Source organism: Micromonospora sp. NPDC049230 (assembly GCF_040647875.1).
Classification (GTDB): Bacteria; Actinomycetota; Actinomycetes; order Mycobacteriales; family Micromonosporaceae; genus Micromonospora.
The window spans coordinates 1-100,500 of record NZ_JBEZCZ010000030.1 but is presented as its reverse complement, the minus strand read 5'-3'; the positions used below and the strand labels follow the sequence as shown (position 1 = coordinate 100,500).

Here is a 100,500-nt window from a genome sequence, read left to right as displayed (position 1 = left end):
CCCGAGGTGTACGGGCTGCCACCGGACCCGGTGGTGACGACCCGGGACCTGCCGGCCATGTGGAAACGCGCCGGCCTCGCCGCCCTCACCATGGCAGCCGCCACGGTGTTCGCGTTCGTCGGTGGTCGGCCATGACCGACACGCCCCCGAACGAGCCGGCCGGCGCACGGTTCCGCGCGTTCCAGGACCGCCTCGACCAGGCCGTCGGGCAGCGCCAGCGCGGCCGGGGGCGCGGCCACGACGGTGAGCAACTGACAGTGCCGGTGGCCGACTTCACCTCCTACTACGGCCGACCGGTCCTCAAGCCGCCGGTGTGGAAGCACGACATCGCCGGTTACCTGTTCACCGGGGGCCTGGCCGCCGGCGGCGCGCTGATCGGCGCGGGCGCCCAACTGACCGGACGGCCCGCCCTGCGTCGGGTGGGGCGGTGGACGGCCCTCGGCGGTGTCACCGCCAGCGCGTACCTGCTGGTGCACGACCTCGGCCGGCCGGAGCGCTTCCACCACATGCTCCGGGTCGCCAAGCTGACCTCGCCGATGTCGGTCGGCACCTGGATCCTCACCGTCTTCGGGCCACTGGCCGGTGTCGCCGCGATCGCCGAACTGGCGCCGCGGCTGCCGCGACACGGCGTGCTCGGCCTCGCCCGCCGGCTGGCACCCCCGGTCGGCAACGTCGCCGGCCTGGCCGCCGCGGCCACCGCCCCGGCGCTTGCCACCTACACCGGGGTGCTGCTCGCCGACACCGCCGTACCGTCCTGGCACGACGCGTACCCCTCGTTGCCCTTCGTCTTCGCCGGCAGTGCGCTGGCCGCCGCGTCCGGGGTCGGACTGATCGCGGCGCCCGCCGCCCAGACCGCCCCGCTGCGGCGACTCGCCCTCGCCGCGGCGACCACCGAGATGGTCGGCGGTCGCCGGCTGGAGCGGATGGGCCTGACCGGTGAGCCCTACACGCACGGTCGCAGCGGCCGACTGATCCGGGCCGGGCGGGTGCTGCTGGGTGTGGGCACCGTCGCCGCGTTGTTCAGCCGGCGGAGCCGGATCCTGTCCGCGCTCTCCGGCGCCGCGCTTGTCGCGTCGTCGATCGCCACCCGGTTCGGCGTCTTCGAGGCGGGCACGGCGTCGGCGCGCGACCCGAAGTACACGGTCGTGCCGCAACGGGAGCGACGCGATCGCAGGGAGGGCCGGTCGCCGGCCGAGAAGGGGACATAGCTCGACCGGCAGGCGCCAGCCAATGAGCCAGCAGACGGGGGACTCAGCTCATGGCACACACCGCAACCGATAGTGGAAGATCCGCGCCGACGCGGGGCCGATGGGGTCTCGTCGTCGCCGCGGTGCTCGTCCAACTCGCGCTCGGCGCGGTGTACGCGTGGAGCGTGTTCAACAAGCCGTTGCAGGACGAATTCGGCTGGGCCAAGTGGGAGGCCGTGCTGCCGTTCGAGGTGGCGATCGGCACCATCTTCATCGGTAGCCTGATCGGCGGGCGCATCCAGGACCGGCGCGGCCCACGACCTGTCGCGCTCGGCGGTGGCGTGCTCTACGCGGTCGGCAACATGCTCGCCTCGCTCACGTCGTCCGAGGACGACCTGTGGTTGCTGGTGCTCACCTACGGTGTGCTGGGGGGCATCGGTCTGGGGGCCGCGTACATCACGCCGATCGCGATGCTCGCCAAGTGGTTCCCGGACCGGCGCGGCCTGATCACCGGCATCGCTGTCGCCGGGTTCGGCTTCGGCGCCGTGATCGTCGCGCCGGTGGCGAAGGGGCTGCTCAACGGCACCGACGATCCCACCCACGTGTTCTTCCCACTGGGCGTCGCGTACCTGATCGCGATACTGCTCGGGGCGTCGTTCTTCCGTAACCCGCCGGCGGGCTACCAGGTGCCCGGGTTCACGCCCAAGACCGCTGGTCGAGCCCTCGCCGGTACCCGGGTCTACACCCTGCGCGAGGCGCTGCGCACCAGGCAGTGGTACCTGCTCACCGGCATCCTCGCGCTCAACGTCACCTGTGGCATCGCGCTGATCTCGCAGGCGTCCGACGCCGCCCAGGTGATCACGGGGGCCAGTGCGGCGGCCGCCGCCACACTTGTCGGCGTGCTCGGTCTGTTCAACGGGGCCGGGCGGGTGGCCTGGGCGTGGTTGTCCGACCGCACCGGGCGGATGTCGGCGTTCCTCGGGATGCTCCTGCTCCAGGCGATCTGCTTCTTCATCCTGCCGCACGCCGCGTCGCTGGCGCTCTTCGCGGTCCTTGCCGCACTTGTCTACCTGGCGTACGGCGGCGGTTTCGGCACGATGCCCGCCACCGCGGCCGACTACTTCGGCACCCCCAACGGCGGTGCCATCTACGGCGCGATGATCGTGGCCTGGAGCATCGGAGGGGTGGTCGGCCCGCTTGTCACGTCGCTGCTCTACGAGGCGAGCGGCAAGAGCTACACACTGCCGTTCACTGTCATCGCGATCGTCGCCCTGATCGCCCTGATCCTGCCACCGGTCACCCGGATGCCCTCGGACCCAGAACCGTCCCGGTCGCGCTGACGCGGCGCCCGCCCGACCTCGTCGATCATGGAGTTGTGGTGGGGGACAAACTCCTCGTTGTCCGCCAAGTCAGGCACCACAACTCCATGATCGACCCCGCTGGGGGCCTGGGGCCGGGGTCAGCTGTTGCGGGCGAAGCCTCCCTTGGGCGCGATGATCTCCAGGTTGGTGCCGTCGGGGTCGTTGAAGTACGCGACCTCGGTGCCGACGGCGGCCGGCGGGTTCACCTCGCCGGCCGCGAAGGTGTACGGCTGCCCGAGAAACTCGAACCCGGCCTCGCTCATCCGGTCGAACACCGCGCGCACGTCGTCGACCTGGAAGCAGAGGTGCATCGAGCCGGGTCGGTTGGCCGCGACCTGGGCGGCGTCACCGACCGGCTCCTGGAACTGGATCAGGTCGATACCGAGGTTGTCGAGGTTGAACGTGGCGTACCGCAGCCTCGTCGTCGGCAGCCCCTCCGACTGCGCGAACCCGACGCCGTGCATGTTCTCGTCGCGGACGACCGGTTCCGTGCCGAGCAGCGCCTGGTAGAACGCGACCGAGCGGTCGAGGTCACGCACCGCGATCCCGACGTGCGCGGCCGACCTGAGGCCGATGGACACCGTCGAGGGGTTCGGGAATGTCATCGTGACTCTCTCCTTACCAGCGTTCTTCGTCGCCGTTGCCGATGCTGATCTTCGCGTCGTACCCGTCACGGGACCGGTTCATGCGGCCGGACCGGCACCGGCAGGACCGACATGCGCGCCCGGAGCAGCGCGGCCTCCTCGGTGCGACGTTGCACGTGCAGCAGATCCACCGCCTCCTGCCACGCCTGCTGTGCCTCGGCCCGCCTGCCCATGCTCGTGTACAGGTCGCCCAGGCTGGTCAGGCAGTCGACCTCGCCCCTCGTGCTGCCCACGTCGGCGTACACCTGGCGGGCCTGCTGGTAGTGGGCCAGCGACTCGGCGTGGCGTTTCGTCTGATGGTCGATGTAACCGAGGCTGTGCAGGGCGTCCGCCGCGGCGTCCGGATGCCGGTGGCGACGGTACAACTCGACGGCCTCCTCGCAGGCGGTACGGGCCTCGTCGTACCGCCCCAGGTGGGCAAGGGCCCAGCCGACACCGTTCAGGCTCCGCGCCTCCTCCACCGGATCACCGAGGGACCGGAACGTGTCGAGCGCGCGCCGGCTGTGGGCCAACGACAGGTGGTGGTCGCCCTCCATCGACCAGGTGACGCCGAGCGCGAAGTCGATGCGGCCCCCCTCGGCGAGGTCGCCCGCCCGCTCGGCGTACGCCATGGCGACCTGGAAACGTGCGACGGTTGCCCCGATGTCGCCCAGCCAGTGGATGGCCTGCCCGAGGAACCGGTGGGCCATGGCCTGGACGGCAGGGTCACCCTCGGCGTCGGCGGCGGCGACCCCGGCCTGCCAGACCGCCAGCTGGTCGCGCAGGCGACCCCGCCGGGCGTGGAAGGTCGCCAACGCGCGGGCCACCTGCCACACCTGCCGGTGCCAGCCGTGGCGCACGCCGACCTCCTGGACGCTGAGCAGGTGCGGGTGTTCCCTGTCGAACCACGCCATCGACTCGGGTACGTCGCGCAGCTGTTCCGGCGTGCAGCCCGGTGCCGGACGGCCGATCGTGACCGGCGGGCGCCGCGGGTCCAACAGGCGGTCGGCGGCGTAGGCGGTGTGCAGGTAGAAGTCGACAAGACGACGCAGCGCCTCGTCGCACGTCTCGGCCTCCAGCGTCTCGGTGGCCTGCTCGGCGGCGTGCAGTCGGACGAGGTCGTGCATCCGGAAGCGGCCCGGCACGTGCTGGTGCACCAGGTAGGTGGCCTCCAACTGTCGCAGCAGCTCCCTGGCCCGGCTCGCCGGCACGCCGACCAGGCTCGCCACGGCGGCGAGGCTGATGTCGTCGGTCGGCACCAGGCCGAGGAGGGCGAAAACCGTCGCGGCCTCGCGTGGCAGGGCGGCGCAGGACGAGGAGAACACCGCCCGCAGATTCACGTTCAGCTCGCCGGCGTCGAGGGCGTCGAGGCGGGCGGAGGCGTCCCGCAGCTCGCGGGCCAGGGTGGCCAGCGGCAGCTGGGGGCGGGCGGCGGCGCGGGCGGCGACGATGCCCAGCGCGAGCGGCAACCCGGCGCACTGGTCGACGAGCGTCGAGATGGCCGCGGCTTCGGCGCTGACCCGCTCGGGGCCGAGGTGCCCGATCAGCAGTTCGCGGCTCTCGTCCGCGGACAGCACGTCGAGGGCGATCGGGCGGGCCCGGTGGGTGGCCGTCAGGGCGGCGAGCTCGCGCCGGCTGGTGACCAGCACCGTGCAGGTCGGGCTGCCGGGAAGCAGCGGTACGACCTGGTTGGCGTCCCGGGCGTTGTCCAGCACGATCAGCATCCGTCGTCCCGCCAGGAGGCTGCGGTACAGGGCGGCCTGCGTGTCCGGATCAACGGGCATCGCGTTCGGTGCGACGCCGAGGGCTTCCAGGAAGCCGCGGATCACGGTGCTCGGCGGGACCGGACCGAACCCCGGACCAAAGCCGCGCAGGTCCGCGTAGAGCTGGCCGTCGGTGAACCGGTCGATGTGCGTGTGCGCCCAGCGCAGCGCCAGCGAGGTCTTGCCGATCCCGCCCGATCCGCCGATCGCCGAGATCACCACGGTCGTCGCGGACCGTTCCCCCTCGGTGGCGGCGGCGGTGAGGTACGCCAACTCCTCGGCTCGGGCGGTGAACAGGCCCGGTGGCGCCGGCAGTTGACGGGGGACCACCGACGGCGCCTGGCGGTGCGGCTGCTCCGGCGTGGCCAGGGTGGGGTCGGCGGCCAGGATCCGCTGGTGCAGGTGCTGTAGAGGGGGACTGGGGTCGGCGCCCAGCTCGTTGGCCAGCCGCAACCGGATCCGCTCGTAGTGCTCCAGCGCCTCGGCCGGCCGGCCGCGTCGATGGAGGCTGAGCATGAACTGACCGGCGATGCGCTCGTCGAGTGGACGCGCGGCGGCCCGCGCCGGCAGGTGGGCCAGCAGTTCGTGGTGCCGGCCCAGCAGCAACATCAGATCCGCGTGGTCCGACTCGGCCTCGAGCCGTTGCCGGTCCAGCCCGTCCCGCACGCCGTTGAACCAGGGGCTGTCCAGTCGGGCGAACGCCTCGCCCCGCCACAGTCCGAGTGCCCGCTCGAACAGCGTCAGCGCCCGATCCCGGTCACCTGTCGACCGGGCCTGGTCGACGAGGCGGTGGAAGCGGTGCAGGTCCACCGACTGCTCGTCCACGGCGAGCACGTATCCGCCCGACCGGCGGGCGATGTCCGCCCCGGGGGCGGCCGTCAGCGCCTGACGTAGCCGGGACAGGTAGCTGTAGAGCGTGTCCCGTACGCCGTCGGGCGGCTCTTCCCCCCAGACCCGCACGACGAGGCTCTCGACGGAGACGAGCTGGTTGGCGTCGGCGAGCAGGGCGGCGAGGACGGCTCGCTGGCGGAGGCTGCCGAGCGGCAGGGCTCGGCCGTCGAGGTGGGCCTGGATCTCACCGAGCAGACCAAACTCGACGGCCACAGCAGACTCTCCTCGACTCGATGCTCTTCGTCTGTCGCTACGTTTGGCTGACGCGGGGGAGGCGGTGGCCGTTGACCCGGTGGCCCGGCGAGACGGCCGCGCTGTCTGCCCACATCAGGCAGGCGTCAGGCTCTTTCGACGCGCGGATGCCCACGATCGGTCAGCCGCAGCCCGACGCCTCGTACCGCTTCGATGCTGGCTCCGGTGTCAAGCTCGTGCAGCTTGCGCCGCAGCCGCTTCACCAGGGACTGCACGTCCGCCTTGCGTTCTCGACCCTCGTCGCGCCAGACCGACCGGTGCAGGTCGGCGTAGCTCCAGACCCGGACCGGCTCGGTGGTCAGGCAGATGAGCAGGTCGTGCTCCAGCCGGGTGAGGTCGACCTCGCGCTCGCGGTAGCGGGCAACGGATCGGGCCGAGTCGATCACCAGGGCGGAGCTGGGCGTGGCGGGCGGCGACGCGGACGCGGTGCCCGGCTGCCGCGTCGCGGACGACGTGCTGCCCGGCTGCCGTGGCACGACGATCAGTCGGCGTAGCTCGTCGAGGTCGGCCACCAGCAGCAGCGGCGCGATCCCGGCGAGGCGTTCGGCGAGCCGGATCCGCTCGGCCGGCGACGAGGTAACCGCGATCAGGAGCGGGAACGGCTCGTCGGCCGAATCACCACTGCTCCACGTCGCCTCGTCGTCCTCGGCCACCGCACCGCCCGGGATCGAAGGGCATCCCTGCCCAGCTCTCGTCCTGCTCCTGACAATGATTGGCAAACGCGCCGCCAGCAGGGCAACTCTTAGCGACAAGTTGCTCACGGCAAGTTCTTGATCGTCCGTTCTTCTCGATCATAGTGTCCAGTCGGGCAACCAGCGTGACCCGCGCGGTGCATGGGGAGGCATGGAGGGTTCGATCGCTCGGTACGCCGAGATGATTCTCCCGCACCCTCACCATGGCCCATTGACACCCTGGGTCGTTCTGAGGGAGGCAGCACCGATGTTCAGACGTCCACAATGGCGGCGCGCAGCCAGATCACTGGTGAGCGCCGGGGCGGCGACGATCCTCGCCGCGACATGTTTGGCCACCATCGGTTCCGGCGCACAGGCCGCGCCGGGCGCGACGGCGGCAGGGGACAAGATCCGACCGGAGCTCGCCAAGCAACTACAGGCCAAGAGTGAAGGGGACTTCTGGATCCGGTTCAAGGACCGGGCGGACCTGAGCAAGGCCAGCGCCATCATGGACTGGTCCAAGCGTGGCACGGCGGTCGCGGACACGCTGCGGCAGACCGCGGCGGCGAGCCAGGGCAAGATCCGGGCCGAGCTCGACAGCTCCGGTGCGAAGTACCAGACCTTCTGGGCCACCAACGCGATCAAGGTGAGCAGCGGCTCGCTGGCGATGGCGCAGAAGTTCGCTGGTCACGCCGAGGTCGAGGGCCTCTACCCACCGGTTGCCTACAAACTGCCCGAGACGATCAAGGGTGCCGACGAGAAGACCGTGAACGCCCTGGAGTGGGGCGTCGCCAACATCAACGCCGACGACGTGTGGTCCCGCTACGGCGTCAAGGGCGAGGGCATCACGGTCGCGAGCATCGACAGTGGGGTGCAGTTCGACCACCCGGCGCTGGTGAACTCCTACCGGGGCAACAACGGCGACGGGACCTTCGACCACAACTACAACTGGTTCGACGCCGCCGGCACCTGCGCGACCGCGCCCTGCGACGACGACGGCCACGGTACGCACACGATGGGCACGATGGCCGGCTCCGCCGGCGCGAACCAGATCGGTGTCGCCCCCGGGGTCACCTGGATCGCGGCGAACGGTTGCTGCCCCACCGACGCCGCCCTTGTCGAGTCCGGTCAGTGGATGCTCGAACCGCTGGACCTCACCGGCCAGAACGCGGACGCGAGCAAGCGACCGAACATCATCAACAACTCGTGGGGCACCCGAGACCCGTCCAACGAGCCGTTCATGGAGGACGTGACGGACGCCTGGGCGGCGTCCGGGATCTTCGGCGTCTGGTCCAACGGCAACAGTGGGCCGGCCTGCCAGACCAGCGGCTCGCCGGGCAGCCTCGCCAGCAACTACTCGACCGGCGCGTACGACGTCAACAACAACATCGCCGGCTTCTCCGCCCGGGGCGCCGGGCAGAACGGCGAGATCAAGCCCAACATCTCGGCGCCGGGCGTGAACGTCCGGTCGAGCATCCCGGGTAACGGCTACGGCAGCATCAGCGGCACCTCGATGGCAGCGCCGCACCTCGCCGGTGCGATCGCCCTGCTGTACTCGGCGGCCCCGTCGCTCGTCGGTGACGTCGACGCGACACGTGCGCTGCTCAACGGTGCCGCGATCGACAAGGCCGACAGCCAGTGCGGTGGCACCGCCGCCGACAACAACGTCTACGGCGAGGGCCGGCTGGATGCCCTCGCGTTGCTCGACGCCGCGCCGACCGGCGACATCGGCACCCTGGCCGGCACCGTCACCGACGCGGCCACCGGCGCCCCGATCGCCGGGGCGACCCTGACGCTCACCGGCCCGACCGAGCGTGTGGTGACCACCGGCGCCGACGGGAAATACTCGACCCAGCTTCCCACCGGTGACTACCAGGTTGCCGTGGCGGCGTTCGGTTACGCAGGCACCACCAAGACGGCGACGGTCACCAAGGCCGCGACCACGACGCTCGACGTCGCGTTGGCGCCGGTGGCGAGCGTGAACGTCACCGGAGCGGTCACCGACGGCTCCGGCCACGGCTGGCCGTTGTACGCGAAGGTGACAGTGACGGGCGTGTCCGGCGTCTACGACTACACCACGCCGTCGAACGGCCGCTACAGCCTCAAGCTGCCGGCCGGGCAGACGTACACACTGAAGTACGAGGTGCAGTACCCCGGATACCAGACCGTCACCAAGCAGGTCGTGGTCGGCGCGGGCAACACCACCGCCAACGTCGCCGTGCCGGTGGACACCACCACCTGCACCACCGCGCCCGGCTACACGACCGGCTCCGACGGTGAGTACGAGACCTTCGACGGCACGACCACGCCGGCCGGCTGGACGGTCGTGGACAACGCGGGCAGCGGTCAGGTCTGGAAGTTCACCGACGACGGCGCCCGGGGCAACCTGACCGGCGGCAGCGGCAACTTCGCGATGATCGACAGCGACGACTACGGCGCGGGCAGCAGCCAGGACACCTCCCTGGTCAGCCCGGTGGTCAACCTGGCCGACGTCACCGCCCCGGTCATCCGGTTCAACCAGGACTTCAACCAGCTCAACGACGACACCGCGGACGTCGATCTGAGCATCGACGGGGGCGCCACCTGGACCAACGTGCTCCGCCAGGAGACCGACGTCCGGGGCCCGAAGGTGACCGAGATCCCGATCCCGCAGGCGGCCGGCCAGGCGCAGGTGCAGGTCCGGTTCCACTACTACGACGCCTCGTACGAGTGGTGGTGGGAGGTCGACAACGTCCTGATCGGCAGCCAGATCACCTGCGTGCCGATCGACGGCGGTCTGGTCGTCGGCAACGTCCGCGACAAGAACGACAACAGCTACGTCAATGGCGCGACGGTCACCAGCAAGGACCGGCCCGCCGAGAAGGCCGTCACAGTGGCGACGCCGGACGACCCGGAGTTGGCCGACGGCTTCTACTGGATCTACTCGACGCTGACCGGCACGCACCCGTTCACCGCGACCGCCGGCAACTACGTCAGTCAGACCAAGCAGGTCGACGTCGAGGCCGACTGGGCGACAGTCGCGAACTTCCAGCTCGCGGCCGGCCGGCTGTCGGTGACGCCGACGCAGCTGAGCGCCACGCTCCAGATGCCCAACGGCAAGGCCAGCAAGACGTTCACGGTGACCAACACCGGTGGCGCGCCGGTCGAGGTCAAGTTCAGTGAGCGGGACAACGGATTCGAACTCCTCCGGGCGGACGGATCCACTGTCACCAGGCAGCAGGTGCTCGGTGGCGCCGGAGCGCCGGCGCAGCGGCTCACCGCCGCGACGTCCTTCGCCGCGAAGGCGTCCGGCAAGGAGGCCAAGGCGGCCGCCGCCGTGGCTGGTCCGCAGGCCGCGCCGTGGACCGACATCGCCGACTTCCCGTCCAACATCATGGACAACCGGGTGGTGACCCTGGACGGCAAGGTCTACTCGCTCGGCGGTGGCGACGGCACCGCCTCCACCGCGAAGAACTACGCCTACGACCCGGTCGCGCAGACCTGGACGGCGATCGCCGACCTCCCCGGTGCCCGCAACGCCGTGACGGCGGGTGTCGTGGCGGGCAAGATCATCGTCACCGGTGGCTGGGGTGACTCGGGGCCGGATTCGGCCACCTGGTCGTACGACCCCGGGGCCAACACCTGGACGGAGCTGGCCGACAACCCGGCGCCGCGGTCCGCGGCCGGTCAGGCCGTCGTCGACGGCAAGCTGTACGCCGTCGGCGGCTGCACCACCGCCGGCTGCACGCCGATGTCGAACAGCGTCGTCCGGTACGACCCGGGCAGCGACACCTGGGAGACGCTCGCCAACTACCCGAAGTCGGTGGCCTTCGCCTCCTGTGGCGGAATCGACGGCACCGTCTACTGCACCGGCGGCAACGACGGTGCCGCCGCGCAGAAGTCCAGCTACGCCTACGACCCGGGTGCCAACACCTGGACCACCATCGCCGACGCGCCGACCGACAACTGGGCCAGCTCGTACGCCGTCGCCAACGGCAAGCTCCTCGTCGTCGGTGGTTCGCAGGGTGGGGCGATCAGCAACGCGGGCTTCGCCTTCGACCCGGCCGCCGGTTCGTGGTCCAACCTGCCGAACGCCAACACACCGCGCTACCGCGGCGGGGCGGCGTGCGGCTTCTACAAGATCGGTGGCTCGTCCGGCAACTTCAACGCGGCCCCGGACAGCGAGGTGCTGCCGGGCTTCGAGGGCTGCGCCGAGTCGGCGGCCGACGTCAGCTGGCTGAGCATCGACAAGTCGGCGGTCACCCTCGCACCGGGTGCGAAGGTCACTGTCACCGTCACGATGACGGCGAGTGTGGACCAGCCGGGCACCTACTCCGGCTCGGTGGCGATCGCGGAGAACACGCCGTACACTGTCGCGCCGGTCGCGGTGACCATGACCGCGAACCCCCCGAAGACGTGGGGCAAGCTCATGGGTACGGTCACCGGCACCAGCTGCCAGGGTGCGACCTCGCCGCTCACCGGCGCGGTCGTCCAGGTCGACTCGTGGGCGTCGTCGTTGACCTTCGCCACCGACGCCGAGGGCAAGTACGCCTACTGGGTGGACCGCCGCAACAACCCGATCACGATGATCGTCGCCAAGGACGGCTGGAAGCCGCAGACCCGTCAGACGAGGATCAACTCCACCACCCCCACTGTGGAGAACTTCGCGTTGACGCCGATCAAGTGCTGACACCTGAGCGGTAGCGCGGACGTCCGGCCCGCCTGGTCACCGACCAGGCGGGCCGGACCGTGTCCACCGGATCAGACCGGGACGAGCCGGAAGCCGACCCCGCGCACCGAGTGGATCGTCGCCGCGGCGTTCAACCGGGCCAGCTTGCCGCGCACCCGGCGGACCACCGAGTGCATGTCGGAGTTGCGGCCGAGGTGCCGGTTGCCCCAGACCTCGAGGTGCAGGCGCTCGTAGGTCCAGATCTGGCCGGGCGCGTGCACCAGGCAGAGCAGGACGTCGTGTTCCAGACGGGTCAGGTCGATCTCCTGGTCGCGCCACCGCAGCACCCGGCGGTCGGAGTCGACGGCCAGCTCCGGTGGTGGCGGCTGTGGGCTCGGCGCGACCTCGGCGCGCATGGCCGCGGCCGGGGGAGTCGCCACGGGAGGCGTGTCGGCCACCCCGAGGAACTCCCGCGCCTGGTCGACGGTCGAGACGATCAGGAAGGCGTCGCTTCCGCCGAGCAGTCGGGCCAGCTGTCGGCGTTCGGCCGGTGACGACGCGATGCCGATGACCAGGCTGGCGACTGGAATTTCCTGCATTCCCCCACCCCTTCCGGTTCCCCAACTCACTCCGGATGGATTTGTCGCACCGTCGAGAAGAAACATCGATCGGCGACCTGACCCTAGTGGCGACTCGTCTCGGCCAGGTAAAACATCGTCGCATGCAAGCAGATGAATTTGACCACGTCGCAGCGCCGGTCCGGCGGCGTGCGGCAGTCCGAAGGTGGTTGTGACAGAACCAAGACATTGCGTGTACGCCGTACGGACCTGTCGGGGCGAGCATGGCCGCCATGCCCATCGGATCGTCGTACCCCGTCGGGCGGTCGACGCCCGGCCCGCACCCGGCGCGACCGCTGCCACACGCCCGCGCTGCCGTGCCGCTGGGCCTCCGGCTGCTCGCGGCGTCGCTGTGCGGCCTGCTCGCCCTGACTCTCACCGCCGCCGTCTTCGTGCGGACGTATCCCGGTCAGTGGTTGGACGGCTTACTCCTGCCGCGCGCCGAGCGGGGCGGGGGATACGAGCAGCGGACCGTCCTGGTGGGGCCGGCCAAGACCGTACTCGCCACGTTCGGCAGCCCGACACTCCTCGCCGCCCTGCTCGGCGCGGTGCTGCTGGTGGGCGTGCTGCGCCGTCGGCTGGTGGCGGGCGTCGTCGGCGTGGGCCTGGTCCTGTGCGCGGTGGTGCTGGCCGGCGCGGGGAAGTCCGCGCTGCCCCGCCCGGATCTGGGGATCGACAGTTCGACCACCCACAACAGTTTCCCCAGCGGGCACGTCGCGGCGGCGACGGCGCTGCTGCTGGCGTTCATGCTGGTCCTGCCCGGGTGGGCCCGGCGGTGGTTGGCGGTGCCGGGTGCGGCGGGTGTCTCGGTCATCGCCGCGGCCACGATGATCGCGGGCTGGCACCGGTTCAGTGACGCGCTCGGTGGCGTACTGCTGGGGGTGACGGTGTGCTGCCTGGCCGCGGCGGCGCTGGCGGCCCGGGGCGACCGAGGCCCGGACGGCCGACCGGACGGCGGCAGCCGGTGGCGCGGCCTTCCCGGGGCGGCGCTCGGCCTGGCCGCGCTGGTCTGGGCGCTGGTGGTGGTCGTGCCCGGTCTGGCCGTGTCCGTGCAGCGCGGGGCGCTCGTCGCCATCGTGGCCGCGGGCGCGATGACGGTGTTCCTTGTGGGTTCGGTGGTGTTCCTGGTGCGGTCGACGGATTTCGCCGGTCCGCTTCCCGCTGGTCGCCGCGCGTGGCCACGGTCGTCGACCGGACCACAAAAGATCTCATGATGGGATACTTGGCGACATGTCGCAGGTGCTGCTGATCGAAGACCACCAGACGGTGCGCGACGGGCTGCAACTGGCGCTCACCCGTCAGGGCCACACAGTTCACGCCGTGGAGACGGGTGAGCAGGGGTTGGAGCGGCTGCGCACCACGCCGTCCGACGTGGTGGTCCTCGACCTCATGCTTCCCGGAATGGACGGGTTCGAGGTCTGCCGCCGGATTCGGCAGCTCGGCGACCTGCCGATCATCATGCTCACCGCCCGCAACGACGACATGGACGTGGTGGCGGGCCTGGAGGCCGGTGCCGACGACTACGTGGTCAAGCCCGTGCAGGCCCGGGTGCTCGAGGCGCGCATCCGCGCGGTGCTCCGACGCACCGGAGGCGAGTCGCGGCGTCCCGCCGGCGAGCGGGCCGGTGTGGAACAGCACGGCCCGCTGACCATCGACCGGGCCGCGCTGGTGGTCAGCAGGGACGGGACGCCGGTCAGCCTGGCACCGACGGAGCTGCGCCTGCTGCTCGAACTCTCGCACACCCCGGGCCAGGTGCTCAGCCGCCAGCAACTGCTGGAGGCCGTGTGGGAGCACGGATATCTCGGCGACTCGCGACTCGTGGACGCGTGCGTCCAGCGGCTGCGTGCCAAGATCGAGACTGACTCGGCGGCGCCGGTCCTCATCCAGACGGTGCGCGGTTTCGGATACCGGTTCGGGCCGCTGTGAGGTTCTGGCGCTCGATCGCCGCCCAGGTTTCGGGCCTACAGGTCCGGCTGCTTCTGGCGTTCGCGCTGCTGGGGATCACCACCACGGCCGTCGTGGCCAGCGGCAGCTACATCCAGGCCCGGACCGTCATCCTCCAGCAGGCGCAGGACGCCGCGGTGATGTCGCTGACCGACCAGCTCACCAAGGGCTATCCGATCGCCCAACTCCCGCCGACCCAGGATGACCTCGAACTGATGGCTCAGCGTCTCAGCGACCGGGAGAGCTTCGCGGTGGTCATCTACCGGGACCTGCGGGCGCAGGGCTCCGAGGGCCCCGACCTGCTCACCCCCGAGCTGCGCCGGGACGTCGGCGACGGCCGGATCGCCTGGCAACGTGTCTCGGCTGACGGAGAACCCGTCCTGCTCATCGGCACCCAACTGAAGCTCGACCGACCCGACGGCACGTCCCGACCGTCCGGGCTGGAGGTCTACTCGGTACGCACCCTCGCGCCGGAGCAGCAGAGCATCGACCGGCTCGCCAGCCTGGCGTGGCTGACCGGCGGGCTGTCCCTGCTCCTCGCCGTCCTGCTGGCCCTGCTGGCCGCCCGGGGTGTGCTGCGACCCGTCCGCGAGCTGGGCCGGGCTGCCCGCCGCCTCGGCGAGGGCGACCTGAGCACCCGGCTGACGGTCCGGGGCACCGACGAGTTGGCCGACGTGGCGCGGACCTTCAACGACACCGCCGGGACGCTGGAACGACAGGTCGGTGAGCTGCGGCGGATGGAGTCCGACGCCCGCCGCTTCGTGGCCGACGTCTCGCACGAACTCCGGACGCCACTGGCGGCGATGACGGCGGTCACCGACGTCCTCGACGAGGAGGCGGAGCACCTACCCGGTGACGCGGGCCGAGCCGCCCGGCTGGTCAGCAGGGAGACGCAGAACCTCACCCAACTGGTCAACGACCTCATCGAGGTCAGCAGGTTCGACTCCGGCACCGCGCGGCTGGCCCTGGACGACGTGGACGTGGCGGCGGCGGTGACCGCGACACTGCGGATCCGGGGCTGGGTCGACCGGGTACGCGCGAACCTGCCGCCCGGAGTCGTGGCCCGGCTCGATCCGCGTCGGCTCGACGTCATCGTCGCCAACCTGGTCGGCAACGCCTTCCGGCACGGCGCCGAGCCGGTGTCCGTACGCCTGCGCGCCGACCCGGACTGGGTGACCATCGAGGTGGCCGACGAGGGGCCGGGACTGGACCCGCAGGTGCTGCCGCACGTCTTCGACCGCTTCTACAAGGCCGACACCGCGCGCACCCGCTCCGAGGGCAGTGGCCTCGGCCTCGCCATCTCCTGGGAGAACGCACGCCTGCACCGCCACGGCGACCGGCGGGGGAGTCTCGTCGCCGACAACGCCCCCGGTGGCGGCGCGGTGTTCACGCTGCGCCTCCCGCGCGACGCGGCGGACACCGCAGGTGCCCGGTGACCAGACGTGCTCTCCTCGCCGGTGGCCTCCTGCTCACCCTGCTCGCGACCGGCTGCGGGGTACGCCCCAGCGAGGTCATCAGAGGCCGGCAGGCGGTCAGCGGCCCGTCGCAGGGCGTCGGGCTCTATCTGCTCGCGCAGGGCGAACTCGTGCTGGTCCTCCGCCCGGCCCAGGCGGACGCGTCGCCCGTCGACGCGCTCACCCTGCTCGCGGCCGGCCCACAGGAGAACGAACGCGAGCAGGGTCTCACCAGTGCGGTGCCGGCCGGGTTCGACCCGGTCACCGTGACGTCGGGGGCCGACCGATCCGCCGGCCTCACGGTGCGGACGACAATCGCGGCGCGGTCGTTGTCGTCGACAGCGGCCGACCAGATCATCTGCACGGTGGCCGACGCCGCGGCCCAGGTCGGCCTGGCGGAGGATGCCATCCCGGTCACCATCGTCGGGTCCGACGGCGCCCGGCCGCCTCGGCCGTGCCCGCTCAGCTGACCGAGGGCCGACCGCCGCTGTGCGCCAGGTCGACGGGTCGCGCCTGCCGGGGCAGCCCGCTGTGGCGTACCCCGTCCTGGTCGACGAGCGCGCCGGCGATCAGGATGTCGATCAGCTCGGCGAACCCGAGACCGGCCTTCGCCCAGATCTGCGGGAACTGCGACGCGGCGGTGAACCCGGGGAACGTGTTGACCTCGTTCACGATGGGCTCCGGTGACCCCTCGGCGGGGAGGAAGAAGTCGACCCGGAGCAGCCCACGGCAGTCCAGGGCGCGGAAGGCGCGGATCGCCCGGTCCTGGAGCACCTCGGTGGTCTCCGCGTCCAGCGGGGCGGGGATCTGGAAGGCGGCCCCGCCGTCGTACTTCGCGTCGTAGTCGAAGAAGCCGGCACCGGTCACCCGGATCTCCAGCGGCGGGCCGGCCTGCACCCGCCCGTCCGGGTGCTGGAGGACCGCCACGTCGATCTCCCGCCCGCGCGCCCCCTGCTCGACGAGCACCTTCGGATCGACCTGACGGGCCTGCTCCAGCGCGGCGGGCACCCCCGCCCACTCGTCCACCTTGACCACGCCGAGGCTGGACCCGGCCCGAGCCGGCTTGACGAAGATCGGCAGGTCCAACCGTCGCCGGTCGGTGGACGACAACTCCTCGCCGGGACGCAGGGTCACCCCCGGGCTGACCCGCAGGCCCTCCGCGGCGAGAAGCCGCTTGGTGACACCCTTGTCCATGCCGGCGGCGCTGGCGAAGACACCGTTGCCGACGTACGGCACACCGAGCCATTCCAGCAGCGACGCCACAGTGCCGTCCTCGCCGTACGGGCCGTGCAGGGCCGGGAAGACCACGTCCTGGGCACGTAGCACACGCAGCGCCTGGGGCAGCGTCGTCGGGCGACCGCCGACGTGCCACCCGCCGTCGCGGTCGATGAGCACCTCGGTGACCTGGTACCGCTGCCGGTCCAGGTTGGCGAGGATGCTCGCCGCCGACCGGCGGGACACCTCGTGCTCGCCGCTCTGCCCGCCAAACAGCACTGCCAGTCGGGTTGTCATGAAGTCCGTGCCCTTTCGTGGAGGTGGTCGCGGGCCACCCGGGGCCCGATCCCGGTCAGGATCTCGTGCGGGTTGCTGCCGGCCCAGCGGGCCCACTCGACGACAGTCGGTGGGCTCTGGTCACCCTCGGCCGGGCCGAACACCACGACCGGGTCGCCGATCGCCACCGGAAGGTTTCCGGCGTCGACAACGCACTGGTCCATGGCGACGCGTCCGACGATCGGGCACCGCCGACCGCCGAGCCACACCTCGGCGCGGCCGCCGGTGGCGCGGGGCAGCCCGTCGGCGTAGCCGAGCGGCAGCAGCGCCAGCGTGGTGGGCACTGCGGTGACGTGTTCGGGGCCGTAGGAGACGCTCGTACCGGCGGGCACCCGCTTGACGTTGACCACACTCGTGCGCAACGTCATCGCGGCCCGCAGCCCGAACTCGCCCGGACCGTTCGCCCCGAACGGGTCCACGCCGTACAGCGCGATCCCGATCCGGCAGAGGTCGAAGCGTGTCCGGGGTGCGGCCAGCGCGGCCGCCGAGTTGGCCAGGTGAACCAGGTCCGGGTCGAGGCCGGCGGTGCGGGCCACCCGCAACGCCTCCTCGAAGGTCGCCACCTGCCGGTGCAGCTCCGGGGCGCCCGGCAGGTCCGCGTCGATGAGGTGGGACCACACCCCGCGTACCCGGATCGCGCCCTCCCGCTCGTACTTGCGCGCCCAACCGACCAACTCCGGCCAGTCGTCCCCGGCCGCCCCGTTGCGGGACAGGCCGGTGTCCGCCTTCAACTGCACCATCGCCGGTACGCCGAGCAGGTGGGCCGCGTCGACGACGGCATGCAGGTGCGTGGTCGTCGACACGCCGACGTCGACGCCGGCGTTGACCAAGCCGCCGAAGTCGTCGTCCGGCCGGTGCAGCCAGCTCAGCGTGGGCGCGGTCACCCCCGCGTCGCGCAGGGCCAGCGCCTCGGCCACCGAGGTCACCCCCAGCCAGCGGGCGCCGGCGTCCAGCGCGGCACGGGCCACCCGCACCGCGCCGTGGCCGAACCCGTCCGCCTTCACCACGGCCATCAGGTCGGTGCCGGTGACCGAGGCGATGGCCCGCACGTTGTCGGCGATCGCCCCGAGGTCGACAATCGCCTCGGCCAGGGTGCTCATCCGGACGCCCCCGCCCGGCGCGGGCCGGGGAGCGCGAACAGCCAGCCGGCACGAACCGCCAGCAGCCCGCGATGCACGGCCAGGCTCAGCCCGATCACCGACCCGGTGAGCAGAATCGGATAACCGAGCACGATCAGGCCCTGAGCGGACCGATCCAGCCCGGAAACCGGTACGAGCAACAGCCGGTGCAGCAGGGCCAGGACCGGCATGTGGATGACGTAGATCGGCAGCGTGATGCGGCCGAGCCTAGCCAGCGGCTCGCTGAATGCCGACCATCGGGCCAGCCGGGCAGCGGCGGTTATGCCGAAGATCACTGCCACGACCGAGACCAGCGTCCACACGCCGAACCACTGCTGGGCGCCGGCGGCGGCCATCGCGGCGAGCGCGAGCACGTAGGCGCCGGAGGTCACCACGAGGCGGCCTCGGCTGGCGGTGGCCGCCCAGCGCTCGATCTGCGGTCGCAGGGACAGGCCGGCGAGGAAGAAGACCAGGTTCTGGTAGAGGCCGGCACGGTTGCCCGGCGTGTCGAGAAGGCCGGCGGCGGCGATCGCGGACAGCGCCGCGGCGGGTACCAGGACCAGCGCCCGGGGCACCCGACGGGTCGCCTTGGCGATGGTGAAGTACAGCGCGAGCGCGTACAGGTACCAGAGGTTGGACGGCGTGATGGTGAGTTGCTCCAGCAGGCCGCGGGCGGTGGTGGCGCGGTCGGTCGGCAGTTGCGGGACGGCGGCGAGGACCGCGGTGTGGATCAGCAGCCAGACGGCGTACAGGTAGAGGAATCCGGCGATCCGGCCGCGGGCGACGACCCGCCACTGCCGTTGCGCGGCGTTCGCCGCGAAGACGCCGGAGATGGTGAAGAACAGCGGCATCCGCAGCGGCAGGAACTGCTCACCCAGCGTTCCCCACAGGCCGGGCACCGGTACGCCCACGTGCCAGTCGATCTGTAGGTAGTCCTTCACCACGACGTGCCACAGCACGACGAGGATGATGCAGACGCCCTTCGCCGCGTCCGCCCACCGCGCCCGGTCCGACCGTCGGCCGGCGGGGACGGTCCCGGTCCCGTACCGGTGGCGAAACCGGACGCGCGTCGCGTCGGGCGGCGTGTCGACGGGCCGGGACTCGGTGGAAGACAACTGTGGGCTCACCCATCCGAAGCTGCCAGCCGGATATCCCCGGGTGATCCACGAATTGTCATGATCCGGTAATGGACCCGGCAAGCCCTCGACGCGTCCCCTAGGCTCGATGCGGAGGTGTCGACCATGAAGCTCGGGCTGCATTACTGGAACTACTCGACCCCGGCCGACCCGGCCGCGATCGCCCCCACCCTGGCGCAGACGGCGACCACCGCCGAGCAGGCCGGCGTCGCGTCGTTCACGGTGATGGACCACTTCTTCCAGATGGACGCGGTGTTCGCCGCCGAGGAGCCCATGCTGGAGGCGTACACCACGCTGGGCTACGTCGCGGCGAGGACCCAGCGGATGACGTTGGGCGTGCTGGTCACCGGTGTGATGTACCGGTACCCGGGGTTGCTGGCCAAGACCGTGACGACCCTCGACGTGCTCTCCGGAGGCCGGGCCCGCCTCGGCATCGGCGCCTCCTGGTACGAGCGCGAGCAGCTCGGGCTGGGCGTACCGGTGGTGCCGGTGGCCGAGCGGTTCGAGCGGCTGGAGGAGACGCTGCGCATCTGCCTCCAGATGTGGAGTGCCGACGACGGCCCGTTCGACGGGCAGCACTACCGGCTCGCCGAGACCATCAACTCACCGCAGCCGTTGAGCCGCCCGCACCCACCCATCATGATCGGTGGCGGAGGCGAGAAGAAGACTCTGCTGCTGGTGGCGCGCTATGCCGACGCCTGCAACCTGTTCGGCCGTGCCGGTGTCGACGACGTGGCGCGCAAGCTGGACGTGCTGCGCGGGCACTGCGCCGCCGAGGGCCGCGACTACGACACCATCGAGAAGACGGTGGTCGCCTCCCGGTCGCCGCTTGACGACACCGACGCGTTCCTCGCCGAGGTCACCGACTACGCGGCGCTCGGGGTGACCGAGGTGCAGGTGACGCCGGATCGGCACCCGGTCGATTTCGCCCAGCGGCTCGGCGACGAGGTGCTGCCGCGGTTGGCCGACGTCGGCTGAGCCCGCTGCGCGAAATTCGGTGGTCGTGGGGCTGTCCGCGGTCCAGCGGGGCCCGCCGTGCTCACCAACGAACAGATCATCGGACAGGCCCTGGACCGGATCGAGGCAGGCCGGACAGAAACGACACGGTCGCCTCGCGTACGGGAAGGTCGGCGGCATATGTGTCGCTCGTAGCGACGCAGAACCTCGATGACGGTGATTCCGGGAAGGACCACCTTCATGCCGGGGTTCTGCGTCTTCTCGTTGCACCGCAATCCGGGCGCGTCCGGACCGCCGATCGAGCCAGCTACTCGAAGTCCTTACTCGGAAAGGCCCAGTGGGGGATCAGCAGGGGGTCAGCTGCCAGGTCACCTTCGTCACGTTGACCGGTATATACAGGTCGCCCCCGGTCCCGCCGGCAGGAGCGCAGTTTTTGAAGGGAATCGACGAGCCGAAAGTGAACCCGGAGATTACGGCGTCGCGGCCTGTGCCGTTGTAGAAGTTGAATCCCTGGATGCTGCCGGTCCACTCGCTGTTGGTCGTCAGAGACGGCGTCTCCACGGGACCCTGCGGCGGGTGGTTCCAGTTGGGCCAGATGCAGAGCATGCCCTGCGGGCAGTTCCCGGACCCCCAGGCTTGTATCGACACTCCGGGTGCTGCCGCCGAGGCGGTGGGGGCGGCGGCCAGCACGCCCGCGACGGATGCGGCGATGGCGATGGCGATGGGTTTCAACAGCACGGTTCACCTGCTTTAGATAGATTCTTGTAGATGCAAATTTAAACTACCGGCGGAAAATTGACACGTCAAGCACCTGAAACGACGTAGTCCGGCGGGTCAGTCGGAAGCCGGCGTCCACCTGTGTCTGATGACGATTGAGGTAGTTTCAGGCGCCGGCACGGACCACCTGCGGTGGACCCGGAGATGACAGCCTGAGCACGGGCGAGGGCTGTCCTCCGCAGTGCGGGAGGACAGCCCTCGCCGGTGATCGGTCAGGCGACTCGGTGACGGGTCAGGCGACCGAGGCCGGGAACCGTTCCCACACCCGGTGCGCGGCCATCAGCTGCTGCACGGCCGCCAGCGCCTCCGGACCGGAATTCGCCGCCACGATGCCGGGGGTGCCGGCGACGCCGGCCTGCTCCAGCACTGTGACGCCGGCGCCCCAGGCACCGATCGCCTTGGCGTGCCGCCAGCACTCCTCGACGAGCAGCAGCACGCGGGGATCCACTGCGGCCGGCCCCGGCTTACCCGCCTTGGCGTCGCGGGCCGGGGTGGCATCGGGCGCGGGCGCCGGCGCTCCGGCCAGCAGGACCGCGTCGAACTCGACGGACCGGCCGGTGGCGAAGGTGCGCTGCACCGGCAGGTCACCGACCAGACCGCCGTGCGGGGCGATCAACAGCGGCACCATGCCCGCCGCGAAGACAGCCCGCCGGACCTCGTCGACCCCGTCCAGGTCGCCGGCGGGGTCGACGACGATTCCGACGGTACGACCGTCACTCGGCCACTCCCGGCCGACCTGCGACAGCGCCGGGCTGGGCGTGACGTCGGCGAGCGGTGCCGTCGGCTGTGGAGCGGGCAGGCCCAGACCGGTGGCGACCTGTTCGCAGAGCACCGGGTCGATGTTGGCGAGGCTCTGGAGCTGACGTTCCTTGATCGCCTGGTGATAGCACTTGCCGAGTTCGAAGGTGTACGCCCGGATGATGTGTTCCTTCTCGACCGGCGACATACTCAGCCAGAACAGGCGTACCTGGCTGTAGTGGTCGTCGAACGAGGCCGGGTTGGCGCGTACCTTCGGTGCCTGCGCCACGGTGACCGGCACGTCGACGAAGGCGTGTTCGGCGTCCCCGGCGGGGAACGGGTTGCCGCCGTCGAGCGAGTTCGGCCGGTACGGTGCCACGCCCGCGTGCACGGCGTGCTGGTGGAAGCCGTCGCGCAGCATGTCGTTGACGGCCGCGTGTGGGCGGTTGATCGGGATCTGCGCGAAGTTGGGCCCGCCCAGCCGGGTGAGCTGCGTGTCGACGTACGAGAAGAGTCGGCCCTGCAACAGCGGGTCGTTCGTGACGTCGATGCCCGGCGGCAGGTGGCCCAGGTGGAAGGCGACCTGCTCGGTCTCGGCGAAGAAGTTCGTCGGTGTCCGGTTGAGCACCAGCCGGCCGATCGGCTGCACCTCGGCCAGCTCCTCCGGCACGATCTTCGTCGGGTCGAGCAGGTCGATGCCGGCGAAGGTCTCCTCCGGGGTGTCGGGGAAGACCTGGATGCCCAGCTCCCATTCGGGGTACGCGCCGGCCTCGATCGCGTCGTAGAGGTCCCGCCTGTGGAAGTCCGGGTCGAGGCCGCCGAGTAGCTGCGCCTCCTCCCAGGTCAGGGAGTGCACGCCGAGCTTCGGCTTCCAGTGGAACTTGGCCAGCACCGTCTCCCCGGCCTCGTTGACGAGGCGGAAGGTGTGCACGCCGAAGCCCTCCATCGTCCGGTACGAGCGCGGGATGCCCCGGTCGGACATGTTCCAGATGGTGTGGTGCTGTGCCTCGGTGTGCAGCGACACGAAGTCCCAGAAGGTGTCGTGTGCGCTCTGCGCCTGGGGGATCTCCCGGTCGGGGTGCGGTTTGCCCGCGTGGATGATGTCGGGGAACTTGATCGCGTCCTGGATGAAGAAGACCGGCATGTTGTTGCCGACCAGATCGAAGGTGCCCTCGTCGGTGTAGAACTTCGTCGCGAAGCCCCGGGTGTCCCGGACCGTGTCGGCCGAGCCCCGCGAGCCGAGCACCGTGGAGAACCGCACGAAGACCTCGGTCTCGCGCCCCTTCTTGAGGAAGCCGGCCCGGGTGACCGCCTCGGCGGTGCCGTACGCGGTGAACACGCCGTGCGCGCCGGCACCGCGGGCGTGCACCACGCGCTCCGGAATGCGTTCGTGGTCGAAGTGCGTGATCTTCTCCCGCAGGTGGTGGTCCTGGAGGAGCACCGGCCCCCGTGGGCCGGCCTTGAGTGAGTGGTCCGTGTCGCGCAGCCGCGTGCCGTTCGCGGTCGTGAGGTAGGCGCCCTGCTGACCGTTCGCGGTGGTCGGTGCGCCGGTCTCGGCTCCGGTCGGCGTCCGCGTCTGCGGTGCGCCCTGCTCCGGCTTCGGTGGCAGCGGGTCGTGCGGCGTCGTCGGCTCCTCGACGCTCGGTGGCGCGCTACCAGGTGCACCGGGGACATCCGGGGTCAGGGCGTCGGCGATCTTTCCCGAGGCCGTCTTCACGGCGTTCTTGACCGCCTCGGCGGGCTTGCTCTTTTCCACTGAACGAACCTCTCGATGGAGCTGTACGGGCAGGCGAGTGCCCTGCTACCCCTGGTCAGGGCGTCGAAACACGCATGGTGTCGGCAACCTGCGGCGGGACTGGTGATTTCGCCGATGCGCGGACCGGTGGAGAGGAAAAAACTGACTTACGTCGATATCCCTCGACCCTAGGGAGTGCCCGACGTGTCCTCACCAACCACCACCCGTCCCCGTTCCGTCGTAGCCCGTCTCGCGGTGGCCGCCGTCCTGGTCGCCGGCGGCGTCCTCTCCGGCCCGACCGGCGCCGCGCAGGCCGCGGGCCCGTACGAGCGGGGCCCCGCCCCGACCACCGCGATCCTGGAGGCCAGTCGCGGCCCGTTCGCGACGGCTTCGCAGAGCGTGTCGTCGCTGAGCGTCACCGGCTTCGGCGGCGGCGTCATCTACTACCCGACAAGCACCAGCGAGGGCACCTTCGGCGCCATCGCCATCTCGCCCGGCTACACCGCCGCCTGGTCCAGCATCAGCTGGCTGGGGCCCCGGATCGCCTCGCACGGTTTCGTGGTGATCGGCATCGAGACCAACACCCGGCTCGACCAGCCGGACAGCCGGGGCCGGCAGTTGCTCGCCGCGCTCGACTACCTCACCCAGCGCAGCTCGGTCCGCACCCGGATCGACAGCAGTCGACTCGCGGTGGCCGGGCACTCGATGGGTGGCGGTGGCACCCTGGAGGCGGCCTCGTCGCGGCCGTCGTTGCAGGCCGCGGTGCCGCTCGCGCCGTGGAACCTGGACAAGAGCTGGTCCGAGCTGCGGGTGCCCACGCTGATCATCGGTGGCGAGAGCGACACCGTCGCGCCTGTCGCGTCGCACTCGGTGCCGTTCTACAACAGCATCCCGGCCTCCGCCGAGAAGGCGTACCTGGAACTGAACGGGGCGAGCCACTTCTTCCCGCAGACGACGAACACGCCCACCGCCCGGCAGATGGTGGCCTGGTTGAAGCGGTTCGTCGACGACGACACCCGCTACGAGCAGTTCCTCTGCCCCGGCCCGAGCGGTTCACAGATCGAGGAGTACCGCAACACCTGTCCCAGCGCCTGACGGCGGTCCCGGGGCGGTCGCCGCTGGCGGCCGCCCCGTCCGCGTGGGTTCAGGAGCATCGAAGGTCTTGACGCCAAACCCGAGAAACGTACACTGCGAGTGTAAATAAACACCCGCCACAACAGGGGGATGGGTGATGGAGCGCGGCCTCGAACTGCACCACATCGGCGTCCGTTTCGGCGGCCTCACCGCTCTCGACGACGTCTCACTGCGGGTGCCGCCCAACCGGGTGGTGGGCGTGATCGGGCCCAACGGCGCCGGCAAGACCACGCTGTTCAACGTGATCTGCGGGTTCGTCGCGCCGGAGACGGGTTCGCTCACCCTGGACGGCCGACCGCTGCGGCCCCGGCCGCACCGGCTGACCCGGCTGGGCATCGCCCGGACCCTGCAGGGCACCGGGCTCTTCGCCGGTCTGACCGTGCTGGAGAACGTGCTGACCGGCGCCACCCACACCGCCCGTGCGGGTTTCGTCCCGGCCCTGCTCGGGCTGCCGGCCAGCGACCGCGACGAGCGCCGGCTGCGCCGCGACGCCCTGGACATCCTCGACGACCTGGGGATCGCCGACCACGCTGAGGCCGCACCCACCACACTGCCCTTCGCCGTACGCCAGCGGGTCGCCCTGGCCCGCGCGCTCGCCGCCCGGCCCCGGCTGCTGCTGCTCGACGAGCCCGCCGGTGGCCTCGGCGCCGACGACATCGCCGAGCTGGCCGCGCTGATCCGGCACCTGCCCCGGCGTGACGACGACCCCTGCGCGGTGCTGCTCGTCGAGCACCACATGGACCTGGTGATGGCGGTCTGCGACGAGCTGGTGGTGCTCGACTTCGGCCGGGTGATCGCCGCCGGCACCCCGGACGAGATCCGTGACGACCCGGCGGTCACCGACGCCTACCTCGGTGCCGCCGTCGAGGAGGTCACCCCATGACCGCGCCCGACCTGCTCGTGGTGCGCGGGTTGGTGGCTGGTTACGGTGCCGCGCCGGTGTTGCGGGCCATCGATCTCACAGTCGCGGCCGGCACGATCGCCGCGGTCGTCGGCGCCAACGGCGCCGGCAAGACCACCCTGCTGCGCGCGCTCTCCGGCATGATCCGTCCGGCCGCCGGCCAGGTGCTCCTCGCCGGGGAGGAGCTGCGGGGTACGCCGGTGGAGCAGCTCGTCCGGCGCGGCATGGCGCACGTGCCGGAGGGGCGGGGCGTGATCAGCGAGTTGACAGTCGACGAGAACCTGCGGCTCGGCGGGCTGTGGCGGCGTGATCGGGCCGACGCCGGTCGGGCTCTCGACGAGGTCTACCAGCTCTTCGAGCCGCTGGCCCGCCGCCGCCGGCACCTGGGCCACCAGTTGTCCGGCGGTGAGCGGCAGATGCTCGCGCTCGGTCGGGCTCTGGTCGGTCGACCCCGGCTGCTGCTGCTCGACGAGCCGTCGCTGGGCCTGGCGCCGCGGGTGGTCGCCCGGACCATGGCCCTGCTGCGCCAACTGCGTGACAGTACCGGCCTGACCGTCCTGCTCGTCGAGCAGAACGTGCGCAGCGCACTCGCCGTCGCCGACCAGGGCGTCGTGATGTCCCTCGGTCGGGTGGTGATCGCCGCGCCCGCGGTGAAGCTGCGCGACGACGTCGACCTGCGCCACGCGTACCTCGGTTTCTGACCACCACCACCTCGTCCCCCGGAGGGAGGACTGTTGGACCGCTTCGTCTTCCTCACCGTCGACGGCCTGTCCCGGGGCGCGGTGTACGCCGCGTTCGCGCTGGCCCTGGTGCTCATCTGGCGGGCGGCGCGGGTCGTCAACTTCGCCCAGGGGGCGATGGCCGTCGCCGCCGCGTACGTCGCCTACACCGTCTCGACCGCGACCGGGTCCTACTGGCTGGGTTTCGTGGTCGCGATCGTCGCCGGCCTGCTGCTCGGCGCGCTTGTGGACCGGGTCGTGATGCGCCACGTCGACCACGCCTCGCCGCTCAATCCGGTGATCGTGGCGCTCGGTCTGGTGCTGCTGATCCAGGCCGTGCTGGGCATGCTGTACGGCAACGAGTTCCGCCCGGCCGAGGCGCCGTTCGACAGGTCCGCGCTCACCGTGGGCGGGGTGGCCGTGCTGTCGCCGTACGACCTGTTCGTCTTCGCCACGATCGGGGTGGTGGTCAGTGGTCTGGCCTGGATGTTCGCGCGTACCCCGGTGGGGTTGCGGATGCGCGCGGCGGCCTTCGCTCCCGAGGTGTCCCGCCTGCTCGGGGTCAACGTCGGTGGCATGTTGACCCTCGGGTGGGCACTGGCGTCCGGAGTGGGCGCGCTGGCCGCCATGCTGGTCCTGCCGACCGAGTTGGGCCTGCACCCGCACGCGATGGACCTGGTGTTCGTGTCGGCGTTCACCGCGGCGGTGGTGGGTGGGCTGGACAGTCCACCGGGGGCGGTGGTCGGTGGCCTGGTGGTGGGTCTGCTGCTCTCCTACGTGAGCGGGTACGCCGGCAGTGACCTCACGCCGCTCGCGGTGCTGGTCCTGCTGCTGGCGGTGCTGCTGGTCCGGCCGGGTGGGCTGTTCGCGCCGGTCGCGGCGAGGCGGGTGTGAGCGCCACGAGGGCGGCAGCGCCGCCGAGAGAGCAGCTCGTCGACGCGGGTCGGCCCGTCGACCGGCGACGTGGCTCGACCCTGCTGCGGCACCTCGCGGTGGTGCTCGCCGCCGGGTTGCTGCTGGTGGCGGTCAGCTACGCCGTCGAGCCGTTCCGCAACTTCCAGCTCGCCACCGCGGCGGCCTACCTCTGCGCGACCGCCGGGCTGACCGTCCTCACCGGGCTCAACGGGCAACTGTCGCTCGGGCACGGCGCGTTGATGGCCACCGGGGCGTACACAGTGGCTCTGTGTCAGAACGCGTTCGCCGACCGGGGGATGACCGGCGGCTGGCTGCTGCCGCTCTCGCTGGGCGCGGCGATCGTCAGCACTGTCGCGGTGGGCGCGGTGGTCGGTGTGGCGGCGGCCCGGCTGCGCGGCCCCTACCTGGCCGGGGTGACCCTGGCGGTGGCCGTCGTCGTGCCGGCGTTGGCCGTCACCTTCGACGGCGTGTTCAACGGCGAGCAGGGGCTGTCGGTGCCGGTGGAGCCGCCGCCGATGTCGCTCGGCCCGTACTTCCCCTACGAGCGGTGGCAGCTGTGGCTCACCGGCGCGGCCACCCTGCTCGCGCTGCTGCTGCTGGCGAACCTGATCCGCAGCCGGTACGGGCGCACCTTCCGGGCGGTCCGCGACGACGAGGTGGCGGCCCGTCTGGCCGGCATCCACGTGGCCCGTACCCAGGTTCTCGCGTTCGTGGTCAGCGCCGCCACCGCCGGGCTCGGCGGGGCGTTGCTGGCGGTGCTCGCGCAGAGCGTCTCGCCCGGGGCGTTCTCGCTGACCCTGTCGCTGTTCCTGCTGATGGCCGTGGTGATCGGCGGTCTCGGCCGGCTCACCGGGGCGCTGTGGGGGGCCGTCCTGCTTGTCGCCCTGCCCGACCTCACCCACTCCCTGACCGACCTGCTCACCCTCTCACCCGCGGTGGCGCAGCGGCTGGAGGGCAATCTGCCGCTGGCGATCTTCGGCCTCACCCTGATCGTCGTCATGATCGCCGCACCCGGTGGCATACAGGGGCTGTTGTCCCGTCTTGGTCGGCGCCTGCGGGCCCGGCGTTCCTGAGCTGCTCCGCGCCCGGCTCTCGGCCGGGCGTACCACCACCCACACCGTTCCCCCGAACCGGACCGAGAAAGGTCGGTGTTCTCCATGCACCGTTTGGCACAACGTGGTCTCGCGATCGCCAGCACCATCGCCCTGTTGGCCGCCGCCGCTGGTTGCAGCGGTGACGACGGCTCCGGTCCCGGCGGCGCGTCGGTGCCGGGCGTCACCGACACCGAGATCGTCGTCGGCACCCACATGCCGCTCACCGGGCCAGCCTCGGCCGGCTACTCGAAGATCGCCCCGGCGACGAAGGCGTACTTCGACTACGTCAACGCCAACGGCGGTGTGCACGGTCGGAAGATCACCTACAAGATCATGGACGACGGCTACAACCCGGCGAACACCCAGCAGGTGGTCCGCCAGCTCGTCCTCCAGGACAAGGTCTTCGCCGTCCTCAACGGTCTGGGGACGCCGACGCACAGCGGGGTGCTCGACTTCCTGAAGAGCAACCGCGTGCCGGACCTGTTCGTCGCCTCCGGCAGCCGCAGTTGGGACCAGCCGGACAAGTATCCCGGCACGTTCGGGTTCAACCCGGACTACACGGTGGAGGGCAAGATCCTGGCCAACTACGCCAAGACGAACCTGGCCGGCCAGAAGGTCTGCTTCCTCGGCCAGGACGACGACTTCGGCCAGGACAGCCTGGCCGGTGTGGAGAAGGTGCTCGGCGCCGGCGCCGTGGCGGTCAAGCAGACCTACGTCACCAGCAACACCAACGTGGCACCGCAGATCGGCGCGTTCAAGGCGGCCGGTTGCCAGGTCGTCGTGCTCGCCACAGTGCCCGGCTTCACCGCGCTGTCCGTCGGCACCGCCGCGCGGCTGGGCTTCAAGCCGCAGTGGCTGGTCTCCAACGTCGGCGCCGACCACCCGACCCTGGCCAAGCAACTCGACAAGGCCGCCCCGCTGCTGGAGGGCATGGTCGGCGCCAACTACCTGCCGATGCAGAACGACACCGCGAACCCGTGGATCCAGCTTTTCGCGAAGGTCAACAAGGAGCACAACGGGGACGCGCCGTTCGACGGCAACACCGTCTACGGCATGTCGGTCGGCTACCTCTTCGTCCAGACGTTGCTCGCCGCCGGCAAGGGCCTCACCCGGGAGAAGATGCTGGAGGCGGTGCGGAAGGGCGGCTTCCAGGGCCCCGGGCTGGTGCCGCTGCGCTTCTCCGCCACCGACCACTCCGGGTACGGCGGGCAGCGGCTGAGCCGGGTGAGCGGGGGAGTGCAGAGCTACTTCGGGCCGGCGTACGAGACCGACGAGGCGGACGGCCCGGTCAACGAGTACACGGCCGCCCAGGCCGCGCCCCCAGCGAACGGACTACCCACGGCCCCGTAAGCCCCTCCCCACTCCGCGACTTGCACCTTCTGTCCCCGCACACTGTGTATTCCACGCGTTTCAGCGACAGGAAGTGCACGATCGGCGCGGCTCTGAGCTGGTGGCGTCCGGCCGGGCGTGGTCACACGTGACCATGCCCGGCCGGACGCCTGCGTGTTCCGTGCGACGTTGACCGGCACCGATGCTGCTCCTACTATCTGCATTGTGAGTGCAGATTATGGATGACCGCGCCGGTGGTCGGTCCGGGCCCGCTGATCACCGCTTGTCTAGAATCGGCGGTGCGTCGGGGGACGCCAGGGCAGTGAAGGGGCGGGGGCGGATGGACGGGGTCGACGTCGTGGGTCGGGTCGACGGGCGCACCGCCCGTGCCGAGCGCACCCGCGCGGCCATCGTCGAGGCGCACCTCGCGCTCATCTCCGAGGGTGACCTGCGCCCGACAGGGGAACGCATCGCCGAGCGGGCCGGCATCTCGCTGCGGACGCTCTGGACCAACTTCAAGGACATGGAGACGCTCTTCGAGGCCAGCGGCGCGGAGGTGCTCCGGCAGCAGGACGCGGCCCATCGGCGTATCTCACCGGGCCTGCCGCTGGCGAAGCGGGTCGACGCGTACTGCCGGCAGCGGGCCCGGTTGCTCCAGCTCATCGCGGCGTCGGCGCGGGCCGCCCAGATGCGCGAGCCGGTCTCCGAGCAGCTGCACCGCAACCGTCTCAAGCACATCGAGCGGGTCCGCCACGAGGTCGAGGAGCTCTTCGCCGTCGAGCTGGCCGCGGCCGGGTCGGGGCGGGAGCAGTTGCTCCACGCCCTGGTGACGGCGAGCACGTGGCAGGCCTGGTCGATGTTGCGCTACGGCCTCGGGCTCGGCGTGGACCAGGCCCGCGCGGTGATGACCCGGACGGTGGGCGCCCTGCTGGCCGAGGTCACGGCCGACTGATTTCCGGCTCGGCCCGATATCGCCTCCTCTTTCCATTCGGTTACCAATAGGTGACACTTCATGCATGGTTGCTGCATCGAGAGTGCAACTAACCGTGCTGCGTGGCCGGGACGACGAATGCCACGCCGTCCGGCGCCTGCTCGACGGCGTGACCGACGGTGGCGGCGCCCTGCTGCTGCACGGCGAACCGGGCTCGGGTCGCACCGCGCTGCTCGCCCACGCCCACCGCTACGCCGCCGACTGCACAGTCCTCGCCGCGAGCGGCCTGGCCGAGGAGGCCGCGCTGCCGTACGCGGGGCTGCAACGACTGCTCGACCGGGTGCCGCACCACGCCGCGGCCCTGCCCACGCCACAGCGCGACCTGCTCCGGCGGGCGCTGGGCGGGAACGGTTGCCCGGCCCACCGTCGGCTCGCCCTGTCGATGGCAGTGCTCGGGCTGCTCGCCGACGCGGCACGGGACCGCCCGCTGCTCGTCACCATGGACGACGTCGACCGCGGTGACCCCCTGACCGCGCAGGTGCTGGCCGTCGTGGCGCGTCGGCTGCGCGACCTACCGGTTGTCGTCCTGCTCACCGCGGACGTCGCGGTCACCGTCGACGGGATACCGGCGCAGCGCCTCCGGCCGCTCGACAAGCGCGCCAGCGTCGCCCTCCTCACCGACCGGCTACCCGAGCGGCCCGCCGCGTCGGTCGTGACCGCGCTGGCGGCGGTCGGCGGGGGCAATCCGCAGGCACTGGTGGACCTCGCCGAGATGCTCAGCCCCGCACAGTGGCGTGGGGAGGAGGCGCTGCCCGCCGCGCCACCGGCGGACGGCGCGCTGGGTCGCGCGTACCAGGCCCGTCTGGACCGGTTGTCGCCGGACACCCGCCGGATGCTGCTGCTCGCAGCGCTCGACGCCGACGGTGCGCCGGGCACGCTGATCCGCGCCGCCGCAGCCGCCGGCACCGAGGTCGAGGCGCTCGCCCCGGCGGAGGTCGCCGGCCTGGTCCGCGTCGAGCCGCAGGGCGTCACCTTCCCCCAGCCGCTGGTCCGCACGATGATCGCGGCCAGTGCGCCACTCGCCGAGCGTCGCGCCGCACACCGTCTCCTCGCCGGGGTGCTGGTCGCGGACGGGCAGCGGCTGCGCCGGGCGATGCACCTCGCCGCCGCCACGGCAGGTGCCGATCCGGCTCTGGCCGCGGAGTTGGAGGAGGCGGCCTCGGGTGGAGCCGGCGGCTGGGCGGTGGCCTCGGAGGCGCTGCGCTGGGCGGCCGACCTCAGCGATCATCCGGCCCAGACGGCCGCCCGGCTGCTGAGTGCCGCCGACTACGCCTGGGTCGGCGGGCAACCCGAGGTGGTCCGGCCGCTGCTCGACCGCCTGCGCACCGTGTCCACGGACCCGGCCGTGCGGGGTCGCGCCGACCTGCTGCGCGGTGAGGTGGAGCTGCGCTGCGGCGCGGCGTCGGACGCGTCGGCGAGGCTGCTGAGCGCCGCCGAAGCGGTGGCCGACAGTGATCGGGCCCTGGCGTTGTCCGGGTTGGTCCGCGCCGGCGAGGCCGTCTGTTTCGCCGGCGACCAGTACCGGTACGCCGAGGTCGGCCGGCGGGCGCTGGCCCTACGGCGACCGACCGACCCGCCGGCGATGGAGCTGATGGGCAGCCTGGTCGCCGGGGTGGCGGCGACCCTGCGCGGCGACCACGAGCGGGCCGGGCCCACGCTGCGCCGCGCCGTCGTGCTGGGCGGTCGGTTGAGCGGTTCGGCGGTGACCCCCACCGCGCTCACCTGCGCCGCGGCAGCCGGCCTGGTGGTGGCAGTGGACGGCGCGGCGCACCGGCTCGCCGAGCGTGCCGTCGCGCTGGCCCGGGATCGGGGCGAGGTGTTCATGCTGCCCCGGGCCCTGGAGTTGCGGGCGATCGCCGAGTACTGGCAGGGCCGGCACGAGGCGGCGGCGGAGACCTCCCGCGACGGGTTACGGGTCGCCCGTGCCACGGGTCAGGTCAACTACGCCAACGTCCATCTGGGCCTGCTCGCCGTGCTCGCCGCGATCCGGGCCGACCGCGACACCAGCCTGCGGCAGATCCGGGAGATCGGCGGGTCGCCGACGCCGGGCAGCCGCCCGCACGCGCTCGCCGGGTGGGCGCTGGCGGTGCTCGACCTCATCGAGGGCCGGCACGCCGAGGCCGCGGACCGGCTGGCGTCGCTGGCTCGGCTCGGCACCGGCCGGGGTCAGGTCCTCGTGCAGGTGATGGCGACGCCGTACCTGGTGGAGGCGGCGGCGCACCTGGCACACCGACCGGCGGCCGCAGCCGCGCTCGCCGTGTTCGACAGGTGGGCCAGCAGCACGGCGAGCCCGTTGCGCCGGGCCCTGTCCGCCAGGTGTCACGCGCTCCTCGCGCCTCGGGGCAGTGCCGAGGCGGAACGGCACTTCCAGGCGGCGCTGCGGCTGCACCCGATGGAGGCCGGCACGTTCGAGCTGGCCCGTACCGAGCTGCTCTTCGGCCAGGAGCTGCGTCGCAGCCGCCGCCCGCGCGACGCGCGTACGCACCTGCACCAGGCCCGGGAGATGTTCAGCCTGCTCGGGGTGGCGTGCTGGGCCGAGCGGGCCACCACGGAGCTGCGGGCGGCGGGGGAGTCGGTCGGTGCGCCGGACCTGCCGGCGGCGCGGCTGCTGACCGGCCAGCAACTGCGGATCGCCGAGCTGGTCGCGGAGGGCGCCACCAACCGGGAGATCGCCGTCCGGATGTTCCTCTCGATCCGCACGGTCGACCACCACCTGCGCAACGTGTTCCACCGTCTCGGCATCCGCTCGCGCACCGAGCTGGTCCGCGCGTTCGCGGGCGAGCGGCACGCCGGGCTGGCCTCCGACAGGTGACCCGGGGCCCGCTCTGGACGACTTAAACTACCACCGCTAGTTTGATGGCCATGGACCTCACCCTCTCCGCCGAGCAGACCGCGGTCCGCCAGCTGGCCGCCGAATTCGTCGACCGCGAGCTGGTGCCGCACGCCGCCGCCTGGGACCGACACGAGTCGGTCGACCCGGCCATCGTCGGCCTGCTCGGCGACCTGGGCTTCCTCGGGCTGACCATCGCCGAGGCCGACGGCGGCTCCGGCGGCGACCACCTCGCGTACTGCCTGGTCCTGGAGGAGCTCGGCCGGGGCGACTCGGCGGTGCGCGGCATCGTCTCGGTCTCCCTCGGCCTGGTCGCGAAGTCGATCGCCGCCCACGGCTCGGCCGAGCAGCGAGCCGAGTGGCTGCCCCGGCTCTGCGCCGGCACCGCCCTCGGCTGTTTCGCGCTCACCGAGCCGGACAGCGGCTCGGACGCGGCCGCGCTGCGCACCCGAGCGGTCCGCGACGGCACCGACTGGCTGCTCACCGGCACGAAGACGTTCATCACCAACGGCACCACCGCCGACGTCGCGCTGGTCTTCGCCCGCACCGGCGGCCCGGGGCACCGGGGCATCACCGCGTTCCTGGTGCCCACCGACAGCCCGGGGCTGGCCCGCCGGGAGATCCACGGCAAGCTGGGCCTGCGCGGCCAGGCCACCGGCGAGTTGCGCTTCGACGAGGTACGCGTGCCCGACACGGCCCGTCTCGGCGTCGAGGGCGGCGGGTTCCGCCTGGCCCTGGCCACCCTCGCCAAGGGTCGGATGTCGGTGGCCGCCGGATGCGTCGGCATCGCCCAGGGCTGCCTGGACGCGGCTGTCGGTTACGCCGGGCAGCGCACCCAGTTCGGCAAACCCATCGCCGGGCACCAACTCGTCCAACAACTGCTCGCCGCCATCGCCGTGGACACCGCCGCCGCCCGGCTGCTGGTCTGGCAGGTGGCCGACCTGATCGACAGGGGCCAGCCGTACGCCACCGAGGCCTCGATGGCCAAGCTCTTCGCCAGCGAGGCCGCCGTCCGCGCGGCCAACAACGCGGTCCAGGTCTTCGGCGGGTACGGCTACATCGACGAGTACCCGGTCGGCAAGTACCTGCGGGACGCGCGGGTCGCCACCCTCTACGAGGGCACCAGCCAGATCCAGCAGCTTCTCATCGGACGCGCGCTCACCGGCGTCAACGCCTTCTAGATTCAAGGAGACCTGCCGTGCGAGTCTTCGCCTCGTTCGACGAGTTGACCGCCGCCGTCGGCGAGACCCTGGGGCCCGGTCCGTGGGAACGGATCGAGCAGAGTCGCGTCGACCTCTTCGCCGACGCCACCGACGACCACCAGTGGATCCACGTCGATCCGGTGCGGGCCGCGTCGGGGCCGTACGGCGGGACCATCGCCCACGGGTACCTGACGTTGTCGCTGCTGCCGGCGCTGGCTGGACGGCTCTACCGGGTGCAGGGGGTGGCGATGGGGGTCAACTACGGGCTGAACCGGGTGCGTTTTCCCGCCCCGGTGCCGGTCGGTGCCGCCGTCCGGGCCACCGCCACCCTCGCCGAGGTGTCCCCGGTGACCGGCGGCGTGCAGGTGGTCGCGACGGTCACCGTGGAGAGCGACAGCGCGGCAAAGCCCGTCTGTGTGGCCGAGACCGTCAGCCGGCTCTACCTCGCGACGAGTTGACGGCCGTCCAGCTCGGACCTGCCTTGCGGAGAAGTTCCGGAATTTGCGGCCCTTAATCCGCCGCTGCTTGATCCCGCTCGTCGGCTCCCGACACTTCGGCCCTGCCGAAGGGCCGCTCACCTGGACGGTGCTCGACTCGGCTGCTGAACGGCGTCCCGCGAGTCTCGTAAAACTTCCGGAAATTGTTGCTCGTCAATGAGCGGCGCTGACATACTCCACATCCATCGGAGTCGATGATCTGGGGCTTGTGCCTCTTCCCGGGCGCCCCCGCGTGCGTGGTCCCGACCCGATACCCCACCACCCACCGGGGTGCCGCGTCAGACACCCCGTCCGGGTCCACCGGAAGGAAAAGACATGACCGAGAGGTGCCACGGGGACACCCGCCCACCGACGGGCCCACGAGCGCGTACGGCTATCGTCCTCGCCGCCGCGGCTCTGCTCGCCGCGACAGGTGCCGCGTTCCTGCCGAGCACGGCGAGCGCCGGAACCACACTTGGCGCGTCCGCCGCCGAGAAGGGCCGCTACTTCGGTACGGCGGTGGCCGCGAGCCGGTTGAGCGACAACGCGTACACCACGATCTTGAACCGTGAGTTCAACATGGTCACGGCCGAGAACGAGATGAAGATGAACGCCACCGAGCCGCAGCAGGGCCGGTTCAGCTACGGCGCGGCGGAGCAGATCGTCAACCACGCGCGCAGCCGCGGCATGAGCGTGCGGGGCCACACCCTCGCCTGGCACTCGCAACAGCCGGGCTGGATGGAGAGCATGAGTGGCAGTGCGCTGCGGCAGGCGATGCTCAACCACGTGACGCAGGTGGCCACTCACTTCCGGGGCCAGGTGGTCGCGTGGGACGTGGTGAACGAGGCGTTCGCCGACGGCAGCTCCGGGGGCCGCCGTGACTCGAACCTGCAACGCACCGGCAACGACTGGATCGAGGCGGCGTTCCGGGCGGCGGACGCCGCCGATCCGAACGCGAAGCTGTGTTACAACGACTACAACACCGACAACTGGACGCACGCGAAGACCCAGGGCGTGTACAACATGGTGCGGGACTTCAAGGCCCGTGGCGTACCGATCGACTGCGTCGGTTTCCAGTCGCACTTCAACAACAACTCGCCGTACGTGAGCAACTACCGCACCACGCTGTCGAGCTTCGCCGCGCTGGGCGTCGACGTGCAGATCACCGAGCTGGACATCCAGGGCGCTCCGGCGAACACCTACCGCAGCGTGGTGGAGGACTGCATGGCCGTGCCCCGTTGCAACGGCATCACGGTCTGGGGCATCCGCGACAGCGACTCGTGGCTGGCCTCGCAGACCCCGCTGCTGTTCAACAGCAACGGCTCCAAGAAGGCCGCGTACGACGCAGTGCTCGCCGCGCTGAACAACGGCAGCCCGGTCCCGACGACGGCGCCGCCGACGAGCGTCCCGCCGACGAGTGTCCCGCCGACCTCCACGCCGCCGACCTCGGCACCGCCCACCACGCCACCACCCGGCGGCGACTGCACCGCCACGCTCCAGGACAGCACCCGGTGGGGCGACCGGTTCAACAGTCAGGTGACAGTCAGCGGGGCGAGCAACTGGAGCGTCGTGGTGGCCGTCACCCCGCCACAGAAGGTGTCCGCCACCTGGAACGGCAGCCCCAGCTGGGACAGTAGCGGAAACGTCATGACGATGCGGTCGAACGGCAGCGGCGACGTCTTCGGCTTCACCACAATGGCCAACGGCAACTGGACACGCCCGCAGGTGCTCTCCTGCACCGCCTCCTGAGCACCACCGCACGTTGATGGGGCGGCGACGGGATCCCGTCGCCGCCCCATCCTCGGTGAGCACATCGGACCCACACGTCAGCTCAGCGCCGCCGCCTTGCCCAGGAGCACCGAGCGTTCGCGCTGGTTGGCGCAGAGCCGGGCGGCCAGCTCCAGTTCGCTGCGCGCCTCCGTTCGCCGGCCGAGGCGGGCCAGCAGCTCACCGCGTACGGTCGGGACCAGATGCGAGCCGGGGAGCCGGTTCGCGGCGATCAGCTCGTCCACGATGGCCAGGGCCCGCGCTGGAGCCGAGGCCATGGCCACGGCGACGGCCCGGTTGAGCTCGACCACCGGTGAGGGCGTGGCCCGGCCGAGTGCCTCGTAGAGCACCACGATCCGGTCCCAGTCGGTCTCCGCGACCGAGGGTGCCGACGCGTGGGTGGCGGCGATCGCGGCCTGTAGGCCGTACGGGCCGAGGCCGCGAGTCGATGCCCTGGTCAGCGCGGCCAGCCCACGGCGGATCGCCGAGGAGTCCCACAACCGGCGGTCCTGATCCGCGAGCAGGACCGGCGCACCGTCCGGGCCGGTCCGGGCCGGGAAGCGCGCCGCCGTCAGCTCACACAACGCGAGGAGGCCGTGTACCTCCGCTTCGTCCGGCTGCAACGCGGCAAGCGAGCGGGTCAGCCGGACCGCCTCGTACGCGACGTCGGGGCGCAACAGCCGGTCGCCCGAGGTGGCCGTCGACCCTTCGGTGAAGATCAGATAGAGGACGCTGAGCACATCGGCCAGGCGTTCCCGGCGCTCGCCGGCCGGCGGCAGTTCGAACGGCACTCCGGCCGCCGCGATCGTCTTCTTGGCCCGGGTGATGCGGGCCTGCACGGTCGGCACGGGGACCAGGAACGCGCGGGCGACCTCCTCGCTGGACAGGCCGCCGACCACGCGCAGGGTCAGCGCCACCCGGCCCTGCGGGGAGAGCACCGGGTGGCAGCTGACGAACATCAGCGCCAGGACGTCGTCGTCGATGCTGTCGAGATCGACGTCCCTGTCGACCGCCGAGTCGACCGCCAGGTCGGCCGCCAGTAGGGCGTACCGGTCGTGCAGGGCGACCCGGCGGCGAATCGCGTCGATCGCCCGCCGCCGGGCGGCGGCCATCAGCCAGCCGGCCGGGTTGGCCGGAGAAGCACGCGGCCACGACACAAGCGCCTCCGCCACCGCCTCCTGGGCCGCGTCCTCGGCCAGCCCGAAATCGCCGGTGAGCCGGGTCAGCGCGGCGACGATCCGGGCCGACTCGACCCGCCAGACGGCCTCGACGTCGGCCGTACCCATCAGATCTGGCCGTTGCTCTCGCCGCCGGGCGGAACCTCGTCGGCCTCGGCCACCCGCCGGACCTCGATCTTGGACCCGCGGACCGCCGGGAACCGGGTGGCCCACGCGACCGCCTCCTGTTTCGTGGCGACATCGAGCAGGAAATAGCCACCGAACAGTTCCCTGGTCTCGCCGTACGGCCCGTCGGTGACCACCGGGGCCTCGCCGCTGAAGTCGACAACCACGCCCCGGCCCGGATCGTCCAGCCCCTCGGCCGCGACGAGCACACCGGCCCCCATCATCTCCTCGATGAACCGGCCGGTCGCGGCCATCGCCTCGTCGATGGTGGACATCATGGCCGCGTTCGTCTCGTCGGTGCCCCGCATGATCAGCATGTACTTCGACATCGCGTTCTCCTCGTCCGGCGGGGCCGCCTCCGGGCCCGCACACCCCCATGTCGAACGAGCGGCGCGCGGATCGACACGGCAGGTCAATAATCTCCCGCCGGGACGAGGGCCCGTGCTCCGGACGTGGTGCGCGGGGCGCGGTGCCGGGCCCGTGCGACCCGGCACCGCGACAGCATCGTCAGGCGAGGGCGCAGGCGGTGCCGTTGAGGGTGAACGCGGACGGTCGGCCGGCGTTCCCGGTGTGGGTGGCCTGGAAGCCGATGTCGACAGAGGTGCTCGGCGCGATCGTCGCGTTGTAGGAGACGTTACGAGCGGTCACCGCCCCGCTCGTCGGGGAGTAGTCGGCGTTCCAGCCGCCGGTGATGGTCTGCCCGCCCGGCAGCGTGAACGTCAGTGCCCAACCGTTGACCGGCGTGCTGCCCGTGTTGGCCACCGAGACCGCCGCGGTGAGCCCGTTGCCCCAGGCGTTGACCGTGTACGTGACGCGGCACCCGCCGGACGGCGGCGGAGTGGTGGGCGGCGGCGTGGTCGGCGGGGGAGTGGTCGGCGGGGGAGTGGTCGGCGGCGTGTCGCCACCGATGCTGCCGGGCACCGCCCGGAGGGCGTCGTACCAGGCCACGGCCATCTTCCGATAGCCGGTGGCGTTGGGATGCACGCCATCGGCCAGGTCGCTGAGGGTCAGGGCGCGGTACATGTCGACAAGGTGGACGCGTTTGCCGGCGGCGGCCCTGGTCTGCACGATCCCGGGGATCGCGGCGTTGTATCCGCGGACCTGGTTGTCCGCGCCCGACTTCGGGATGATCGTCGCGACGAACACGTCGGCGTTCGGGACGGTGTTGGTGATCCGGTCGACAAGGGTGGCCAGTCGGCCCGGGGCGCCGGAGGTGTCGCCGTACATGTCGTTGGTGCCGATGTGCAGCAGCACGGTCCGGGGATTCGTGGCCCGCAACCAGTTGACCACGTTGTTGTCGATCTGGGCGATGGTCCATCCGGAGTGGCCCTGGTGGTCGTGGTCGCCGAGGCTGGCCGGGCCGTTGAACTGGGAGCCGACGAAGTCGATCCGGTAGCCACCGGCGGTGAACCGCTGCCAGAGCTCGATCCGGTATCCACCCGCGACGTTGAATCCGTCGGTGATCGAGTCACCGAGGGGCATCACTCGTACGCCGCCGTTGGATTCGGCGTTGGCCGGCGTGGTCGCGATGGGTACGGCTGCTGCCATGGCCACGGCCGCGGCCAGGGCCGCCCACCATCGGCGGGCTCGTCGGGGCCTCGTCGTCGCGGCGGCGGTGGGTGACGGAGGGACGGGGTGGCCGAGCGTTGCACTGCTCATGGGACTTCCTCTGGTGGTGAGGGCGCGCGACAACGGCGACGACCAGGAGACGGCCGCCGCCAGGATGCGGTTGGCGGGCTGCGCGCAACGACCAGGAACCCGGACGTCGACACTGGTGGTCGTGGCGCTGCGGCTGGCACTGGTCATCGAGGGGTCGGAGGCGACCGGCCGATGATCAGTGGCGGAAGTGTGCCCTGCACCTCGCCTGACGCACCCTAACGTGTTATCGCTAACATCGGCAATAGATCGGCGTCCGGCTATGAGCATCGCCCCGGGCGGCGCGCGCCTACATGCGGGAGGAGCCAGCCGGGTGCAACGTCGAGTCGAGCCAGCGCAGCTGACGCCGGACGTGCACGGCCTCGCCGCCCTCGTGACCGTTGAACGGGTAGACGTGCATCTCGCGCGCCGGCGGCACCGGGAGCCCGGCCAGGGCCCCGTACTGGTTGTAGGCGGCGAAGCCGGTGCTCGGTGGGCACACGGTGTCCCGCAGCCCGACCCCGAAGTGGGCCGGCGCTGTCGCCCGCCGGGCGAAGCTCACGCCGTCGACGTAGGACAGGGTGCGCCAGACCGCGTCCTGCGCCTCCCGGTGCACGGCCAGGTACCGGGCGATCTCGCCGTACGGCGCGGGTTCGCTGACCTGGACGGCTCGCCGCATGTCGCACAGGAACGGTGCGGTGGTCAGCACCGCCCGGAGGTCGCCGACCAGCCCCGCCACCGCCAGGGCCAGGCCCCCGCCCTGGCTGTTGCCGACAACTGCGACCCGGGCACCGTCGACCCCCGGCAGGGCGCGAACGGCCTCGACCGCCCGGACCGCGTCGGTGATCAGGCGGCGGTAGTGGTAGTCGCGGGGATCGAGGATCCCCCAGGTGACCGGCCAGGGCCCGCCGGGTGCGCCGTGCGGGTCGGCGGTGTCCCCGGCGCCGTACTGCCCCGCCTGGCCCCGGTTGTCCATCAGCAGATGGGCGTACCCGGCCGTCGGCCAGGTCAGCCGCTCGTGGGGCAGGCCGCGACCACGGCCGTAGCCGGCGTACTCGACGACGGCGGGCAGTGGCCCCGCCACCCCGGCGGGGCGGGTGTACCACGCCCGGACCGGGTCGCCGCCGAAGCCCGTGAACGTGACGTCCCAGGTGTCGAGCAGGCGCAGGTCGGTCGGCTCCGGACGGACGTCGACGAGCACCGGCCGGCTGGCCGCATCGAGGCGGGTGTCGCGCCAGAACTCGTCGAAGTCGTCGGGTTCGACGATCTCGGGCGCGTACCGCTGGAGGTCGTCGAGCAGGGCGGCGGAGTGGGGCACGGGTCCTCGCAGGGGCTCGGGTCAGTGCGGGCTGGCGGGGGGTGCGGTGCTGGCGGGGGGTGCGGTGCTCTCCCGGACGACCAACTCGGTCACCAGGTCGATCCGGCTTGTCGCCGGCTCGTTGCCCCGGGTCAGGTCGAGCAGCATCTGGGTGGCGATGCCCGCCATGTCGCGCAACGGCTGGTTGATCGTGGTGAGGGCCGGGTCGGTCCAGGTGGAGACCGGGAGGTTGTCGTACCCGATCACCGACAGGTCCTCGGGCACCCGCAGGCCGCACTGGCGGGCGGCCCGGAGCACCCCCATGGCCTGGATGTCGGAGCCGGCGAAGATCGCCGTGGGTCGAGACGGTCGGCGGAGCAGTTCCAGCCCGTGGGCGTGCCCGGCGCCCGCGGAGAAGCTGCCGTAGCGGATCAGCTCGCGGTCGACGGTGAGCCCGGCCTCGTCGTGGGCCGACTGGAAGCCGGCGGCGCGGGCACGACTACAGAGCACATCGGGCGGCCCGGAGATGATGGCGATCCGTCGGTGCCCCAACTCCAGGAGGTGCCGGGCGGCGAGCAGGCCGCCGTTCCAGTTGTTCGAACCGACGGTGGGTACGGAGGCCGAGGTCGCGCTGTCGGTGTCGACGACGACGAACGGAATGCCCTGACGCCGCAGGTGTTGTTGTTGGGCCGCGGCCAGGTGGGAGAGGACGAACACCACACCCAGCGGGCGGTCGGCGAGAATCGCGTCCAGCCATCGCGCCGGTGGGCGGTGCGCGCCGTCGAGCTGGGCGACCGACATCCCGACGCCGGCCGCGGTGGTCACTGCCTCGACGCCGCGCAGGATCTCCATGGCCCACCCGGTGTCGAACTCGTGGAACACGAGATGGATCCGCCCGCCGCTGGTCGAGGGTCGCCGGGTGCGCCGCTGGTACTTGTGGCGATCGAGACTCGCCTCCACGCGCGCTCTGGTGCCGGGGGCGACGTCGCCACGTCCGTTGAGGACCTTGGAGACCGTGGCGACCGAGACGCCGACATCGTGGGCGATTGTCGCGATGGTGGTGGAGGCGGGTGGGTCGAGCGGGCGGTGCTCTGTCATCGCGGCCCCATACGACATCCGAAAATTTCGGGAGACCCTAACACGATTGGCCGAGTGCGCCAGCCGTTGCGGCGGTCGGCCCGTCCGTTTCGCGGGCCATTTTGCCACTCGTCCACCACGGAGTGCCAATGCTGGAGTCACCGCGTGCGCCGACCGGTACCAGGAGTCCAGTTGGGACCCTTGACACCCATCGATGCGGCACTTAGGTTGCCGAAAAGGTTGCGCAGGCTTCCGGAAAGTTTCGGATCGTGTGAACGTCCGCCACCGAACTGGTTCCACCAGGGCACGGGGATGTGGCCGGAGCTAAGGGGTCATGGCATGAGAAGTCAGTTGCCCGTGGACAGCGACGCCGCGCCGTGGCGCGATCCCCGGCTGTCGCCGACCGAACGGGCCGAGGCGCTCCTGCCGTTGATGACACTCGAAGAGAAGATCGCGCAACTCGTCGGCGTCTGGGTCGGCGCGGACGCCTCCGGCGAGGGTGTCGCCCCCCACCAGTCCGACATGGTCAGCGAACTCCCGCCGTGGAGCACCGTCATCCAGTACGGGTTGGGCCAGCTCACCCGGCCGTTCGGCACCGCGCCCGTCGACCCGGTGCTCGGCGCCCGGTCACTCGCCGCCTCCCAGGCGCAGATCGTCGCCGCCAGCCGCTTCGGCATCCCGGCGCAGGTGCACGAGGAGTGCCTCACCGGGTTCGCGGCCTGGAAGGCCACCGTCTACCCGACCCCGCTCAGCTGGGGCGCCTCCTTCGACCCGGAGCTGGTCGAGGTGATGGCCGACCGGATCGGGCGCTCCATGCGCGCGGCCGGTGTGCACCAGGGGCTCGCGCCGGTCCTCGACGTCACCCGCGACTACCGGTGGGGCCGCACCGAGGAGACGATCGGTGAGGACCCCTACCTGGTGGGGACCACCGGCGCCGCGTACGTGCGGGGTCTGGAGGGCGCCGGTGTGGTGGCCACCCTCAAGCACTTCGCCGGCTACTCCGCCTCCCGGGGCGGGCGCAACCACGCCCCGGTGCCGATGGGTCGCCGGGAGCTGACCGACGTGATCCTGCCGCCGTTCGAGATGGCCCTGCGTCTCGGCGGCGCCCGCTCGGTGATGAACTCCTACGCCGAGATCGACGGCCTGCCCGTCGCCGCCGACGAGGCGCTGCTGACCGGCCTGCTGCGCGACGAGTGGGGCTTCACCGGCATCGTGGTCGCCGACTACTTCGCCGTCCGATTCCTCCAGACCCTGCACTGTGTCGCCGCCGACGCCGCCGACGCCGCCGGGCTCGCCCTGCGGGCCGGAATCGACGTCGAGCTGCCCACAGTGGACACCTTCGGCGCCGCGCTGGTCGAGGCCGTCCGCAGCGGCGACGTCGACGAGGCGCTGATCGACAGGGCGCTGCGGCGGGTGCTGATCCAGAAGATCGAGATCGGCCTGCTCGACGAGGACTGGCGGGAGTTGCCCGACGACGTGGCGCACCTGCGACTCGACGACGAGGTCAGCCAGGACGTGGCCGTACGCCTGGCCCGGGAGTCCGTCGTCCTGCTGCGCAACAGCGGCGTCCTTCCGCTGCCCGCCGGCGGTCGGGTCGCCCTGGTCGGCCCGGTCGCCGACGATCCGATGGCCATGCTCGGCTGCTACTCCTTCCCCAACCACGTGGGCATCAACCACAGCGAGCACGGGCTCGGCCTGGAGATCCCCTCGCTGCGCGACGAGTTGGCCCGACGCGTCCCACTGCTCACCCACGAGCCGGGTTGCGCCATCACCGGCGAGGACACCTCCGGCATCCCGGCCGCGGTCGCCGCGGCGGCCGCCGCCGACGTCTGCGTGCTCGCCGTGGGTGACCGCGCGGGCATGTTCGGTCGGGGCACCTCCGGTGAGGGCTGCGACGCTGTCGACCTGCGGCTGCCCGGTGTACAGGCCGATCTCGTCCGGGCCGTCCTCGCCACCGGCACCCCGGTCGTCCTGGTGCTGATGACCGGCCGCCCCTACGCGCTCGGCTCGGAGTTCGACACCGCGGCGGCAGTGGTGCAGGCGTTCTTCCTCGGCCAACTCGGCGGGCAGGCGCTCGCCGAGGTGCTCACCGGCGCCGTGAACCCGTCCGGACGGTTGCCGGTCAGTGTGCCCCGCGACGCCGGCGGACTGCCGAGCACCTACCTGGCACCGCCGCTCGGGCGTCGCACCAAGGTCTCCTCGGTGGACCCGACTCCGGCGTACCCGTTCGGCCACGGGCTGAGCTACACCACCTTCGAGTGGTCCGACGCCGCAGTGATCGATCCCTCCGGCGAGACGCCTGACGCCCCGGCGGCCTGGCCGGTCGACGGCGAGGTGCGGGTCCGGATCACCGTCGCCAACACCGGGGACCGGGCCGGCACCGAGGTGGTGCAGCTCTACCTGCACGACCCGGTCGCGCAGACCACCCGCCCGGTGGTCCGGCTGGTCGGCTACACCCGACTGCCGCTGGAGCCCGGCGAGAGGGCGCACGTGACGTTCGGCGTACCGGCCGACCTGGCCTCGTTCACCGGATTGTCCGGCCGGCGGATCGTCGAGCCCGGCGAGGTCGAGCTGCGGTTCGGCCGGTCGAGCGGCGACGCGGTGGCGACCCTGCCGCTGCGGCTGACCGGCGCCGAGCGCCAGGTCGGCCACCAGCGGGACCTGCTCACGTCGGTGCGGGTGGAGCCCCTCGTGGCCGTCCCGCATCCCGCCTAGGAGACCGAGGATGACATCGACCTTACGGCCACCGCCGCCGGCGCCACCTCAGTCTCCGACGGAGGCCGCCAGCCCCGGACCGCGAATGCCACGGCGGCGTCGGAGCTGGCGGCAGGCGCTGCGCCGGGACTGGCAGCTCTACTCGCTGGCCGTCCTGCCGCTGCTGTTCTTCCTGGTCTTCCGGTATCTGCCGATGCTCGGCAACATCATCGCGTTCCGCCGGTTCAAGCCGGGCGGCAGTGTCTTCGGTGAGTACTGGGTCGGCCTGCGGTACTTCCGGATGTTCCTGAGCGACCCGACGTTCTGGGAGGTCTTCACCAACACGCTCGTGCTCGGGACGCTGACCCTGCTGTTCTGCTTCCCGTTGCCGATCGTGCTGGCGCTGATGCTCAACGAGGTGCGCGCCCGCCGGTTCAAGCGGTTCGTCCAGTCGGTGTCCTACCTGCCGCACTTCCTGTCGATCGTGATCGTGGCGGCGATGGTCATGCAACTGACCTCGGTCGGTGGCGCGGCCAACCAGCTCGTCGGCCTGTTCGGCGGCGACCCGGTGGCGTTCCTACAGAAATCGGAGTGGTTCCGCACCATCTACGTCTCGTCCGAGGTCTGGCAGACCGTCGGTTGGGGGACGATCCTCTACCTCGCCGCGCTCACCACTGTCGACGAGGACCTGTACGAGGCGGCCCGGATCGACGGCGCGAGCCGGTGGCGGCAGACCTGGCACGTGACGTTGCCAGGGATCCGGCCGACGATGATGACGCTGCTGATCCTCAACATCGGCAACTTCCTGGCAGTCGGGTTCGAGAAGATCCTGCTGCTCTACAACCCGCTGACGTACCCGACCGCGGACGTGGTCTCCACCTATCTGTTCCGGATGGGCTTCCAGTCCAGCAACTTCAGCTACGCCGCGGCCATCGGTCTCTTCGAGGCGGTGATCGGGTTGATCCTGGTCCTGACGGCGAACCTCATCTCCCGGCGCACGGTGGGGACGAGCCTGTGGTGATCCTCGGTACGAAGAGCGACGCCCCGAAGACGCGGGGTCCGGTGGACAGTCGGGGCTACCGGATCTTCCGGATCGTCAACACGGTCGTCCTGATCGGCGTCGTGGTCGTGACGCTGTTCCCGTTCCTCAACATCGTGGCCCGCTCGCTCAGCGAAGAGGCGTACATCATCACGGGGAAGGTGAGCATCGTCCCGCGCGGGTTCGACCTGACCGCGTACAAGCTGTTGATGTCCGATGGGTTGTTCTGGACGAACTACCGCAACACTGTGGTGTACACGGTGGTCGCCACGCTCATCTCGATCGTGCTGACCACCTGTTACGCGTACGTGCTGTCGAAGCCGCGGCTCAAGGGGCGCGGCGTCCTGGTCGGCATCGCGCTGTTCACCATGTTCTTCTCCGGTGGCCTGATCCCCAACTACGTGCTGGTCACCAGCCTGGGGATGAAGAACACCATCTGGGCCGTGGTGGTCCCCAACGCGATCAGCGTGTTCAACCTGCTGGTGATGAAGGCGTTCTTCGAAAGCCTGCCGAGCGAGCTGGAGGAGGCCGCAGCGGTCGACGGGCTGAACACGTACGGCATCCTGCTGCGGATCGTGCTGCCGCTGTCGAAGGCGATCATCGCGACGATGGTGCTCTTCTACGCGGTCTCCTTCTGGAACTCGTGGTTCACCGCGTTCCTCTATATCGACCAGCAGGATCTGCTGCCGGTCACCGTCTACCTACGCAACCTCATCGCGGGCGCCACCAGCGCCGAGTCCGCCGCGGCCGACGCCGACAAGGTCCAGGCCGCGGCCACCCTCGAGGCCGTGACGATCGTGCTCACCACCCTGCCGATCCTGGCGGTCTACCCCTTCGTCCAGCGGTACTTCGTCCGCGGCGTGATGCTCGGCGCGGTCAAGGGGTGACGCCACGCCACACCGTTCCACATTCGAATCCCCACCACCGAAAGGACGAGCCATGCTGCACAAGACGTGGCGCCGGGTGGCATTAGCCTCCGCGGGTCTGCTCGCGCTCTCCCTTGCCACCGCCTGTTCCGAGGACCCCGGCGAGTCGACGGACCTCTCGGAGAACAAGGTCGGGGCGATGGCCAGCTACGGCGTCGGCGACCAGTTCAAGGCCACCGAGGCGCTCTCCTTCTCCACCCTGTACAACAACCACACGTTCTACCCGCTCAAGGAAGACTGGGCGTTCTGGTCGGAGCTGACCAAGCGGACAAACGTCAAGATCGAGCCGGTCGCCGTGCCGCTCAGCGACTACGAGCAGAAGCGCAGCCTGCTGATCGGCGCCGGGGACGCCCCGCTGATCATCCCGAAGACGTACCACCCGCAGGAGGACGCGTTCGTGGCCTCCGGGGCGATCCTCCCGGTGAGCGACTACCTGGATCTGATGCCGAACCTGAAGGACAAGATCGCCAAGTGGAACCTCAAGCCGGAGATCGACAACCTGCGGCAGGCCGACGGTAAGTTCTACCTGCTGCCCGGCCTGCACGAGAAGCCCACGCAGGACTACACGGTGCTGGTGCGCACCGACATCATGCAGGAGCTCAACCTCCCCGTCCCGAAGACCTGGGACGACCTGTACACGGTGCTCAAGGCCATGAAGGCGAAGTACCCGAACGTCTACCCGTACTCCGACCTGTTCAGCAAGCCCAACCCGACCGGTGCGCTGCTGAACCTCCTCGGCTCGTCCCACGGCACCTACGCGGGTTGGGACTTCCAGCACGCCACCTGGAACCCGGCGGAGAAGAAGTTCACCTACACCGGCTCGTCCGAGCAGTACAAGCAGATGGTCACCTTCCTGCACAAGCTCGTCGCCGAGGGTCTGCTCGACCCGGAGAGCTTCACCCAGACCGACGACCAGGCCCGCCAGAAGCTCGCCAACGGCAAGTCCTTCGTGGTCACCGGCAACGCGCAGACGCTCGTCAACAACCACCGGCCCGACCTGGCCAAGACCCTGCCGAACGCGAAGATGGCCAAGATCCCGCTGCCGATCGGCCCGGCCGGCGAGATCAACCCGTTCCCTCGGCTGGAGAACGGCATCATGATCTCCTCGAAGGCGCGGGAGAGTAAGAACTTCGTGGCCATGATGCAGTTCATCGACTGGTTGTGGTATTCGGACGCCGGTTTGGAGTTCGCCCGCTGGGGTGTCGAGGGCACCACCTTCACCAAGGACGCGTCCGGCAAGCGCACGCTCGTCCCTGACGTCAGTTTCCTGGGCCTCAACCCGAAGGCGACCAAGCACCTACAGAAGGACTTCGGCTTCCAGAACGGCGTCTTCGCCTACGGCGGCAGCCCCGACCTGGTCCGTGGGTTCTTCTCGCCGGAGGAGCTGGAGTTCCAGAAGGTGATGGACGCCCGCAAGCCGCGAGAGGTTCCCCCGCCGCACCCGTTCACCGACGAGGAACGCGAGCAGGTGTCGCTCTGGGAGACCCCGCTGAAGGACTTCGTCACCCAGAACACGCTCAAGTTCGCCCTCGGTCAGCGGCCCCTCGGCGAGTGGGACGCCTACGTGGCAGAGCTGAAGGCCAAGAACTCCGAGCAGTACATCGACCTGGTCAACAAGGCGTACGAGCGGTTCCAGAAGGACAACGGCTGATCAGCGGGGAGTCCGGGCGGGCGGTCCAGCCGGGCCCTCGACCGGACTCCCCGACGACCACCGGCCCGGGGCGCGCGGGTGACCCGCGCGCCCGCGGGCAGGACGACCAGAGGACGGCGATGCGCAGCACCGTTTCCGGCCAGCCCACCCGACGCCGCCCCGGCACCCGGCCACGCCGTCCCGGCCGCCGCGACCGGAGGGGACAGCGGTGAGCACCACGCGCACCTGGCGGCAGTTCGGCGACGGACCGCTGTCGCGGATCACCTCGCGGGTCTACATCCTGCTCGTCGTCGAGTTGCTGCTCCTGCTCACCACACTGCCCGGCCTGCTCCCGCTGCTGCTGCTGGGTCGCGACCCCAGCAACCTGCCGCTGGCCGCGCTCTTCCTGGTGCCGCTCGGGCCGGCGCTCTCGGCTGCCCTGTACGCCCTGCACCACCAGCGCACCGACCTGACCGACCTGCGGCCCGCAAGCGTGTTCTGGCGCGGCTACCGGGCCAACCTGTCCGGCGTGTTGCGCGTCTGGGTGCCGACGCTGCTGTGGTTGACAGTGCTCGCCGTGAACCTCGCCTACCGGGGTGCGGTCGGCCTGCCGGGCTGGTGGGCGGTGCCGCTGGTCCTGCTCGGCGTGGTGGTGACGCTCTGCGGGGTGAACGCCCTGGTGATCACCTCGCTGTTCGACTTCCGCACCCGCGACGTCCTTCGACTGGCCGTGCACTTCCTCGTGCGTACCCCCGGGGTCACCGTCGGCACCGCCCTGCTGGTGGCCGCGGCGGCCGGGATCACCGCGGTCCTCTCCGAGGCGGTGCTGGCGATGTTCGGTTCGGTCGCGGTCCTGGCGCTCCTGCGCCTCAGCGACCCGATGGTGCGACTGACCCGGCAGGAGTTCACCGGGTGAGCCTGCCCGGTACCGCCGAGATGCCGTGGCGGGTGACCACAACCCGGAACAGCCGCCCGAAGATCCATTGAAGTGGGGCTATCCTCTCTTCGACACCGCACCCGATCGACCTGGTCGCCCTCGGCGCCTTCGACCGGGTGCTGTCCCGCTACGACGCGGCCGGCGCTTCGCAACGACCGCCGTCGTACGGCGTCGTCGTGCTGAAGGAGGATCGGTGAACGCCGAAGAGTCGGTGGAGTTGGAGCAACTGATGTTCGTCGACGAGCCGTTGGAGGGTGACGAGCCGCGCGTGCACGCGGCCTGGCTGCCACCGGAGGCGTTCCGGGCCCTCGGCGCACGGCGCGTGCTCGTCCACGGTGACGGGTTGCTCGTCGACACCGTCCTCGACGAGGTGTCGCGGGCCTGCGCGCGCTACGGCGGGCGGGTGTGGCATTCCCCCTCCTGGGACGTCGACGTCGACCTGGTGCTCGTCCTGCGGGGCGCGAGCGAGTTGCCCAGCCCGGCGGTGGAGGCGGCCCGGTCGGCGGCGGAGGCGGCACTCGTCGAGATCGGCGACGGCGGGACGCTCGGCGACGAGGGGTTCCTGCTGGCCCGTGACGACCAGGTCACAGTGGTGCTCGCCGACGCGCCGGCCGGGCTGCTGTACGGGCTCTTCCACGTGGTCCGGCTCTGCGCGGCGGCCTTCGACCCGGCCCGCCCGCCGGAGCGACACCGGCCCGCGCTGCGCCGCCGGATGCTCAACCACTGGGACAACGTGGCGGTGCACCCGGTGATGGGCCAGGTCGAACGGGGATACGCCGGCGGCTCGATCTTCTGGCAGGACGGCCGCCCGCGCGGCGACCTGGCCCGGATCCGGGAGTACGGGCGACTGTTGGCCGCCAGCGGCGTCAACGCCATCTCGGTGAACAACGTCAACGTGGCCCGTACCGAGGCGCTGCTGCTCACCGAGCGGATCGGCGACGTGGCCGAGATCGCCGACGTGCTGCGCCCGTACGGCATCCGGGTGCACCTGTCGGTCAGCTTCGCCGCACCTGTGGTCCTGGGTGGCCTGCCGACCGCCGACCCCCTCGACGAGAGCGTGCGGGCCTGGTGGGCCGCGACCACCCGGCGGGTGTACGAGCGCATCCCGGACTTCGGCGGCTATGTGGTCAAGGCCGACTCGGAGGGGCAACCCGGCCCGTTCACCTACGGGCGCGACCACGCCGACGGGGCTAACCTGCTCGCCGAGGCCCTCGCCCCGCACGGGGGAGTGGTGCACTGGCGGGCGTTCGTCTACAACCACCACCAGGACTGGCGGGACCGGTCCACCGACCGGGCCCGCGCCGCGTACGACCACTTCGCCCCGCTCGACGGGCGGTTCCGCACCAACGTCGTCGTACAGGTGAAGCACGGTCCGGTGGACTTCCAGACGCGCGAGCCGGTCTCACCGGTGCTCGCGGCGATGCCGGCGACCCGGCTGGCGGTGGAGTTGCAGGTCACCCAGGAGTACACGGGCCAACAGCGGCACGTCTGCCACCTCGGCCCGTGGTGGAGTGAGGTGCTGAGCTTCGCGCCCTGGGGGCCGGGTGGCCGGACGATCGCCGACGTGGTCACGGGAGAGTCGGCGGCGGGCGGTGGGCTGGTCGCCGTCGCCAACGTGGGCGACGACCTCTTCTGGACCGGGCATCCGTTGGCGCAGGCCAACCTGTACGCGTTCGGCCGGCTCGCCTGGGACCCCCGGTCGGACCCGACGACGGTCCTCGACGAGTGGATGACGCTGACCTTCCCGCCGTCGGCGACCGCCGAGCCGGAGTTGGTGCGGCGGACACTGCACGAGATCATGGACGACTCCTGGCGCACCTACGAGCGGTACACCGCCCCGCTGGGCGTCGGCTTCATGGTCAACCCTGACGGCCACTACGGCCCCGGCGTCGACGGGTACGAGTACTCGCGGTGGGGCACCTACCACTTCGCCGACCGCGACGGCGTGGGCGTGGACCGCAGCCGCGCCTCGGGCACCGGCTTCGCCGGCCAGTACCCGCCGTACTGGGCCGAGGTGTACGAGTCGCCGGAGAGCTGCCCCGACGAGTTGCTGCTCTTCTTCCACCATGTGCCGTACCAGCACGTCCTGCACAGCGGGTCGACGGTCATCCAGCACATCTACGACACGCACTTCGCGGGTGTCGAGGAGGTGACGGCGATGCGCCGGCGGTGGCAGACGCTGAACGGCATGATCGACCCGGCCGTGTACGAGCGGGTGGCCGAACGCCTCGACGAGCAGGTGCGCTCCGCCACCGAGTGGCGCGACCAGGTCAACACCTACTTCTACCGCAAGTCCGGGGTGCCGGACGAGCACGGGCGGCGCATCTACTGAGCCGGCCGTCCGGCCGGCCCGCGCGGGCCGGCCGGTTGCGCACCCCGGTCACCAGGGGTGCACGGTGCCGTCCTCCAGCCGGTTCACCGGCAGGTACGCCGGCGAGTACGGGTAGCGGGCCGCCGCCTCCTCGTCGATGTCCACCCCGAGACCGGGCGTCTCGGCGGGGTGCAGGTAGCCGTCGGCGAAGTGGTAGCCGTGCGGGAACACCTCGTCGGTCTGTTCGGTGTGCCGCATGTATTCCTGAAGGCCGAAGTTGGGAATGGAGATGTCGAGCTGGAGCGCTGCGGCCATGCAGACGGGGGACAGGTCGGTGGCGCCGTGTGATCCACTGCGAACGTGGTGCAACGCCGCGAGGTCGAAGATGCGGCGCAGGTGGGTGATCCCACCGGCGTGCACCACTGTGGCCCGGATGTAGTCGATGAGCTGCTCCCGGATGAGCTGGGCGGCGTCGAAGACGCTGTTGAACACCTCACCGACGGCGATCGGGGTGGTGGTGTGCTGCCGGATCAGCCGGAAGCCCTCCTGGAGGTCAGCGGGGACCGGATCTTCCATCCAGGTCAGCGCGAAGGGCTCCAGGCTGCGGCCGAGCCGGGCCGCCTCGATCGGGGTGAGCCGGTGGTGCACGTCGTGCAGCAGCCGCAGGGTCGGGCCGAACTCGTCGCGTACCTGGGCGAACACCTTCGGCACGTGCGCCAGATAACGTGGGGTGGACCAGGTCGCCTCGCTGGGCAACGCGGCGTCTGCCGGCTCGTAGAAGAACTTGTCGGTGCTGACTCCGTACGTCTTGGGCAGGCCCGGCACCCCGCACTGCACCCGGACCGCCCGGTAGCCGAGATCGACGTAGCGGGCGACCTCCACCAGCACCTCCTCGACGGTCTCGCCGTTGGCGTGGCCGTACACGGTGACGCCCTCGCGGGACCGGCCACCGAGCAGCTGGTAGACGGGCAGCCCGGCGACCTTGCCCTTGATGTCCCACAGGGCCGTGTCCACGGCGGCGATGGCGCTCATCGTGACCGGGCCGCGCCGCCAGTACGCCCCCTGGTACAGGTACTGCCAGGTGTCCTCGATGCGGGCCGGATCCCGCCCGATCAGCAGGGGCGCCACGTGGTCACGCAGGTACGACGCGACGGCCAGCTCCCGGCCGTTGAGGGTGGCGTCCCCGACGCCGGTCACCCCCTCGTCGGTGACGATTTTGAGAGTGACGAAATTGCGGCCCGGACACGTCAGGATGACCCTGACATCAACAATCTTCACTGCTCCTCCTTCGTGCCCACGGCGTCGTCCGCCGGACGCTCGCAGGGGGGTCGCGCGAGGGATGTGGATGCCCGACACGTTTCGAGAACATCCCGATAATAGCCCCCGACCCGCCGCCGGTGGCTGGGTCGTTGGCGGTCACTGGGTGTGCAGGTGAGCCCGGAATCCGTTGCCACGAAAGGTTTCCGGAAGTATTGACAATCGAGATGGTTCGATCGAAGCTGACTTCGTCACGCGAGCCGGGTCAGGGTCGGGCGAAGGGCAGTCCTCGACTTCAGTCCTCTTCCACGCGCCTATCTCCCGAGGGATCGCGATCGATGACACTCAAGACAAGGATGCTCGGCGCCGCCCTGGCGGCCCTGACGCTGGCCGCCGCCGCGTTGACGTTCGCCACCCCGGCGTCGGCGGCGACGCTGACGCAGGTGACCGGCTTCGGCACCAACCCCACAAACCTCCAGATGCACCTGTACGTCCCGGACCGGGTGGCCACCCGACCGGCGATCCTGCTCGCCCTGCACTACTGCACCGGGTCGGGCCCGGCGTTCCACTCCGGCACCCAGTACGCGTCCCTCGCGGACCGGTACGGGTTCATCGTGATCTACCCGTCGGTGACCCGCAGCAGCAAGTGCTGGGACGTGGCCTCACCGCAGGCCCTGCGCCGTGGCGGGGGCAGCGACCCGGTCGGGCTCATGTCGATGGTCGACTACGTGCGGCAGCGCTACGCGGCCGACCCGGCGCGGATCTTCGCCACCGGCACCTCGTCCGGCGCGATGATGACGAACGTCATGCTTGGTGACTACCCGGACGTGTTCGCGGCGGGCGCCTCGTTCGCCGGGGTGCCGTTCGGCTGCTTCGCCACCGGAGGCAGCTCCGAGTGGAACAGCCAGTGCGCGAACGGGCAGCTCATCAAGACCCCGCAGCAGTGGGGCGACCTGGTCCGTGGGGCGTACCCCGGCTACACCGGCCAGCGGCCCCGCATGCAGATCTGGCACGGCACCAACGACGAGACGCTGCGCTACCCGAACTTCGGTGAGCAGGTCAAGCAGTGGACCAACGTGCACGGGTTGAGCCAGACCCCGACCTACACCGACTCGCCGCAGTCCGGCCACACCCGCACCCGGTACGGCAGCAGCGGCCCGATGGCGCCGGTCGAGGCGATCAGCATGCAGGGTGTCACGCACAACCTGCCGGTCGACGCCGCGCAGGTCATCCGCTTCTTCGGCCTGGACGGCACCACCACCCCGCCGCCCACCACGCCGCCCCCGACGACGCCGCCCCCGACCACCCCGCCGCCCACGACTCCGCCGCCGACGACGCCGCCGCCCACCACCCCGCCGCCCACCACCCCGCCTCCGGGGGAGGGCGGCTGCACCGCGACGGCGTCGGTGAACCAGTGGACCGGTGGTTTCGTGGCGAGCGTCCGGGTGACGGCCGGCTCGTCGGCTCTCAACGGTTGGACCGTGACGATCCCGCTGCCGTCCGGCGCGACGGTCACCAACTCGTGGAGCGCCAACCCCAGCGCCAACACCGGCACGACGAACTGGACGAACGTGGCCTACAACGGCCAGGTCGGCGCCGGGCAGTCCACCGAGTTCGGCTTCCAGGGCAACGGCACCGCCGGCAGCCTCAGCCTCACCTGCACGGCCAGCTAGGAGAAGCAGCGGCCGGTGCGGAGGGACACCACCCCCGCACCGGCCTCAAGCCCCGGACCTCGCCGCTCGGCCCGGTTCTCCACCCCGGCCCCGCGCGGGTGGGGAACGGCTGTCGGTGGGCGCCTGTAGAGCTGCCCCGGGTGTGGGGCAACGAGGGTTTTCGTCGTTCCCGGCCGACGTCGGTGCCGAGCCGGAGTGGAACGAGTCGGCAACCTGGGCGCAGCACCCGACCAACCGCGATTCGCGAAGGCGGGGAACGCCACCCCGCGGATCTCCGACCTCAGCCGTCGATGCGGGTGATGTTGCGGATCTTGTTGGACGCGTCCAGGGCGGCGACCTTGTACGCCTCGGCCAGCGTCGGGTAGTTGAACACCGCGTCGATGAGGTAGTCGATAGTGCCACCGCAGCCCATCACCGCCTGCCCGATGTGGACGATCTCGGTGGCGGCGGTGCCGAACACGTGCACCCCGAGCAGCCGGCCGTCCTCGGGGGAGACGAGCAGCTTGAGCATGCCGTACGAGTCGCCGACGATCTGGCCGCGAGCCAGCTCGCGATAACGCGCGACGCCGACCTCGAACGGAGTCGAGGTGTCGGTGAGTTGCGCCTCGGTCTGCCCGACGAAGCTGATCTCCGGGATGGTGTAGATGCCGATCGGTTGTAGGCCGTGCATCTCCCGGATCGGTTCGCCACAGGCGTGCTGGGCCGCCAGTCGACCCTGCTCCATCGAGGTGGACGCGAGCGCGGGAAAGCCGATCACGTCGCCGACCGCGTAGATGTGCTCCACCGAGGTCCGGTAGTTGGCGTCCACAGTGATCCGGCCGCGTCGGTCCGCCTCCAACCCGGCGGCCTCCAGCGCCAGGGCGTCGGTCTGGCCCTGCCGGCCGGCCGAGTACATGACAGTGTCCGCGACGATCTTCTTGCCGCTCTTGAGGATGCACAGCGCGGCGGTCTGGTGCTTCTCCACGGCGGCGACCTCCTCGCCGAAGCGGAACGCCACGGACAGGTCGCGCAGGTGGTATTTCAGGGACTCGACGACCTCGTCGTCGCAGAAATCCAACATCCGCTCGCGGCGTTCCACCACTGTCACCTTGGTGCCGAGAGCGGCGAACATCGAGGCGTACTCCATGCCGATCACCCCGGCGCCGACCACGACCATGCTGCGGGGGACGGCTTGCAGGTTGATGACGCCGTCGGAGTCCACGATCGTCCGGTCGTCGAAGTCGACGCTGTCCGGGCGGGCCGGGCGGGTGCCCGCGGCGATGACGATCTTGTCGAAGGTCACCTTCGACTCGCGGCCGGAGCCGCCGTCGACCCAGATCGAGTGCGCGTCCGCGAAACGGCCGGTGCCGGTGATCATCACAACCCGGTTGCGGGCCAGTTGGTTGCGGATGACGTCGGTCTGCCGGCTGATCACGTGCTGGGTCCGGGCGGCCAGGTCGCTGACCGTGATCTCTTCCTTGACCCGGTAGTTGCTGCCGTAGAGGTCTCGCTGGCTCAGCCCGGTGAGGTAGAGGACGGCCTCACGCAGCGTCTTGGAGGGGACCGTGCCGGTGTTGATGCACACCCCACCGATCATGTCGCGGCGGTCGACGATGCCGACGCGCCTGCCGAGCTTGGCGGCAGCGATCGCGGCCTTCTGACCGCTGGGTCCGGAGCCCAGCACCAACAGGTCGTAGTCATACACAACCGCTAGCGTCGCAAGATGTCGCGACTGGCGCCAGACCCCGGAGCCGAGCGTTATTCGTCTGCCACCACGCAGAGGCCACCGTTGAGCGTGATCTCCTGCGGCAGTTGCGTGCCGGAGGCGACGAGCCCCAGCGACACAGTGCCGCCCGGCGGGATCACCGCGTTGCGACCGGTGTTGCCCACCCGCAGGTAGCTGCTGTTGAGACGGTCGATGACCTTCGCGCCCCAGATGCCGTGGACCTGCTGGCTGGCCCAGAACCGCCACGTCATCGTCCACCCGTTGATCGCTGTGGTGCCGGTGTTCTTGACGGCGAGGTGCGCCACGAAGCCGTCCGACCACTGCCGCACCACGGACCGGACCTCGCAACTCGGCGGTGGCGGCAGGGTGGTCACGGTGACCGGTGCGGACAGGGGGGACAGGTTTCCGACCTCGTCGCGGGCCCGCACCACGAAGGTGTACGTGGTGTTCGGCGTCAACCCGCTGATCGAGGTGCTGTTGACGGGCGGGTACTGGGAAACGTCGCGGACCAGGGTGAGAGCGCCGCCGGCACCGACCCGGAACACCTGGTACCGGTCGAGCACGACGTTCTCCACCGAGTGCGTCCACCGCAGCCAGACCTGCGTGGCGGCGACGTCGTACGCCACCGGTTGACCCGGCGTGCCCGGCGGTTGGTCGTCGCCCGGTGGCATGGTCAGCCGCAGGGTCGGGTTGGACACCGAACTGTTGCCCGCCGCGTCCAGCGCCGACACGAAGAAGGTGTACGTGCGGGACGGCCGCAGGCCGGTGATCCGAATGCTGTTGGTGTCGGTCGAGTAGATCGCGCCGTTGTCCTCGAACTGCGCGGAGACCGGGTAACGGACCACGCCCACGTTGTCGGTCGAGGCAGCCCAGGTCAGCTCGACCCAGGTGGTGTCGACGGCGGCGACAGTGATCGGGCCGGGGGCGGTGGGGCGTTCGGTGTCGGCGGCGGCGTACGCCGGGGTCGCGCCCGTCGCCACCAGGGCCGCCGTGAGCGCGCAGGCAGCCAGTGCGGCGGCCCTGGACCGGACGCCGCGCCACTGATGATCGCGCAAGATGATCGCCTCGCTTTCGGGTGACCGCAGCGGACCAGTCATCGACTGATGACGATGGTAGGCCAGTCGCGGTCGCGTCGCTGTCCCCTCAGCCGACGAGGCGGCGTTCCCACGCCCACGCGGCGATCTCCACCCGGTTGCGGGCCTTGAGCTTCATCTGCACGCTCGCCAGGTGGGTCTTGACAGTGCCGACGGCGATGAAGAGCCCGGCGGCGATCTCGGCGTTGGTCAGACCCCGGGCGACGAGCCTCACCACGTCGAGTTCCCGTGGTGACAACCCGCCGTCGTCGCGCGCCGGTGCGGGCGAGCTGAGGTGCTCCAACAGCCGTACCGTGATGGAGGGGCTGATCAGCGCGTCGCCGGACACGGCCGCGCGGACCGCCTCCACCAGCAGCGCCGGGCCGGAGTCCTTGAGCAGGAAGCCGCACGCGCCGTTGGCGAGCGCGGTGTGCACGTACTCGTCGAGGTCGAAGGTCGTCACCACGACCACCCGCAGCGGGTCGGCGACGCCCGGCCCGGCGAGCAGCCGCAGTGCTTCGAGCCCGTCGAGGCGGGGCATCCGGATGTCCAGCAGCACCACGTCCGGGCGCAGGCGCCGGGCCACCTCGACCGCGTGGACCCCGTCGGCGGCCTCGCCGACCACCTCCATGTCCGACTGGGCTCCGATGATCATGCCGAAGCCGGTCCGGACCATGGCCTGGTCGTCGGCGATCAGCACCCGGATCACCGGGCCACCGCCCCACGCAGCGGGAACGCCGCGTCGAGCACCCAGCCACCGGCGACGCCGGGCCCGGCGGTGATCGTGCCGCCGAGGGCACGTACCCGTTCGGTGAGGCCGATCAGGCCGAAGCCGTGCCCCCGGGCCGGTGCGGTGCGCGGCGACGCGCCGTCGTCGGCGACCCGGACCAGCAACCAGTCCGGGGTACGCCGCACGGCCACGTGCACCGACCGTGCGTCCGGTGCGTGCTGGCGGGTGTTGGTCAGCCCCTCCATCACCACCCGGTACGCCGAGGTCGAGACCTCCACCGGCAGTCCGTGCAGGTCGCCGTCGACGTGCAGGTGTGCCGGCGTGTTCGCCGTGCCGGTGAACCCCGCCACCAGCGGCGGCAACTCGGTCACCCCGGCCAGCGGGGCCAGCGGCGCGTCCGGCGGGGCGTCCGGGTTGCGCAGGATCCCGACCATCCGCCGCATCGAGGCCATCGTCTCCGCACCGGCCCGCTCGATCTGCTCCAGGGCGACGATCACCCGCTGCGGGTCCTGCTCCGCGACGAACCGGGCACCCTGTGCCTGCACCACGATGCCCGTCACGTGGTGGGCGATGAAGTCGTGCAGGTCACGGGCGAACTCCGCGCGTTGCTCGGCCCGCACCAGCGCGATTGCCCGCTCCCGGCCGGCGGCCATGATCCGCAGGTAGAGCCCCACCCCGGCGGCGCCGGCCGCGGCGAGCACCTGGAGCAGTCCGAAGATCACCAGCAGGTTCTCGGTGCCGGCGCGTAGTGGCAACGCGGCGACGGCCAGCCCGACCGCCACCGCCGCCCACGGGGCGAGCCGCGACGCGCCCCAGCGGGTGACCACGAAGACCACCCCGATCAGCCCGGCCGACTCGGCGAGCCCCCAACTGCCGCTGAACAGATAGATGCCGTTGGAGAGGAGCAGGACGCCCGCCGTCACGGCCAGTGAGACGACGGCGAGCCCCAGCGCGGCCAGCGGCAGCAGCCGCGAACCCAGCCGGTGCACCGGCAGCCAGAGCGGCACCGTCGCCACCGCCAGCCCCATGCGCACCAGCAGGAGCAGGAGACCGGCCAGGCTTCCGGGCGCGCCGAACCGGAGGTCGAAGAGGGCGAGCAGGCCAAGGGCCAGCAGGCCGGCGGCCTGGGCCAGGCGTACCCACCAATGTCGAAGATCCGGCGTGCTCATGGTGACCCAGCGTAGCCAGCGGGCGGCGCGGGCAGATCGGCCGAAAGGCAGACCCGGTGCCGGCGATACCCGGCCACCGGCCGATGCGCCCACCCGCCGGTCGCGGCGACGCTGTCCGGGCCACACCGCAGCCACCGGCTGTCCGGGCCACATCGCAGCCACTGGAGGAACAATGACAACCCACGCCCCGCCGGCGACCAGCCACGCCGCGGTCGCCGCGGTCGACCTGGTGAAGGTGTACGGCAGCGGCGACACCGCCGTCCGTGCCCTGGACGGGGTCTCGGTCGGCTTCGGCCGGGCCGAGTTCACCGCCATCATGGGCTCGTCCGGGTCCGGCAAGTCGACACTGATGCACTGCCTCGCCGGTCTCGACACCGCCACCTCCGGCCGCGTCCTGCTCGGCGGCACCGAGCTGACCGGCCAGTCGGACCGGACCCTGACCCGGGTACGCCGGGAACGGATCGGGTTCGTCTTCCAGTCCTTCAACCTGCTGCCGCAGCTCACCGCCGCACAGAACATCACCCTGCCGCTGGACCTCGCCGGGCGGCAGCCCGACGCCGAGCTGCTCGCGCACCTGGTGCGGGTGCTCGGCCTCGGTGACCGTCTGAACCACCGGCCCAGTGAGCTGTCCGGCGGCCAGCAACAGCGGGTCGCGTTGGCCCGTGCCCTGGTGGCGCGACCCGAGGTGGTCTTCGCCGACGAGCCGACCGGCAACCTCGACTCCCGCTCCGGCGCGGAGGTGCTCACCATCCTGCGCGACTCGGTACGCGACCTCGGCCAGACCGTCGTCATGGTCACCCACGACCCGATCGCCGCCGCGTACGCCGACCGGGTGGTGCTGCTCGCCGACGGGCGGGTGGCCGGCGAGATCGACAAGCCCAACCAGGTGTCGGTCACCGACGCGCTGCGGGACCTGGCGGCCCGCCGATGAGGGCGACAGTGCTGCGGACCCAGACGAGCGCCGCCGCCCGGCGGCCGGGCCGGCTGATCCTGACCGGCCTGGCGATCCTGGTCGCCTCCTTCGTCGTCTTCGGCACCGTGCTGGTGCAGCAGATCACCGAACGGACCGTGCGGGACAACCTGAGCGGCACCCCGGCCGCCACCGACCTGGTGATCGGCAGCACCGACGTCCTGCCACCCACAGTCACCGACGCGCGGCGGATCCGGGCCGTGCCCGGTGTGGCCGAGGCGGCGGCTCGGGTCGCGACCGGCGTCTCCATCGGCGATGGGTACCTCAACCTCCGATCCGATCCGGGCACCGGCCCGCTGAGCACGGTCCGGGTGATCGAGGGCAGCTACCCGGACCAGCCCGGCGAGATCGCCATCACCCCGCGTACCGCCGAGCGGATCGGGCTGTCGGTCGGCACCACCACCAGCGGTACGGGCGGTGAACTCACCACGCCGGCCCCACTGACCGTGACCGGCGTGGTGGACGCCGGCACCGATGCCGGCTACGACGCGTACGCCCCGGACAGTGCCGTGATCGCGTGGGCGCGCCTGACGGCCGTGGAGCGCGTCGACGTGCGCGTCGCCTCCGGCACGTCGACGGAGGTCGTCCGGCAACGGGTGACCGCGGCGGTGGCCGGCCAGCCGATCCGCTCCGGCGCCGAGGTGCGCCAGGCGGAGGCCAACGCGGCGGCCGACGAGGTCGGGAAACTCTTCGTCCTGGTCGGCATGTTCGTCTCCATCGCGGTCGTCGCGGCGGCGCTCGTGGTCACCTCGACCTTCCGCATCGTCTTCGCCCAGCGGATGCGGCAGCTCGCGCTGCTGCGGGCGGTCGGCGCGAACCGGGGCACCCTGGTGGGCGCGTTGACCGCCGAGGGCGCCCTGACCGGGTTGGTGGCCGGCGTCGTCGGGGTCGCCAGCGCCCTGGCCCTCGGGTACGCCCTGCCGGCCATCCTGCGGGCGTCCGGCATGGCGGTCTCCTCGCCGGGCCTGCCCCTGGCGGCGGCGGTCGCTGTGGTGATCGGCGCCGTCGTGATCACCGTGCTGGCCGTGCTGGCACCGGCGCTCTCCGCCGCCCGGGTCTCCCCGCTGGAGGCACTGCGCACGGCGAGCACCACCGCCGGCCGGCGCGGCATCGGCGTGCCACGTCTGGTCGTCGGGCTGCTCCTGGCCGTCGGCGCGGCCTTGGCCGCCGCCGTGACGTACACCCACCTGCCGACGCCGGAGCAGACCTCCTACGACCCGTCGAGGCCACTGCTCCTGCTTGTCGCGTCCGGCGCGTTGGCGTTCTTCGCGCTGGTGGCGCTCGGGCCGCTGCTGGTGCGTCCGGTGTTGGCCGTGGTGGGGTGGCCGCTGCGCCAGTTCGGGCCGCTCGGGCGGATGTCGGTCGGCGGGATCGGCGGGACGCCACGCCGGGCGGCGGCGGTCTCCGTCGTTGTCGCGCTCGGCGTGACCCTGATCTCCGGTGTGCTGATCGGCGGTGCGTCGCTCCAGGTCCTCGCCGACCGCGAGATGGCGCTGTCGGCACCGACCGACTTCGAGGTCACCGGCAACGGCGGAACGCTGCCGCCGGCCGTGGTGACCCGGGCCGAGGCGGCGCGCAGCGCGTTGGCGAGGGTGGTGCCGTACCGCATGGTCGGCGACGCCACGCTGCTGCGCGGCGCGGAGAAGCTCGGCGACGTCGAGTCCGGTTATCCGACGAGCGACCTGGACCTGGCCGCGTTGCCGAGCACCGGCGACCTGGACGTGGCCCAGGGCACCCTGACCGATCGTGGCCCCGGCCGGATCGTGCTCAACGCCTGGGTCGCCCGGGACAGCGGGCTGCGGGCCGGCGACACGGTCACGCTCGCCGTCGCCACCGGCAGGGTGGACGTGCGGGTGGCAGCCGTCCTGCCCGGTGACGGGCCGCTGCACGCGGGCATCCTCGCCGACCCGGCCGACCTGGACCGGATCGGCGTGCCGGCCGCGTACACCGGTCTGCTCGCCGACGCGGCAGACACCGGTGAGGACGGTCGCACCGCCGGTGTGCGGGCCCTGCGACAGGCGATCGGGGGCAGCGACGGGGTGGGCCTCGCGGTGCTCGCCGACGAACGGGACCGCAACGACGCGTTGGTGCGCACCCTGGTCGGGATCGCCGTCGGCCTGGTCGGCCTGACCGTGCTGATCGCTGTCGTCGGCGTGGGCTCCACGACCGCGCTGTCGGTGGTGGAACGGGTACGCGAGTCGGGGTTGCTCCGCGCTATCGGTCTGTCCCGGCCCGGCCTGCGCACGATGCTGACAGTCGAGTCCGGCCTGTACGGGGTGATCGGCGCGACCATCGGCCTGGTGCTCGGCATCCCGTACGCCTGGTTGGCGGTGCGGGCCCTCGGGATCGAGGCGCCACTGACCGCGCCGCTGCTGCCGCTGGCCGGGCTGTTCGTGGTGCTGGTCGGGCTGACCGCGCTGGCCGGGGTGCTGCCGGCCCGTCGGGCGTCGCGGGTCAGCCCGGTGGCGGCGCTGGGGGTGGACGGCTGAGCAGCACCGTGGGTCGACGCCCGGGACCTCGGCGTCGACCCACGGTGGCCGGGATCAGTTGGGGTTGTTGGCGTGGGTCAGCGTCTCCCAGGCGACGAACAGGTTGTTGCTGCCGGCCGGTCGCTGTTGCAGCGTGAGCGTCTGCGTGTTGGTCATGACGTTGCCCAGCCGGTTGCTCATCGCGTTGAAGCCGACCTCGGTGATCGGGCCGAGGCCCCGGGTGAGGCTGCCACCACAGAGCCAGGAGGGCGGCGCCTCGCCGAGCTGGTAGCGCGAGTGGAAGCCGAGTGCCTGCCGCAACCGCTCACCGACCTGCGGGTACAGGTCGCGTCCCTGGATGCGGGAGGTCTCCGCGACGTGCGAGATGGCGGAGATCCCGTAGCCGGTGTGGACGAAGTCGCGGCAGGTCTCCTGGGCGAGGCCGGCGACGAAGGTGGACTGGCCCTGCCAGTAGCCGACGATCTCCGAGCTGGTGTCCAGGCCGCTGCCGGGCACCGTGTACGGCAGGGCGCCGTCGCTGGGCAGGTAGACGAAGGCCCGGGTGCGGTTGAGGAAGCGGGTGACCGCCGCGTCGTAGGCGCTGCGGTCCTCCAGGAAGACCGCGATGCCGACGGCGGCCTCCATCATTGTCAGTTCCCAGTTGCCATTGCTGTTCGAGCCGTTGCGCAGCACCGGCAGGTACACGGTGCGCAGCATGGTGGCGAACCGGTTGGCGTTGGGCCAGCCCGTGTACGTGTACTTGATGATCTCGGCGGCCCGGGGCCAGACCGAGGCGGCCCAGCCGGTCTGCAACGGGCCGTTGCTGCCGGTGTGCGCGGTGATCGTGGCCGACCAGGCGTCCATGAGCTGGATCGACTTCTGCGCGTACCGGGCGTCGCCGGTGAGGTACCAGGCGAGGGCGTCGGTGTACGCGGCGATGGCGTCCTCGCGCTCGTCGGTGCAGCCGTTGTTCGGGTTGGAGTACGACCCGCACTCGACCACCGAGCGGGGTGTCGGGGTGCGCGACAGGGACGCGTACCTGCTGCTCATCATCTGGCTGTAGGCCGACGCCCACGGCTGCGCGCCGGCCCGCACCCGGCCGCGGACGAAGTCGAGCTGCCCCCGGCTGACCAGCACACCGGGGTGCGTGAAACCACCGGACGGGGGTGGTGTGGTGCCGCCGGTGGGCAGCGTCCAGGTCTGGTTGGTGGTGCCTGTGCAACTCCAGATCTGTAGCGGCGTGCCGTCGGCGGAACTCTGGCCGGTCGCGTCGAGGCACTTGCCGCCGTACCCGGTGATGGCGCCCGTCGCCGCCGCCGCGGCGGGAGCGACGCCGACCACCAGGGCGGTCGGTACGGCGAGCAGGGCCGCCGCGAGCGCGGCGGTCAGGCGGATGCGGGGGCGGGGTGTGGGCCCGGCCAGTCGTCGCGCCATGTCGGGGTCCTTCCGGGGCGGCGAAGCCAACTGTAAAGTGTGTTAATCATTACAGTGGTGTGCACCGATATCAATGTCTTCGTCGCCACGGATGCCGTTACGGGTGCATGGACGCACCCTTGAGCACCTTGTCCACCACGTTGCGCGGGGCGTGCAGCGCCAGGCCCACCAGGTCGAGCTTGTCCCGGCCGACGGCCTGCACGGCGGCCCGGTTGTCCCGGTCGTTGCCGGTGGCGAACAACTCCGACGTGAAGACCGCCACCCGCAACCCGCGGGCCAGGGCGCGCGAGTGCGCGCCGAGAAGCGTCGCCCGGTCACCGGCGAAGACCAGCACCGGCTGGCCGAACATCGGCAGGTACGCGGTGCCGTCCGCGTCGCGGTACTCCTCGCCGAGCAGCTCCGGCACGGCGTTCGCGATGCCACTGACCAGGAAGGCGGTCACGTTGAGCCGCTGCCAGCTCGCCAGGTCGTCACGCAGCAGCACGGCGATCTTGGTGGGAAATCGGATGGGTTCGCTCATGGCGTCGAGCCTGCCCGCCGCGACACCTACCGGTCTTGTACGTTCTTAGCGTGGTCACCCGCCCGCCGGGCTCGCACGTCAGCGCGTGGCGACCTGCGGTAGCCGGGGTCGCCGAGGTCTTCCACGCCCATTTCGTGGGCCACGCCTACCCCCGGCACGTCCACGACGTGTGGACACTGCTGATCGTCGACGACGGCGCGGTCCGCTTCGACCTCGACCGACACCGGCACGGCGCGCTGCGCACCTCGGTCACCCTGCTGCCGCCGTACGTGTCGCACGACGGTCGTTCCGCCACCGAGAACGGTTTCCGCAAGCGGGTCCTGTACCTCGACACGTCGGCACTCGGCCCCGAACTGGTCGGTCGGGCGGTCGACGAGCCGGACCTGGGCGACCCCGGGCTGCGAGACCGGATCGACCACCTGCACCGGGTGCTGGCCGCACCCGGTGACGAGTTCGAGGCCGAGAGTCGGCTCGCGCTCATCCTGGGCCGCCTGCGCGGGCAGCTCCACAAGCGCACCCCGGCCAGCGTCGCACCGCCCGCCGGTAGCCTCGCGGCCCGACTGCGGGAGCTGCTGGACGCCCGGACCGTCGAGGGCGTCACGCTGGGGGAGGCCGCCGAGCTGCTACACGCCCACCCGACCCACCTGGTCCGTACGTTCACCCAGGTGCACGGGGTGCCACCCCACTCGTACCTGACCGGTCGTCGGGTCGAGCTGGCACGCCGCCTGCTGCTCGCCGGGCAGCGGCCCGCGACGGCCGCCATCGCGGCCGGCTTCTTCGACCAGGCGCACCTGACCCGCCACTTCCGGCGGCACCTGGGCGTCAGCCCGGCGCGCTACCCGGACGCCAGGTGGCGGGCCGAGCGCTGCGGCGACGGCTGACCGCTTGCGGCGGTGGCTGGCCGCTGCGGCGGTGGCTGGAAGCGGTCAGACCAGCTGGCCGCCGACGACGGCGAGCAGCCGCAGTTTCTCGTCACTCGCCGAGCCGGGCACGGCGGTGAAGACCAGCAGCGTCTGGGACTCGTCCGGGTCCACCAGGGTCTGACAGTGCAGCTCCAACGCACCGACCTCCGGGTGCAGGAAGCGCTTCGGCGGGCAGTGGCCGGCCGGCACCGGGTGCTCCCGCCACAGCCGGGCGAACTCCGCGCTGCGGGCCAACAGGTCGTCGACGAGCGCCGCCGCCCGCGACCCCCGGCCGTCGCGGGTGTACGAGGCGTGCAGGCTCGCCACGAGCAGCCGGCTCTGCGTGGGGTGGTCCTCCTGCGGGCGCAGTTGCCGTGCCGTCGGGTCGGTGAACCAGCGGTGGTGCGCGCTGCGGGCCAGCCCGGTGTGCCGCATCTCGTCGCCGAGCAGGGCAACGGCCGGGGCGGTCTGCGCCAGGGTCTCCCCGAGGTGGTTCACCACCTGGGCCGGTGTGTCGTGCATCCGGTCGAGGATCCGCATCATGCCGGGGTTGACGTGCTCGGCCCGTACCGTCCGGTGGGGGATCGCGTGGCCCGCGAGCTGGAACAGGTGATCCCGCTCGGCCAGCGAGAGCCGCAGGCCACGAGCCAGCGCGGCGAGCATCTGCTCCGAGGGGCGCGGCCCGCGCCGCTGCTCCAGCCGGCTGTAGTAGTCGGTGGACATACCGCTCAACGTGGCGACTTCCTCGCGCCGTAGCCCACCGGTGCGCCGACGCGGGCCCCGCGGCAACCCGACGTCCTCGGGCTGAAGTGCCTCGCGGCGGGTGCGCAGAAAACTGGCGAGCGGGACGCGGTCCACGGTGCCTCATCCTTCCACCCGGAGTCGGATTGGTGGGTTGGCGGGTGCCGGCGGTGGTCGGCACGTCAGGTGCAACAGGCGGGCAGGGGTGCGGTGTTCCGTCAGCGGACAGCCTGGACCCCCGGCGTGTTCCGGGTCGCCCGGTGAGTCAGTGCGCGGGCCTGTCGAGGATGGATCATGATGAATGGAAGTGTCGTACACCTGTTCTAGTGTCTGGTCATGGTTGAGGAGTTGGCGCTGGCAGACGACGCGGTCGCCGCCTGCGTCGACGGCACCACCTGGGCCCTCGCCGAGGAGGAGCTGATCGCGGCGCTGGACGCCGCGCACCGCCTGGAGCAACGCCTCGCCGCCGTGAAGCTCGCTCTGATCCGCGAGATCGATGGTCGCGGCACCGCCCACGCGCACGGCGCGTCCAGCACAGCGGTGTGGCTGCGCGAGCGACTGCGCCTCACCGTTCCCGCCGCCCGCCGGCTGGTCGACCTCGCCGCCGTCCTGGACACCGGCAACCCTGGGGTACGCCACGCACTGGCCGGTGGTCACCTCACCGTGGACCAGGCCCGGGTCATCGGCGACGCGGTCGACACCGTGCGAACCACCGCCGGTCCCGAGGCCGCCGACAAAGCCCTTGGCATGCTCGTCCGGTGGGCTGGCCAGTTCGACCCCACCGTCTTACGCAAACTCGGCACCCGCATCCTCGACCACGTCGCACCCGACATCGCCGACGCCGCCGCCAAGGCCGCCCTGGACGCCGAAGCCCGCCATGCCACCCGCGATCGCCACCTCACCCTCTCCGCCCTCACCGACGGCCGCCTGCGACTCACCGGCATCCTCGACACCGAGACCGCCGGGCTGCTCCGCGCCGCCATCGACCCACTCAGCGCACCCTCGGGCCTCGATGACCAGCGGTGTCCCGGGCAACGCCGGCACGACGCCCTCGGCGACGTGTGCCGCCTCGCCCTGCGCACCGGCGAGTTGCCCGAGCACGGCGGGGATTCCGCCCAGATCGTTGTCACCACCAGCTACGACAGTCTGACCCGGCAACTGGGCAGCGGCACCCTCGACACCGGCCTACACCTCACCCCCGAGGCCGTGCGTCGACTCGCCTGCGACGCCGCCATTCTTCCCGCCGTCCTCAGCGGGGCCAGCCAGCCACTCGACCTCGGCCGACAACGCCGCCTCATCACCGGCCCCCTCCGGCGAGCCCTGGTGCTCCGTGACGGTGGCTGCGCCTTCCCCGGCTGCGACCGCCCACCACGCTGGTGCGACGCCCACCACATCCACCACTGGGCCGACGGCGGCGACACCAGCCTCACCAACGCCGTCCTGCTCTGCGGCCACCACCACCGGCACCTGCACCACAGCGACTGGGTCGTGCGCCTCGGCGGCGACGGCCACCCCGAATTCATCCCACCCGCCTGGCTCGACCCCGACCAACTCCCTCGGCGCAACCACTACCACCGACGAACGTGAGCACCACCCGCACGCAGCAAGCACCCCGGTCAGCGGGCCGACCGAGCGGCCAGCACCGCGCGTCCTCGTTTCACGCGGCCACGGGGGCCGAGAGGGGCGCGCGACCAGGACTCCGCACGGCCCCGCCAGACACCGGGGCGGTGCGAGGGTGCGCGGCCAGGGGCCGGCACGTCCCGCGCCTGCCCGGATGCGAGGCGGTGAGCGGCGTGCGACCAGGGCTCGGCATCCCCCACGTCCGCTCAGCTAATGCGGTAGGCAGAGCGATTGATCACCAGGGCACCACACCGGCGTCCTCGAAGAACCCGCCGGTAGGCCTGTGGTCGGGCAGGGTCGCGAGTCGGATTGCGATCGCCGCGCCCTGTTCGGGGGTACGCACGCCGCGCAAGCCGTTGAGGTCGGTCGCGACGAAGCCGGGGCAGGCGGCGTTGATCAGGACGTTCGTGTCGCGCCGTTCCGTGGCGTACCGAACGGTGACGGCGTTGAGGAACGTCTTCGACGGCGCGTCCGCGACGGCGAGCGGGCCTGTCGCCAACTCGCTGTGCGGGATCGGCGAGCAGGAGCGACTGTTGCGCGACGGGCGGGCGGACGTGGCGCTGCTGCACCGGCCGTTCGATTCGACGGTCGGACTGGACACCGAGGAGCTGAGCACGGAGGGACAGGTTGTGGTCCTGCCGGCCGGGCACCCCCTCGCCGCCCCGGCCCAGGTGCGGATGGCCGACGTCACGGCGCTGCCCGACCTGCCGCCGCCCCGCCGCCCCGGCCGCAACGGGACGGCCGATCGGGTCTTCGCCGCGGGCCGTCACGAAACCCGGCGGCGAACCGTCACAACTGGCGGTTAGTCTGCCAGCGCGCGTCGTGCCCCCGGTACGTCGCGTCACGCGCCGGTGTAGGCGCGGCACGTCGCCACCACCCACCATCCGGCGCTCAATCGACCTCAGGAGAGTTAGTGACACAGCAATCCGTCGCGACATCGGACAAACTCGACGCCGCGGTGCTCAAGGTGGCCGGCGTCGTCGTCCTCGGCGCGATCATGTCGATCCTCGACGTGACTGTGGTCAGCGTGGCGCTGCCCAAATTCCAGAGCGAGTTCGACGCGTCCTATGCCCGCGTGGCGTGGACGATGACCGCCTACACCCTTGCCCTGGCCACAGTGATCCCGCTCAGCGGCTGGGCGGCCGACCGGTTCGGCACCAAACGCCTTTACATGGTGGCGTTGGCCCTGTTCACGATCGGGTCGGGGCTCTGCGCCACCGCCGACACGATCGGCGAGCTGATCGGCTACCGCGTGCTCCAGGGCCTCGGCGGCGGCATGCTCATGCCGCTGGGCATGACCATCATGACCCGCGCGGCCGGCCCGCACCGCATCGGCCGGCTGATGGCCGTCCTCGGCATCCCGATGCTGCTCGGCCCGATCGGCGGCCCGATCCTCGGCGGCTGGCTGATCGACACCGCGAGCTGGCACTGGATCTTCCTGATCAACCTGCCGATCGGCGTGGTCGCGCTGATCTATGCGCAGATGGCCCTGCCGAAGGACGCCCCCGAGCCGTCCGAGTCGTTCGACTTCGTCGGCATGCTGATGCTCTCGCCGGGTCTGGCCCTCTTCCTCTACGGCGTGTCGTCGCTGCCGGAGGCGGGCACCTTCGCCGCGGCGAAGGTGTGGGCTCCGATGCTTGTCGGCGGGGCGCTCGTGGTGGCGTTCGTGCTCTACTCGTTCAAGCCGCGGCACCCGCTGCTCGACCTGCGGCTGTTCCGCAACCGCAGCCTGACCATCGCGTCGCTGACGCTGTTCGTGTTCATCATCGCGTTCATGGGCGCCGGCCTGCTGTTCCCGAGCTACTTCCTGCAGGTGCGCGGCGAGTCGACGCTGACCGCCGGCCTGCTGATGGCCCCGCAGGGCATCGGCGCGATGATCACCATGCCGATCGCCGGCATGCTGGCCGACCGGGTGCCGATCGGCCGGACCGTTCCGTTCGCGCTGGCGCTCATCGTCGTCGGGTTCTTCAGCTTCACCCAGGTCGACCCGCAGACCTCGTACCTGATGCTCGAAGGCTCGCTGTTCGTGATGGGCCTGGGCATGGGCGGCACGATGATGCCGATCATGACGTCGGCGCTGCGGACGTTGTCGGCCAACGACGTGGCGCGCGGCTCGACCCTTGTCAACATCCTCCAGCAGATCGGCGGCTCGGTCGGCGCCGCCGTGATGTCGGTGATCCTCACCAACGAGCTGAACGGTTCCCGGCCGATCCCCGGCCTGGTCGACGAGAGCGGCAAGCCGATCACCGAGGCCGGGCTGGCCATCGCCTCCCAGCAGCGACCGGAGCTGCTCCAGCAGATGCCGGTGGACCCGTCGATCATCGAGCGCGGGCTCGACTTCGCCGCCAAGTCGTTCGCCAGCACGTTCTGGGTCGCGTTCGCGCTTGTCGTGCTCACGTTCGTCCCGGCGGCCCTGCTGCCGCGCCGACGTCAGCCGGCGCGGCTCGACGACGCGCCGGGCGAGCAGGTCAAGACGCCCGTCGTCATCCACTGACCGACCCCGCCGCGCCCGGCACCCCGTGCGGTGCCGAGCGCGGCGGGTACGGCGTCAGCGCAACGGGCCGTCGCCGAGTCCGTCCGGCTCCTCGACCACGTGGACCGCCGCTTCCTCGGCGCTGGCCGCGCCCGCGTCGATCCCGGCGTCCCAGGCGACCGAATCGGCTTCGTCGTCCTCGCGGACGCCCTCGTCGTAGGCGACGAGACGGCCCGCGCGCGCCTCGCTCTCGTACCCCCGGCGGGTCAGCTCGTCCTCGTCGTCGTCGCCCTCGGCGTACGGGTCGACATCCGGCACCTCCTGGGCGAGGTGCTGCGCCAGGGACTCACCGGCGCGCTCCTCGGCCGGCGTGGTGCCGAACCGGTTGGCCGCGGTCCAGTGATCCTCGGCGACGATGCCGGTGTCCAGGGGGTCACCGACCCGGTCGTCGTCGAGGGTGTCCGAGGCGTCCAGGACGCCGTCGTCCTCGGCCACGTTCCACTCGTCGACGGAATCCATCCGCTCGGTCTGGCTCACGGCGGTCTCCTCTTCGTTACGGTGCACCAAAGTGCCAAGCCTATGACCGTGCAACGCGAGCGCACCCCGAGGCCTGCCCGCTGTGACGAACCGACCTGGGGACGCACCGGTTCAGCGCGTGAGCAGCTCCACCACGGCCTCGGTGAACTCCACCGGCTGCTCGATGTGCGCGAAGTGCCCGCTGTGCTCCAGCAGCACCAGCCGCGAGTCCTTCAGGCCCGCGTGCAGCTCCTCGGCGCGGCGCGGAGGGCAGATGAAGTCGTACGCGCCGACGATCACCACGGCGGGAGCGATGATCTCGGCCAGGTTCTCCCGCACGTCGAAGGGCGCCGGATCCTGCGCGGTCGCCGGCGCGAACGAGACCCGGACAGCGGCCTGAAGCGGTGCGAATTCGTCCTGCCGGCCCCAGAAGTCCGCGAAGTAGACCGGAAGGGCGGCGCGCAGGGCGGTCGCCAGCGACTCGTCGTCGGTGGCGGCGCCGATCTGCCCGAACGCGGCCGGCACCGCCGCCGCCTCCGGCCGGTCCGGGTGCCGCTGCGGGTACGCGGCGAGCTCGGCCATCGCCTCGGCCCAGAACTCGGCACCGGTGACGGGCGAGGTGTCGTACAGGGCGAGGCCGGCGACCCGGTCCGGGTGTGCGAGCGCGTAGCGCTGGATGACGAAACCGCCGTGCGAGTGACCGAGGAGGTACACCCGGGGTTCGCCGAGGTGCTCGACGACGGCGTCGAGGAACCGGACATACGTGTCGAGACGGTAGTCGGCGGGGTCGTCGAGCCGCCCCGACGCACCCGTGCCGACCGGTTCGACGTACACCATCGTGAAGTGCTCCTCCAGGCTGGGCGTCCGCAGGTACGCCCACTCGATGCCGGGGCCGCCGGAGTGCGCCACGCACACCGGACCGCTGCCGGCGACGTGGTAGACCTGCCGAACGCCGTCGAGGAGGAACGTGTGGGCACCCGGTGCGAGGGCGCTGACGTCGTGGTGGGTGGAACCCATGAGCTATCTCCCGATCCGAGACCCGTGCGGCGTTGCCGACACGGCGACTGGTGCCTGACGCGAACCAGATGCGTGGCTCGGGAAGAAAGTTCGCTCGGTCCGAAAAGTTTCTCAGCGCAGCGCGGGCACGGGGTGGAAGAGGGTGAGGTGGCGCACCCGACCCTCGCGCAGCACCTGCAACCACAGCGCCGCCGGTGGGCAGTGCTCCGGGTCGTCGGGCGGGCTGATCAGGTCGGTTTCCCAGATCAGCACGTCGCCGCTGGCGACGACGTTGCGCAGCCGCTGGCGTACCCCGGCCGTCAGGTCGCGGTCCATGCCCGCGACGGCCAGGTCACGGCCGCCACGCGGGCCACCCGGCACGATCATCTCGGCGTCCGGCCACCAGCTCTCGCGGACCACCCGCTCGAAGTCGCCGCCCATCGCCGTGGCGATCATGTCGCGGCCCTCCCGCCACAGTGCCGCGTTCGTCGCGGTGACGTCGGCGTGCGCCGCGCTCGCCGCCGCCCGCAGGCCGCCGGTGAGCGCCCGGCGGGCGTGGCTGAGGCGGCTGCGGACGGTGCCGACCGGCACGCCGCACACGGCCGCGATCTGCTCGTACGAGGATGCGTCGCTGAAGTACCGCAGCAGCGTGACCAGCCGGTCTGGCTCGGACAACTCCCCGATGGCGTGCCACACCCAGTCGCGCATCGCGCCCCGGTCCAGTGCCTCCTCCGGGGTGGGCGTGCCGGCGGGGCCGGCGAACCACTCCGGCTCGGCGACCGGGACGGCCCGCTGCCCGCGCACGGCCATCCGGCTGTTGTTGCGCACGATGGCGCGCAGCCACGGGCCGACGGCGGCCGGGTCGCGGACCTCGCCGATGCGGCGCAACGCCACCACCATCGCGTCCTGCACCGCGTCCTCGGTGTCCGGTCCGTAGCCGAGGACGCTCAGCGCCACGGCCCGCATCTCGGCCTCGTGGCGGGCCAGCAACGCGCCGAGCGCCGCCGCGTCTCCCGCCTGCGCGAGATGCACCAGCTCCGTGTCACCCTGCGTCACGCGTACGTCCTCCTGCACGTCCCGTGGTGTCCTGTTCGCGATGGTATGGTCGGTATTGTTCGGTGCCTGTCACCGGTATCCAGCCTACGACGGGTGACGGTGTCGATCCCCGGAGCCGGCACCGGGGGAGAGCCCCGACGCCCGCGGTGGCTGCCGGAAAGTGACGTACGTCGGTCATAGCGTGGGCGACATGACCAGACGCGCTCTCGAAGCCCCACCCTCGTGCCCGGCCGCCGGGGGCCGGCCGTGACCGAGCTGAGCTGGGCGCAGGTGTCCGCCCGGCGGCTGGCGCGACACGGGCTCACCGCACCGGCGTCGTCCGACTCGGCCGCAGACCCAGCCGCCGCGCCGCCTGCCGACCCGACCGCCGATCGCGTCGCCGAGGTGGTGTCGACGATGTGCGGCGCGCACGCCCAGGTCGCCTCCGCCGCCGAGCTGTCCGTCGGGCTACGCGTCCCGGGCGCGACCCGTGCGCTGGTGCGCCGGGCGCTCTGGGAGGACCGCACCCTGGTCAAGACCCGTGGGCCGCGCGGGACGGTGCACCTGCTCGCCGCCACGGACCTGCCGATGTGGACCGGCGCGCTGTGCGCGATGCCCACCCCGCCGTGGGAGCAGAGCCGGGGGCTGTTGACTCCCGAGCAGCACGAGCAGGTCCTGGCCGCCATTGCCAACGCGTTGGCGGAGGCCGAGCTGACCACCGCCGAGCTGACCGATGAAGTCGTCGCCCGCACCGGCGCCTGGGCGGGCGAGCGGGTCATGGAGGCGTTCCAGGACAAGTGGCCACGGTGGATGGCCGCGATGTCGGCCGCCACCCGGGGCGGGGTGATGTGTCACGGCCCGGCCCGGGGCCGCGCCACCACCTACACCAGCCCGGCCCGCTGGCTGCCCGGGTTCACGCCGATGGCCGGCCCGGCGGCGCTGGCCGACCTCGTCCGCCGTTACCTGTACGCGTACGGGCCGGCCACCCCCGCCCAGTTCGCCAGGTGGCTGTCGGTGACCGAGCGGTGGGCGACCGGGTTGTTCCAGTCGCAGGATCTCACCGAGGTCACCGTCGCCGGCACGCGGGCGTGGGTGGCGGCCGGCGACAGCGACTTCCCGGACGATCCGCCGTCCGGGTTGCGGTTACTGCCCTACTTCGACGCGTACGCGGTCGGCTGCCACCCCCGCGACCAGCTCTTTCCCGGTGCCGCCGCCGAGCGGGCGCTGGCCGGTGGGCAGGCCGGCAACTTTCCGGTGCTGCTCGTGGACGGGACGGTTGCCGGGGTGTGGCACCAGCGTCGCTCCGGGCGCACGATCCGCATCACCGTCGAGCCGCTGCGGGCGCTCGACGCCGGTCGCCGCCGGGCGTTGGACGAGGAGGTCGAGCGGGTCGGCCACATTCTGGAGGGCAGGCCGTCGTTGACAATCGGCACAGTGGACGTCGGCCCGCACGCCTGAGTCAGGATGAGGGCGTGGCCATCGAACCGGTCGGCCCGCCGGTGGCACTGCGGCGGCCCGGCGCGGTGGTGCCGGGCCGCCGCGGCCTCAGTAGCGACCGTCCTCCGGTGCGGGCAGCGCGTCCAGGTCGGCAAGATCCTCGGCGCTGAGCCGCACGTCACCGGCGGCGCAGTTGTCCACCAGGTACTTGGGGGTCTTGCTGCCCGGGATCGGGATGACCCGATCACCCTGGGCCACCACCCAGGCGAGGGCGACCTGTGCCGGGCTGACCCCGGCCCGGTCGGCGATCTCGCGGACCCGGGCGACGATGGCGAGGTTGGCGCGCAGCGCCTCCTGCTGGAAACGGGGCAGACCACGACGGAAGTCGTCGGCGGGCAGGTCGTCGAACGAGGTGAACCGACCGGCGAGGAAACCACGACCGAGCGGGGAGAAGGGCAGGAAGGCGATGCCCTGCTCGACGCAGTACGGCAGCACCTCGGCCAGCGGGTCGCGGGTCCACAGCGACAACTCGGACTGCACCGACGCCACCGGATGCACCGCCTGGGCCCGCGCGATCTGGGCCACCGTCACCTCGGACAGTCCGATCTGGCGTGCCTTGCCCGCCGCCACGGCCTCGGCCATCGCACCCCAGGACTCCTCGATCGGCACCTCCGGGTCGACGCGGTGTAGCTGGTAGAGGTCGACGTGGTCGGTGCCGAGCCGGCGCAGGCTGTCGTCGATCGCCGCGCGGATGTGCTCCGGGCGGCCGTTGTCGCCGATCTTCGCGAGGTTGCCGGGGCCGCCGGTGGGGGAGGTGACCACCAGGCCGGCCTTCGTCGCCAGGACGGCCCGCTCGCGGTGACCGCCGGCCAGCGCCCGGCCGACCAACTCCTCGTTGGTGTACGGCCCGCCCCGAGGCCGATGACGCCGACCTCGGGACCTGCGTTGCCCAGTGTGGTGGTTCGCGTGCGCCCCACGCTACGACCGGCCCCGCCCACCCGCACTCAGTGACAACTCTCACCGGAAGCGGACTCGCGTGTCCGGTACGGTGGTGGCTAAGCGGACTTCCGAGTCCGGATCCACCTGTCACGAGGAGCCCCATGATTCCGGTACGGATCAGCGACGCCCTGCGCGCCGTGGTCTTCGAGCCGACACGCGACCTGGCTGAGGCGCTGGACGAGTTCTACGCCCCCGACTACACCCACCGCAGCGACGGCGCGACCCTCGATCGGGCCGAGTTCGGCGAGATGGTGACCCGGGTACGCGGCCAGATCGTCAGCGGCACCGTGTGCGTCCTCGACGAGCTGCGCGACGGCCTCCACTACGCCGAACGGCACGTCTACGAGATCACCCTGGTCGACGGATCGACCGCCAGACGGGAGATCGCGATCTTCGGGTCGTACGCCGAGGACGGCCGGTTCCGCCACCTCAGCGAGACGGGTTTCGACCTGCCCGCCTGAACCATCTCGACCACCAGCAGAGGAGAGAACCATGCCCCGCCTTGCCGACCCCGACCCGAACGCGATTCCGGCCGACGTCCGCGACTTCCTGTCCGCCCTGCCGCCCGACCCGATGGTCAAGATGCTGACCCACTCGATCGGCACGGTGAAACTGTTCATCCAGCTCGCGAGGGCGCAGTTCGCCTCGCTGGAGCTGCCCGCCCGCTCGCGGGAACTGGTCATCCTGACCGTGGCCGAGTACACCGAGTGCGAGTTCGAGGCGGCCCAACACCGTCCGATGTCCGAGGCGGCCGGCGTCGACCGGGCCACCCGCGAGATCATCACCAGCCGGGACATCGACAGCCCGCACCTCTCCGCGTACGACCGGACGCTCATCCGGTTCGCCGCCGAGGTGGTGCGGTCACCGCGCATTCCTGATGATCTCTTCGACCAGGTGCGGCAGATCCTCAGCGAGCGCGAGATCGTCGAGGTGCTCCAGGTGATCGGCTACTACTGGTCGTTCGGCCGGGTGGCCACGGTGCTCGCCGTCGAGCTGACCACGGTGTACGGCGACGAGCCGCCGCTGGCCGGCGAGACCGAACGGGCAGACTGAGACCATGACCCCGCCCACCCCGAGCGACCCGCGCACTCCCCATCGGCGTCTCGACGCCCGTCGGAACCAGGAGCGGGTCATCGCCGCCGCGCGGGAACTCTTCGCCGAGCAGGGGCTTCAGGTGACGGTGCCGCAGGTCGCGGACCGGGCCGGGGTGGGCCGCGCGACGGTCTACCGCAGCTACCCCAGCAAGGAAGACCTGGTCGTCGCGGTCGTCCAGCAGCAGTTCCAGGAGCTGGAGCAGCGCATCCGCGCCGCGCTCGACGGAGCCGACGCGTACCGGGAGTGGTGTTCCTTCGTGCCCGACCTGTTCGGACGTCTCGCCCGGGACCGGGTCCTCGCCGACGCGTTCTTCGATGGCAGGCTGGTGCCCGCCGCGCACATCCTGGGCCTGATCGGGCAGTTGGTGGCGGCGGTCCGGCCCTCCGGCAAGATCCGCCAGGACGCCGGGGAGCTGGACATCCGGGTGCTCCTCTGCGGGGCGGTCCGGCAGCTCATCGTGCTCGACGAGCGTGACCCGGCGGTGTGGCGTCGGTACGCCGACCTGGTGCTCAACGCGCTGCGCCCCTGACCCGAAGCGCGTCACTCGGGGCAGTGGCTCGCGGCCTCGGCCCTGGTCAACCGGGCAGGGCCGCCAGGCCCGAGCGCCGAACGACGCGACGGATCTCCTCGGGCGACAGCCGCCGTCCCCGCTCGTAGGCCACGGCGAAGTCCTCGACACCCAACCCCGCCACCGCCAGCGCGGTCGCCCGCTCGACGTCGGGTCGGTCGGCCGGCGCCAGCGGGAGGCCCGTCGCCTCCCGGCTCGCCGCCGCCGCGCCGAGCAACAGGGCCGCGTCCTGCGGGCGGTCACCGGCGGCGGCCACACCGACCAGGATCTGCCACGGGTCCTGGTCGGCACCGAGGTCCGCGGCGACCTCGCCCGCCCGCAGGTGCCAGTGCCTCGCCGGTGGTGACCGCCGCCGCGCTCATCGACGGCCACCGGGCGCTGATCCGGGCCGTCCGGGCCTACCGGGTCACCGTCATCGGCGCCACGATGCCGCCCATGAAGGGCTCGTACAGCTACACGCAGGAAAAGGAGGAGGTACGCGACGAGGTGAACCGGTGGATCCGCACCAGCGGCGAGTACGACGCCGTCGTCGACCTCGACCGGATCCTCGCCGACCCGTCCGACCGCGACGCCCTGCGACCCGCGTACGCCCACGTCGACTTCCTGCACCTCAACGACGCCGGGGCGACCGCTGCCGCTGCCGCCGTCGCCGCCCAGATCCGCTGAAACCAGCAGTCACACATGCAGGGACCGGCAGTTCCGCGAAAACAGTCGGGCGAACGTGTCGAGAGCGGGGGCTCCGGCTTCGACCACGGGGTGAGGGCCGGGCACACCCGGTCCCACCCGCAGGCTGACACCGCACGGACCAAGGAGTGGATCGATGACGAAGGTGACGACCGCACCGTGTGCCGCAAGGTGCACGTGGACCTCGTGCCGGTCCTGCGCGTCGTCGAGGGCGACGGCGTCACCCACCTGGCCTACGGGGTACGCCCAACGGCCTGAGCGCCCCGGGGGACCGTCCCGTGCGGGTCGGTCCCCGTCGTTCCCGAGGCCAGGTTGGTGCAGAGGACGACGGTGCCGGCCCGGCGGAAGCGCTGGAGAGCGTGATGCCGGTGAGTCATCTTGATGACTCACCGGCATCACGCTCTCTGCCGTGTGGGGGAGGTCGGACCGCGCTCAAGACCGTGCCGAACGCCCGCAAGCACGGAAGCCGGGCGAGCCGATGGCCGCCGCTCGACGCTCCGGCCGGCCAGAAATCAGCGGTGTGGCCTTGAAGCGCATAGCGGAAGATCGATATTGTCTGCCGCAGGCGCCGCCCCGCCACAGGCCATCACCGTCGATCGACCGAAGCGGGTTCAGCATGCGCACACTGAGACTTGTCACGACTCTGGCCGTCGCCGGCCTGCTCGCCGGTGCGGTGGCGACAGTCGCCACCACACCGGCCAGCGCGGCGACCGCCGTGTTCTCCGTGACGAACACCTGGGGCAGTGGCTATCAGGGGCAGGTCACCGTCACCAACAACACCTCCGCCCCGATCAGCAGCTGGCGGGTCGAGTTCGACCTGCCCGCCGGGTCGACAATCAGCCAGTCGTGGAACGCGCAGCAGACGGCCTCCGGCAGCCACTACGCCTTCAGCAACGTGTCGTGGAACGGCACGCTCGGCGCCGGCGCGTCGACCTCGTTCGGCTTCCTCGTCAACGGGTCGGGCACCCCGGTGAACTGCACTGTCAACGGCGACAGCGTGTCCTGCACCGGCGGCACACCACCGACCACGCCGCCTCCGACCACGCCGCCTCCGACCACGCCGCCTCCGACCACGCCGCCACCGACGACCCCGCCTCCGACGACCCCGCCCCCGTCCACCGGCACGCCGGTCGAGCGGCACGGGCAGCTACGGGTCTGCGGCACGACGATGTGCGACAGGTCCGGCGCGCGGGTGCAGTTGCGCGGCGTCAGCAGCATGTGGCTCAACTGGGAGACGGCACCGTACGCCGAGAACCTCTCCGCGTTGACCTGGATGCGGGACAACTGGAACCTACAGGTGATCCGCGCGGCGATGGGCGTGGAGCCGGCCGGCGCGTACCTGAGCAACCCGGGCAAGGCACGGGCGCAGGTGGAGACCATCATCAACAACGCGGTCAGCGCCGGGGTGTACGTCATCGTCGACTGGCACGCCCACGAGGCACAGAACAACCAGTCCCAGGCGGTGGCGTTCTTCGGCGATCTGGCCCGCCGCTACGGTCACCTGCCCAACGTCATCTGGGAGCCGTACAACGAGCCGTTGCAGGTGAGCTGGACCAACGTCATCAAGCCGTACCACCAGGCGGTGGTCTCCGCGATCCGTGCCGCCGACCCGGACAACATCGTCGTGCTCGGCACCCCGACCTGGTCGCAGGACGTGGACGTGGCGGCGGCCAGCCCGGTCACCGGCACCAACCTGATGTACACCCTGCACTTCTACTCGTGCACCCACGGCGCGTCGCTGCGGGCCAAGGGTGACGCGGCGATCCGAGCCGGCCTGGCGCTGTTCGTCACCGAGTGGGGCGCCAGCAACGCCGACGGCGGCCTCGACGGCCGGGCCTGCCTGCCGGAGGCGCAGTCCTGGATCGACTGGATGAGGGCGAACGGCATCTCCTGGACGGCGTGGAAGCTCGACGTCGGCACCGACACCACAAACCTGCTCAGCCCCGGCGCGCCGGTGACCGGCGGGTGGAGCAACTACCTGCACGGCCACGCGCCGTTCGTGGTGGCGAACATGAGGTAACCCTCGGCCGTCATCAACTCCAGGTCGACGATGTCGGGGTGTCCGGGCCAGTGGGACACCCCGACATCATCGATGGCCTGTCGCCGGGATGCCGGCAGAACGGTCCGTCACCTTAACGCGCCAGAAACACCCCCGGCACCAAACCTGGGAACGCTCGTCGGACAGCCACGACCACCGACACGCGAACCGGGGTGACCATGGCCGACAACACCACAAATGTGCCGACGTTCGACGGGCCGATGGGCCGGTCCGGCAACGGCCGGGCACTGCCCACACCGCGCGCCAACCCGACCGTGGCGCTCGACGACGGCGACCCGGCGGATCTGGCCACGATCGGCGTGGAGGAGGAGTTCCACGTCGTCGACCTGCACACCCGGGAGTTGGTGCCCCGGGCCGGGGAGTTGCTCGACCGGCTGCCGGCCGACTCGTTCACCGCGGAGTTGCACCGCAGCGTGGTGGAGACCAACACCGCGGTCTGCCGCACCCTGGACGAGATCCGCGCCGAGCTGACCCGGCTGCGCCAGTTGGCCGTCCAGGTGGCCGACCGGGCCGGGCTGGGCATCGTGGCGGCCGGCACGGTGCCGCTGCGCGCCGACGGCGACCCGAGCGTCACCCCCACGTCCCGGTACCGGCGGATGCTCGACGAGTACCAGCTGCTCGCGCGGGAGCAACTGATCTGCGGTGCGCAGGTGCACGTCGGGGTGACCGACCGGGACCTGGCCGTCGCGGTCACCCGCCGGGTCCAGCCGTGGCTGCCGGTGCTGCTCGCCCTGTCCACCAGCTCGCCGTACTGGATGGGTCAGGACAGCGGCTACGCCAGCATGCGGTCACTCGTCTGGCAGCGCTGGCCCACGGCGGGTGACCCGGGCGAGGTGACGAGCGCGGCGGATCACGAGGCGCTGGTCGCCGAGCTGATCTCCTCCGAGACGATCACCGACCCTGCCATGATCTACTTCGATGTCCGGCCGTCGGCGCACGTGCCCACAGTGGAGTTGCGGATCACCGACGCCAACGCCGACGTGGAAACCATCGTCCTGCTCACCGGCCTGTTCCGGGCACTGGTCCGGCGGGAGGTCGCCGCCCTGCGCGCCGGGGTGGAGCGCACCGCCGTGCGACCACCGGTGCTGCGCGCCGCCGTGTGGCGGGCGGCCCGCTCCGGGCTGGAGGGCGACCTGCTCGACCTGCCCCGCTCGGCCCGGCCGGTGCCGGCCGCCGAGGCGGTCCGCCGCCTGATGACCGACCTGCGCCCGCAGTTGACCGCGACCGGCGACTGGGAGCAGATCCGCGAGCTGACCCGGTACGCCCTGGAGCGCGGCAGCTCCGCGGCGCGGCAGCGCCGGGCGTACGAACGTCGCGGCCGGTTGGCCGACGTTGTCGACCTGCTCCTCGACGAGACCCGGGGCCGGGTCCGCGAGGCACCACCGGGTGCGCCAGCACCGCCGGTGCTGCCCACGTACGCCGATGCCGGCGACGAGGTCTTCGGAGCGAGCGGGCCGGAGCCGGCGTACGGCCCGATCCTGGCGGCCCTGCGCCGACTCGGTGCCGGCGCCCTCCGACAGCGCGAGCACGACCGGGACGAGGAGCAGCGCGCCCGCGGCGTGACGTTCAGCGTGGCCGGCGAGGCGAGCACCCGGCTCTTCCCGGTCGACCTGGTGCCCCGCGTGGTGCCGGCCGCCGACTGGCGGACGCTGCGCACCGGCCTGGTGCAACGCGCCCGCGCCCTGGACGCGTTCCTGTGCGACGTCTACGGCGACCGGGCCGTGGTGGCCGACGGCGTGGTGCCGGCGTGGGTGGTGGAGTCCTCGCCCGGCCTGCGCCCGACCGGCGCGCTGATGGGCCGTCGGGGCACCCGCGCCCAGGTGTCCGGGACCGACCTGGTCCGGGACCCGGACGGCGGCTGGTACGTCCTGGAGGACAACCTGCGGGTGCCCTCCGGAATCGGCTACGCGGTGCAGAACCGTCGGCTGACCCAGGCGGTGCTGCCGGAGCTGCCGGTGCCGCCGGACCTGCTGCCCGCCGACGAGACGCCGGCGATGCTGTACCGGGCGTTGATCGCCGCCGCGCCCCCCGCGGCCGACGAACCCGCACTGGTGGTGCTCAGCAGCGGCCCGGGTGATCCCGCCTGGTTCGAGCACCGGCTGCTCGCCGACGAGATGGGTGTGCCGCTGACCGAGACCAGCGACCTGCTGGTGCAGGAGGGCCGGGTCTGGCTGGTCCGCGCGGGCAGCCGCAGCCGGGTCGACGTGCTCTACCTGCGGATGGACGAGGAGGCCCTGCTGCACGCGCCGGGCGCCGACGGGGTGCCGCTGGGCTGGCCGTTGCTCGCCGCCGTGCACGCCGGACGGCTCACGCTCGCCAACGCGCTGGGCAACGGCGTCGGCGACGACAAGGCCCTGTACGCGTACGTGCCCCGACTGATCGAGTACTACCTGGGCGAGAAACCCCTGTTGGGGGATGTGCCGACGTACCTGTGCGGGCTGCCCGAGCAGCGGGCCGAGGTGCTGGACCGGCTCGACGAGTTGGTGCTCAAGCCCGTCGACGGGTACGGCGGCGACCGGGTGGTGATCGGCCCACGGGCCGAGGCGGAGGAGTTGGGCGCCGTCCGGGAGCAGATCCTCGCGGCCCCGCACCGGTGGATCGCCCAGGAGATGGTCTCGCTCACCACCCACCCGGTCTTCGACGGCACTGCTCTCGCGCCCCGCCACGTCGACCTGCGGGCCTTCGTGTTCCTCGGCGAGCAGGCCGAGGTCGCGCCGGTGGCGCTGACCCGGGTGGCGCCGGCCGGCAGCATGATCGTCAACTCGTCGCGAGGCGGTGGGTCGAAGGACACCTGGTTGCTCGGCGCGGCCGAGCAGAATTCGGTGTAACCCACGCTTGACCATCCCGTCATCGGTACGCAACCCGGTCCGCCAAACCTGGACCGGTCAGCGGCCCGAGCGGACCCGAGCCGATGAGAGGTGTGCCATGTGCGGTATCGGAGGCGAGTTTCGCCTCGACGGGGCGTCATCGGACCTGGCCGCCGTCGAGCGGATGCTGCCCGCCCTGGCCTCCCGGGGCCCGGACGGCGAGGGGCGGTGGCAGCACGGGCCGGTGGCGCTGGTGCACCGCCGGTTGCGCATCATCGACCTCTCCGACGGCGGGGCGCAGCCCATGGTCGACCCCGAGCTGGGTCTGGCCCTGGTCTTCAACGGCTGCATCTACAACTACCGGGAGCTGCGCGACGAGCTGATCGGCCTGGGCTACTCCTTCCGCTCGACCTCCGACACCGAGGTGATCCTCAAGGCGTACCACAGGTGGGGGACGGCCTGCGTCGAACGGTTCTACGGGATGTTCGCGTTCGTCCTGGTGGAGCTGGCCACGCACACCCTGGTGCTGGCCCGCGACCGGCTCGGCATCAAGCCGCTCTACCTGGCCCAGGGGCCGGGCCGCATCCGGTTCGCCTCGACCCTGCCGGCGTTGCTCGCCGCCGGTGACGTGGACACCGACCTCGACCCGGTGGCGCTGCACCACTACATGAGTTTCCACTCGGTGGTGCCGGCACCGCGCACCATCCTCGCCGGGGTCCGCAAACTCCCGCCGGCCACCGTGCGGGTGATCACCGCCGACGGCCGGAGCACCGACACGCTCTACTGGCAGCCGGGGTTCAGCCGGGCCGCCGCCGATCCGATGTCCGCCGACGAGTGGCAGGAACGGCTCATGGCGGCGTTGCGCACCGCCGTACGCCGACGGATGGTCGCCGACGTGCCGGTCGGGGTGCTGCTCTCCGGCGGGCTCGACTCCAGCCTGATCGTCGCGTTGCTGGCCGAGCAGGGCCAGACCGGGCTGGCCACCTTCAGCATCGGGTTCGAGGCGGCGGCGGGGGAGAGCGGCGACGAGTTCCACTACTCCGACCTGGTGGCCCGCCACTTCGACACCGACCACCACCAGATCCGCATCGGTGCCAGCCGGTTCGTCCCCGCCGTGCACGAGGCCATCGCGGCGATGAGCGAGCCGATGGTCAGCCACGACTGCGTCGCGTTCCACCTGCTCTCCGAGGAGGTCTCGCAGCGGATCACGGTGGTGCAGTCCGGGCAGGGCGCCGACGAGATCCTCGCCGGCTACGACTGGTACCCGCCGATGGCGAACGTGGCCCGCGCGGACGCCGTCGAGGCGTACGCCAGGGTGTTCTTCGACCGTCGGCACGACGCGCTCGCCGGGCACCTGGCGCCCGAGTGGATGCTCGACCACGACGCGAGCCTGGAGTTCGTCACCGCCCACTTCGGCGCGCCCGGCGCGGACACCGCGTTGGACGCGGCACTGCGCCAGGACAGCCTGGTCATGCTGGTCGACGATCCGGTCAAACGGGTCGACAACATGACGATGGCCTGGGGGCTGGAGGCCCGTGTGCCGTTCCTGGACCACGAGGTGGTCGAGCTGGCCGCCGCCTGCCCGCCCGCGTTGAAGCTGGCCCAGGGCGGCAAGGGCGTGCTCAAGGCGGCGAGCCGGGGCATCGTCCCGGACGAGGTGATCGACAGGCCGAAGGGCTACTTTCCGGTGCCCGCCATCCGGCACCTGTCCGGTCCACTGCTCGACGACGTCCGCGACGCGCTGACCGCCCAGTCGGCGCGCGAGCGGGGCCTGTTCCGCAAGGACTACCTGGAGGAATTGCTGGACGCGCCGAACACCCGGCGGACCACGCTGGGTTCCAACGCGCTCTGGCAGCTCGGGCTGCTGGAGCTCTGGTTGCAGCGGATCGGGGTTTAGATGAGCGTACGGACCGAGGTGCCGCGTACCATCCGGCGGACCCGACCCGCCACCTCTCGGCCGGTGGTGCCGGTGCCCGTGGTCGAGGAGTACCGCCCCGCGCCGTCGCCCGACGGCCGCCGGGTGGCGTACCTCTCCGACCAGGGCGGCAGCCCGCGCGTCTGGGTTCGCGACGTCGACACCGCCGAGGCCATTGCGCTGCCCACCGGCGACGAGCCGGTGTTGGCGCTGAGCTGGTCCCCGGACGGGCGGTGGCTGGCCTGCGTCGTCGCACCCGGTGGCGCGCCCCGCACCGAGCTGTGGGTGCTGCGCCCGGACGGCACGCGACGCCGCCAGGTCGCCGGGTTCGGTCGACGCAGCGCCGCGCTGGCCGGCTGGCTGCCCGGCGGCGCGGTCCTGATGGTCACCGAGACCGCCGAGCACGCGCGGGCCGTCCTGATCGACGCGGACACCGGGCACCGGCGGGAGCTCGCCGAGGGTGACCTGCTCACGCTCCTGGACGTGACCCCGGACGCCGGCACCGTGCTGCTGCGCCGGGGCCCCCGCAACGCCCGGTGGTTGGAGGTGCTCGACGTGGCGACCGGCGAGCGGCGGCGGTTGTTCCCGGACGCCGGTCGGGGCAGCACCGACCAGGGCTGGTTCGGCCCGGACGGCACGAGCGTGCTGGCCCGCACCGACGCGTTCTCGGAGCTGGCCGCGCTGGTGCGGGTCGACCTGGCCCGACCGGAGCGGACGCCGATCCGGCTCGCCGGGCGACCGGACGCCGAGTTGGAGCACGTGGCGCCGAGCCCGGACGGGCGTCGCGCCGCGCTGCTGTGGAACACCTACGGCGGGCGCAGCGAGCTGAGCCTGCTCGACCTCGCCGACGGCGTGCAACGGGCCGTCGCCGCCCCCGGGGAGGTGCTCGACGACGCCGTCTTCGCCGCCGGCGGCGACCTGCTCTGTGTGACCGCGCAGGGGCCGGTGCAGCCCCGGGAGGTCTGGCTTGTCGACGCGTCCACGGCGGCGCCGGGCCCGCTGCGGCCGAGCAGCACCACCACTCCTACGACCGGCAGCGGCGTCGCGCCACAACTCGTCGACCTGCGCGCACACGACGGGTTACCGCTGTCCGGCTGGTTGTACCGCCCGGCCGGGCCGGGTCCCTGGCCGACCGCGATCAGCCTGCACGGTGGCCCGGAGGCGCAGGAGCGGCCCGGCTACCACCCGCTGTTCCAGGCCCTCGTGGCACAGGGCGTGGCCGTCTTCGCGCCAAACGTCAGGGGGTCGTCCGGGTTCGGCCGCTCCTTCGTCGCCGCCGACAACCTCGCCGGCCGCTACGGTGCGATCGCCGACGTGGCGGCCTGCGGCGAGTACCTGGTCGACGCCGGCATCGCCCGGCCCGGCCAGCTCGGCTGCCTGGGCCGTTCCTACGGGGGTTACCTGGTCCTCGCGGTGCTTGTGAACTTCCCCGGGCTGTTCGCCGCCGGGGTCGCCGAGTGCGGCATCTCCGACTTCCACACCTTCTACGCCGGCACCGAGCCGTGGATCGCCGCCGCCGCCGTCAGCAAGTACGGCGACCCGCAGCGGGACGCGGAGCTGCTGCGTGACCTGTCGCCGCTGACCCACATCGACCGGCTGGACGTCCCGCTGTTGTTGATCCACGGCGCGAACGACACAAACGTGCCGGCCGGCGAGTCGGCGCAGGTGGCGGCGGCACTCGCCGCCCGGGACGTGCCGCACGGGCACCTGGTGCTTGCCGGCGAGGGGCACGACTTCCTGACGCGGGCCAACCAGGAGGCGGCCCGTACGGCCACCACCGCCTGGCTCACCCGGCACCTCGCCGCGACCGCGACCACCGTCGGCTGAGGCGTTATCCTGCGCCGGTGGAGGTCACGACGCAGGGCGAGCGGTTGGCCGCGGACCTCGGTCGGTGGCTGGCCGACCTGACCTTCGTCGACCTGGACGTCGACGCGGTCACCGCCCTGGTGATCGACGCTGTGGTGCGGTGGGCCGAGGCGCAGGGCTGGCGGGTCTACCGGCGCGCGCCGAGCGTGCTGCCGTTGCCACCGCCGCTCCAGCAGCGGCACTCGGTCCTCGACGTGGCGTGTGCCCGCCCGGACGGCCCGCCGGTCGTCGTGGAGGTCGACCACACCGACCGGGCCCGTACGGTGCAGAAGCTGCGCGCCGAGGCGGACGCCGGCCGCATCCCGCTCTGGGTGCGCTGGGGAGTCGGGCGGTTCACCGCACCGCCACCGCCGGTGCGGATGGTGACGGTCGAGGTGACCCGCCGGGCCGGCCCGGCGGGGCGCGGGCGCCTGCACAGCCGCACCGGGGACCGCCCCGCGCCTGCTCACTCGACCGGCGGTGCCACGGTGGCCACGCCGGCGCTGCCCCTGCCACTGACCGACCCGGGCGACGGTAAGGGCATTGGAAGCGAATCGTAAGTGGAGATCGGCAGAGTTCTGGGTGTCACCGGAGAGCACGACCGACAACCAGGAGAGACTCCCATGCGCAAGCTCGTCAACTCGACCTACATCACCCTCGACGGCGTCATCGAGAACCCGATGTGGACCGCGCCGTACTTCGACGAGGAGGCCCGCGGCCTCGCCGGCGAGCAGACCGACGAGGCGGACGCGATGCTGATGGGCCGGGCCACCTACGACGGCATGTCCGTCGCCTGGCCGCAGCAGGACGAGAGCGACCCGAACACCGGCGCGGCGTACTTCAACAACGTCAAGAAGTACGTCGCCTCCACCACCCTGACCGACCCCACCTGGAAGAACACCGAGGTGCTCCAGGGCGATCTGGTCGAGGCGGTCACCAAACTCAAGGCCCAGGAGGGCAAGAACATCATCCAGTACGGCTTCGGCTCGGTCACCGCGCAGCTGATCAAGGCGGGCCTGGTGGACGAGGTCCGGTTCTGGATCCACCCCGTGCTGGAGGGCGCCACCAGCCTGACGGTGCCGTTGACCGACTTCAAGGCGTCGTTCGAGCTGGTCGACACCCGGGTGCACAAGAGCGGCGTGATCGTCGCCTCGTACCGGCCGAAGACGGCCGCCTGAGGCGTCGCTCAGAGCTGAGCCCGGGCCTCGCCCGGGCTCAGCCGCGTGCCCTCGGCGACCAGTTCCGCGAAGCGCCCCGGTCCCAGTTCGGCGCGCAGCCGCTCGGCCACCCGGTCGGTGTCGTCGCGCTCGGCCGGCGCGGCGGGGGACTGGGTGGCGAGCCGGGCCGCCGCCGCGGCACCCAGCAGCCGGGCGGCCGCCTCGGGGGAACGGACCGCCGCCGCCATGCCCTCCAGGGGGTTGATCGCGTCCCGGGGAGTCCCCATCGCCTCAGCGGCCTCGAACGCCTCGACGTGCAGGGCCAGCGCCGCGTCCGGGTCGCCGCCCTGCTCGACCGCGTAGCCCAGCTCGACCAGGACCATCGGCAGGTAGAGCGGGGGCTGGCTCTCGCACCGGCCCTGCTCGGCGAGGTTGGTGAGGTGGGTGACGGCCAGGTCGAGCTTGCCGTCCCGGCGGGCGGCCAGCCCGAGGCTCATCTCCGCGAAGACCAGCGCACCCGGCGCGCCCTGCCGCACCGCCAGTGCGTACGCGCGTTCGGCCAACTCCCGACCCTGGGCGTAGTCGCGGGTCTGCACGGCGAGCCACGCCAACCAGGACAGTTGGGCGCAGACCTGCGGCCAGAGTGCCAACTCCTCGGCCCAGCGCAGCCCCTCCCGGTGCAGCGCGGCGGCGCGTTCGTGCTCGCCGCGCATGTCGGCGAGCCCACCCACCCACTCGGTCGCCCGCAGGCGACCCCACCGGTCGCCGAGGTCGGCGAAGAGCGCGGCGGCGCGGGTGGCGGTGCGTTCCAGGGTGGCCTGGTCGCCGTTGGCGTGTGCGATGTGCGCCAGCGAGGTCAGCACCGCGGCCTCGGTCCACCTGTCGACGACGTTCGTGGGCAGCAGCTGCGCCGCCAGGGCCAGGTCGCTGTGTTCGATGAGCGCGTTGGCAGCGAACCAGGCGCCCCGGCCGTCCGGGTCGCCGGCCACCGCGGCGCGGACGTCGTCCGGCGCGATCGCCTCGCCCTGGGACAGGGCGAAGCCGACCCGCCAGGGGGTCGCCCGGGCCTCCTGCACCGGGTCGCCGGCCACGGCCAGCGCCCGCCGTGCCTCGGTGAACCGGCCGCGCAGGTACCAGTACCAGCACAGGGCGACCGCCAGGCGCAACCCGCCACCGTGGACCAGCGCCGAACGCAGGTTGGCCGCCTCCGCGTCCAGCAGTGTCAGCCATCGGTGCTGGTCGGCGCCGCGCAGCTCGGGGTCGGCGCGTTCGGCCAGCTCGGTGTAGTAGTCGGCGTGCCGGGCGCGTACCTCGTCGGCGTCGGTCAGCCGGGCCAGGCCGAACGCGGCGACCGATTCCAGCAGCCGGTAGCGCGGCTGCGCACCGGAGTCGTCGAGCACCACCAGCGACCGGTCCACCAGCCGCGCGAGAGTGTCCAGGTCGGTGCGGCAGACCCGCTCGGCGGCCTGCGGGGTGCAGCCGTCGCGGAACACCGCCAACCGGGCCAGCACCTCCCGGTCGGTCGCGTCCAGCAGGTCCCAGCTCCAGCCGATCACCGCGGTCAGCGTCCGCTGCCGGGTCGGCACGTCCCGTTGCGCGGTGGTGAGCAACCGGAAACGGTCGTCGAGCCGTTCCACCACGCCCCGCACACCCAGCGCGCGGACCCGGGTCGCGGCCAACTCCAGTGCCAGCGGCAGCCCGTCGAGGCGGCGACAGAGTTGGGCCACCGCCGGCGCGGTCTGCTCGTCGAGCCGGAAACCGCGCTGCTGCGCGGCGGCGCGGGCGGCGAACAACCGGGCCGCCGCCGAGCGCCGGACCGCGTCCAGGTCACCGTCACCCGGCACGGGCAGCGGGGGTACGTCCCAGAGCAGCTCACCGGTCAACCCGAGCGGCTCCCTGCTGGTGGCCAGCACCCGCACCCCCGGCGCGTCGCGCAACAGTCGGGCGACAAGCTCGGCGGCCGACTCGACCACGTGTTCGCAGTTGTCCAGGACGAGGAGCACCTGCCGGTGTCGCAGGGCCGTGACCAGGCGATCGGCGGCCGATCGGCTCGTCCCGGCGGCCTCGTACGCGCCCAGCACGGCGAGCACCTGCTCGGCGACGCCCGGGTCACCGGCCGGCAGCGGGGCCAGCTCCACCAACTGGACGCCGTCCGGAACGGACTGGGTGCGGGCCGCCTCGGTGGCCAGCCTGGTCTTGCCGACCCCACCCGGCCCGACGAGCGTGACCAGCCGCTGCCGGGGCAGCAGCGCCCGCAGCTCGGCCAGCGCCTCGGCTCGCCCCACCAACTCGTCGAGCTGCGCCGGCAGGCTGTTGCGGATGAGCGCGGCCTTCGGTGGCGCGCTCAGGCCGGCGTCCTGTTCGAGGATCCGGCGGTGCAGGGCGACCAGCTCCGGGCCCGGGTCGAGACCCAACTCCTCGGCGAGGCGTTCCCGCAGGTCGGTGTAGCTGTCCAGCGCCTCGGACTGGCGGCCGGCCGCGTACAGCGCGCGTAGCTGCACCGCCCGCAGACCCTCGCGCAGCGGATGCCTGGCGATCAGCTCGGCGAGGTCGGCGGCGACCAGGTCGTGCTCACCGCGGGCCAACCGGCCCTCGGCCAGCCGCTCGTGCACGACGAGGCGCTGCTCGGCCAGGCGGGCCGCCTCGGCGCGGACGAACTCGGCGTCGGCCACGTCGGCGTACGCCTCGCCGCGCCACAGCCCGAGCGCCTCGGTCAACCTGTCGACGTCGCTGCCGTGGGCCAGCTCGGCGAACCGGTCGGCGTCGACCGCGGTGGTCCGCAGCAGGTAGCCGGGCGGCCGGGACTCGACCAGCTCACGGGCCCCCGGCTCGGCGTCGTTGAGCGCCTTGCGCAACTGGGACACCCGCACCTGGAGCGCCCCGAGCGGGTTGGCGGGGGAGTCGTCACCCCACAGGTCGTCGACCAGGCGGTCCGCCGAGACCACCTGGTTGCGGTTGGTCAGCAGGTCGGCCAACAACGCGCGCACCTTGGTGCCGGGCACCACGACCGGCTCGCCGTCGTCCGTGGTCACGGCGAGCGGCCCGAGCACCCCGAACTGCACGGCGGACATCTTAGCGCCGATAAGGCGACCGGAAGCCAACCGTAAGCGCGGCGGCGCACCGTGTGGTCATGGACATCTACTGCGAAACGCACGGCAACGGCCCGGATCGCCCGCTGGTGCTGATCCACGGCGCCCTCTCCGGCATCGACACCTCGTTCGGCACGATCCTGCCGCTGCTGGCGAAGACCCGACAGGTGATCGCCGTCGAGTTGCAGGCACACGGCCGTACCCCCGACGTGGACCGCCCGCTGACCGTGGAGCACTTCGCCGCCGACGTGGTGGAGTTGCTCGACCGGCTGGGCATCGGGCGGGCGGACGTCTTCGGCTGGAGCATGGGCGCTGCGGTCGCGCTGCGCCTCGGCACCGACCACCCCGACCGGGTCGGGCGGTTGGTGCTCGCCTCGGTGAGCTTCGACGACGACGGCCTGCACCCCGGCCTGCTCGACGGGATCCAGGACCTGCAACCCGAGCACCTGCACGGCTCGGAGTTCCACGAGGAGTATCTGCGGACCGCGCCGGACCCGACGGGCTGGGCCAACCTGGTCACCAAGATGAAGGTGCTGGACGCGAACCTGCCGCAGTGGACGCCCGAGCAGATCCGCGCGCTCGCCGCACCCACCATGATCGTGCTGGCCGACTCGGACATCGTCCAGCCCGAGCACGCGGTGCTGATGTTCCGACTGCTCGGCGGCGCGGTGCCCGGCGACCTGACCGGGCTGCCGGCGTGCCGGCTGGCCATCCTGCCCGGCACCACACACACCTCGATCCCGCAGCGCGCCGACTGGCTGGCCCCGATGATCGACGAGTTCCTGACCGAGGAGTAGAACGGCCCCCCACGCAGCGTCGATCATGGACTTGTGGTGCCCACCTTGGTAGCCCGATACCCTTTTGCGCACCACCACAACTCCATGATCGACCGAGCGGGGGTGGGGGCGGCGGGGGTGGGGGCGGCGGGGCTGGGGGGTGGGGTGGGGGCGCTCACCAGCCGGGCGTACTCGCTCATCCCCGGCCGCGAGAAGGACCTCTCGACGACGTCGGTCAGGTGGGGCCAGACCCGGCCGGTGTCCGCCGCGATGAGAGTGGAGTGTTCGTCCACGTGGGGCAACGAGTCGATGGGCATCAGCGTCTCCTCGCGTCGGTCTCCAATCTCACCCGCCCTCGCCGAACTTCGCGGTCCCCGGTCATGGCGTGTGGTCGATCCAACGGGTAGAAACATGTCTACCCGTCAGAGAGCGCTCTCACCGCCCCCAGCTGTGCCGGCAGGACGCCTCCGGCCAGCGGAGAGGACGAACCACATGACAAGCCCGTCCCGACGTACCCTCCTGCTCGCCCTGCTGGTGACCACCGCGGTCGTGACGACGAGCACCGCCGCCACCGCCGGCCGCCCCACGCACGGCGCACCGGACTTCGGGCCCCACGTGACGATCTTCGACCCGCGCATGCCGGTCGGCGAGATCCAGCAGACCCTGGACGCGGCGCACGCCCGGCAGGTCGACAACGAGATGGGCACCGAGCGGCACGCCTACCTGTTCAAGCCGGGCACGTACGGCAGTGCCGAGAAGCCGTTGCAGGCCAAGGTCGGCTATTACACCGAGGTCTCCGGCCTGGGCGCCTCGCCCACCGACGTCACCGTCAACGGCAAACTCGAGGTCTACAACCGCTGCCTGGCCGATGGCGGCACCGGCAACTGCCTCGCGCTTGTCAACTTCTGGCGCACCCTGTCCAACCTCTCGCTCACCATCAACGCCGCCGGCCAGGACGACTGCCGGTCGACGGCGAACTTCTGGGCGGTGTCCCAGGCGGTGTCGATGCGCCGACTGAACATCGGCGGCGGCGGTCTGTCGCTGATGGACTACTGCACCGCCGGCCCGCAGTACGCCAGTGGCGGGTTCATCGCCGACTCGCGGCTGCCGGCCACCACGAACGGGTCGCAGCAGCAGTGGCTGACCCGCAACAGCGAGGTCGCCGGTTGGTCCAACGCGGTGTGGAACCAGGTCTTCGCCGGCGTCGAGGGGGCGCCGGACGACGCCACGTTCCCCGACCCGCCCTACACGACCCTGGAGACCACCCCGCTCAGCCGGGAGAAGCCGTACCTGTTCGTCGACGGCAAGGGTCGCTACCAGGTACGGGTGCCCGCCGCGCGGCGGGACAGCCGGGGCGTCTCCTGGGCCGACGGCATGACGCCGGGGCGCACCCTCGACATCGGGGACTTCTTCATCGCCAAGCCGGCCGACCCGGTACGCGTCATCAACGCCCAGCTCGCGCGCGGCAAGCACCTGCTGCTCACCCCCGGCACGTACGACATCGCCCGCAGCATCGAGGTCCGGCGGCCCGGCACCGTGGTGCTCGGCATCGGGCACGCCACCCTCACGGCCGTGAACGGCGCGATCCCGCTGGACGTGGCCGACGTTCCCGGCGTGATCGTCGCCGGTGTCACGATCGATGCCGGTGCGGTCGAGTCGCCGGTCCTGCTGCGGGTCGGCCGCCAGCACGGCCACAACGCCAGCGACCCGCACAACCCGACCACGCTGTCCGACGTGTACTTCCGGGTCGGTGGCCCGCACATCGGGCGGACGAACACCGCGCTGGAGGTCAACAGCGACAACGTGCTGATCGACCACACCTGGGTCTGGCGCGGCGACCACGGCGTCGAGGGCTTCACCGAGGGCGTCAACGGCGACACCGACCGCTGGCGCACCAACACCGGTCGCTACGGCGCCGTCATCAACGGCGACCACGTGACCGCGACCGGCTTGTTCGTCGAGCACTTCCAGCGTTACAACACGGTCTGGAACGGCGAGCACGGCAGCACGATCCTGTACCAGAACGAGCTGCCGTACGACCCGCCGACGCAGGCCGACTGGATGAACGGCGCGGTGCGGGGGTGGGCCGGTTACAAGGTGGGTGACCGGGTGCGGCACCACACCCTGCACGGTGGCGGGGTGTACGTCTTCAACCAGAACAACCCGTCGATCCACACCGAGAACGGCTTCGAGGTCCCGAACCGGCCCGGTGTGCGGCTGCACCACGTGATGACCGTCAACCTCAGTGCCGGCACGATCGACCACGTGGTCAACGGCGTCGGCGCGGCGGCCGACATGACCAAGGTCGGCGCGCCGGTCTATCTCGCGCGGTACCCCGCCCCGTAGCGGGTTTGGCGTAGCGGACGGGGGTCGGAGCCGAGGAGGCTCCGACCCCCGCTGTCGTCCCCGCCACGCGCGCACCCTTGAATTCCTATCGGTCAGGTAGGAAAATTGGCCGGCGTCGCTCCACACCCCCGTCCACGCGCTGTCCACCGGTCCGGCCCGGCCGGACCGGTCCACCCCCATGGAGGTACGCCATGACAACCGACCAGCCACCGCCCACCCCGCCAACAGCCGGGGAGTCCCGGCTCGCGTTCAACGAGGACTGGGTGGCGACGATCCTCGGCCTCGCCCTGCTCGCCCTGGTCCTGCTCGGTGCCCTCCCCGCCGGGCTGGTGCCCTGATGGCCACGGAAGAGACCCGCACGGTGGACGAGGCCCGCACGTCCGACCCGGCCGCGACAGTGGCCGAGCCCCGTACGACCGACGGCACCCGCACGCCTGACGCGCCCGACGGCGCTGCCGGGCCCGCGCCGGTCAGTGGGCCACCGACGACAGTCGACCCGGCCGGTCCCACCGGCACCGCGCGCGACGGCCGGTTCTGGGCCTGGACGCTGCTCGGTCTGGTGATCGTTGTCGGGCTCGGCGCGCTCACCCGCTACCTGGAGCAGAACGTCCCCGGGTGGGCCGAGGGCACCGCCGTCGAGGACATCGGGGCGGCGATCGAGTACCCGGTCTACGCCATCCTGCTGGGCCTGCTGGGCAACGTCGCCGTCACGCTGCTCGGCTGGCGGGACCGGATCGCCGCCGCGTTCCGCACCGAGTTCTTCATCAAGACCGGTCTGGTGCTGCTCGGCGCGTCGATCAACCTGGCCGTCATCGCCAGCGCTGCCGGTCCGGCGATTGCCCAGGCGATCCTGCTGATCAGCGGTGTCTTCTTCTTCACCTGGTGGCTGGCCGGCCGGTTCGGCCTCGACGACAAGCTGCGCGCCCTGCTCGCCTCCGCGGTGTCGATCTGCGGGGTCAGCGCGGCGATCGCCGCCGCCGGCGCGGTCCGGGCGCGGCGGGAGCAGTTGGCCTACACGGCGAGCCTGGTCATCATCTTCGCGCTGCCGTCCATCTTCATCCTGCCCTGGCTTGCCGACGTGTTCGGGCTGTCCGACGCGGTGGCCGGCGCCTGGATCGGCGGCAACATCGACACCACCGCCGCGGTCACCGCCGCCGGGGCGATCGCCGGCGAGGAGGCGCTCCAGATCGCCAGCATCGTCAAGGTCACCCAGAACGCGCTGATGGGTGTGGTCGCGGTCGCGCTCACCGCGTACTTCACCCTGCGGGTGGAGCGGCGGCCCGGCGCGGAACGGCCGGGCCTGCGCGAGTTGTGGATCCGGTTTCCGAAGTTCGTCCTGGGTTTCATCGCCGCCTCGGTCATCGCCACCTGGTATCTCGACGGGGCCGGTGCGGACGGCAAGGCCACCATCGCCATCGTCAACGACCTGCGCGTCTGGTTCCTGATCCTGGCGTTCGTCAGCATCGGCCTGGAGGTGCGCGTCGCGTCGCTGCGGGAGGCCGGTTGGCGGCCGGTGGCGGTGTTCGCCAGTGCCACGGTGTTCAACCTGGCATTGGCGCTCGCCCTGGCGTCAGTGCTGTTCCGCGGCTTTTCCGTCTGAGCGTGTCGCGCCGGGTGGAGAGGGTCAGACCGATCATCTGGTCTGGACCCTCTCCACACCGGGCTTCTCAGGAGGTGCGCGTCACGCGTCGATCGCCGCGCGGGACCGGCGGACGATCAGCCGTGCCGTTGTGCCGGCGACGACCAGGGCGAGACCGGTGCTGAAGAACCACCACAGGTTGGCGGCACTGCCACCGGTGACCGGCAGGGTGGGGCTGGTCGAAGGGGCCGGCTGGGTTGGGTCGCCGGTGGGGGCCGCCGTGGGCTGGGTCGGTGACGGCGTGGGCTGGGTCGGTGTCGCTGTCGCTGTGGGTGTCGGGGTCGGTGTCGGCGTGGTCTGCAAGGGGCGTTCGCAGCGGGCCTCGGCCAGGATGACGGACCCGACGGGGATGTCCAGCAGTGGGCCGCCCACGATGGTGCCGGTGAGCCGCAGGGTCGCCTGGACAGCGATCGCCGTGGCTCCGTCGGCGGTTGTGGTCTCCACATTGGTGAGCGTGACGTTCAGGCTGGCATCCGTCAGGCCGGGGACCGTGACGGCGGCGCTGGCCGTGACGCCAGGAGTGTTCGGCAGCAGATTGACCGGCTCCCCGAACAACTCCAAGCCAACAAACGTGGTGTCCGCAGTCTGGGCGCCGACCTGGGGGCAGGCCACCGCCGCCGTGATCACGTCGGCGTCGATCACCGACGTGCCGAGCACGCTGAGTGCGAGGTCGGCGATTTCCGCGTTGGCGGAAGACGCCGTGTCGCCGCGAGTGGCGCTGACCTGCACCACGGTGCCGGAGGCGGTGACCCCCAGCGCGCCGGGGATGGTGATCGCCAGGGCGGTGTCGCTGTCCGTGCCACCGCCGGCCGGGGCCGTCGCGGTGCCGATGACGGCGTCGGCGGTGATGACCGGAGTGCCAAGTACCGACGCGGAAAGGTCCACCACGACTCCCCGGGCGCTCGCATCACCGGGTGCCGCGTAGGCCGGAGCGCCTCCGGACAGGACCATCACTCCCGCGGCCGCCGCCGCGACGGCTCCAGTAGCCGAAAGTCGCTGGGAAAATCTCACGTTGTCGCCTCTGATCAGTAAGCCCTTCCCGACCATCGAGAAGGCGATTCCGAGGCTATGTCCTGATACGTCCACTAAGCAGCCATATTAGAGTATTTGGGGCAAATCGAATGCGGCTCGTGAACTCTCTTTCGCCTTGATGGCGAGAAATTCCATCGTACAGTCGCACTCTTGCGGTGCGGCATCCACTGCTGCCACGATGGCCGTCAATGCCTTCCGTCCCGAAGGAGTGGTCCTCATGGCGGTCTCCCGCCGCAGGTTCGTCACGTCGGTGCTGGGCGGGTCCGCCCTCGCCGCCGCCTCCACCACCGAGCTGCTTGCCACCCTGGCCAGCCCCGCCTCCGCCGCCAGTCCCCCCGGGGACGTGGTCGGCAAGGTGACCGTCGGCTACCAGGGCTGGTTCAGCGCGCCCGGCGATTCCGCGCCCATCGGCGGCTGGTGGCACTGGAGCCGCGACCGCTTCCAGCCGCCGTCGCCCAGCAACACCACGATCGTGTCCTGGCCGGACATGCGCGAGTACACGCGCAGCTATCCCACCGCGTACCCCAATCTGGGCAACGGCTCACCGGCCACCCTCTTCTCCTCGTACGACCAGCAGACGGTGGACACCCACTTCCGGTGGATGCAGGAGTACGGCTGCGACACCGCCGCCCTGCAACGGTTCAACCCGACCGGCGACGAGGGGCCGACCCGCGACGCGATGACGCTGAAGGTCCGCTCGGCCGCCGAGCGCCACGGCCGCAAGTTCTACATCATGTACGACGTCACCGACTGGTTGACCATGCAGACGGACATCAAGACCGACTGGACGACGAAGATGTCCACGCACACCGCGTCCAGCGCGTACGCCAGGCAGAACGGCAAGCCTGTCGTCTGCATCTGGGGCTTCGGCTTCAGCGAGCCCAGCCGGCCCTTCACTCCCGGGCCCTGCCTGGAGGTGATCAACTGGTTCAAGGCGCAGGGCTGCTACGTCATCGGCGGCGTGCCCACCTGGTGGCGGCAGGGCATCGAGGACTCCCGACCCGGCTTCCTCGACGTCTACCACGCGTTCCACGCGATCTCCCCGTGGATGGTCTACCGGGCCAGGACCGTGGAAGAACTCGACTCGTACTACCACAACGTCAACGTCGGCGACATGGCCGACTGCGCGGCGCGCGGCATCGACTACCTGCCCTGCGTGATGCCCGGTGACCTCGCCGGTGGGCACCGCCGCCACGGCGACTTCTACTGGCGGCACATCTACAACATGGTCCGGCTCGGCTCCCAGGGCCTGTACGTGTCCATGTTCGACGAGTACAACGAGGGCAACCAGATCGCCAAGACGTCCGAGACCCAGGCCACCACCCCCGCCGGCGCGAACATCCGCGCCCTGGACGAGGACGGCGTGGCCTGCTCCTCCGACTACTACCTGCGCATCACCGCAGACGGTGGCCGCATGCTGAAGGGGCAGCTCGCGCTGACCGCAGTCCGCCCGACGCCGCCGATGGTCGGCGCCCCGCCGCCGGTCACCGGAAACCTCGCGGCCGGCAAGTCCACCTCGGCGAGCAGCCAGAACGGCTCGTTCGCGGCGTCCAACGCTGTCGACTCCGACGCCGGCAGCTACTGGGAGAGCGGCGGCGGCGCGTTCCCGCACTGGTGGCAGGTCGACCTCGGCGCCAGCCACCCGGTCAACAAGCTCGTGGTGCGGCTGCCCGCCGGCTGGGGCGCGCGCACGCAGACCATCACCGTGCAGGGCAGCGTCGACGGCAGCTCCTTCTCGACAATCGCCGGGGCCTCGGCGTTCGCCTTCGACCCGGCGACGGGCAACACCGTCACCCGCACGCTCACGACCACCACGGCCCGCCACATCCGGCTGAGCATCGCCGGCAACACCGGCTGGGCGGCGGGCCAGCTTTCCCAGGTCGAGGTGTACGCCGCAAACGGCACCACGGACAACGCGCCGACCGCGCCGAGCGGCCTCACGGTGACCGGCACGACGTCGAGCAGTGTGTCCCTGGCGTGGACGGCGTCCACCGACGACAACGGGGTAGCCGGTTACCAGGTGCGGCAGGGCGGCACTGTCGTCGCCACCGTCACCGGCACCACGGCGACGGTGAGTGGGCTGAGCGCGTCCACCGCGTACACCTTCACGGTCACCGCGCGCGACGCGGCCGGCAACACCTCCGGCGCGTCCTCCGCGGTCACGGTCACCACGGACGCCCCGGCCAACGCCGACCTCGCCCGGGGGCGGTCCACCTCGGAGAGCAGTCACGTCCAGAGCTACGGGTCGGGGAACGTGGTCGACGGGGACGCGAACAGCTACTGGGAGAGCGCCAACAGCGCGTTTCCGCAGTGGGTGCAGGTCGACCTGGGTTCCGCGCGCACGGTCGGGCGGGTGGTGCTGAAGCTGCCGCCGTCGTCGGCGTGGGGCAGCCGGACGCAGACTCTCGCGGTGCAGGGCAGTGTCGACGGGGGAAGCTTCGGGACGTTGGTCGGGGCGGCGGGGCGAACGTTCGACCCGGCTAGCGGTAACCAGGTGGCGCTTACCTTTAGCGCGGCGCAGACGCGTTACGTGCGGATCATCGTCGCCGGCAACACCGGGTGGCCGGCTGGGCAGTTGTCGGCGCTGGAGGTGTACGCGAGCTGACCGGGTTTGGGTGGCCGCCGATCGCCGGCCGGCGGCCGCCCACATCATCGATGACCACCCAGTTGGGTCCTGGGCTGGACCACTAAACTGCTGACCCGGCAGGCAGTGAAGAGGCCAGGACGGGGGCGGCGATGAACGCCGAAGATCGCATCGAACGGGCCAGAACGCTCTATGAACAAGCCGTGTACAGCGGCGATGCCAGCGTGTTGGCCAACGCCGAACGGGACCTGGACGCGGTGGAGGCCGACGCCGCGCTGGCCCGTGGGCGGATATTGCATGCACGGTTCCTCAACGAACGCGCCAGCAGCGGCTCGTCACCCGCCGAGGACCCGGCCGAACTGCCGTTGTTTGAGCGTGCGATCGAGCTGTACCAGGCGCTGGGCGACACGCATGGCCAGGCCGAGACACTGTTCTGGATCGGCTGCCTGCATCAGGTCATCCGGCGCGATAACGAGACTGCGATTCCACACCTGGAAAGGTCCCACCAGATGGCGGCGCAGGTCGGCGACAAGCCGACCCAGGCCGAGGCACTTCGACACCTGGGCATCGCGGCGCACACGGCCGGTCGACTGGACGAAGCCCGCGAGCGGCTGGAGGAGTCGTCACGGCTGCGCCGGGAGGTGGGAGCGCTGCCGGGCGTGGCCGCCAACATGGTCGGCCTGGCCTATATCGCCGCCGCTCAGGACCGCCACGAGGACGCGCTCGCGACACTCGACGAGGCGAACGCCATCGCCCAGGCCCACGGTGCCCACGCCATCGTGCGGCAAATCGAGCAGGCAAGAACACAGATTTAAGCACGCGATCACACCACGTACCCAAGCTGCCAACACAAGCCGGGTATCCACACCGAGCCTGTCAGACCAACTATCTACCGTTATGGCAGGATCTCGGCCCGTGACTGAAACCGAGCAGGTTCCGCCTCGCGATGATCGTGCGTGGCCGCGTGGAGCGGAGCCAGTCTCCCTGGTCGTTGGCCTGGCCGCGATCGCTTCTGGTGTCGCGGTGACCACAAGGTCTGGACAAGCCCTTACGTCGGCGCTGTGTCTGCATGCGGGTCTGCTAATCGGATCGTCGATGTTGGTTGTTGGGATGCGGCGATGGCTTTCTGGCAAGGGAATTCCGGCAGGGCTCGGGATCATTTCGACAGTCGTTGCCGTGGCCAGCGGGATCTTCCTCAGAGTGACCGGCATGACTGGTGGGGGAGGAGCACTCCTTGCCGGACTAGTGGGCGGTCTTCTTCTCGCCAACGTCTGGGCCATCCGGGCTGCAAGGGCGAACCGTCAACGGTGAGTCAGGCCATCGGCGGCACTGTTGACCCAGCAGGCAGCGGTCGTGCCCGAGCCGTCGGGATGGTTCTAACAGAAGGTCGCGGACCGGTCGTACCATCGCCAGGTGGGACAGCTAGCTGTACTGACCCGTGAGGTTGGGGACGCGGCTGGCGGGTGGTAGGCCGTTGAGTGCGGTGTGTCCGCGGTGGTGATTGTAGGAGTGGATC

The 100,500-nt window shown here is 71.5% G+C and carries 80 protein-coding genes and 2 pseudogenes; 51 read left to right on the top strand and 31 right to left on the bottom strand.

All coding sequences use genetic code 11. From position 1 onward, the window contains the following. The 3 genes and pseudogenes from AB0A95_RS23685 to AB0A95_RS23675 form a co-directional block, all read left to right on the top strand. Positions 1-135: pseudogene (locus tag AB0A95_RS23685) on the top strand (4Fe-4S ferredoxin); the annotation flags it as partial. Then, positions 132-1,208: an NrfD/PsrC family molybdoenzyme membrane anchor subunit gene (nrfD, locus tag AB0A95_RS23680; protein ID WP_357557917.1), complete on the top strand. Its 1,077-nt coding sequence runs from the start codon at positions 132-134 to the stop codon at positions 1,206-1,208. The pseudogene AB0A95_RS23685 and the gene nrfD, both read left to right, overlap by 4 nt. Positions 1,209-1,258: 50 nt before the next feature. Further along, on the top strand, positions 1,259-2,527 hold the full coding sequence (locus AB0A95_RS23675; protein WP_357557915.1) for an OFA family MFS transporter: 1,269 nt from the start codon (positions 1,259-1,261) through the stop codon (positions 2,525-2,527). A gap of 119 nt (positions 2,528-2,646) precedes the next feature. On the opposite strand, the gene AB0A95_RS23670 is transcribed toward AB0A95_RS23675, so the two are convergent. The 3 genes from AB0A95_RS23670 to AB0A95_RS23660 all read right to left on the bottom strand — a co-directional run bounded on the left by AB0A95_RS23670 (position 2,647) and on the right by AB0A95_RS23660 (position 6,730). Beyond that, complete coding sequence (locus AB0A95_RS23670; protein ID WP_357557914.1) at positions 2,647-3,153, bottom strand: VOC family protein; 507 nt, start codon at positions 3,151-3,153, stop codon at positions 2,647-2,649. 65 nt (positions 3,154-3,218) lie between these two features. After that, the gene (locus AB0A95_RS23665; protein ID WP_357557913.1) at positions 3,219-6,038 is read right to left on the bottom strand and encodes a BTAD domain-containing putative transcriptional regulator; all 2,820 of its coding nucleotides are present in this window, start codon (positions 6,036-6,038) and stop codon (positions 3,219-3,221) included. Between the two features lie 125 nt (positions 6,039-6,163). Then, positions 6,164-6,730, bottom strand: coding sequence for a winged helix-turn-helix domain-containing protein (locus tag AB0A95_RS23660; protein WP_357557912.1), 567 nt, complete (start codon positions 6,728-6,730; stop codon positions 6,164-6,166). A 328-nt stretch (positions 6,731-7,058) separates the two neighbouring features. Here AB0A95_RS23660 and AB0A95_RS23655 point away from each other — a divergent pair, with 328 nt between their 5' ends. Beyond that, positions 7,059-11,417 carry a S8 family serine peptidase gene (locus AB0A95_RS23655; RefSeq protein WP_357557911.1) on the top strand — a complete coding sequence of 1,453 codons (4,359 nt, stop codon included), beginning with the start codon at positions 7,059-7,061 and terminating at the stop codon, positions 11,415-11,417. A 71-nt stretch (positions 11,418-11,488) separates the two neighbouring features. Here AB0A95_RS23655 and AB0A95_RS23650 read toward each other — a convergent pair whose 3' ends face one another. Continuing rightward, on the bottom strand, positions 11,489-11,995 hold the full coding sequence (locus tag AB0A95_RS23650; protein ID WP_357557910.1) for a winged helix-turn-helix domain-containing protein: 507 nt from the start codon (positions 11,993-11,995) through the stop codon (positions 11,489-11,491). 251 nt (positions 11,996-12,246) lie between these two features. Here AB0A95_RS23650 and AB0A95_RS23645 point away from each other — a divergent pair, with 251 nt between their 5' ends. From AB0A95_RS23645 to AB0A95_RS23630, 4 genes are read left to right on the top strand one after another with little or no spacing between them, the layout of a single operon-like run. Next, positions 12,247-13,227 carry a phosphatase PAP2 family protein gene (locus tag AB0A95_RS23645; RefSeq protein WP_357557909.1) on the top strand — a complete coding sequence of 327 codons (981 nt, stop codon included), beginning with the start codon at positions 12,247-12,249 and terminating at the stop codon, positions 13,225-13,227. 16 nt (positions 13,228-13,243) lie between these two features. Next, positions 13,244-13,939: a response regulator transcription factor gene (locus AB0A95_RS23640; RefSeq protein WP_357557908.1), complete on the top strand. Its 696-nt coding sequence runs from the start codon at positions 13,244-13,246 to the stop codon at positions 13,937-13,939. Continuing rightward, the gene (locus AB0A95_RS23635; protein ID WP_357557907.1) at positions 13,936-15,393 is read left to right on the top strand and encodes a HAMP domain-containing sensor histidine kinase; all 1,458 of its coding nucleotides are present in this window, start codon (positions 13,936-13,938) and stop codon (positions 15,391-15,393) included. Before AB0A95_RS23640 ends, AB0A95_RS23635 begins: the two co-directional genes overlap by 4 nt. Further along, positions 15,390-15,881 (top strand): hypothetical protein, encoded by a 492-nt coding sequence (locus AB0A95_RS23630; RefSeq protein WP_357557906.1) that lies wholly within the window; start codon positions 15,390-15,392, stop codon positions 15,879-15,881. Before AB0A95_RS23635 ends, AB0A95_RS23630 begins: the two co-directional genes overlap by 4 nt. Here the strand turns inward: AB0A95_RS23630 and AB0A95_RS23625 are convergent. The 3 genes from AB0A95_RS23625 to AB0A95_RS23615 are packed head-to-tail and all read right to left on the bottom strand — an operon-like array spanning position 15,874 to position 19,207. Next, positions 15,874-16,923, bottom strand: coding sequence for a D-alanine--D-alanine ligase family protein (locus AB0A95_RS23625; protein WP_357557905.1), 1,050 nt, complete (start codon positions 16,921-16,923; stop codon positions 15,874-15,876). The two genes, AB0A95_RS23630 and AB0A95_RS23625, sit on opposite strands and share 8 nt — an antisense overlap. Then, entirely contained in the window at positions 16,920-18,062 is a 1,143-nt protein-coding gene (gene alr, locus AB0A95_RS23620; protein WP_357557904.1) for an alanine racemase, read from the bottom strand. Before alr ends, AB0A95_RS23625 begins: the two co-directional genes overlap by 4 nt. Then, positions 18,059-19,207 carry an acyltransferase gene (locus AB0A95_RS23615; protein ID WP_357557903.1) on the bottom strand — a complete coding sequence of 383 codons (1,149 nt, stop codon included), beginning with the start codon at positions 19,205-19,207 and terminating at the stop codon, positions 18,059-18,061. The genes alr and AB0A95_RS23615 overlap by 4 nt, the downstream gene beginning before the upstream one ends. 114 nt (positions 19,208-19,321) lie before the next feature. On the opposite strand from AB0A95_RS23615, the gene AB0A95_RS23610 reads away from it, so the two are divergent. Beyond that, on the top strand, positions 19,322-20,194 hold the full coding sequence (locus AB0A95_RS23610) for an LLM class F420-dependent oxidoreductase (RefSeq protein WP_357557902.1): 873 nt from the start codon (positions 19,322-19,324) through the stop codon (positions 20,192-20,194). Positions 20,195-20,518: 324 nt separating this feature from the next. On the opposite strand, the gene AB0A95_RS23605 is transcribed toward AB0A95_RS23610, so the two are convergent. Together AB0A95_RS23605 and AB0A95_RS23600 are read right to left on the bottom strand one after the other, a co-directional pair. Continuing rightward, on the bottom strand, positions 20,519-20,911 hold the full coding sequence (locus tag AB0A95_RS23605; protein WP_357557901.1) for a hypothetical protein: 393 nt from the start codon (positions 20,909-20,911) through the stop codon (positions 20,519-20,521). Positions 20,912-21,182: 271 nt separating this feature from the next. Further along, entirely contained in the window at positions 21,183-23,444 is a 2,262-nt protein-coding gene (locus tag AB0A95_RS23600; RefSeq protein WP_357557899.1) for a catalase, read from the bottom strand. Between the two features lie 183 nt (positions 23,445-23,627). On the opposite strand from AB0A95_RS23600, the gene AB0A95_RS23595 reads away from it, so the two are divergent. The 11 genes from AB0A95_RS23595 to AB0A95_RS23545 all read left to right on the top strand — a co-directional run bounded on the left by AB0A95_RS23595 (position 23,628) and on the right by AB0A95_RS23545 (position 36,763). After that, positions 23,628-24,518 (top strand): alpha/beta hydrolase, encoded by an 891-nt coding sequence (locus AB0A95_RS23595; RefSeq protein ID WP_357063920.1) that lies wholly within the window; start codon positions 23,628-23,630, stop codon positions 24,516-24,518. 136 nt (positions 24,519-24,654) lie between these two features. Continuing rightward, positions 24,655-25,440: an ATP-binding cassette domain-containing protein gene (locus AB0A95_RS23590; protein ID WP_357557898.1), complete on the top strand. Its 786-nt coding sequence runs from the start codon at positions 24,655-24,657 to the stop codon at positions 25,438-25,440. Further along, a complete protein-coding gene (locus AB0A95_RS23585; protein ID WP_357557897.1) occupies positions 25,437-26,159 on the top strand; it encodes an ABC transporter ATP-binding protein in 723 nt (240 codons plus the stop codon). The genes AB0A95_RS23590 and AB0A95_RS23585 overlap by 4 nt, the downstream gene beginning before the upstream one ends. Positions 26,160-26,192: 33 nt before the next feature. Beyond that, positions 26,193-27,071 (top strand): branched-chain amino acid ABC transporter permease, encoded by an 879-nt coding sequence (locus tag AB0A95_RS23580; RefSeq protein ID WP_357063912.1) that lies wholly within the window; start codon positions 26,193-26,195, stop codon positions 27,069-27,071. Then, positions 27,068-28,165 (top strand): branched-chain amino acid ABC transporter permease, encoded by a 1,098-nt coding sequence (locus tag AB0A95_RS23575; RefSeq protein ID WP_357557896.1) that lies wholly within the window; start codon positions 27,068-27,070, stop codon positions 28,163-28,165. Before AB0A95_RS23580 ends, AB0A95_RS23575 begins: the two co-directional genes overlap by 4 nt. An 84-nt stretch (positions 28,166-28,249) precedes the next feature. Beyond that, positions 28,250-29,536, top strand: coding sequence for an ABC transporter substrate-binding protein (locus AB0A95_RS23570; protein ID WP_357557894.1), 1,287 nt, complete (start codon positions 28,250-28,252; stop codon positions 29,534-29,536). Positions 29,537-29,855: 319 nt separating this feature from the next. After that, entirely contained in the window at positions 29,856-30,467 is a 612-nt protein-coding gene (locus AB0A95_RS23565; RefSeq protein ID WP_357557892.1) for a TetR/AcrR family transcriptional regulator, read from the top strand. A gap of 64 nt (positions 30,468-30,531) precedes the next feature. Further along, positions 30,532-33,318: an AAA family ATPase gene (locus AB0A95_RS23560; RefSeq protein ID WP_357557891.1), complete on the top strand. Its 2,787-nt coding sequence runs from the start codon at positions 30,532-30,534 to the stop codon at positions 33,316-33,318. Between the two features lie 50 nt (positions 33,319-33,368). Beyond that, positions 33,369-34,517: an acyl-CoA dehydrogenase family protein gene (locus AB0A95_RS23555; protein WP_357557889.1), complete on the top strand. Its 1,149-nt coding sequence runs from the start codon at positions 33,369-33,371 to the stop codon at positions 34,515-34,517. 17 nt (positions 34,518-34,534) lie between these two features. Continuing rightward, a complete protein-coding gene (locus AB0A95_RS23550; protein ID WP_357557888.1) occupies positions 34,535-34,996 on the top strand; it encodes a MaoC family dehydratase in 462 nt (153 codons plus the stop codon). Between the two features lie 354 nt (positions 34,997-35,350). Further along, entirely contained in the window at positions 35,351-36,763 is a 1,413-nt protein-coding gene (locus AB0A95_RS23545; protein ID WP_357557886.1) for an endo-1,4-beta-xylanase, read from the top strand. Positions 36,764-36,840: 77 nt separating this feature from the next. Here AB0A95_RS23545 and AB0A95_RS23540 read toward each other — a convergent pair whose 3' ends face one another. The 3 genes from AB0A95_RS23540 to AB0A95_RS23530 all read right to left on the bottom strand — a co-directional run bounded on the left by AB0A95_RS23540 (position 36,841) and on the right by AB0A95_RS23530 (position 39,672). Further along, positions 36,841-38,067 carry a DUF6596 domain-containing protein gene (locus AB0A95_RS23540; protein WP_357557885.1) on the bottom strand — a complete coding sequence of 409 codons (1,227 nt, stop codon included), beginning with the start codon at positions 38,065-38,067 and terminating at the stop codon, positions 36,841-36,843. Continuing rightward, positions 38,067-38,453, bottom strand: a complete 387-nt coding sequence (locus tag AB0A95_RS23535) for a YciI family protein (RefSeq protein WP_357557883.1) — start codon at positions 38,451-38,453, stop codon at positions 38,067-38,069. The genes AB0A95_RS23540 and AB0A95_RS23535 overlap by 1 nt, the downstream gene beginning before the upstream one ends. A 178-nt stretch (positions 38,454-38,631) precedes the next feature. Continuing rightward, positions 38,632-39,672, bottom strand: coding sequence for a cellulose binding domain-containing protein (locus AB0A95_RS23530; RefSeq protein WP_357557919.1), 1,041 nt, complete (start codon positions 39,670-39,672; stop codon positions 38,632-38,634). 124 nt (positions 39,673-39,796) lie between these two features. Between AB0A95_RS23530 and AB0A95_RS23525 the strand changes: the two genes are divergently transcribed. Beyond that, positions 39,797-39,958 carry a hypothetical protein gene (locus tag AB0A95_RS23525; RefSeq protein WP_357557882.1) on the top strand — a complete coding sequence of 54 codons (162 nt, stop codon included), beginning with the start codon at positions 39,797-39,799 and terminating at the stop codon, positions 39,956-39,958. Positions 39,959-40,069: 111 nt separating this feature from the next. On the opposite strand, the gene AB0A95_RS23520 is transcribed toward AB0A95_RS23525, so the two are convergent. Together AB0A95_RS23520 and AB0A95_RS23515 are read right to left on the bottom strand one after the other, a co-directional pair. Then, positions 40,070-41,077 carry an acetylxylan esterase gene (locus AB0A95_RS23520; protein ID WP_357557881.1) on the bottom strand — a complete coding sequence of 336 codons (1,008 nt, stop codon included), beginning with the start codon at positions 41,075-41,077 and terminating at the stop codon, positions 40,070-40,072. Positions 41,078-41,098: 21 nt separating this feature from the next. Beyond that, positions 41,099-42,154, bottom strand: coding sequence for a substrate-binding domain-containing protein (locus tag AB0A95_RS23515; protein ID WP_357557880.1), 1,056 nt, complete (start codon positions 42,152-42,154; stop codon positions 41,099-41,101). A gap of 318 nt (positions 42,155-42,472) precedes the next feature. Between AB0A95_RS23515 and AB0A95_RS23510 the strand changes: the two genes are divergently transcribed. The 6 genes from AB0A95_RS23510 (at position 42,473) to AB0A95_RS23485 (ending at position 51,691) form a co-directional block, all read left to right on the top strand. Then, a complete protein-coding gene (locus tag AB0A95_RS23510; protein ID WP_357557879.1) occupies positions 42,473-44,848 on the top strand; it encodes a glycoside hydrolase family 3 N-terminal domain-containing protein in 2,376 nt (791 codons plus the stop codon). A gap of 85 nt (positions 44,849-44,933) precedes the next feature. After that, a complete protein-coding gene (locus AB0A95_RS23505) occupies positions 44,934-45,848 on the top strand; it encodes an ABC transporter permease subunit (RefSeq protein WP_357557878.1) in 915 nt (304 codons plus the stop codon). After that, on the top strand, positions 45,845-46,753 hold the full coding sequence (locus AB0A95_RS23500; protein WP_357557876.1) for a carbohydrate ABC transporter permease: 909 nt from the start codon (positions 45,845-45,847) through the stop codon (positions 46,751-46,753). Before AB0A95_RS23505 ends, AB0A95_RS23500 begins: the two co-directional genes overlap by 4 nt. 52 nt (positions 46,754-46,805) lie before the next feature. Continuing rightward, positions 46,806-48,443, top strand: coding sequence for an extracellular solute-binding protein (locus AB0A95_RS23495; protein ID WP_357557875.1), 1,638 nt, complete (start codon positions 46,806-46,808; stop codon positions 48,441-48,443). Between the two features lie 208 nt (positions 48,444-48,651). Beyond that, positions 48,652-49,338 (top strand): DUF624 domain-containing protein, encoded by a 687-nt coding sequence (locus tag AB0A95_RS23490; protein ID WP_357557874.1) that lies wholly within the window; start codon positions 48,652-48,654, stop codon positions 49,336-49,338. Between the two features lie 214 nt (positions 49,339-49,552). Next, positions 49,553-51,691 (top strand): alpha-glucuronidase, encoded by a 2,139-nt coding sequence (locus AB0A95_RS23485; RefSeq protein WP_357557873.1) that lies wholly within the window; start codon positions 49,553-49,555, stop codon positions 51,689-51,691. A gap of 48 nt (positions 51,692-51,739) precedes the next feature. Here AB0A95_RS23485 and manD read toward each other — a convergent pair whose 3' ends face one another. Next, complete coding sequence (gene manD / locus AB0A95_RS23480; RefSeq protein ID WP_357557872.1) at positions 51,740-52,948, bottom strand: D-mannonate dehydratase ManD; 1,209 nt, start codon at positions 52,946-52,948, stop codon at positions 51,740-51,742. A 317-nt stretch (positions 52,949-53,265) separates the two neighbouring features. On the opposite strand from manD, the gene AB0A95_RS23475 reads away from it, so the two are divergent. Continuing rightward, positions 53,266-54,600 (top strand): PHB depolymerase family esterase, encoded by a 1,335-nt coding sequence (locus tag AB0A95_RS23475; protein WP_357557871.1) that lies wholly within the window; start codon positions 53,266-53,268, stop codon positions 54,598-54,600. Positions 54,601-54,880: 280 nt separating this feature from the next. On the opposite strand, the gene sthA is transcribed toward AB0A95_RS23475, so the two are convergent. The 4 genes from sthA to AB0A95_RS23455 form a co-directional block, all read right to left on the bottom strand. Continuing rightward, positions 54,881-56,284 (bottom strand): Si-specific NAD(P)(+) transhydrogenase, encoded by a 1,404-nt coding sequence (gene sthA, locus AB0A95_RS23470; RefSeq protein WP_357557869.1) that lies wholly within the window; start codon positions 56,282-56,284, stop codon positions 54,881-54,883. Between the two features lie 53 nt (positions 56,285-56,337). Continuing rightward, entirely contained in the window at positions 56,338-57,360 is a 1,023-nt protein-coding gene (locus AB0A95_RS23465) for a cellulose binding domain-containing protein (protein WP_357557868.1), read from the bottom strand. Between the two features lie 88 nt (positions 57,361-57,448). Then, the gene (locus AB0A95_RS23460) at positions 57,449-58,087 is read right to left on the bottom strand and encodes a response regulator transcription factor (RefSeq protein WP_357557867.1); all 639 of its coding nucleotides are present in this window, start codon (positions 58,085-58,087) and stop codon (positions 57,449-57,451) included. Continuing rightward, positions 58,084-59,277: a histidine kinase gene (locus AB0A95_RS23455; RefSeq protein WP_357557866.1), complete on the bottom strand. Its 1,194-nt coding sequence runs from the start codon at positions 59,275-59,277 to the stop codon at positions 58,084-58,086. The genes AB0A95_RS23460 and AB0A95_RS23455 overlap by 4 nt, the downstream gene beginning before the upstream one ends. A gap of 172 nt (positions 59,278-59,449) precedes the next feature. On the opposite strand from AB0A95_RS23455, the gene AB0A95_RS23450 reads away from it, so the two are divergent. Both AB0A95_RS23450 and AB0A95_RS23445 read left to right on the top strand, forming a co-directional pair. Then, positions 59,450-60,208, top strand: coding sequence for an ABC transporter ATP-binding protein (locus tag AB0A95_RS23450; protein WP_357557865.1), 759 nt, complete (start codon positions 59,450-59,452; stop codon positions 60,206-60,208). A gap of 8 nt (positions 60,209-60,216) precedes the next feature. After that, positions 60,217-62,736: an ABC transporter permease gene (locus tag AB0A95_RS23445; protein WP_357557863.1), complete on the top strand. Its 2,520-nt coding sequence runs from the start codon at positions 60,217-60,219 to the stop codon at positions 62,734-62,736. Positions 62,737-62,790: 54 nt separating this feature from the next. Here the strand turns inward: AB0A95_RS23445 and AB0A95_RS23440 are convergent, their stop codons facing one another. Together AB0A95_RS23440 and AB0A95_RS23435 are read right to left on the bottom strand one after the other, a co-directional pair. Beyond that, positions 62,791-64,149 (bottom strand): alginate lyase family protein, encoded by a 1,359-nt coding sequence (locus AB0A95_RS23440; RefSeq protein WP_357557862.1) that lies wholly within the window; start codon positions 64,147-64,149, stop codon positions 62,791-62,793. A 97-nt stretch (positions 64,150-64,246) separates the two neighbouring features. Next, on the bottom strand, positions 64,247-64,669 hold the full coding sequence (locus tag AB0A95_RS23435; protein WP_357557861.1) for a DUF2000 domain-containing protein: 423 nt from the start codon (positions 64,667-64,669) through the stop codon (positions 64,247-64,249). A gap of 50 nt (positions 64,670-64,719) precedes the next feature. On the opposite strand from AB0A95_RS23435, the gene AB0A95_RS23430 reads away from it, so the two are divergent. Further along, positions 64,720-65,550, top strand: a complete 831-nt coding sequence (locus tag AB0A95_RS23430; RefSeq protein WP_357557860.1) for an AraC family transcriptional regulator — start codon at positions 64,720-64,722, stop codon at positions 65,548-65,550. Between the two features lie 45 nt (positions 65,551-65,595). On the opposite strand, the gene AB0A95_RS23425 is transcribed toward AB0A95_RS23430, so the two are convergent. Further along, positions 65,596-66,429 carry a helix-turn-helix transcriptional regulator gene (locus AB0A95_RS23425; RefSeq protein ID WP_357557859.1) on the bottom strand — a complete coding sequence of 278 codons (834 nt, stop codon included), beginning with the start codon at positions 66,427-66,429 and terminating at the stop codon, positions 65,596-65,598. 219 nt (positions 66,430-66,648) lie between these two features. On the opposite strand from AB0A95_RS23425, the gene AB0A95_RS23420 reads away from it, so the two are divergent. Then, positions 66,649-67,899, top strand: a complete 1,251-nt coding sequence (locus AB0A95_RS23420) for a DUF222 domain-containing protein (protein WP_357557858.1) — start codon at positions 66,649-66,651, stop codon at positions 67,897-67,899. 268 nt (positions 67,900-68,167) lie between these two features. Here the strand turns inward: AB0A95_RS23420 and AB0A95_RS23415 are convergent. Continuing rightward, positions 68,168-68,395 (bottom strand): annotated as a pseudogene (locus tag AB0A95_RS23415) (dehydrogenase); the annotation flags it as partial. On the opposite strand from AB0A95_RS23415, the gene AB0A95_RS23410 reads away from it, so the two are divergent. Further along, positions 68,340-68,738: a LysR substrate-binding domain-containing protein gene (locus AB0A95_RS23410; protein ID WP_357557857.1), complete on the top strand. Its 399-nt coding sequence runs from the start codon at positions 68,340-68,342 to the stop codon at positions 68,736-68,738. The pseudogene AB0A95_RS23415 and the gene AB0A95_RS23410 sit on opposite strands and share 56 nt — an antisense overlap. Before the next feature lie 107 nt (positions 68,739-68,845). Beyond that, entirely contained in the window at positions 68,846-70,426 is a 1,581-nt protein-coding gene (locus tag AB0A95_RS23405; RefSeq protein WP_357557856.1) for a DHA2 family efflux MFS transporter permease subunit, read from the top strand. Positions 70,427-70,480: 54 nt separating this feature from the next. On the opposite strand, the gene AB0A95_RS23400 is transcribed toward AB0A95_RS23405, so the two are convergent. From AB0A95_RS23400 to AB0A95_RS23390, 3 genes are all read right to left on the bottom strand, one after another. Then, positions 70,481-70,942: a DUF5709 domain-containing protein gene (locus AB0A95_RS23400; RefSeq protein ID WP_357557855.1), complete on the bottom strand. Its 462-nt coding sequence runs from the start codon at positions 70,940-70,942 to the stop codon at positions 70,481-70,483. A 111-nt stretch (positions 70,943-71,053) separates the two neighbouring features. Beyond that, positions 71,054-71,938 (bottom strand): alpha/beta hydrolase, encoded by an 885-nt coding sequence (locus AB0A95_RS23395; protein WP_357557854.1) that lies wholly within the window; start codon positions 71,936-71,938, stop codon positions 71,054-71,056. A 111-nt stretch (positions 71,939-72,049) separates the two neighbouring features. Beyond that, the gene (locus tag AB0A95_RS23390; protein ID WP_357557853.1) at positions 72,050-72,973 is read right to left on the bottom strand and encodes a sigma-70 family RNA polymerase sigma factor; all 924 of its coding nucleotides are present in this window, start codon (positions 72,971-72,973) and stop codon (positions 72,050-72,052) included. A gap of 246 nt (positions 72,974-73,219) precedes the next feature. Between AB0A95_RS23390 and AB0A95_RS23385 the strand changes: the two genes are divergently transcribed. Next, entirely contained in the window at positions 73,220-74,410 is a 1,191-nt protein-coding gene (locus tag AB0A95_RS23385; protein ID WP_357557851.1) for a winged helix DNA-binding domain-containing protein, read from the top strand. An 87-nt stretch (positions 74,411-74,497) separates the two neighbouring features. Here the strand turns inward: AB0A95_RS23385 and AB0A95_RS23380 are convergent, their stop codons facing one another. After that, a complete protein-coding gene (locus AB0A95_RS23380) occupies positions 74,498-75,277 on the bottom strand; it encodes an aldo/keto reductase (RefSeq protein ID WP_357557850.1) in 780 nt (259 codons plus the stop codon). Positions 75,278-75,489: 212 nt separating this feature from the next. Between AB0A95_RS23380 and AB0A95_RS23375 the strand changes: the two genes are divergently transcribed. From AB0A95_RS23375 to AB0A95_RS23365, 3 genes are read left to right on the top strand one after another with little or no spacing between them, the layout of a single operon-like run. Continuing rightward, a complete protein-coding gene (locus tag AB0A95_RS23375) occupies positions 75,490-75,849 on the top strand; it encodes a hypothetical protein (RefSeq protein ID WP_357557848.1) in 360 nt (119 codons plus the stop codon). A gap of 31 nt (positions 75,850-75,880) precedes the next feature. After that, positions 75,881-76,441 (top strand): carboxymuconolactone decarboxylase family protein, encoded by a 561-nt coding sequence (locus AB0A95_RS23370; RefSeq protein ID WP_357557847.1) that lies wholly within the window; start codon positions 75,881-75,883, stop codon positions 76,439-76,441. Between the two features lie 4 nt (positions 76,442-76,445). After that, a complete protein-coding gene (locus AB0A95_RS23365) occupies positions 76,446-77,012 on the top strand; it encodes a helix-turn-helix domain-containing protein (protein WP_357557846.1) in 567 nt (188 codons plus the stop codon). Between the two features lie 46 nt (positions 77,013-77,058). Here AB0A95_RS23365 and AB0A95_RS23360 read toward each other — a convergent pair whose 3' ends face one another. Then, positions 77,059-77,307, bottom strand: a complete 249-nt coding sequence (locus tag AB0A95_RS23360; RefSeq protein ID WP_357557845.1) for a hypothetical protein — start codon at positions 77,305-77,307, stop codon at positions 77,059-77,061. Positions 77,308-77,390: 83 nt separating this feature from the next. Here AB0A95_RS23360 and AB0A95_RS23355 point away from each other — a divergent pair, with 83 nt between their 5' ends. The 7 genes from AB0A95_RS23355 (at position 77,391) to AB0A95_RS23325 (ending at position 87,539) form a co-directional block, all read left to right on the top strand. Then, entirely contained in the window at positions 77,391-77,717 is a 327-nt protein-coding gene (locus AB0A95_RS23355) for a GDSL-type esterase/lipase family protein (protein WP_357557844.1), read from the top strand. Positions 77,718-78,351: 634 nt separating this feature from the next. Then, positions 78,352-79,755, top strand: coding sequence for a cellulase family glycosylhydrolase (locus tag AB0A95_RS23350; protein WP_357557842.1), 1,404 nt, complete (start codon positions 78,352-78,354; stop codon positions 79,753-79,755). Between the two features lie 197 nt (positions 79,756-79,952). Further along, the gene (locus AB0A95_RS23345) at positions 79,953-82,622 is read left to right on the top strand and encodes a carboxylate--amine ligase/circularly permuted type 2 ATP-grasp protein (RefSeq protein WP_357557841.1); all 2,670 of its coding nucleotides are present in this window, start codon (positions 79,953-79,955) and stop codon (positions 82,620-82,622) included. 97 nt (positions 82,623-82,719) lie between these two features. Further along, positions 82,720-84,498 carry an N-acetylglutaminylglutamine amidotransferase gene (locus tag AB0A95_RS23340; RefSeq protein ID WP_357557840.1) on the top strand — a complete coding sequence of 593 codons (1,779 nt, stop codon included), beginning with the start codon at positions 82,720-82,722 and terminating at the stop codon, positions 84,496-84,498. Continuing rightward, the gene (locus AB0A95_RS23335; RefSeq protein ID WP_357557839.1) at positions 84,499-86,343 is read left to right on the top strand and encodes a prolyl oligopeptidase family serine peptidase; all 1,845 of its coding nucleotides are present in this window, start codon (positions 84,499-84,501) and stop codon (positions 86,341-86,343) included. A 17-nt stretch (positions 86,344-86,360) separates the two neighbouring features. Beyond that, positions 86,361-86,921 carry a hypothetical protein gene (locus AB0A95_RS23330; protein ID WP_357557837.1) on the top strand — a complete coding sequence of 187 codons (561 nt, stop codon included), beginning with the start codon at positions 86,361-86,363 and terminating at the stop codon, positions 86,919-86,921. A 63-nt stretch (positions 86,922-86,984) separates the two neighbouring features. Continuing rightward, positions 86,985-87,539: a dihydrofolate reductase family protein gene (locus AB0A95_RS23325; protein ID WP_357557835.1), complete on the top strand. Its 555-nt coding sequence runs from the start codon at positions 86,985-86,987 to the stop codon at positions 87,537-87,539. Between the two features lie 8 nt (positions 87,540-87,547). Here the strand turns inward: AB0A95_RS23325 and AB0A95_RS23320 are convergent, their stop codons facing one another. Then, positions 87,548-90,589, bottom strand: a complete 3,042-nt coding sequence (locus AB0A95_RS23320) for a BTAD domain-containing putative transcriptional regulator (RefSeq protein WP_357557834.1) — start codon at positions 90,587-90,589, stop codon at positions 87,548-87,550. A gap of 59 nt (positions 90,590-90,648) precedes the next feature. Between AB0A95_RS23320 and AB0A95_RS23315 the strand changes: the two genes are divergently transcribed. After that, entirely contained in the window at positions 90,649-91,404 is a 756-nt protein-coding gene (locus AB0A95_RS23315) for an alpha/beta hydrolase (RefSeq protein WP_357557832.1), read from the top strand. A gap of 23 nt (positions 91,405-91,427) precedes the next feature. Here the strand turns inward: AB0A95_RS23315 and AB0A95_RS23310 are convergent, their stop codons facing one another. Beyond that, positions 91,428-91,700 (bottom strand): hypothetical protein, encoded by a 273-nt coding sequence (locus AB0A95_RS23310; RefSeq protein WP_357557831.1) that lies wholly within the window; start codon positions 91,698-91,700, stop codon positions 91,428-91,430. Positions 91,701-91,875: 175 nt separating this feature from the next. On the opposite strand from AB0A95_RS23310, the gene AB0A95_RS23305 reads away from it, so the two are divergent. From AB0A95_RS23305 to AB0A95_RS23295, 3 genes are all read left to right on the top strand, one after another. Beyond that, complete coding sequence (locus tag AB0A95_RS23305; protein WP_357557830.1) at positions 91,876-93,729, top strand: adenylyl cyclase; 1,854 nt, start codon at positions 91,876-91,878, stop codon at positions 93,727-93,729. A gap of 191 nt (positions 93,730-93,920) precedes the next feature. Further along, positions 93,921-94,067: a hypothetical protein gene (locus AB0A95_RS23300; RefSeq protein WP_357557829.1), complete on the top strand. Its 147-nt coding sequence runs from the start codon at positions 93,921-93,923 to the stop codon at positions 94,065-94,067. Next, entirely contained in the window at positions 94,067-95,329 is a 1,263-nt protein-coding gene (locus tag AB0A95_RS23295; protein WP_357557828.1) for a putative sulfate exporter family transporter, read from the top strand. The genes AB0A95_RS23300 and AB0A95_RS23295 overlap by 1 nt, the downstream gene beginning before the upstream one ends. An 81-nt stretch (positions 95,330-95,410) precedes the next feature. Here AB0A95_RS23295 and AB0A95_RS23290 read toward each other — a convergent pair whose 3' ends face one another. Beyond that, positions 95,411-96,253 (bottom strand): hypothetical protein, encoded by an 843-nt coding sequence (locus tag AB0A95_RS23290; protein WP_357557827.1) that lies wholly within the window; start codon positions 96,251-96,253, stop codon positions 95,411-95,413. Positions 96,254-96,617: 364 nt separating this feature from the next. Here AB0A95_RS23290 and AB0A95_RS23285 point away from each other — a divergent pair, with 364 nt between their 5' ends. Together AB0A95_RS23285 and AB0A95_RS23280 are read left to right on the top strand one after the other, a co-directional pair. Beyond that, positions 96,618-99,005: a discoidin domain-containing protein gene (locus AB0A95_RS23285; protein WP_357557826.1), complete on the top strand. Its 2,388-nt coding sequence runs from the start codon at positions 96,618-96,620 to the stop codon at positions 99,003-99,005. Positions 99,006-99,136: 131 nt separating this feature from the next. Beyond that, positions 99,137-99,799, top strand: a complete 663-nt coding sequence (locus tag AB0A95_RS23280) for a tetratricopeptide repeat protein (RefSeq protein ID WP_357557825.1) — start codon at positions 99,137-99,139, stop codon at positions 99,797-99,799. Positions 99,800-100,500 lie beyond the last annotated feature (701 nt).

What these genes read in the sequence shown, in the direction of transcription:
- AB0A95_RS23435 (WP_357557861.1), bottom strand. Translation starts at nt 64,669, where the DNA reads ATGAGCGAACCCATCCGATTTCCCACCAAGATCGCCGTGCTGCTGCGT.
- AB0A95_RS23670 (WP_357557914.1), bottom strand. Translation starts at nt 3,153, where the DNA reads ATGACATTCCCGAACCCCTCGACGGTGTCCATCGGCCTCAGGTCGGCC.
- AB0A95_RS23350 (WP_357557842.1), top strand. Translation starts at nt 78,352, where the DNA reads ATGCGCACACTGAGACTTGTCACGACTCTGGCCGTCGCCGGCCTGCTC.
- AB0A95_RS23335 (WP_357557839.1), top strand. Translation starts at nt 84,499, where the DNA reads ATGAGCGTACGGACCGAGGTGCCGCGTACCATCCGGCGGACCCGACCC.
- AB0A95_RS23295 (WP_357557828.1), top strand. Translation starts at nt 94,067, where the DNA reads ATGGCCACGGAAGAGACCCGCACGGTGGACGAGGCCCGCACGTCCGAC.
- AB0A95_RS23510 (WP_357557879.1), top strand. Translation starts at nt 42,473, where the DNA reads ATGAGAAGTCAGTTGCCCGTGGACAGCGACGCCGCGCCGTGGCGCGAT.
- AB0A95_RS23515 (WP_357557880.1), bottom strand. Translation starts at nt 42,154, where the DNA reads ATGACAGAGCACCGCCCGCTCGACCCACCCGCCTCCACCACCATCGCG.
- AB0A95_RS23585 (WP_357557897.1), top strand. Translation starts at nt 25,437, where the DNA reads ATGACCGCGCCCGACCTGCTCGTGGTGCGCGGGTTGGTGGCTGGTTAC.
- AB0A95_RS23455 (WP_357557866.1), bottom strand. Translation starts at nt 59,277, where the DNA reads ATGAGCACGCCGGATCTTCGACATTGGTGGGTACGCCTGGCCCAGGCC.
- AB0A95_RS23320 (WP_357557834.1), bottom strand. Translation starts at nt 90,589, where the DNA reads ATGTCCGCCGTGCAGTTCGGGGTGCTCGGGCCGCTCGCCGTGACCACG.
- alr (WP_357557904.1), bottom strand. Translation starts at nt 18,062, where the DNA reads ATGAGCACCCTGGCCGAGGCGATTGTCGACCTCGGGGCGATCGCCGAC.
- AB0A95_RS23305 (WP_357557830.1), top strand. Translation starts at nt 91,876, where the DNA reads ATGACAAGCCCGTCCCGACGTACCCTCCTGCTCGCCCTGCTGGTGACC.
- nrfD (WP_357557917.1), top strand. Translation starts at nt 132, where the DNA reads ATGACCGACACGCCCCCGAACGAGCCGGCCGGCGCACGGTTCCGCGCG.
- AB0A95_RS23420 (WP_357557858.1), top strand. Translation starts at nt 66,649, where the DNA reads ATGGTTGAGGAGTTGGCGCTGGCAGACGACGCGGTCGCCGCCTGCGTC.
- AB0A95_RS23570 (WP_357557894.1), top strand. Translation starts at nt 28,250, where the DNA reads ATGCACCGTTTGGCACAACGTGGTCTCGCGATCGCCAGCACCATCGCC.
- AB0A95_RS23345 (WP_357557841.1), top strand. Translation starts at nt 79,953, where the DNA reads ATGGCCGACAACACCACAAATGTGCCGACGTTCGACGGGCCGATGGGC.
- AB0A95_RS23565 (WP_357557892.1), top strand. Translation starts at nt 29,856, where the DNA reads ATGGACGGGGTCGACGTCGTGGGTCGGGTCGACGGGCGCACCGCCCGT.
- AB0A95_RS23590 (WP_357557898.1), top strand. Translation starts at nt 24,655, where the DNA reads ATGGAGCGCGGCCTCGAACTGCACCACATCGGCGTCCGTTTCGGCGGC.
- AB0A95_RS23505 (WP_357557878.1), top strand. Translation starts at nt 44,934, where the DNA reads ATGCCACGGCGGCGTCGGAGCTGGCGGCAGGCGCTGCGCCGGGACTGG.
- AB0A95_RS23440 (WP_357557862.1), bottom strand. Translation starts at nt 64,149, where the DNA reads ATGGCGCGACGACTGGCCGGGCCCACACCCCGCCCCCGCATCCGCCTG.
- AB0A95_RS23280 (WP_357557825.1), top strand. Translation starts at nt 99,137, where the DNA reads ATGAACGCCGAAGATCGCATCGAACGGGCCAGAACGCTCTATGAACAA.
- AB0A95_RS23310 (WP_357557831.1), bottom strand. Translation starts at nt 91,700, where the DNA reads ATGCCCATCGACTCGTTGCCCCACGTGGACGAACACTCCACTCTCATC.
- AB0A95_RS23325 (WP_357557835.1), top strand. Translation starts at nt 86,985, where the DNA reads ATGCGCAAGCTCGTCAACTCGACCTACATCACCCTCGACGGCGTCATC.
- AB0A95_RS23395 (WP_357557854.1), bottom strand. Translation starts at nt 71,938, where the DNA reads ATGGGTTCCACCCACCACGACGTCAGCGCCCTCGCACCGGGTGCCCAC.
- AB0A95_RS23645 (WP_357557909.1), top strand. Translation starts at nt 12,247, where the DNA reads ATGCCCATCGGATCGTCGTACCCCGTCGGGCGGTCGACGCCCGGCCCG.
- AB0A95_RS23370 (WP_357557847.1), top strand. Translation starts at nt 75,881, where the DNA reads ATGCCCCGCCTTGCCGACCCCGACCCGAACGCGATTCCGGCCGACGTC.
- AB0A95_RS23535 (WP_357557883.1), bottom strand. Translation starts at nt 38,453, where the DNA reads ATGTCGAAGTACATGCTGATCATGCGGGGCACCGACGAGACGAACGCG.
- AB0A95_RS23300 (WP_357557829.1), top strand. Translation starts at nt 93,921, where the DNA reads ATGACAACCGACCAGCCACCGCCCACCCCGCCAACAGCCGGGGAGTCC.
- AB0A95_RS23625 (WP_357557905.1), bottom strand. Translation starts at nt 16,923, where the DNA reads ATGACAACCCGACTGGCAGTGCTGTTTGGCGGGCAGAGCGGCGAGCAC.
- AB0A95_RS23475 (WP_357557871.1), top strand. Translation starts at nt 53,266, where the DNA reads ATGACACTCAAGACAAGGATGCTCGGCGCCGCCCTGGCGGCCCTGACG.
- AB0A95_RS23560 (WP_357557891.1), top strand. Translation starts at nt 30,532, where the DNA reads ATGGTTGCTGCATCGAGAGTGCAACTAACCGTGCTGCGTGGCCGGGAC.
- AB0A95_RS23530 (WP_357557919.1), bottom strand. Translation starts at nt 39,672, where the DNA reads ATGGCAGCAGCCGTACCCATCGCGACCACGCCGGCCAACGCCGAATCC.
- AB0A95_RS23495 (WP_357557875.1), top strand. Translation starts at nt 46,806, where the DNA reads ATGCTGCACAAGACGTGGCGCCGGGTGGCATTAGCCTCCGCGGGTCTG.
- AB0A95_RS23375 (WP_357557848.1), top strand. Translation starts at nt 75,490, where the DNA reads ATGATTCCGGTACGGATCAGCGACGCCCTGCGCGCCGTGGTCTTCGAG.
- AB0A95_RS23340 (WP_357557840.1), top strand. Translation starts at nt 82,720, where the DNA reads ATGTGCGGTATCGGAGGCGAGTTTCGCCTCGACGGGGCGTCATCGGAC.
- AB0A95_RS23285 (WP_357557826.1), top strand. Translation starts at nt 96,618, where the DNA reads ATGGCGGTCTCCCGCCGCAGGTTCGTCACGTCGGTGCTGGGCGGGTCC.
- AB0A95_RS23450 (WP_357557865.1), top strand. Translation starts at nt 59,450, where the DNA reads ATGACAACCCACGCCCCGCCGGCGACCAGCCACGCCGCGGTCGCCGCG.
- AB0A95_RS23675 (WP_357557915.1), top strand. Translation starts at nt 1,259, where the DNA reads ATGGCACACACCGCAACCGATAGTGGAAGATCCGCGCCGACGCGGGGC.
- AB0A95_RS23545 (WP_357557886.1), top strand. Translation starts at nt 35,351, where the DNA reads ATGACCGAGAGGTGCCACGGGGACACCCGCCCACCGACGGGCCCACGA.
- AB0A95_RS23540 (WP_357557885.1), bottom strand. Translation starts at nt 38,067, where the DNA reads ATGGGTACGGCCGACGTCGAGGCCGTCTGGCGGGTCGAGTCGGCCCGG.
- AB0A95_RS23650 (WP_357557910.1), bottom strand. Translation starts at nt 11,995, where the DNA reads ATGCAGGAAATTCCAGTCGCCAGCCTGGTCATCGGCATCGCGTCGTCA.
- AB0A95_RS23315 (WP_357557832.1), top strand. Translation starts at nt 90,649, where the DNA reads ATGGACATCTACTGCGAAACGCACGGCAACGGCCCGGATCGCCCGCTG.
- AB0A95_RS23610 (WP_357557902.1), top strand. Translation starts at nt 19,322, where the DNA reads ATGAAGCTCGGGCTGCATTACTGGAACTACTCGACCCCGGCCGACCCG.
- AB0A95_RS23555 (WP_357557889.1), top strand. Translation starts at nt 33,369, where the DNA reads ATGGACCTCACCCTCTCCGCCGAGCAGACCGCGGTCCGCCAGCTGGCC.
- AB0A95_RS23365 (WP_357557846.1), top strand. Translation starts at nt 76,446, where the DNA reads ATGACCCCGCCCACCCCGAGCGACCCGCGCACTCCCCATCGGCGTCTC.
- AB0A95_RS23640 (WP_357557908.1), top strand. Translation starts at nt 13,244, where the DNA reads ATGTCGCAGGTGCTGCTGATCGAAGACCACCAGACGGTGCGCGACGGG.